This window comes from Aeromicrobium sp. UC242_57 (assembly GCF_044452305.1).
Lineage (GTDB): Bacteria > Actinomycetota > Actinomycetes > Propionibacteriales > Nocardioidaceae > Aeromicrobium.
Genome location: NZ_JBIOAM010000005.1, coordinates 934,205 through 1,043,317, shown reverse-complemented (window position 1 = coordinate 1,043,317; position 109,113 = coordinate 934,205). Strand labels below are relative to the sequence as shown.

123 protein-coding genes, 22 pseudogenes and 1 riboswitch (2 of these 146 only partly in view) are annotated in these 109,113 nt (G+C 67.5%); of the genes and pseudogenes, 60 read left to right on the top strand and 85 right to left on the bottom strand.

Annotation, left to right across the window (positions count from 1 at the left end):
• The 3 genes from ACHMWU_RS28115 to ACHMWU_RS28105 form a co-directional block, all read left to right on the top strand.
• On the top strand, positions 1-601 hold the 3' portion of the coding sequence (locus tag ACHMWU_RS28115) for a sensor histidine kinase (protein ID WP_396048782.1). Its footprint begins 101 nt before the window's first position; only the last 601 of its 702 coding nucleotides appear in the window; its start codon lies beyond the left edge, outside the window; it ends in the stop codon at positions 599-601.
• Between the two features lie 73 nt (positions 602-674).
• Entirely contained in the window at positions 675-2,354 is a 1,680-nt protein-coding gene (locus tag ACHMWU_RS28110) for a S1C family serine protease (protein WP_396048781.1), read from the top strand.
• Positions 2,355-2,490: 136 nt separating this feature from the next.
• A complete protein-coding gene (locus tag ACHMWU_RS28105) occupies positions 2,491-3,417 on the top strand; it encodes a DMT family transporter (protein WP_396048780.1) in 927 nt (308 codons plus the stop codon).
• A gap of 5 nt (positions 3,418-3,422) precedes the next feature.
• Here ACHMWU_RS28105 and ACHMWU_RS28100 read toward each other — a convergent pair whose 3' ends face one another.
• Positions 3,423-5,288, bottom strand: a complete 1,866-nt coding sequence (locus ACHMWU_RS28100; RefSeq protein WP_396048779.1) for an anthranilate synthase family protein — start codon at positions 5,286-5,288, stop codon at positions 3,423-3,425.
• Positions 5,289-5,597: 309 nt separating this feature from the next.
• Here ACHMWU_RS28100 and ACHMWU_RS28095 point away from each other — a divergent pair, with 309 nt between their 5' ends.
• On the top strand, positions 5,598-7,163 hold the full coding sequence (locus ACHMWU_RS28095; RefSeq protein ID WP_396048778.1) for an ArgE/DapE family deacylase: 1,566 nt from the start codon (positions 5,598-5,600) through the stop codon (positions 7,161-7,163).
• Positions 7,164-7,180: 17 nt separating this feature from the next.
• Here ACHMWU_RS28095 and ACHMWU_RS28090 read toward each other — a convergent pair whose 3' ends face one another.
• The 5 genes from ACHMWU_RS28090 to ACHMWU_RS28070 form a co-directional block, all read right to left on the bottom strand.
• Complete coding sequence (locus tag ACHMWU_RS28090; RefSeq protein ID WP_396048777.1) at positions 7,181-7,561, bottom strand: hypothetical protein; 381 nt, start codon at positions 7,559-7,561, stop codon at positions 7,181-7,183.
• Positions 7,562-7,624: 63 nt separating this feature from the next.
• Positions 7,625-7,864: a hypothetical protein gene (locus ACHMWU_RS28085; protein ID WP_396048776.1), complete on the bottom strand. Its 240-nt coding sequence runs from the start codon at positions 7,862-7,864 to the stop codon at positions 7,625-7,627.
• Positions 7,842-8,714, bottom strand: coding sequence for a hypothetical protein (locus ACHMWU_RS28080; protein ID WP_396048775.1), 873 nt, complete (start codon positions 8,712-8,714; stop codon positions 7,842-7,844). The genes ACHMWU_RS28085 and ACHMWU_RS28080 overlap by 23 nt, the downstream gene beginning before the upstream one ends.
• Positions 8,715-8,760: 46 nt before the next feature.
• Positions 8,761-8,895, bottom strand: a complete 135-nt coding sequence (locus ACHMWU_RS28075; RefSeq protein ID WP_396048773.1) for an ATP-binding domain-containing protein — start codon at positions 8,893-8,895, stop codon at positions 8,761-8,763.
• A 139-nt stretch (positions 8,896-9,034) separates the two neighbouring features.
• Positions 9,035-9,325, bottom strand: coding sequence for a hypothetical protein (locus ACHMWU_RS28070; protein WP_396049262.1), 291 nt, complete (start codon positions 9,323-9,325; stop codon positions 9,035-9,037).
• On the opposite strand from ACHMWU_RS28070, the gene ACHMWU_RS28065 reads away from it, so the two are divergent.
• Positions 9,242-9,499, top strand: coding sequence for a hypothetical protein (locus ACHMWU_RS28065; RefSeq protein ID WP_396049321.1), 258 nt, complete (start codon positions 9,242-9,244; stop codon positions 9,497-9,499). The genes ACHMWU_RS28070 and ACHMWU_RS28065 overlap by 84 nt on opposite strands.
• On the opposite strand, the gene ACHMWU_RS28060 is transcribed toward ACHMWU_RS28065, so the two are convergent.
• The 3 genes from ACHMWU_RS28060 to ACHMWU_RS28050 are packed head-to-tail and all read right to left on the bottom strand — an operon-like array spanning position 9,480 to position 10,775.
• Positions 9,480-9,740, bottom strand: coding sequence for a hypothetical protein (locus ACHMWU_RS28060; protein ID WP_396048772.1), 261 nt, complete (start codon positions 9,738-9,740; stop codon positions 9,480-9,482). The genes ACHMWU_RS28065 and ACHMWU_RS28060 overlap by 20 nt on opposite strands.
• Before the next feature lie 38 nt (positions 9,741-9,778).
• Positions 9,779-10,447, bottom strand: coding sequence for a hypothetical protein (locus ACHMWU_RS28055; protein ID WP_396048771.1), 669 nt, complete (start codon positions 10,445-10,447; stop codon positions 9,779-9,781).
• Positions 10,374-10,775, bottom strand: a complete 402-nt coding sequence (locus tag ACHMWU_RS28050; protein WP_396048770.1) for a hypothetical protein — start codon at positions 10,773-10,775, stop codon at positions 10,374-10,376. The genes ACHMWU_RS28055 and ACHMWU_RS28050 overlap by 74 nt, the downstream gene beginning before the upstream one ends.
• Before the next feature lie 292 nt (positions 10,776-11,067).
• On the opposite strand from ACHMWU_RS28050, the gene ACHMWU_RS28045 reads away from it, so the two are divergent.
• The 5 genes from ACHMWU_RS28045 (at position 11,068) to ACHMWU_RS28025 (ending at position 12,781) form a co-directional block, all read left to right on the top strand.
• The gene (locus tag ACHMWU_RS28045) at positions 11,068-11,253 is read left to right on the top strand and encodes a hypothetical protein (RefSeq protein WP_396048769.1); all 186 of its coding nucleotides are present in this window, start codon (positions 11,068-11,070) and stop codon (positions 11,251-11,253) included.
• A 127-nt stretch (positions 11,254-11,380) separates the two neighbouring features.
• Positions 11,381-11,755, top strand: coding sequence for a hypothetical protein (locus ACHMWU_RS28040; protein WP_396048768.1), 375 nt, complete (start codon positions 11,381-11,383; stop codon positions 11,753-11,755).
• A 14-nt stretch (positions 11,756-11,769) separates the two neighbouring features.
• Complete coding sequence (locus ACHMWU_RS28035) at positions 11,770-11,940, top strand: hypothetical protein (RefSeq protein ID WP_396048767.1); 171 nt, start codon at positions 11,770-11,772, stop codon at positions 11,938-11,940.
• Positions 11,941-12,014: 74 nt separating this feature from the next.
• Positions 12,015-12,260, top strand: coding sequence for a hypothetical protein (locus tag ACHMWU_RS28030; protein WP_396048766.1), 246 nt, complete (start codon positions 12,015-12,017; stop codon positions 12,258-12,260).
• Between the two features lie 218 nt (positions 12,261-12,478).
• Positions 12,479-12,781 (top strand): hypothetical protein, encoded by a 303-nt coding sequence (locus ACHMWU_RS28025; RefSeq protein ID WP_396048765.1) that lies wholly within the window; start codon positions 12,479-12,481, stop codon positions 12,779-12,781.
• 9 nt (positions 12,782-12,790) lie between these two features.
• On the opposite strand, the pseudogene ACHMWU_RS28020 reads toward ACHMWU_RS28025, so the two are convergent.
• From ACHMWU_RS28020 to ACHMWU_RS27945, 16 genes and pseudogenes are all read right to left on the bottom strand, one after another.
• A pseudogene (locus ACHMWU_RS28020) lies at positions 12,791-13,562 on the bottom strand (amino acid ABC transporter ATP-binding protein).
• Positions 13,559-15,028 (bottom strand): ABC transporter substrate-binding protein/permease, encoded by a 1,470-nt coding sequence (locus ACHMWU_RS28015; RefSeq protein WP_396048763.1) that lies wholly within the window; start codon positions 15,026-15,028, stop codon positions 13,559-13,561. Before ACHMWU_RS28015 ends, ACHMWU_RS28020 begins: the two are co-directional and overlap by 4 nt.
• Positions 15,029-15,171: 143 nt before the next feature.
• Positions 15,172-16,734 (bottom strand): collagen binding domain-containing protein, encoded by a 1,563-nt coding sequence (locus ACHMWU_RS28010; RefSeq protein WP_396048762.1) that lies wholly within the window; start codon positions 16,732-16,734, stop codon positions 15,172-15,174.
• Between the two features lie 171 nt (positions 16,735-16,905).
• Positions 16,906-17,625 carry an enoyl-CoA hydratase-related protein gene (locus ACHMWU_RS28005; RefSeq protein ID WP_396048761.1) on the bottom strand — a complete coding sequence of 240 codons (720 nt, stop codon included), beginning with the start codon at positions 17,623-17,625 and terminating at the stop codon, positions 16,906-16,908.
• 45 nt (positions 17,626-17,670) lie between these two features.
• Positions 17,671-18,831, bottom strand: a pseudogene (locus tag ACHMWU_RS28000) (acyl-CoA dehydrogenase family protein).
• Complete coding sequence (locus ACHMWU_RS27995) at positions 18,828-19,043, bottom strand: biotin/lipoyl-containing protein (protein WP_396049261.1); 216 nt, start codon at positions 19,041-19,043, stop codon at positions 18,828-18,830. Before ACHMWU_RS27995 ends, ACHMWU_RS28000 begins: the two are co-directional and overlap by 4 nt.
• A 474-nt stretch (positions 19,044-19,517) precedes the next feature.
• A pseudogene (locus ACHMWU_RS27990) lies at positions 19,518-20,700 on the bottom strand (biotin carboxylase N-terminal domain-containing protein); the annotation flags it as partial.
• Positions 20,701-20,845: 145 nt separating this feature from the next.
• A pseudogene (locus tag ACHMWU_RS27985) lies at positions 20,846-22,436 on the bottom strand (acyl-CoA carboxylase subunit beta).
• Entirely contained in the window at positions 22,436-22,624 is a 189-nt protein-coding gene (locus ACHMWU_RS27980) for an acyl-CoA dehydrogenase family protein (RefSeq protein WP_396048760.1), read from the bottom strand. The pseudogene ACHMWU_RS27985 and the gene ACHMWU_RS27980 overlap by 1 nt, the downstream one beginning before the upstream one ends.
• A complete protein-coding gene (locus ACHMWU_RS27975; protein ID WP_396048759.1) occupies positions 22,593-23,579 on the bottom strand; it encodes an acyl-CoA dehydrogenase family protein in 987 nt (328 codons plus the stop codon). The genes ACHMWU_RS27980 and ACHMWU_RS27975 overlap by 32 nt, the downstream gene beginning before the upstream one ends.
• Entirely contained in the window at positions 23,576-23,722 is a 147-nt protein-coding gene (locus ACHMWU_RS27970) for a hypothetical protein (RefSeq protein WP_396048758.1), read from the bottom strand. Before ACHMWU_RS27970 ends, ACHMWU_RS27975 begins: the two co-directional genes overlap by 4 nt.
• Positions 23,719-24,309 (bottom strand): hypothetical protein, encoded by a 591-nt coding sequence (locus ACHMWU_RS27965; RefSeq protein WP_396048757.1) that lies wholly within the window; start codon positions 24,307-24,309, stop codon positions 23,719-23,721. Before ACHMWU_RS27965 ends, ACHMWU_RS27970 begins: the two co-directional genes overlap by 4 nt.
• A complete protein-coding gene (locus ACHMWU_RS27960; RefSeq protein WP_396048756.1) occupies positions 24,306-25,271 on the bottom strand; it encodes an acyclic terpene utilization AtuA family protein in 966 nt (321 codons plus the stop codon). The genes ACHMWU_RS27965 and ACHMWU_RS27960 overlap by 4 nt, the downstream gene beginning before the upstream one ends.
• A gap of 72 nt (positions 25,272-25,343) precedes the next feature.
• Positions 25,344-25,520 carry a hypothetical protein gene (locus tag ACHMWU_RS27955; RefSeq protein ID WP_396048754.1) on the bottom strand — a complete coding sequence of 59 codons (177 nt, stop codon included), beginning with the start codon at positions 25,518-25,520 and terminating at the stop codon, positions 25,344-25,346.
• Between the two features lie 53 nt (positions 25,521-25,573).
• A complete protein-coding gene (locus ACHMWU_RS27950; RefSeq protein ID WP_396048753.1) occupies positions 25,574-26,149 on the bottom strand; it encodes a maleylpyruvate isomerase family mycothiol-dependent enzyme in 576 nt (191 codons plus the stop codon).
• The gene (locus tag ACHMWU_RS27945; protein WP_396048752.1) at positions 26,146-26,703 is read right to left on the bottom strand and encodes a TetR/AcrR family transcriptional regulator; all 558 of its coding nucleotides are present in this window, start codon (positions 26,701-26,703) and stop codon (positions 26,146-26,148) included. Before ACHMWU_RS27945 ends, ACHMWU_RS27950 begins: the two co-directional genes overlap by 4 nt.
• A 212-nt stretch (positions 26,704-26,915) precedes the next feature.
• Here ACHMWU_RS27945 and ACHMWU_RS27940 point away from each other — a divergent pair, with 212 nt between their 5' ends.
• From ACHMWU_RS27940 to ACHMWU_RS27930, 3 genes are all read left to right on the top strand, one after another.
• Positions 26,916-27,464 carry a PepSY domain-containing protein gene (locus ACHMWU_RS27940; protein ID WP_396048751.1) on the top strand — a complete coding sequence of 183 codons (549 nt, stop codon included), beginning with the start codon at positions 26,916-26,918 and terminating at the stop codon, positions 27,462-27,464.
• Between the two features lie 84 nt (positions 27,465-27,548).
• A complete protein-coding gene (locus ACHMWU_RS27935) occupies positions 27,549-28,028 on the top strand; it encodes a hypothetical protein (protein WP_396048750.1) in 480 nt (159 codons plus the stop codon).
• Entirely contained in the window at positions 27,920-29,227 is a 1,308-nt protein-coding gene (locus ACHMWU_RS27930; protein WP_396049260.1) for a DUF3352 domain-containing protein, read from the top strand. The genes ACHMWU_RS27935 and ACHMWU_RS27930 overlap by 109 nt, the downstream gene beginning before the upstream one ends.
• A gap of 96 nt (positions 29,228-29,323) precedes the next feature.
• Here the strand turns inward: ACHMWU_RS27930 and ACHMWU_RS27925 are convergent.
• The 3 genes and pseudogenes from ACHMWU_RS27925 to ACHMWU_RS27915 form a co-directional block, all read right to left on the bottom strand.
• Positions 29,324-30,060: pseudogene (locus ACHMWU_RS27925) on the bottom strand (alpha/beta hydrolase fold domain-containing protein).
• Positions 30,061-30,460: 400 nt separating this feature from the next.
• Positions 30,461-30,844 (bottom strand): SIMPL domain-containing protein, encoded by a 384-nt coding sequence (locus tag ACHMWU_RS27920; RefSeq protein ID WP_396048749.1) that lies wholly within the window; start codon positions 30,842-30,844, stop codon positions 30,461-30,463.
• Between the two features lie 93 nt (positions 30,845-30,937).
• Positions 30,938-31,120, bottom strand: coding sequence for a hypothetical protein (locus ACHMWU_RS27915; protein ID WP_396048748.1), 183 nt, complete (start codon positions 31,118-31,120; stop codon positions 30,938-30,940).
• 85 nt (positions 31,121-31,205) lie between these two features.
• On the opposite strand from ACHMWU_RS27915, the pseudogene ACHMWU_RS27910 reads away from it, so the two are divergent.
• A pseudogene (locus tag ACHMWU_RS27910) lies at positions 31,206-31,814 on the top strand (flavin-containing monooxygenase); the annotation flags it as partial.
• Between the two features lie 858 nt (positions 31,815-32,672).
• Here the strand turns inward: ACHMWU_RS27910 and ACHMWU_RS27905 are convergent.
• Entirely contained in the window at positions 32,673-33,137 is a 465-nt protein-coding gene (locus ACHMWU_RS27905; protein ID WP_396049259.1) for a winged helix-turn-helix transcriptional regulator, read from the bottom strand.
• 78 nt (positions 33,138-33,215) lie between these two features.
• Between ACHMWU_RS27905 and ACHMWU_RS27900 the strand changes: the two genes are divergently transcribed.
• On the top strand, positions 33,216-33,713 hold the full coding sequence (locus ACHMWU_RS27900) for a PaaI family thioesterase (protein WP_396048747.1): 498 nt from the start codon (positions 33,216-33,218) through the stop codon (positions 33,711-33,713).
• A 121-nt stretch (positions 33,714-33,834) separates the two neighbouring features.
• Positions 33,835-34,389, top strand: a complete 555-nt coding sequence (locus tag ACHMWU_RS27895; protein ID WP_396048746.1) for a Uma2 family endonuclease — start codon at positions 33,835-33,837, stop codon at positions 34,387-34,389.
• 6 nt (positions 34,390-34,395) lie between these two features.
• Here the strand turns inward: ACHMWU_RS27895 and ACHMWU_RS27890 are convergent, their stop codons facing one another.
• Positions 34,396-34,950 carry an ABC transporter permease gene (locus ACHMWU_RS27890; RefSeq protein WP_396048745.1) on the bottom strand — a complete coding sequence of 185 codons (555 nt, stop codon included), beginning with the start codon at positions 34,948-34,950 and terminating at the stop codon, positions 34,396-34,398.
• Positions 34,951-35,199: 249 nt separating this feature from the next.
• Positions 35,200-35,592, bottom strand: a complete 393-nt coding sequence (locus tag ACHMWU_RS27885; protein WP_396048744.1) for a DUF4162 domain-containing protein — start codon at positions 35,590-35,592, stop codon at positions 35,200-35,202.
• A 106-nt stretch (positions 35,593-35,698) separates the two neighbouring features.
• On the opposite strand from ACHMWU_RS27885, the gene ACHMWU_RS27880 reads away from it, so the two are divergent.
• From ACHMWU_RS27880 to ACHMWU_RS27865, 4 genes are all read left to right on the top strand, one after another.
• Positions 35,699-36,181 (top strand): 6-phosphofructokinase, encoded by a 483-nt coding sequence (locus ACHMWU_RS27880; protein WP_396048743.1) that lies wholly within the window; start codon positions 35,699-35,701, stop codon positions 36,179-36,181.
• On the top strand, positions 36,121-36,960 hold the full coding sequence (locus tag ACHMWU_RS27875; RefSeq protein WP_396049258.1) for a 6-phosphofructokinase: 840 nt from the start codon (positions 36,121-36,123) through the stop codon (positions 36,958-36,960). Before ACHMWU_RS27880 ends, ACHMWU_RS27875 begins: the two co-directional genes overlap by 61 nt.
• A 163-nt stretch (positions 36,961-37,123) precedes the next feature.
• Entirely contained in the window at positions 37,124-38,413 is a 1,290-nt protein-coding gene (locus ACHMWU_RS27870) for a bifunctional o-acetylhomoserine/o-acetylserine sulfhydrylase (protein ID WP_396048742.1), read from the top strand.
• Between the two features lie 10 nt (positions 38,414-38,423).
• Positions 38,424-39,668 carry a homoserine O-acetyltransferase gene (locus ACHMWU_RS27865; protein ID WP_396048741.1) on the top strand — a complete coding sequence of 415 codons (1,245 nt, stop codon included), beginning with the start codon at positions 38,424-38,426 and terminating at the stop codon, positions 39,666-39,668.
• Positions 39,669-39,688: 20 nt separating this feature from the next.
• Here the strand turns inward: ACHMWU_RS27865 and ACHMWU_RS27860 are convergent, their stop codons facing one another.
• Together ACHMWU_RS27860 and ACHMWU_RS27855 are read right to left on the bottom strand one after the other, a co-directional pair.
• Positions 39,689-40,846: an NAD(P)-binding domain-containing protein gene (locus tag ACHMWU_RS27860; RefSeq protein ID WP_396049257.1), complete on the bottom strand. Its 1,158-nt coding sequence runs from the start codon at positions 40,844-40,846 to the stop codon at positions 39,689-39,691.
• Positions 40,847-40,981: 135 nt separating this feature from the next.
• Positions 40,982-41,521 carry a hypothetical protein gene (locus tag ACHMWU_RS27855; protein ID WP_396048740.1) on the bottom strand — a complete coding sequence of 180 codons (540 nt, stop codon included), beginning with the start codon at positions 41,519-41,521 and terminating at the stop codon, positions 40,982-40,984.
• A 383-nt stretch (positions 41,522-41,904) separates the two neighbouring features.
• On the opposite strand from ACHMWU_RS27855, the gene ACHMWU_RS27850 reads away from it, so the two are divergent.
• The gene (locus ACHMWU_RS27850; protein ID WP_396048739.1) at positions 41,905-42,558 is read left to right on the top strand and encodes a GAF domain-containing protein; all 654 of its coding nucleotides are present in this window, start codon (positions 41,905-41,907) and stop codon (positions 42,556-42,558) included.
• A 290-nt stretch (positions 42,559-42,848) separates the two neighbouring features.
• On the opposite strand, the gene ACHMWU_RS27845 is transcribed toward ACHMWU_RS27850, so the two are convergent.
• Complete coding sequence (locus tag ACHMWU_RS27845) at positions 42,849-43,844, bottom strand: hypothetical protein (protein ID WP_396048738.1); 996 nt, start codon at positions 43,842-43,844, stop codon at positions 42,849-42,851.
• A gap of 477 nt (positions 43,845-44,321) precedes the next feature.
• Between ACHMWU_RS27845 and ACHMWU_RS27840 the strand changes: the two are divergent.
• Positions 44,322-44,930, top strand: a pseudogene (locus ACHMWU_RS27840) (DUF4185 domain-containing protein); the annotation flags it as partial.
• 132 nt (positions 44,931-45,062) lie between these two features.
• Here ACHMWU_RS27840 and ACHMWU_RS27835 read toward each other — a convergent pair.
• The 4 genes from ACHMWU_RS27835 to ACHMWU_RS27820 form a co-directional block, all read right to left on the bottom strand.
• On the bottom strand, positions 45,063-45,551 hold the full coding sequence (locus tag ACHMWU_RS27835) for a hypothetical protein (protein ID WP_396048737.1): 489 nt from the start codon (positions 45,549-45,551) through the stop codon (positions 45,063-45,065).
• A gap of 91 nt (positions 45,552-45,642) precedes the next feature.
• A complete protein-coding gene (locus tag ACHMWU_RS27830) occupies positions 45,643-46,227 on the bottom strand; it encodes an SDR family NAD(P)-dependent oxidoreductase (RefSeq protein ID WP_396048736.1) in 585 nt (194 codons plus the stop codon).
• Between the two features lie 142 nt (positions 46,228-46,369).
• Positions 46,370-47,176 carry an SDR family NAD(P)-dependent oxidoreductase gene (locus ACHMWU_RS27825; RefSeq protein WP_396048735.1) on the bottom strand — a complete coding sequence of 269 codons (807 nt, stop codon included), beginning with the start codon at positions 47,174-47,176 and terminating at the stop codon, positions 46,370-46,372.
• A gap of 25 nt (positions 47,177-47,201) precedes the next feature.
• Complete coding sequence (locus ACHMWU_RS27820) at positions 47,202-47,843, bottom strand: histidine phosphatase family protein (RefSeq protein WP_396048734.1); 642 nt, start codon at positions 47,841-47,843, stop codon at positions 47,202-47,204.
• 250 nt (positions 47,844-48,093) lie between these two features.
• Here ACHMWU_RS27820 and ACHMWU_RS27815 point away from each other — a divergent pair, with 250 nt between their 5' ends.
• Together ACHMWU_RS27815 and ACHMWU_RS27810 are read left to right on the top strand one after the other, a co-directional pair.
• Positions 48,094-48,636: a polysaccharide deacetylase family protein gene (locus ACHMWU_RS27815; protein WP_396048733.1), complete on the top strand. Its 543-nt coding sequence runs from the start codon at positions 48,094-48,096 to the stop codon at positions 48,634-48,636.
• Positions 48,637-49,732: 1,096 nt separating this feature from the next.
• A pseudogene (locus ACHMWU_RS27810) lies at positions 49,733-51,118 on the top strand (OmpL47-type beta-barrel domain-containing protein); the annotation flags it as partial.
• A gap of 253 nt (positions 51,119-51,371) precedes the next feature.
• Here ACHMWU_RS27810 and ACHMWU_RS27805 read toward each other — a convergent pair.
• The 4 genes from ACHMWU_RS27805 to ACHMWU_RS27790 form a co-directional block, all read right to left on the bottom strand.
• Positions 51,372-52,205, bottom strand: a complete 834-nt coding sequence (locus ACHMWU_RS27805) for an ABC transporter permease (protein WP_396048732.1) — start codon at positions 52,203-52,205, stop codon at positions 51,372-51,374.
• A gap of 130 nt (positions 52,206-52,335) precedes the next feature.
• The gene (locus ACHMWU_RS27800; protein ID WP_396048731.1) at positions 52,336-52,770 is read right to left on the bottom strand and encodes a DUF4162 domain-containing protein; all 435 of its coding nucleotides are present in this window, start codon (positions 52,768-52,770) and stop codon (positions 52,336-52,338) included.
• A gap of 92 nt (positions 52,771-52,862) precedes the next feature.
• Entirely contained in the window at positions 52,863-53,372 is a 510-nt protein-coding gene (locus ACHMWU_RS27795; protein WP_396048730.1) for an ATP-binding cassette domain-containing protein, read from the bottom strand.
• A gap of 83 nt (positions 53,373-53,455) precedes the next feature.
• Positions 53,456-53,788 carry a fasciclin domain-containing protein gene (locus tag ACHMWU_RS27790; protein ID WP_396048729.1) on the bottom strand — a complete coding sequence of 111 codons (333 nt, stop codon included), beginning with the start codon at positions 53,786-53,788 and terminating at the stop codon, positions 53,456-53,458.
• Between the two features lie 32 nt (positions 53,789-53,820).
• Between ACHMWU_RS27790 and ACHMWU_RS27785 the strand changes: the two genes are divergently transcribed.
• Positions 53,821-53,946 carry a hypothetical protein gene (locus tag ACHMWU_RS27785; protein WP_396048728.1) on the top strand — a complete coding sequence of 42 codons (126 nt, stop codon included), beginning with the start codon at positions 53,821-53,823 and terminating at the stop codon, positions 53,944-53,946.
• A 228-nt stretch (positions 53,947-54,174) separates the two neighbouring features.
• Here ACHMWU_RS27785 and ACHMWU_RS27780 read toward each other — a convergent pair whose 3' ends face one another.
• Complete coding sequence (locus tag ACHMWU_RS27780; protein WP_396048727.1) at positions 54,175-55,734, bottom strand: molybdopterin-dependent oxidoreductase; 1,560 nt, start codon at positions 55,732-55,734, stop codon at positions 54,175-54,177.
• 209 nt (positions 55,735-55,943) lie between these two features.
• Here ACHMWU_RS27780 and ACHMWU_RS27775 point away from each other — a divergent pair, with 209 nt between their 5' ends.
• Complete coding sequence (locus tag ACHMWU_RS27775) at positions 55,944-57,305, top strand: hypothetical protein (RefSeq protein WP_396048726.1); 1,362 nt, start codon at positions 55,944-55,946, stop codon at positions 57,303-57,305.
• Positions 57,306-57,340: 35 nt separating this feature from the next.
• Here ACHMWU_RS27775 and ACHMWU_RS27770 read toward each other — a convergent pair whose 3' ends face one another.
• Both ACHMWU_RS27770 and ACHMWU_RS27765 read right to left on the bottom strand, forming a co-directional pair.
• Positions 57,341-58,021: a nitroreductase gene (locus ACHMWU_RS27770; protein WP_396048725.1), complete on the bottom strand. Its 681-nt coding sequence runs from the start codon at positions 58,019-58,021 to the stop codon at positions 57,341-57,343.
• 9 nt (positions 58,022-58,030) lie between these two features.
• Positions 58,031-58,786 (bottom strand): enoyl-CoA hydratase-related protein, encoded by a 756-nt coding sequence (locus ACHMWU_RS27765; protein ID WP_396048724.1) that lies wholly within the window; start codon positions 58,784-58,786, stop codon positions 58,031-58,033.
• Positions 58,787-58,885: 99 nt separating this feature from the next.
• On the opposite strand from ACHMWU_RS27765, the gene ACHMWU_RS27760 reads away from it, so the two are divergent.
• The 4 genes from ACHMWU_RS27760 to ACHMWU_RS27745 all read left to right on the top strand — a co-directional run bounded on the left by ACHMWU_RS27760 (position 58,886) and on the right by ACHMWU_RS27745 (position 61,480).
• On the top strand, positions 58,886-59,356 hold the full coding sequence (locus ACHMWU_RS27760) for a VOC family protein (RefSeq protein WP_396048722.1): 471 nt from the start codon (positions 58,886-58,888) through the stop codon (positions 59,354-59,356).
• A gap of 165 nt (positions 59,357-59,521) precedes the next feature.
• A complete protein-coding gene (locus ACHMWU_RS27755) occupies positions 59,522-60,739 on the top strand; it encodes an HNH endonuclease (protein ID WP_396048721.1) in 1,218 nt (405 codons plus the stop codon).
• Between the two features lie 113 nt (positions 60,740-60,852).
• Positions 60,853-61,173 (top strand): 4-fold beta flower protein, encoded by a 321-nt coding sequence (locus tag ACHMWU_RS27750; protein ID WP_396048720.1) that lies wholly within the window; start codon positions 60,853-60,855, stop codon positions 61,171-61,173.
• Between the two features lie 22 nt (positions 61,174-61,195).
• Entirely contained in the window at positions 61,196-61,480 is a 285-nt protein-coding gene (locus ACHMWU_RS27745; RefSeq protein WP_396048719.1) for a hypothetical protein, read from the top strand.
• A 4-nt stretch (positions 61,481-61,484) separates the two neighbouring features.
• Here the strand turns inward: ACHMWU_RS27745 and ACHMWU_RS27740 are convergent, their stop codons facing one another.
• The gene (locus tag ACHMWU_RS27740; RefSeq protein WP_396048718.1) at positions 61,485-61,913 is read right to left on the bottom strand and encodes an OsmC family protein; all 429 of its coding nucleotides are present in this window, start codon (positions 61,911-61,913) and stop codon (positions 61,485-61,487) included.
• 2 nt (positions 61,914-61,915) lie between these two features.
• Positions 61,916-62,218, bottom strand: coding sequence for a DUF2470 domain-containing protein (locus ACHMWU_RS27735; protein ID WP_396048717.1), 303 nt, complete (start codon positions 62,216-62,218; stop codon positions 61,916-61,918).
• Between the two features lie 150 nt (positions 62,219-62,368).
• Here ACHMWU_RS27735 and ACHMWU_RS27730 point away from each other — a divergent pair, with 150 nt between their 5' ends.
• The 6 genes and pseudogenes from ACHMWU_RS27730 to ACHMWU_RS27705 all read left to right on the top strand — a co-directional run bounded on the left by ACHMWU_RS27730 (position 62,369) and on the right by ACHMWU_RS27705 (position 66,748).
• Complete coding sequence (locus ACHMWU_RS27730) at positions 62,369-62,677, top strand: hypothetical protein (RefSeq protein ID WP_396048716.1); 309 nt, start codon at positions 62,369-62,371, stop codon at positions 62,675-62,677.
• A gap of 247 nt (positions 62,678-62,924) precedes the next feature.
• Positions 62,925-64,277 (top strand): cytochrome P450, encoded by a 1,353-nt coding sequence (locus tag ACHMWU_RS27725; protein ID WP_396048715.1) that lies wholly within the window; start codon positions 62,925-62,927, stop codon positions 64,275-64,277.
• Entirely contained in the window at positions 64,274-65,098 is an 825-nt protein-coding gene (locus ACHMWU_RS27720; protein WP_396048714.1) for an SDR family oxidoreductase, read from the top strand. Before ACHMWU_RS27725 ends, ACHMWU_RS27720 begins: the two co-directional genes overlap by 4 nt.
• Positions 65,040-65,252 (top strand): annotated as a pseudogene (locus ACHMWU_RS27715) (NmrA family NAD(P)-binding protein); the annotation flags it as partial. The gene ACHMWU_RS27720 and the pseudogene ACHMWU_RS27715, both read left to right, overlap by 59 nt.
• A gap of 94 nt (positions 65,253-65,346) precedes the next feature.
• On the top strand, positions 65,347-66,129 hold the full coding sequence (locus tag ACHMWU_RS27710; RefSeq protein ID WP_396048713.1) for an oxidoreductase: 783 nt from the start codon (positions 65,347-65,349) through the stop codon (positions 66,127-66,129).
• A gap of 49 nt (positions 66,130-66,178) precedes the next feature.
• On the top strand, positions 66,179-66,748 hold the full coding sequence (locus ACHMWU_RS27705) for a DUF2867 domain-containing protein (RefSeq protein WP_396048712.1): 570 nt from the start codon (positions 66,179-66,181) through the stop codon (positions 66,746-66,748).
• On the opposite strand, the gene ACHMWU_RS27700 is transcribed toward ACHMWU_RS27705, so the two are convergent.
• From ACHMWU_RS27700 to ACHMWU_RS27690, 3 genes are all read right to left on the bottom strand, one after another.
• Positions 66,690-68,888, bottom strand: a complete 2,199-nt coding sequence (locus tag ACHMWU_RS27700) for a M1 family aminopeptidase (RefSeq protein WP_396049256.1) — start codon at positions 68,886-68,888, stop codon at positions 66,690-66,692. The two genes, ACHMWU_RS27705 and ACHMWU_RS27700, sit on opposite strands and share 59 nt — an antisense overlap.
• Positions 68,889-68,959: 71 nt before the next feature.
• The gene (locus ACHMWU_RS27695; protein WP_396048711.1) at positions 68,960-69,757 is read right to left on the bottom strand and encodes a hypothetical protein; all 798 of its coding nucleotides are present in this window, start codon (positions 69,755-69,757) and stop codon (positions 68,960-68,962) included.
• 185 nt (positions 69,758-69,942) lie between these two features.
• Complete coding sequence (locus ACHMWU_RS27690) at positions 69,943-70,380, bottom strand: hypothetical protein (protein WP_396048710.1); 438 nt, start codon at positions 70,378-70,380, stop codon at positions 69,943-69,945.
• Positions 70,381-70,529: 149 nt separating this feature from the next.
• Positions 70,530-70,641, bottom strand: a riboswitch (SAM riboswitch).
• 163 nt (positions 70,642-70,804) lie between these two features.
• Between ACHMWU_RS27690 and ACHMWU_RS27685 the strand changes: the two genes are divergently transcribed.
• Genes ACHMWU_RS27685 through ACHMWU_RS27675 form a run of 3 tightly spaced genes read left to right on the top strand, consistent with a single transcriptional unit; the run spans position 70,805 to position 73,127 of the window.
• Positions 70,805-72,178, top strand: a complete 1,374-nt coding sequence (locus tag ACHMWU_RS27685) for an amino acid permease (RefSeq protein WP_396048709.1) — start codon at positions 70,805-70,807, stop codon at positions 72,176-72,178.
• Positions 72,139-72,294 carry an amino acid permease C-terminal domain-containing protein gene (locus ACHMWU_RS27680; RefSeq protein WP_396048708.1) on the top strand — a complete coding sequence of 52 codons (156 nt, stop codon included), beginning with the start codon at positions 72,139-72,141 and terminating at the stop codon, positions 72,292-72,294. Before ACHMWU_RS27685 ends, ACHMWU_RS27680 begins: the two co-directional genes overlap by 40 nt.
• Complete coding sequence (locus ACHMWU_RS27675) at positions 72,291-73,127, top strand: DUF1206 domain-containing protein (RefSeq protein ID WP_396048707.1); 837 nt, start codon at positions 72,291-72,293, stop codon at positions 73,125-73,127. Before ACHMWU_RS27680 ends, ACHMWU_RS27675 begins: the two co-directional genes overlap by 4 nt.
• A 27-nt stretch (positions 73,128-73,154) precedes the next feature.
• Here ACHMWU_RS27675 and ACHMWU_RS27670 read toward each other — a convergent pair whose 3' ends face one another.
• The 14 genes and pseudogenes from ACHMWU_RS27670 to ACHMWU_RS27605 form a co-directional block, all read right to left on the bottom strand.
• A complete protein-coding gene (locus tag ACHMWU_RS27670) occupies positions 73,155-73,532 on the bottom strand; it encodes a hypothetical protein (protein ID WP_396048706.1) in 378 nt (125 codons plus the stop codon).
• On the bottom strand, positions 73,529-74,023 hold the full coding sequence (locus ACHMWU_RS27665; RefSeq protein WP_396048704.1) for a hypothetical protein: 495 nt from the start codon (positions 74,021-74,023) through the stop codon (positions 73,529-73,531). Before ACHMWU_RS27665 ends, ACHMWU_RS27670 begins: the two co-directional genes overlap by 4 nt.
• A complete protein-coding gene (locus ACHMWU_RS27660) occupies positions 73,983-74,915 on the bottom strand; it encodes an LON peptidase substrate-binding domain-containing protein (RefSeq protein ID WP_396048703.1) in 933 nt (310 codons plus the stop codon). Before ACHMWU_RS27660 ends, ACHMWU_RS27665 begins: the two co-directional genes overlap by 41 nt.
• Positions 74,916-74,948: 33 nt before the next feature.
• The gene (locus tag ACHMWU_RS27655; protein WP_396048702.1) at positions 74,949-75,116 is read right to left on the bottom strand and encodes a hypothetical protein; all 168 of its coding nucleotides are present in this window, start codon (positions 75,114-75,116) and stop codon (positions 74,949-74,951) included.
• Positions 75,088-75,770: pseudogene (locus tag ACHMWU_RS27650) on the bottom strand (ABC transporter ATP-binding protein). The gene ACHMWU_RS27655 and the pseudogene ACHMWU_RS27650 overlap by 29 nt, the downstream one beginning before the upstream one ends.
• A complete protein-coding gene (locus ACHMWU_RS27645; RefSeq protein ID WP_396048701.1) occupies positions 75,767-76,162 on the bottom strand; it encodes an iron chelate uptake ABC transporter family permease subunit in 396 nt (131 codons plus the stop codon). The pseudogene ACHMWU_RS27650 and the gene ACHMWU_RS27645 overlap by 4 nt, the downstream one beginning before the upstream one ends.
• A gap of 11 nt (positions 76,163-76,173) precedes the next feature.
• A complete protein-coding gene (locus ACHMWU_RS27640; protein ID WP_396049255.1) occupies positions 76,174-76,530 on the bottom strand; it encodes an iron chelate uptake ABC transporter family permease subunit in 357 nt (118 codons plus the stop codon).
• Between the two features lie 426 nt (positions 76,531-76,956).
• Positions 76,957-77,004, bottom strand: a pseudogene (locus ACHMWU_RS27635) (hypothetical protein); the annotation flags it as partial.
• A gap of 31 nt (positions 77,005-77,035) precedes the next feature.
• Positions 77,036-77,863, bottom strand: a pseudogene (locus tag ACHMWU_RS27630) (FecCD family ABC transporter permease); the annotation flags it as partial.
• Positions 77,860-78,171 carry an ABC transporter substrate-binding protein gene (locus ACHMWU_RS27625; protein ID WP_396048700.1) on the bottom strand — a complete coding sequence of 104 codons (312 nt, stop codon included), beginning with the start codon at positions 78,169-78,171 and terminating at the stop codon, positions 77,860-77,862. The pseudogene ACHMWU_RS27630 and the gene ACHMWU_RS27625, both read right to left, overlap by 4 nt.
• Positions 78,168-78,431, bottom strand: coding sequence for a hypothetical protein (locus tag ACHMWU_RS27620; RefSeq protein WP_396048699.1), 264 nt, complete (start codon positions 78,429-78,431; stop codon positions 78,168-78,170). The genes ACHMWU_RS27625 and ACHMWU_RS27620 overlap by 4 nt, the downstream gene beginning before the upstream one ends.
• 721 nt (positions 78,432-79,152) lie before the next feature.
• Positions 79,153-80,274: a 3-hydroxyacyl-CoA dehydrogenase family protein gene (locus tag ACHMWU_RS27615; protein ID WP_396049254.1), complete on the bottom strand. Its 1,122-nt coding sequence runs from the start codon at positions 80,272-80,274 to the stop codon at positions 79,153-79,155.
• 28 nt (positions 80,275-80,302) lie between these two features.
• Positions 80,303-81,274: an enoyl-CoA hydratase/isomerase family protein gene (locus ACHMWU_RS27610; protein ID WP_396048698.1), complete on the bottom strand. Its 972-nt coding sequence runs from the start codon at positions 81,272-81,274 to the stop codon at positions 80,303-80,305.
• 35 nt (positions 81,275-81,309) lie between these two features.
• On the bottom strand, positions 81,310-82,527 hold the full coding sequence (locus tag ACHMWU_RS27605) for an acetyl-CoA C-acetyltransferase (RefSeq protein ID WP_396048697.1): 1,218 nt from the start codon (positions 82,525-82,527) through the stop codon (positions 81,310-81,312).
• 225 nt (positions 82,528-82,752) lie between these two features.
• On the opposite strand from ACHMWU_RS27605, the pseudogene ACHMWU_RS27600 reads away from it, so the two are divergent.
• Positions 82,753-82,800 (top strand): annotated as a pseudogene (locus ACHMWU_RS27600) (hypothetical protein); the annotation flags it as partial.
• A 128-nt stretch (positions 82,801-82,928) separates the two neighbouring features.
• Here ACHMWU_RS27600 and ACHMWU_RS27595 read toward each other — a convergent pair.
• Positions 82,929-83,054, bottom strand: a complete 126-nt coding sequence (locus tag ACHMWU_RS27595) for a hypothetical protein (RefSeq protein WP_396049320.1) — start codon at positions 83,052-83,054, stop codon at positions 82,929-82,931.
• Positions 83,055-83,116: 62 nt separating this feature from the next.
• Here ACHMWU_RS27595 and ACHMWU_RS27590 point away from each other — a divergent pair, with 62 nt between their 5' ends.
• Entirely contained in the window at positions 83,117-83,410 is a 294-nt protein-coding gene (locus ACHMWU_RS27590; protein ID WP_396048696.1) for a hypothetical protein, read from the top strand.
• Here ACHMWU_RS27590 and ACHMWU_RS27585 read toward each other — a convergent pair.
• The 4 genes from ACHMWU_RS27585 to ACHMWU_RS27570 form a co-directional block, all read right to left on the bottom strand.
• Positions 83,407-83,757 (bottom strand): hypothetical protein, encoded by a 351-nt coding sequence (locus tag ACHMWU_RS27585; RefSeq protein WP_396048695.1) that lies wholly within the window; start codon positions 83,755-83,757, stop codon positions 83,407-83,409. The two genes, ACHMWU_RS27590 and ACHMWU_RS27585, sit on opposite strands and share 4 nt — an antisense overlap.
• A 64-nt stretch (positions 83,758-83,821) precedes the next feature.
• A complete protein-coding gene (locus tag ACHMWU_RS27580; protein ID WP_396048693.1) occupies positions 83,822-84,964 on the bottom strand; it encodes an acyl-CoA dehydrogenase family protein in 1,143 nt (380 codons plus the stop codon).
• 42 nt (positions 84,965-85,006) lie between these two features.
• Positions 85,007-85,693 (bottom strand): CoA transferase, encoded by a 687-nt coding sequence (locus ACHMWU_RS27575; protein WP_396048692.1) that lies wholly within the window; start codon positions 85,691-85,693, stop codon positions 85,007-85,009.
• Positions 85,690-86,169 (bottom strand): CoA transferase, encoded by a 480-nt coding sequence (locus ACHMWU_RS27570; RefSeq protein ID WP_396048691.1) that lies wholly within the window; start codon positions 86,167-86,169, stop codon positions 85,690-85,692. Before ACHMWU_RS27570 ends, ACHMWU_RS27575 begins: the two co-directional genes overlap by 4 nt.
• Before the next feature lie 128 nt (positions 86,170-86,297).
• Between ACHMWU_RS27570 and ACHMWU_RS27565 the strand changes: the two genes are divergently transcribed.
• The 4 genes and pseudogenes from ACHMWU_RS27565 to ACHMWU_RS27550 all read left to right on the top strand — a co-directional run bounded on the left by ACHMWU_RS27565 (position 86,298) and on the right by ACHMWU_RS27550 (position 88,154).
• Positions 86,298-86,816 (top strand): alpha/beta fold hydrolase, encoded by a 519-nt coding sequence (locus tag ACHMWU_RS27565; protein ID WP_396048690.1) that lies wholly within the window; start codon positions 86,298-86,300, stop codon positions 86,814-86,816.
• Positions 86,716-87,075, top strand: a complete 360-nt coding sequence (locus ACHMWU_RS27560; RefSeq protein WP_396048689.1) for an alpha/beta fold hydrolase — start codon at positions 86,716-86,718, stop codon at positions 87,073-87,075. Before ACHMWU_RS27565 ends, ACHMWU_RS27560 begins: the two co-directional genes overlap by 101 nt.
• A gap of 33 nt (positions 87,076-87,108) precedes the next feature.
• Positions 87,109-87,237 (top strand): annotated as a pseudogene (locus ACHMWU_RS27555) (NAD(P)-binding protein); the annotation flags it as partial.
• 173 nt (positions 87,238-87,410) lie between these two features.
• Positions 87,411-88,154 (top strand): NAD(P)-binding domain-containing protein, encoded by a 744-nt coding sequence (locus ACHMWU_RS27550; RefSeq protein ID WP_396048688.1) that lies wholly within the window; start codon positions 87,411-87,413, stop codon positions 88,152-88,154.
• Here ACHMWU_RS27550 and ACHMWU_RS27545 read toward each other — a convergent pair.
• The 12 genes and pseudogenes from ACHMWU_RS27545 to ACHMWU_RS27490 all read right to left on the bottom strand — a co-directional run bounded on the left by ACHMWU_RS27545 (position 88,142) and on the right by ACHMWU_RS27490 (position 95,179).
• Entirely contained in the window at positions 88,142-88,876 is a 735-nt protein-coding gene (locus ACHMWU_RS27545) for an amino acid ABC transporter ATP-binding protein (RefSeq protein WP_396048686.1), read from the bottom strand. The two genes, ACHMWU_RS27550 and ACHMWU_RS27545, sit on opposite strands and share 13 nt — an antisense overlap.
• A gap of 1 nt (position 88,877) precedes the next feature.
• Positions 88,878-89,648 (bottom strand): amino acid ABC transporter permease, encoded by a 771-nt coding sequence (locus ACHMWU_RS27540; protein WP_396048685.1) that lies wholly within the window; start codon positions 89,646-89,648, stop codon positions 88,878-88,880.
• 92 nt (positions 89,649-89,740) lie between these two features.
• Positions 89,741-89,974 (bottom strand): hypothetical protein, encoded by a 234-nt coding sequence (locus ACHMWU_RS27535; RefSeq protein ID WP_396048684.1) that lies wholly within the window; start codon positions 89,972-89,974, stop codon positions 89,741-89,743.
• A complete protein-coding gene (locus ACHMWU_RS27530; protein ID WP_396048683.1) occupies positions 89,917-90,456 on the bottom strand; it encodes a transporter substrate-binding domain-containing protein in 540 nt (179 codons plus the stop codon). Before ACHMWU_RS27530 ends, ACHMWU_RS27535 begins: the two co-directional genes overlap by 58 nt.
• Before the next feature lie 230 nt (positions 90,457-90,686).
• Positions 90,687-91,106, bottom strand: a complete 420-nt coding sequence (locus ACHMWU_RS27525; protein WP_396048682.1) for an ABC transporter ATP-binding protein — start codon at positions 91,104-91,106, stop codon at positions 90,687-90,689.
• Positions 91,107-91,198: 92 nt separating this feature from the next.
• Positions 91,199-91,429: pseudogene (locus ACHMWU_RS27520) on the bottom strand (ATP-binding cassette domain-containing protein); the annotation flags it as partial.
• 7 nt (positions 91,430-91,436) lie between these two features.
• Positions 91,437-91,736 carry an iron chelate uptake ABC transporter family permease subunit gene (locus tag ACHMWU_RS27515; protein ID WP_396049253.1) on the bottom strand — a complete coding sequence of 100 codons (300 nt, stop codon included), beginning with the start codon at positions 91,734-91,736 and terminating at the stop codon, positions 91,437-91,439.
• Between the two features lie 58 nt (positions 91,737-91,794).
• Positions 91,795-92,397, bottom strand: a pseudogene (locus ACHMWU_RS27510) (iron chelate uptake ABC transporter family permease subunit); the annotation flags it as partial.
• Between the two features lie 86 nt (positions 92,398-92,483).
• Positions 92,484-93,427 (bottom strand): annotated as a pseudogene (locus ACHMWU_RS27505) (FecCD family ABC transporter permease).
• Positions 93,428-93,465: 38 nt separating this feature from the next.
• Positions 93,466-93,945, bottom strand: a complete 480-nt coding sequence (locus ACHMWU_RS27500; protein WP_396048681.1) for a siderophore-interacting protein — start codon at positions 93,943-93,945, stop codon at positions 93,466-93,468.
• A gap of 80 nt (positions 93,946-94,025) precedes the next feature.
• A pseudogene (locus tag ACHMWU_RS27495) lies at positions 94,026-94,202 on the bottom strand (siderophore-interacting protein); the annotation flags it as partial.
• Positions 94,203-94,264: 62 nt separating this feature from the next.
• Positions 94,265-95,179, bottom strand: coding sequence for an ABC transporter substrate-binding protein (locus ACHMWU_RS27490; protein WP_396048680.1), 915 nt, complete (start codon positions 95,177-95,179; stop codon positions 94,265-94,267).
• 223 nt (positions 95,180-95,402) lie between these two features.
• Here ACHMWU_RS27490 and ACHMWU_RS27485 point away from each other — a divergent pair.
• A pseudogene (locus tag ACHMWU_RS27485) lies at positions 95,403-96,166 on the top strand (helix-turn-helix domain-containing protein).
• Positions 96,167-96,216: 50 nt separating this feature from the next.
• Positions 96,217-96,774 (top strand): PadR family transcriptional regulator, encoded by a 558-nt coding sequence (locus ACHMWU_RS27480; protein ID WP_396048679.1) that lies wholly within the window; start codon positions 96,217-96,219, stop codon positions 96,772-96,774.
• Here the strand turns inward: ACHMWU_RS27480 and ACHMWU_RS27475 are convergent.
• Positions 96,747-96,989: an SCO4848 family membrane protein gene (locus tag ACHMWU_RS27475; protein ID WP_396048678.1), complete on the bottom strand. Its 243-nt coding sequence runs from the start codon at positions 96,987-96,989 to the stop codon at positions 96,747-96,749. The genes ACHMWU_RS27480 and ACHMWU_RS27475 overlap by 28 nt on opposite strands.
• Before the next feature lie 26 nt (positions 96,990-97,015).
• Between ACHMWU_RS27475 and ACHMWU_RS27470 the strand changes: the two genes are divergently transcribed.
• The 4 genes and pseudogenes from ACHMWU_RS27470 to ACHMWU_RS27455 all read left to right on the top strand — a co-directional run bounded on the left by ACHMWU_RS27470 (position 97,016) and on the right by ACHMWU_RS27455 (position 100,006).
• Positions 97,016-97,429, top strand: a complete 414-nt coding sequence (locus ACHMWU_RS27470; RefSeq protein ID WP_396048677.1) for a nuclear transport factor 2 family protein — start codon at positions 97,016-97,018, stop codon at positions 97,427-97,429.
• Positions 97,426-98,364 (top strand): annotated as a pseudogene (locus ACHMWU_RS27465) (2,4-dienoyl-CoA reductase FMN-binding domain-containing protein); the annotation flags it as partial. The gene ACHMWU_RS27470 and the pseudogene ACHMWU_RS27465, both read left to right, overlap by 4 nt.
• Before the next feature lie 68 nt (positions 98,365-98,432).
• Positions 98,433-99,011 carry an NAD(P)-binding protein gene (locus ACHMWU_RS27460; protein ID WP_396049252.1) on the top strand — a complete coding sequence of 193 codons (579 nt, stop codon included), beginning with the start codon at positions 98,433-98,435 and terminating at the stop codon, positions 99,009-99,011.
• Positions 98,930-100,006: a DUF1697 domain-containing protein gene (locus ACHMWU_RS27455; protein WP_396048676.1), complete on the top strand. Its 1,077-nt coding sequence runs from the start codon at positions 98,930-98,932 to the stop codon at positions 100,004-100,006. Before ACHMWU_RS27460 ends, ACHMWU_RS27455 begins: the two co-directional genes overlap by 82 nt.
• Positions 100,007-100,149: 143 nt before the next feature.
• Here the strand turns inward: ACHMWU_RS27455 and ACHMWU_RS27450 are convergent.
• Positions 100,150-101,444 (bottom strand): annotated as a pseudogene (locus tag ACHMWU_RS27450) (FAD-dependent oxidoreductase); the annotation flags it as partial.
• Between the two features lie 27 nt (positions 101,445-101,471).
• On the opposite strand from ACHMWU_RS27450, the gene ACHMWU_RS27445 reads away from it, so the two are divergent.
• Genes ACHMWU_RS27445 through ACHMWU_RS27425 form a run of 5 tightly spaced genes read left to right on the top strand, consistent with a single transcriptional unit; the run spans position 101,472 to position 106,465 of the window.
• Positions 101,472-102,662 (top strand): CaiB/BaiF CoA transferase family protein, encoded by a 1,191-nt coding sequence (locus tag ACHMWU_RS27445; RefSeq protein ID WP_396048675.1) that lies wholly within the window; start codon positions 101,472-101,474, stop codon positions 102,660-102,662.
• Between the two features lie 26 nt (positions 102,663-102,688).
• The gene (locus ACHMWU_RS27440) at positions 102,689-103,558 is read left to right on the top strand and encodes a cyclase family protein (RefSeq protein ID WP_396048674.1); all 870 of its coding nucleotides are present in this window, start codon (positions 102,689-102,691) and stop codon (positions 103,556-103,558) included.
• On the top strand, positions 103,555-104,997 hold the full coding sequence (locus ACHMWU_RS27435; RefSeq protein WP_396048673.1) for an MmgE/PrpD family protein: 1,443 nt from the start codon (positions 103,555-103,557) through the stop codon (positions 104,995-104,997). The genes ACHMWU_RS27440 and ACHMWU_RS27435 overlap by 4 nt, the downstream gene beginning before the upstream one ends.
• Positions 104,994-105,701: a hypothetical protein gene (locus ACHMWU_RS27430; RefSeq protein WP_396048672.1), complete on the top strand. Its 708-nt coding sequence runs from the start codon at positions 104,994-104,996 to the stop codon at positions 105,699-105,701. The genes ACHMWU_RS27435 and ACHMWU_RS27430 overlap by 4 nt, the downstream gene beginning before the upstream one ends.
• Positions 105,698-106,465: a dihydroorotase family protein gene (locus ACHMWU_RS27425; RefSeq protein ID WP_396048671.1), complete on the top strand. Its 768-nt coding sequence runs from the start codon at positions 105,698-105,700 to the stop codon at positions 106,463-106,465. The genes ACHMWU_RS27430 and ACHMWU_RS27425 overlap by 4 nt, the downstream gene beginning before the upstream one ends.
• Before the next feature lie 6 nt (positions 106,466-106,471).
• On the opposite strand, the gene ACHMWU_RS27420 is transcribed toward ACHMWU_RS27425, so the two are convergent.
• Positions 106,472-107,266, bottom strand: coding sequence for a hypothetical protein (locus ACHMWU_RS27420; RefSeq protein ID WP_396048670.1), 795 nt, complete (start codon positions 107,264-107,266; stop codon positions 106,472-106,474).
• 191 nt (positions 107,267-107,457) lie between these two features.
• Here ACHMWU_RS27420 and ACHMWU_RS27415 point away from each other — a divergent pair.
• From ACHMWU_RS27415 to ACHMWU_RS27400, 4 genes and pseudogenes are all read left to right on the top strand, one after another.
• Positions 107,458-108,183, top strand: a pseudogene (locus ACHMWU_RS27415) (MDR family NADP-dependent oxidoreductase); the annotation flags it as partial.
• A gap of 49 nt (positions 108,184-108,232) precedes the next feature.
• A complete protein-coding gene (locus tag ACHMWU_RS27410; protein WP_396048669.1) occupies positions 108,233-108,457 on the top strand; it encodes a zinc-binding dehydrogenase in 225 nt (74 codons plus the stop codon).
• Positions 108,454-108,984: an SDR family NAD(P)-dependent oxidoreductase gene (locus tag ACHMWU_RS27405; RefSeq protein ID WP_396048668.1), complete on the top strand. Its 531-nt coding sequence runs from the start codon at positions 108,454-108,456 to the stop codon at positions 108,982-108,984. The genes ACHMWU_RS27410 and ACHMWU_RS27405 overlap by 4 nt, the downstream gene beginning before the upstream one ends.
• Positions 108,903-109,109 (top strand): SDR family NAD(P)-dependent oxidoreductase, encoded by a 207-nt coding sequence (locus ACHMWU_RS27400; RefSeq protein ID WP_396048667.1) that lies wholly within the window; start codon positions 108,903-108,905, stop codon positions 109,107-109,109. The genes ACHMWU_RS27405 and ACHMWU_RS27400 overlap by 82 nt, the downstream gene beginning before the upstream one ends.
• Here the strand turns inward: ACHMWU_RS27400 and ACHMWU_RS27395 are convergent.
• A protein-coding gene (locus ACHMWU_RS27395; protein ID WP_396048666.1) for an Ig-like domain-containing protein crosses the window boundary here: on the bottom strand, positions 109,015-109,113 show its final stretch. It continues 1,428 nt past the right edge of the window; the window shows 99 of its 1,527 coding nt (coding positions 1,429-1,527); its start codon lies off the right edge, out of view — the gene reads right to left on this strand; the stop codon is at positions 109,015-109,017. The genes ACHMWU_RS27400 and ACHMWU_RS27395 overlap by 95 nt on opposite strands.

Here is a 109,113-nt window from a genome sequence, read left to right as displayed (position 1 = left end):
CGAGCTGATCGGCCAGGCCGCCGACAGCAGCGACCGCCAGCTGACCGTCGACCAGCGACACGAGATCATGGACGACGTCCGCGCCCAGCTGGAAGAGCTCACGACGTTGGTCGGCGACCTCGTCGGCTGGCCCGCGACGAGCCCATGTCACGGGCCCCCGAACCACTTGACCTGGCCGAGGTCGTCAACCACGCCGTCGACCGGGTGCGGCTGCGCGCCCAGGCAGCGACATCGACGTCGAGGTCGAGCCGTGGATGGTGATCGGCGAGCCACAGCTGCTCGAGCGGGCCGTCACCAACCTGCTCGACAACGCGGCGAAGTGGAGCCCCGACGACGGCGTGATCCACGTCAGGCTGACCGGTGGCGAGCCACCGTGACCGACGAGGGTCCCGGCATCAACGCTGAAGACCTGCCGCACATCTTCGACCGGTTCTACCGCTCGAGCGAGGCGCGAACCCTGCCCGGCTCCGGACTCGGGCTGTCGATCGTCAAGCGGGCTGCAGAGCGGCACGGCGGGACGGTCGAGGTCTCCTCACCTCCGGGCGGCGGCACGCAATTCACGTTGCGACTGCCCGAGTCCACGGTGCCGGACGACCTCTGAGACCGTCAGGGTTCTTTGATCTCTCACACGCCAATCTCATACATGTCTCAGAGATAGGCGAGAATCTATTTCCATGACCGATTCGCACGATCCCTTCGCCGCCAACCCGTACGTTCCCCCGTCGGATCGCGGCGATGATCAGGACGCTCCCACGCCTACTGAGGAGATTCCTGTCGAGACGGCAGCTGCGCCCCCCGCGCAGGCTGAACCCACCATGACGCAGCCCGCGACGCCTGCTGCGCCCCAGGAGCAGGCTGCGCCGGCCGAGGCGGCCGAGTCCGCCGCTGAACCGGCCACCGACGCGCCGTTCATCGCCCCCTCCGCACCCCCGGCACCCCCGGCGGCCCCGGCGGCCCCGGCGGCCCCGGCGGCGGACACGTGGGTCGCCGAGAACGAGCCGACCGTCGAGGTCGCCCCGCTGGCCGCTCCCGCGAGCCCCCCGGTGCCTGACGACTTCAGCCACCGGTACCAGGGCCAGGCCCCCACCTCGTCGCAGGCACCGTACGGCGATCCCTTCGCTCCCCCGGCCCAGCACGAACCGACCGTCGCGTTCCCGCCGTTCGCGGCCACCAGCGTGGAGTCCAGCGGTGGAGCACCCCGTGAGCCCAAGCGACGCGGCCGCAAGCTCGCCGGGGTGCTGGCGCTCGCGGTGCTCGCTGGCGGCGCAGGCTTCGGTGGTGCCTGGGCCTACGACCAGGCCAATGACGACGGCGGATCCGGCGGCAATGTCGTCAACTCCCTCGACAGCGGCTCCAAGACGACGCAGACGAAGGCCGCTGCCGGTTCTGTCGCGGCCGTCGCGGAGAAGGTGCTCCCGTCCGTCGTGCAGATCAACGTGAAGGGCTCCGAGGAATCCGGCTCCGGCACGGGCATCATCATCAGCAGTGACGGTGAGATCCTGACCAACAACCACGTCATCGACGTCGCCAATGGCGGCGGCACCATCACCGTCGCATTCAGCGACGGCTCCAACGCCAAGGCCGAGGTCATCGGCGCCGATCCGAAGACCGATCTGGCCGTCATCAAGGCCGCCGGTCAGTCGGGCTTGACGCCGGCGTCGCTTGGCACGTCGGCCGATCTCAAGGTCGGTCAGGAAGTCGTGGCGATCGGCTCGCCGTTCGGCCTCGAGAGCACCGTCACGCAGGGCATCATCTCGGCGCTCAACCGTCCGGTCTCGTCGTCCGACGGCTCGGGCAGCGGTGAGTCCACCACCTTCCCGGCCGTCCAGACCGACGCTGCCATCAACCCCGGCAACTCCGGTGGCCCGCTGGTCGACCTCGACGGCAACGTCATCGCGATCAACTCCGCCATCCGGTCCGGCACGACGACCTCGGGCGATGCCGGGTCGATCGGCCTGGGCTTCGCGATCCCGATCGACCTGGCCAAGAACGTCGCCAAGCAGCTGCTCGACGGCAAGAAGGTGCAGCACGCCCAGATCGGTGTCAGCGTCGGCAACTTCCTCGGCGAGGACGGCATCACCGGAATCGGCGCCGAGGTCAAGGAGGTCACCCCGGGCGGGGCCGGCGACAAGGCCGGGCTCAAGAAGGGCGACGTCATCACGTCGGTCAACGGCGCCCTGATCCCGAGCTCGGAGGCGCTGGTCGCCTCGGTCCGCGGATTCAACCCCGGCGAGAAGATCACCCTCACCTACACCCGGGACGGCAAGAAGAACGAGGTCGACGTGACTCTCGGCTCCGACGGCGGCAAGACCGAACAGGCCAGCCAACCAGCGCCGTCCATCCCCACCCCGTAGCACCACGCACGCCCTGAGCCTGGCGTCCTGCACCCCTCCGGTGCGGGACGCCAGGCTCAGTCGTCGTGATGGCCGGTTCTCGGGGGACGTTGGCCGATTTCCGCTCGCGCTCGCAGCGGACCACTGGCTAGGGTTCGTGAGTGAAGACCGAGCGCGACCTCTCCCTGCTGGCCATGCTCGTGACGGTGCTGCTGTGGGCCTCGGCCTTCGTGGCCATCCGACTGTCGGCGACACGTTCTCCCCTGGCTCTCTGACGCTCGGCCGGCTCGTCATCGGCGTCCTCGCGCTGACCCTGATCGCCCGGCCGACTCGCGCGGCGATGCCGCGAGGCCGGGCGCTGCAGCTCGTCCTCCTCTACGGCGTCGTGTGGTTCGGGGCGTACAACATCGCCCTCAACGCCGCCGAGCGCGATCTCGACGCTGGCACGACGGCCCTGATCATCAACATCGGTCCGGCGATCGTGGCTCTGCTCGCGGGCTTCATCTTCAAGGAAGGCTTTCCCAAGCCGCTCGTCATCGGCATCGCAATCGCCTTCGCGGGGGTCATCCTGATCGCGGTCAGCACCAACCACGACTCCACCTCGGTCGACACCGCCAGCACCTCGGCGGTGCTGCTGTGTCTTGCGGCCGCCCTGTTCTACGCGATCGGTGCTCTAGCCCAGAAGCCTGCCCTCCGCACCGTCGAGCCCGTCATGTCGGTGTGGCTGGGATGCCTCATCGGCGCGGTCGTGTGCGTGCCATTCGCACCCGCGCTGATCCGCGAGGTCTCGGACGCCTCCGCCCACGACCTCTTGTGGCTCGCCTATCTCGGGATCTTCCCGACGGCGATCGGCTTCAGCACCTGGTCGTACGCCCTGAAACGCATCACCGCCGGCCAAGCCGCGTCGACGACGTACCTCGTGCCAGCCGTCGCGACCCTGATCTCGTGGCTGCTCCTGGACGAGGTGCCCGCAGCGTTGGCGTTCGTCGGAGGCGCCCTGTGCCTGCTGGGCGTCATGGTCACCCGCCTGAAGACGCGGCCAGCCGACAACCCCGACCCCCTCGACGCGCCAGCGGCGCCCTGACGACCTCAACCAATCAGGTCGGTGACCAGGTCACGCAGGATGCCGAATCCGTTCTGGGTCAGGATCGACTCGGCATGGAACTGGATGCCGCGGTAGTGCGGTCCGGCCACCAGGTGGATGTCGCCGGTCTCTGGCTCGGTCTCGACCGTCACACCCTCAGGCAGCCCGTCGGCTGGCACCCGGGCCACGAACGTGTTGTAGAAGCCCACCGTCTCCGGGCGATCCAGCACCGTGAGCCTGCTCTGGGTCCCCTGGAACACGATGTCCTTGAACGTCAGGTCGAGACCGATCTGGTGGCTCAACGTCTGATGGCCAAGACACACGGCCAGGAACGGTCGCTGCGTCTCGAGCAGTCCCGCGACGACCGCATGCATCGTGGCCATCTTGGGGTCGTCGAGATCGCGCGGGTCGCCCGGCCCCGGACCGACCACGACCAGGTCGTAGCCGTCGAGGACGCCCTCCGAGTACGCGTCGTGGCGCACGATGTCGGTCGTCATGCCCAGCACACCGAAGACGTGCGACAGCATGTTGACGAAGTCGTCCTCGGCGTCGACGATGACGACCCGCTTGCCAGTCAGCGACGGCACCGGAGCAGCCCCCGACTGGTCGGTGAGCCAGAACTGGCTCAGCCGCTGGTTGCGTGAGCCGAGCGCGATGATGACCTCGTCCTCGCGGGTGAAGGCGTCGAAGCCGTCTACCGGTTCAGGCGCCGCGTCGACCAGCCCGAACGCGCTGAGGATGCCCGAGGCCTTGGCCCACGTCTCGGTCGTCTCGTACTCCGCGCTCGAGTCACGCACCAGCGTCGCTCCGGCCGAGACCTTGAGGTTTCCGGCCAGATCGACATCGGCGGTACGGATCAAGATCGGCGCATCGGCCCGCTGCTCACCATTCTCGTCTCGCCCGATCAGCGCGGCGACCGAGGCGTAGTAGCCGCGTCCCTGCGGCTCGTACTGCTTGATGAGTCGGCAGGCATTCTCGACCGGGCTGCCCGTGACGGTGGCCGCGAACATCGAGTCGCGCAGCACCTCGCGCACGTCGCGGTGGGTGCGACCGGCCAACAGGTACTCGGTGTGCACGAGGTGCGTCATGGGCTTGAGATAGGGCCCGAGCACGAGTCCACCCTCATGGCAGATGTCGCACATCATCTTGAGCTCTTCGTCGACGACCATGAAGAGCTCGTAGATCTCCTTCTCGTCCTCCAAGAACTTCAGCAGCTCGCGCTTCTTGTCGGCGTGCGTCTCCAGACCGCGCATGCGGAACGTGCCACTGATGGGGTTCATCCGGACCTGGCCGGCTTCGAGGCTCACGTGACGTTCGGGCGAGGCGCCGATCAGGTAGCGGTCGCCGGTGAAGATCAAGAACGTCCAGAAGGCGCCGCGCTCACGCTCCAGCAGGCGGCGGAACACCGTCAGCGCGGTGTCGTGGTTCCAGTCGGCGACCTGTGCGCGGTAGTGCCGCCCGATCACGACGTTGGCGCCCTCACCCTGGCCGATCTCGTCGTCGATGATCGTGCGCACGATGTCGGCGTACTCGTCGTCGGTGGTCTCGAAGCCGCCACGATCGGTGAACTCGACCGGGACGTCGGGCAACACCTCGAGCAGCTCGGTCAACGGGACGTCGGCGCTGTACGCGATGTCGATCGCCGACAACGGCGTGCCGTCCTGATGCGCCTCGAACCCGCGCTCGCTCGCCTGGGCGTACGGAACCAGGACCAGCTGGTCCCACACGGGTCCCGGACCGGACTTCAACGGGATGTCGGCCAGCGCGGCGAGGTCGGTGCGCGGGCCACCGACCAAGGTGACGGTGTCGGACTCGCGCACGCGGATCAGTGCGAACGCGGGTTGAGCCAAGAGCTCGTCGAGGGAGGTCATCGCAGTTCCTTCGGTAAGTGTCTCGACCGGCCAGGACGAGCTGTGCTCATCAAACTGTGCTCATCTAGGCACACACGACAAAGCCCAGAGCCGGCGGTGAGGCGGTCTGGGCAGAAGTCGACAGGCCACCGTTACGGGTGGCGCCACCAGGCGAGGTGCTGGACTGTCATGGGCCGAGCCTAGCGCAGGGCCTGCGATGACCGGCAACCTTGTCCAGCAGGCGCGCGCCGACGTGCGGCGCAAGGAGATTCGAGAGGCCACCCGAAAGGCCATCGACGACTACGGCCCGCTTGTCGATCGACTCGCACAGTGATCGACTACCTCTCGCTCGAAGACCTGCTCGAAATCGTCGACATCGCCAATCTCCAGGCGGTCCGTGACATCGGTCTGCTCGACTCGGCTGCGCACCGCCCTCAAACTAGCCTCTTCGGCGACGACGCCTACCTGACTCTGCACGAGAAGGCTGCAGTCCTGCTCGAGTCCGTCGTCCGCAACCAAGCGCTGATCGACGGCAACAGACGATTCGGGGTGGTTGGCGATCACGGTGTTCTTTCGCCGCAACGGCGAGGCGTTTCATGTCGATCACGACGAGGCCGACGAGCTCGTCATCGTTGTGGCGACCGGCACCATGAGCTACCAGGACTCGGCTGCCAGACTGGCAGCATGGACATCGACGTCGACCTGATCCGACGCGACCTGGCCCAGCTCGTCAACTTCCCCAGCACGGGTGGCAGCGACGCCGAGATCGCGGCCCAACGGTGGTGTGCCGCGACGCTGACCGGCCTCGGCATGGACGTCGACCAGTGGCGGCTCGATCTCGACGGCCTCCGCGCCGATGCCGACTACCCGGGCGAAGAGGTCGAGCGCGACGAGGCCTGGGGCGTCGTCGGCACCTCCGGACCTGGCATCCCGGCACTGATCCTCAACGGCCATGTCGACGTCGTGCCGCCTGGCGACGCCGACTCGTGGACCAGCGGCGATCCCTGGCACGTCCGCGAGCAAGACGACCACTGGTTCGGTCGCGGCGTCTGCGACATGAAGGGCGGTGTCGTCGCGATCATCGCGGCGGCTCGTGCGGTCAGCGACCTGCCGCTGAACCGACCGTTCGCGGTCCACTCGGTCATCGGCGAGGAAGATGGCGGCATCGGCGCCTTCGCGACTCTGCGCCGCGGCCACACCGGTGATGTCTGCCTCATCGCCGAGCCCACCGCAGGCCAGATCGTCTCGGCCAATGCCGGCTCCCTGACGTTCCGTCTCGAGGTGCACGGCCAGTCGACCCACGGCTCGATGCGGTCCCGCGGTCACAGCGCGATCCAGGCCTTCGAGCGCGTCCACCGAGCACTCGGCGTGCTCGAGGCCGAGCGCAACACCGCGCCGCCGGCACCGTTCACCGACGTGCCGTGGCCCATCAGCGTCGGCATCGTGCATGCTGGCGACTGGGCCAGCACGGTGCCCGACCTGCTCGTCGCCGAAGGGCGCTACGGCGTCATGCCCGGCGAGACCTTCACGGCCGCCAAGCGAGTCTTCGAGACTGCCGTCGCCGACGCCGCAGCGGGCGACCCCTGGTTGGCGGAACATCCGCCCATCGTCACCTGGCCGGGCGGACACTTCGCCGCCGGCCAGCTCGCCTTCGGCCACCCGTTCGGTGACGAAGTTCGACATGCCGCGATCGCCGCCGGCGCGGAGGCACCCGATCTGATCGGGGCTCCGTACGGTTCAGACCTGCGTCAGTACGCCGCGGCCGGCATCCCGACCGTGCAGTACGGGCCCGGCGACATCGTCGACGCGCACGCAGTCGACGAGCAGGTCAGCATCGACGACATCGTGACGTGCGCACGGACGTACGCCGAGCTGATCATCGCGCGCTGCACCTGATCGGAGCCCACACGCACCTAGTCGGTCTCTCGGTCTGACACCTCGGCGTCCTGAGCGAGCGGGAAGTACGGTTGCGGCGTCACCTGCCCACCGGGCTCGAAGTCGACGACCTGCAGCCCCACGGGACGTCCGTCCTTGAACGTCACGATCGTGACCTGCGCGGTGCGGCGAAGCTTGCTGCCCAGTGCGAAGGCGTAGACCGCACCGCCCGTGCTGCCGGTCGACAGCGTCGTGGTCGGGCTGCCGTTCGCCCCGGTCGTCGTGGTCGGACCGACCTGACGATGCAGATGACCCGACAGGACCAGATCGGCACAGCCGGATGCGGCGGCCTGCTTGGCCGACGAGGGGCTGTGGACTGCGATGACGCTGACTGCGCCGTCGTCGCACGCAGTGCTCAAGCTCTTGGTCCTGCGCCGCCAGCGCCGCAGCATTGGCGTCCGCATCGCCGTAGTACCCCGCAGTCAGGCCCGAGCTGCGCGGATCGCTGCTGCCCAGGAAGCGCACGCCGCCGACGTCGACCGGCTTCCGTCGAGCACCGTGAAGCCCTTGTCGCGCATCTGATCGGCCACCGTGTCTCCGGTGTCGTGGTTGCCGGCGACCGACACGACGTCAAAGCCCTTGAACTCGCTGGCCAACGAGTTGAGGCTGAACGTCTCCCAGCTGGCACCGTTGGAGGTGTCATCGCCCAGGTCGATCAGCATCGTCGCGCTGGCACGATCGGCGATCGCCCGCGCCACGGGATCCATGCCGATGTTGTCGTGCCGGTCGGTCACGACCAGCGCCGTCGTCTCGCCCTCCGCGGGCACCCGGACATCGGCGCTCTTCGCGGGTCTCGGTCATCTTGCCGTAGAACGCGACCGACGTCTGATAGGTGTCGAGCGCCCCTTGGACGAGTGCCTGGCTGCCGGCCGTCGACGCCCCTTGGATGATCTCGACCTTGTCGAGCACCGGATCGCTGGGCAGCAACGGGAATGCTGCAGCGATCGGCTCCCAGGCCGCGTCGTCTTCGCGCGGCCGCTCAGGGGCCGCGACGAGCACGAGTGCTGCCACCAGGGTCACCGACACCGCTGCGGCTCCGACGACCTGCCTGCGAGCAGGGCGCCGCGCTGCGGCCCAGATCATCCGCCGACGCTGCTGGCCGATCGCCTGCCAGGCCAGGACGGCGATCAGGACCGCGATGATGCCGGAGCCGAGCCCGCGCAGCGCCGCATCGGTCAGCATCGACGTGATCGTGCCGCGGACCGCCGCGATCTCGCCCTGCGGCTGGCTCGCGATCACCGCGTCGCGGGCGATGGCTCGATCGAGCTCGGTGACCTCGCTGTCACCGAGGCGGATGTCGACGCCGATGCCGAGGGGCGCTTCTGAAGGGAGCCTGATCTGCGGGATCAAGGTGCCGAAGTCGATCCGTGCGTAGCCGTCGAAGTTGGGCTGGACCGTCGCATCATGCGCACCGATGACGATGGCCCGTTCGCTGTGGACGAAGGTCGTCAGGGCCGTCGGCAACGCCACCGGCGCCCCGAGGACGACGAGCAGGAGGAGCTTGACACCCAACCTCATACGATCCGGCTGCTCCACCGGTCTGTCGTGCCCACCGTGGTCAACAGCGCGTCGCACGGGTCAGGACGACGTACAGCGTGCGCCAGCCCGCTGACGACTCCTCGGTGATCGCGTCGGGCTCGACGACGACGACACCGTCGAACTCCAGCCCCTTCGTGTCGAGCCCGTCGAGCACACGCAGACGATCTGGGTAGCTGCGGTGAGCTCGGCCAGATCGGCGCTCAGCCCGACCAGACGGTCGCGCGGGGCCACGACGGCCACCGTCCCGTCGACCCGGCCGAGGATCTCTTCAGCGCTACGGCGCACCGACGAGATCAAGTCGGCACTGGAGACGACGAGACGCTGGGGCGACTCTCCGGTGCGGCGCACCGCGTCGGCCAGATCTGGGTCGGGCACCGCGACCGCCGCGACCTTGGCGGCCAGCGTAGATCTCTGCGGAGTTGCGGTAGTTGGTCGACAGCCGGAAGGCATGCTCGGGCTTGCCCTCGAGCGCGGCCTTGCGCGCGGCAGCGGACTGACGGGTGCGGCCACGACGACTGGGCCTCGTCGCCGACGATCGTCCAGCTGGCGTGGCGGCCGCGACGGCCGAGCATCCGCCACTGCATGGGCGAGAGGTCTTGGGCCTCGTCGACCAGGACGTGGGCGAAGCCGTCGTCCTCGATGCTCTGGGTCGAGCGGAAGCGGTCGACTCGCTCTTCCCGTTCGCGCCGCTCGAAGCCGTCAGCTGCTTCGGGCGCATCATCGTCCTCGCCGCCGGTCTCAGGCAAGCTCACCGATGACGTAGCGCAGCTCGTCGATCAGCGGCACATCTTGGATGCTCGGCTCGCCGAGCTCCCACGAGGCCTTGAGCGCGGCGAGCTCGCGGGCGTTGAACGCGTTGTTGGACAGCTGCTCGAGGACGTCGGGCAGGGTGCGCCAGACCTGGATCGGCTCGACCGGCGGCCACCACTGCTCGACGAAGTCGACGAAGCGGTCGTCGGTCGTGATGATCTCGACGAAGTCTTCTTTACCCTTCTCCAAGGCCCGCTCACCGCGCACTTGACGCCACAGAGCCTCGATCAGCGCGACCGGAGCCTTGTCGTACGCCGGTTGCGCTTGGCTCCCGACAACGCTGGCGACGGATCTTGGCGAGCTGGTCGGCGTTGAGCCGCAGGACGTCGTCCTTGAAGAAGTAGCGGAACTCGCTCGGCGAGCCCGGCATCGGGAGCTGCCGCCGCGCGCGCCAAGAACTTGACCATGCGCGACGAGCCCTTGGCTGCAGCCGCGACGGGCTCGTCGTGACGTGCGGTGCGCAGGCCGTCGACGACCTCGCCGAGCGAGCGCAGCGTCACGCTCGTCTCGCCGAGGCTCGGCAGCACCCGCTCGATGTAGTTCATGAACACCGTCGACGGACCGACCACCAGGACGCCGCCCGACTCGAACCGGCGCCGGTCGGTGTAGAGCAGATAGGCCGCGCGGTGCAGCGCGACGACGGTCTTGCCAGTGCCGGGACCGCCGCCGATCGTGGTCGCCCCACGGCTGGGTGCGCGGATCGCCTCGTCCTGCTCCTTCTGGATCGTCGCGACGACCGAGTGCATCGTGGCGTCGCGCGCGCGGGTCAGGCTCGCCAGCAGTGCACCCTCACCGATCACGACCATGTCGTCGGGCGCGTTGTCACCGTCGAGCAGGTCGTCCTCGATGCCGATGACCGTGTCGTTGGCGCAGCGCAGGACGCGCCGCCGGACCACGCCGGGACGGCTCCTGAGCGGTGGCCTGGTAGAACAGCGCCGCCGCCGGGGCCCGCCAGTCGACCAGCAGGATCTCGCGCTCGGCGTCGCGCACGCCGATGCGGCCGATGTAACGAGACTCGCCGTTGACCAAGTTGAGTCGCCCGAACACCAATCCGTCGTGCGCCGCGTGCAGGGCGGACAGCCGCTTGGACGCCTGGTAGACCATCGCATCGCGTTCGACCAGTCCGCCCTTCGTTGCCGACGTGACCGCGCGCCATTCCCTCGACCACGAGGGACTGGGCGACCTTGGCCGAGGCATCGAGACGTTCGTAGACCGTGTCGACATAGGACTGCTCCGCGGCGATCTCGCGTTGCTCGGCGTTGTGTGAGCTCAACTCACTCCTTCTGTGCGTCAGAGAACTTACAAGTCTATGGCGTGCCAGAAATATTCCGCAGGCACATGCCCGCGAAATGGACATCGCTTGTGACACCGGCGATTCGACATGCCGTCAGAAAAACGTTCACCCTGTTCGGGCCGTCCGTTCGTCACGGTGGGGGCGTTCTCGCCGAATGCGCGAATTGACCCGATTCGCCGTACTATTGAGGGGACTTTGGTCCTACTTCCTGAGGTGTACCCCTTGCGCAAGCTCTTCGTCGCCCTCGCTGCCGTGCTCGTCAGCGCCGCACTGGTCGCCACCCCTCTGACCGCCGCCGACGCCGCGAAGTCGAAGAAGTACCGCATCTCGCTCAAGCTCAGCGAGAGCTCGTCGACGTGTCGTCGGAGACCAAGTCGTTGCGCAACACCAAGATCACCGGGCGAGTGACCGGCGGCAAGGTCAAGGGCAAGAAGATCCGCATCACGGCCTACAACACGAGCAACAACAAAGAAGTACAAGACCTACACGGTCAAGCTCGTCGAAGGGCCGGTTCTCGCGCACGTTCGAGCCGCCCGTGGGTGGCGTGTGGCGCCTCAAGGCGACGATGTCCAAGCGCGGTCGCACGGCGGCCGGCACCCGCTCGACCTTCCTCGACGCCTTCCACTGGACCTTCCTCTACGAGTTCTACGACAAGTCCGGGCGCCTCAACCGGCCGGCCGGCACCTCCGGCGTCCAGCACAAGGTCGGCCGCGCAGCGATCCGTGGACCGTCAACAACCGCAAGTTCTTCTTCTCGTCCTTCCTGGTCCCCCGGAGGCAGCACCGCGGTCGTCGACATCCGCGGCTACAAGTGCAAGAAGATCACCTTCCGGATCGGCGTGGAAGATCGCTCGGAAGCCAGCGAGGGGCGTTACAAGATCTCTCAGCCTTCCTCCAGGGGGAACGTCTGATCAAGTCGGCGACGATGAAGCGCGGCGAGCCCGCCTACGAAGCGATCAAGTCCCGCACGGTCCGCGACCGGCTGCTGCCGACCAGGCCACTAGAGATCAAGTCATACCTCCCCGAGTCCGGCGAGAACATCAACTTCCTGCTGGGCACCGCCAAGGTGTTCTGCACCTTCCCGTCGATCAACTGACCTGACGGTGGGGTTTCCACCCAAAGCCGACTGAGTCCCTACTCAGCACCGCACGTCGGGCCTACGCTCCGATCATGCGCTCCCTACGCTTCACCCTGGTCGGGCTTGTCTCCGCCGCACTCGTCGCCACCGGCGCCCAGTCGGCCCAGGCTGCCTCGAAGTACGCCGTCACCCTCACCCTCAGCACCACGACCGCCGAGATCAACGGCACCGTGACCCTGACGGCAAGGTCTCCCCCAAGGCTCGTGGCAAGAAGGTCACGGTCTATCGCAAGAACGGCACGGCTGGCTCGTGGAAGAAGGTCACCACGGCCAAGCTGACGTCCTCGGGCAAGTTCAGCAAGAAGGTCAAGCTGACCCAAGGCGGTCCGACGTTCTTCCGAGTTCGCAAGGCTGCTGCGAAGGGCCGTGCCGCCGGCACCAGCGCCCCGCGCAACATCAGCGTCTTCCGGTGGCGATCGCTCAACGACCTGCCCTTCTCGTCGGTTCCGTCGAACGTCTACCGCGGCAACCTCAAGATCAACAATCACCTGTTTGGCGTGAAGTCGTTCTCGCTGCACGACAACGAGCGCATCGACTGGGATCTCACCGGCAAGCAGTGCACCAAGCTACGGGGCTACATCGGCATCGACGACGACTCCCCCAACGGCACGTCGGGCTTCGCCTTCATCACGAACCAGGGGTTCGGCCTCCTGGCGTACGAGCAGCAGCTCGCCAAGGGACAGAGCGCCCGCTGGATCAATGCGACGCTGACCGACCCCAAGCTGCGCTTCCTGCCAGACGTCAGTGATCCCGGGGGCTGGGCCGCCTACGCCGAGATGCAGGTCTACTGCAACAGCTAGCGCCAACCCTCACCCTGGGTCGAGGATCCGTTGCAAGAACTGGCGGGTGCGGTCCTCCTGCGGGTCAGCGATGACCTGCTCGGGAGGACCGCTCTCGACCACGACTCCCCCGTCGAGAAACAACACCTGGTCGGCGACCTGCTCGGCAAAACGGATCTCGTGGGTCACGATGACCGTCGTCCAGCCCTGGGGTCGCCAGGTCCTTGATCACGGCCAGCACCTCCCCGACGGCAGGATCCAGCGCAGACGTCGGCTCGTCGAACAGCACGACCTTGGGCTTGAGCGCCAGCGCTCGGGCAATGCCGACCCGCTGCTGCTGCCCGCCCGACAGCTGGAACGGGTACTGCTCCGCCTTCTCCGCCAGCCCCACCTGGTCGAGCAGATCGCGGGCCTCCGCGACGGCTTCGGCCACGGGCCGCTTCTGCACTTGGACAGGACCTTCGATGACATTCTCGAGGACCGTCTTGTGCGGGAACAGGTTGTGCGACTGGAACACCATGCCGCTCTGCGCCCGGAGCCTGGCTGTCTGAGCACGGCCGGTCTTGCCCGTCGGCAGTGAGCCGAAGTCGACGGCGACCTCGTCGATGCGGATCTGGCCAGCATCGGGCAGCTCCAGCGCGTTGAGCGAGCGCAGGATCGTCGTCTTGCCCGAGCCCGACGGACCCAGCAACGCGGTCGTCGTCCCGGCTTCGACGTCGAAGTCGACTCCTCGCAGCACGTGGATGTCGCCAAACGACTTGGTGACGGCGCGTGCACTGACCCTGATGTCTTTGTCGCTCATGAGGCCACATACCTGTCGAGTCGGACTTCGATCCTGTCCTGAAATGCGGCCAGGACCGTGCAGACGACCCAGTAGTACAGGCCCGCGAAGGCGTACAGCGCGAGGTAGTCGCCGCTGGCTGCTGCCGCGTACTGGGCCTCGCGGGTCAGCTCGGTCACCAGCACGACCGAGAGCAGCGAGGTGTCCTTGAGCAGGGAGATGAGGGTGTTGGACAACGGTGGGACGGCGGTGCGAGCAGCCTGAGGCAAGATGATGCGACGCAGCGACTGCCAGTAGCCCATGCCGATCGTGGCTGCCGCCTCGAACTGCCCGCGGGGCACGGCCAGGATCGAGGCACGGACGATCTCGGCGGCATAGGCACCGACGTTGATGCTGAGCGCCAGGATCGCCGACGTCCACGGCGAGAACTTGATGCCGATCTCCGACAGCCCGTAGAACACGATGAACAGCTGCAGCAGGAGAGGTGTCCCGCGGATGATCGAGATATAGGCGCGCGCGATCCAGTCGAACACTCGGATCCCGGAGATGCGGGCCAGGGCTGCGACGACAGCGACGACCAGGCCGATGATGAAGCTGATCACCGTGATGGGGATCGTCGCGAGCAGCAGACCACGGAACATCGGCCACGCAGCGTCTTGGATCCGACTGACGGTGCTGCTGCTGCGGTCACCGCCCGACAGATCGGCACGACCGCCGTTGGGCACCGTCACGTCGACCTTGAAGTAGCGTTTGGAGATCTGCGCGAGCGTCCCGTCGGCTGTCAACGCAGCCAGTGCGTCATTGGCCTGCTTGTGCAGGGCCGTGTCGTCCTTGCGGAAGGCGAGTGCCTGCTCGTTGATCTCGTCGCCCGCGTCGCCGACGATCTCGATCGCGTCGGAGCCCGTGGTGTTGAGATAGTCGAGCACCGCGATGTTGTCGTTGATGACCGCATCGACCCGTCCCTGCGACAGCAGGGCCGCTGCCTGCGAGAAGCCCTCAACCCCTTCGACCTTCGCTCCAGACTCCTTGGCGAGCTTGGCGTAGTTCGTCGTCACCGACTGCGCCGTGGTCTTGCCCTTCAGGTCGGCGAGCGACCTGATGTCGGTGTTGCCCTTCTTGACCACCAGCACACCCTGCGAGTAGGTGTACGTCGTCGACAGCGCGTACTTGGCCTGGCGCTCCGGATTGACCGTGACCTGATTGGCGATGACGTCGATGCGGTCGGCATCCAGCGCGGCGAAGATCGCGTCGAACGTCGTCTCGACGAACTCGATCTTCCAGCCAGCCTCCTTGGCGACGGCCTTGATGACGTCGATATCGAAACCGACCAGGTCGTTGGACTTCTGGTCGTGGAAGGAGAACGGCGGGTAGGTGCCCTCCGTGCCGACCCGTACCACCGGTCGATCCTCCGCCGCAGATGCCGGGGCAGAGGTCACCAGCACGACGGCGAGCAGGGCGAACGCAATCCACCTCGCTGCGTTGCGCATCCTGCCTCGTTTCCTCGGTCTCCTGACCGTAGAGGCACAGCGGCTCCGCCGCATCCTGGCGAAGCCCAGTTTTCGGGCACCTGTGTACGGATCCGGCTCAGCGATCCGTACACAGGCGCCCAGAACCTGGCGCGACGATCGTGCTACTTGATCGTGATCTTCTTGGTCGTCACGGTCTTGGCCCGCACCTTGCGGTCACCGGCATAGATGACCTTGTAGGCACGCTTGCCCTTCTTCTGCTTCGTGGCTTGACCGTGGCCTTGCCCCGCTTCAACGTCACGGTCTTGAGCGTCTTGCTGCCCAGCTTGATCGTGACCTTGCCGGTCGGCGTGACACCCGACGCCCTGACCGTGATGCTCAACGTCGCCTTCTTCTTGCCGCCCTTGCCACTGACCTTGATCGACGCGGCCTTCTTCGGGCAGGCTTGACGACAGGCGGCTTGACGACAGGCTTCTTGACCATGACGGTGGCAGGCACCACGACGATGTCGCCCTCAGCCACGGTGACCAACGGACCTGTCTTGTCGGCATACACGTGGAGGCCGTCGAAGAACTGGAGACGGTAGGTCCCCGCATGCAGCGGGGAGAGCTCGTACGTTCCGTCAGGCTGCGTGTAGTCGAAGCTGGAGCTTCTCGGTCGCAGTCACGCCGTTGGTGACCTTGAACGCCTCGACCCCCATGTCCTCGAGCGGGTTGCCCGACGCGTCCTCGATGAGGCCGGTCACCGACGCCGTCTTCTCGAGGGTCGTGGTGCCCAGAGGCTTGCTCTCCCCCAGCGCGATGGTGAGCGCGTCTGCACTCTCGACGGTCGCCTTGTTGTTGTAGAACTGGTCGAAGTAGTTGTATCCCGTGAAGGAGATCTTGTAAGCTTCCGGCCGGGAGGCCCTGGATCACGTACGCGCCCGTCACCTCGTCGATCGAGGCACCGTAGGCGTTGCTGTAGTCGGCCTCTCCGTTGACGACCGGGAGGGCAGACACCGAGGCGAAGTCGACCGGCGCGCCGGCAGAGTCCTGGAGCGTGCCAGCAAAGGTGCCGCCCACGTTGAGCGTGATGGTGCCCATCGGCGTGACGGTGTTCCTGACGACCGTCGCGGTCTCGATCTTCTTGACGTGCGGTCCGCTGTAGTCGGAGATGTGCACCTCGTAGTTGCCGGGCTCGAGTCCCTGCAGCAGGAACGATCCGGTCTCGGGATCGACCTGAGCGGCCGAGTCGTCTTCGTAGACCATCGCGCCGTTGACGATCGGGTAGGCCCGGACGTCGACGCTCTCGATCACTGCGTTGGTCCCGGCCTCTCGGACCGATCCCGACAGCGAACCGCCGATGCCCAGCGTGAAGGACAGCGACTTGTTGCCCGTCAGCACGAATGCGGCGCTCGTCGACCGGGTGAAGTTGTCGATGCTGAGCGCACGGACGCGGTAGGACTGTCCGCTCTCGACCTCGTCGAAGTGGTACTCCCCGAGCTCGTCCGTGGCGGCCCAGTCTGCGCTCTGGAAGTACTCGTCCTGGGCGTTGTAGACCTGCAGCTCGACCTGGACTCCTTCGAGCGGGCCTGCTCCCTCGCCGCCCACCGTTCCGGAGATGGTGAATCCCGCGGCTTGGGCGGGTGCGAAGGCCAACGGCCCGAGCACCATCGACATGGCTGCGACGAACGCGATGGCATATCGCGCGGCGAGAGGTCGCCTGTCACTGACTGACGGACTGGTCATGCTGTGCTCCCCATATGGTTTTTTTGAAACTACGAACACTCCAGTCAACGCGTTGCCGGTCGCGCCCGCCACAGGGAAGGCAAAGATCATCAGGATGAGCCATGACAGGTAGTCACCCTGACGAGAAAACGGTTTAGCCGATACGTCACTTGCCTCGCTCGAGGAAGGCCGTCATCGCTGCGCGAGCCTCGTCGCTGGCGAACAGCTCGGCAGACTGACTGCCACGTGGTCGCCGAGCGCATCGATCCGCGCCAGCAGGTCGTGGTTGAGCAGCTTCTTGGTCTCACGCAGACCCTGGGGATACCCCTTGACCAGATCGGCAAGAACACGGGCGACCTCGCCCTCGAGGTCTTGGTCGGCGACAGCACGGGTGATCAGGCCGACGGACGCCGCCTCCGCCGCGCCGAACGTGCGCGCCGTCAGGAACAGGTCACCCGCAGCCCGATCGGTGAACCGCTGCAGGAGACTCACCGAGATGACGGCTGGGGCCAGCCCGAGGCGGACCTCGGTCAGCTGGAAGGTCACCGACTCGGCGGCGATCACGAGATCGGCAGCACCTACGATGCCGAGTCCACCCGCACGCACCGGACCAGCGAGCTCGACGACCACCGGCTTCTGACCAGCCGCGATCTGTCGCTGCAAGGCCACCAGCGCTGCGGCGCCCTCAGCCATCCCACCGCCGGCCGCCTCCGACAGATCCGCTCCCGAGCAAAACACCCGTCCGGCCGACCGGATCAGGATCGCTCGCGCCTGCGCGTCGGCGTCCGCCGTCGCCAGGTGCGCCGCGAGCTCGGTCGACGACTGCTTGCTCAGCGCATTGCGGTTGTGATCGCTGTCGAGCGTGATCGTCGCAACCTGATCGACAACATCGAGATGGACCAACTCGGACATGCAGGACCTCCTGGGGATAGATGGTGACCATAGGCGCCGAAGGCGCTAGTAGGACTTCGGCAGCCCGAGCGAGAACTGTGCCACGAAGTTGAGCACCATCTCCTTGCTGACCGGAGCAATCCTCGACAACCGTGAACCGGCCAGCATCTGCGCCAGACCGTACTCGTTGGCCAGGCCGTTGCCGCCGTGAGTCTGGATCGCCCGGTCCACGGCGTTGCAGACCGCCTCGCCAGCCGCGTACTTGGCCATGTTGGCGGCTTCGCCAGAGGCCATGAAGTCACCAGCCGCCAGCAGAGCCGCAGCCCGCTGCGTCATGAGTCGCGCCATCTCGATCTCGATGTATGACAGTGCCAGCGGATGCGCAATGGCCTGGTGCGCGCCGATCGGAGCCTTCCACACCTGCCGCTCCTTCGCGTACGCAGTCGCCTTCTGCAGCGCGAGCCGCGCGGTGCCGAGCGCGAACGAGGCACCCATGATGCGTTCGGGGATCAGGCCCGCGAACAGCTGCTCGAGACCGGCGTCCTCGCTGCCGATCAGCGCGTCGGACGGCACCCGGACGTCGTCGAAGAACAGCGTGAACTGCTTCTCGGGCGACACGATCCCCATGTCGATCTCTTGGTAGGTGAAGCCCGGGGAGTCAGTCGGGACGAGGAACAGCGCCGGCTTGAGCTTGCCGCTGCGGGCGTCCTCGGTGCGTCCGACGACCAGCACGTGGCTGGCCTCGTCGACACCTGAGATGTACGTCTTGGTGCCCTTGAGGATCCAGTCATCGCCATCGCGGTACGACGTCGTCGTGATGTTGTGCGAGTTCGAGCCAGCGTCGGGCTCGGTGATCGAGAACGCGAACGTCGACGAGCCATCGGCCAGCCCGGGCAGCCACTTCTCCTTCTGGGCCTGCGTGCCGTACTGCGTGATGATGGTGCCGACGATCGCCGGCGAGACCACCATCAGCAACAACGGGCTGCCCGCCGCGGCAAGTTCCTCACACACTGCGGCGAGATCGCCAATGTCGCCGCCACCGCCTCCGAACTCTTCTGGCACGGCGACGCCGAGGTAGCCGAGCTTGCCGGCCTCCTGCCACAGCTTCGGTGGTCTTGCGACCTTCTTTCGCGGCCTTCTCGAAGTAGTCGTGACCGTACTTCTTGCCGAGCGCGGCCACGGCCTTCCGGTCCTCTGACGCTCTTCGGACTCGGTGAACGTGGTCATGACACTTCTCCTTCTTCAGATTCAGCGATGATGGCGAGAACCGCACCCGACTCGACCTGGGTGCCAGTGGTGACGGACAGCTGGGACACCGTGCCGGCACTGGGCGCGATGATCGTGTGCTGCATCTTCATGGCTTCGAGGACGATGATGACCTCGCCTTTGGCCACCTGCTGCCCGTCTGCCACGTTGACGGCGATGACCGATCCGGGCATGGGAGCAAGGAGCGATCCTTCGACGACGACATCGGCCGGATCGACGAACAGCGGCACGGGCACCAGGTCGATCGACCCGTGTGGACCGTCGACGTCGACCCAGCCACGCCCCACCGCAACCGCATACGTCTCGATGAGACCCGCCACGTCGAGGACGACCTCGGTCGGAGTGGCACTCACAGCTCTGACGTCGTCGAGATCGTGCTGGACGAATCCAGCCGAATAGCTGACGGCGATGTCCGGCTCGTACGTGCGGGTCCTCGGCTGGCTCGGCACATTGCGATAGGCCGTCGGGATTCGTCCGAGCACCTTGGCATCCGCAGTGGCGGTCGCTGCTTCGGCCAGCGCGGCAGCCAGTGCATACCGTCGCATCCTCGGCTCGTCGACCCGAGGCGCAGTCCACTGCGTGAGTCGTTCCTCGAGCAGCCCCGTGTGCAGGCGCTCGGCCGCGAACTCCTCGTCGTGCAGGATCGAGCGCAGGAAGTCCACGTTCGTCCGGATGCCATGGATGCGGGTGCGGCGCAGCACGTCCGCAAGGCGGCGGACCGCGGTCGCTCTGTCGGGGCCGTGCGCGATGACCTTGGCGATCATGGCGTCGTAGTGGATTCCGACGGTCGAACCGCTCTCGACTCCAGAATCGGTGCGCACACCCGGTCCGGTCGCGACCTCGAACGTCCGGATCGTGCCGGTCTGGGGCTGCCAGTCATCGGCCGGATCCTCGGCATACAACCGAACCTCGACCGCATGGCCTCGTGGCTCGCCAAGGTCGCCGTCGAGCGTCCGGCCCTCGGCGATCGCGACCTGCTGGGCGACGAGATCCAGTCCGAAGACCTCTTCGGTGACGGGGTGCTCGACCTGAAGGCGGGTGTTCATCTCCAGGAAGAACACCTTGCCGGTGTCGAGGTGGGCATCGGCGACCATGAACTCGACGGTTCCTGCGCCGACGTAGTCGACTGCCTTCGCGGCTGCGCGAGCCGCGTCGTGCAGTGTGGTCCTGACACTGGCGCTGACGCGAGGAGCGGGTGCCTCCTCGACGACCTTCTGGTGGCGGCGCTGGATCGAGCAGTCGCGATCACCGACGATCCAGACCGTCCCGTGAGTGTCGGCTAGAACCTGCACCTCGATGTGGCGGGCGTTCTCCAGGTAGTACTCGACGAAGACCGTCGGATCGCCGAATGCTGAGGCGGCCTCGGCGGAGGCAAGGTCGATTGCGGCGCTCAAGTCATCGGGATCCCGGACGATCCGCATGCCACGACCTCCGCCGCCTGCAGCGGCCTTGACCAAGACGGGCATCTCCGAGCCGGTCAGGGCCTCCGGCTCGAAGCTGGCCGAGCTGAGGTACCCCGGCGTCGAACACGGCTCCTTGGCCCTGATCTTGTCGCCCATGGCGTCGATCGCCTCGGGCGTCGGCCCGATCCAGATCAGCCCGGCGGCGTTGACGTCGCGAGCGAACTGCGCGTTCTCCGACAAGAAGCCGTAGCCGGGATGGATCGCATCTGCCCCGGCCTTGAGCGCCGCGGCGATGATCAGGTCACCGCGCAGGTACGTGCCGGTCGGCGCCTCCCCGGGCAGCCGCACCGAGACGTCCGCATCAGCCACGAAGGGCGCCGACGCATCAGCGTCAGAAAAAACAGCCACGGTGCTGATCCCGCTCTCGACAAGTGCGAAACACCCGCCGAGCGATCTCCCCCCGGTTGGCCACGAGTATCGAGCTGATCACACTTCCCCCAAGATGTCGGCGGTTTTAGGTTGATACGGGGTCCGGTTACACATAAAACCGCCGACATCTGGCTGGAATCGGATCACAGGCGGAACACTCCGTATCCTTCTGCGCCCTTGACGGGTCTGGTGTGGATCGCGCTGAGGCAGATGCCCAAGATGGTTCGTGTGTCTCGTGGGTCGATGACGCCGTCGTCGTAGAGCATCCCTGAGGTGAAGTACGCCAGGGACTCCTTCTCGATCTGCTCCTCGATCATGGCCCGCATCGCGACATCGCCTTCTTCGTCGTACGGCTGCCCTTTGGCCGCTGCCGCACCCCTGGCGACGATCGAGATGACGCCCGCGAGCTGCGCGGGTCCCATGACCGCCGACTTCGCGCCGACCCAGCTGAACATGAACCGCGGGTTGTAGGCGCGTCCGCTCATGCCGTAGTGGCCCGCACCGTACGACGCCCCCATCACGACCGACAGGTGCGGCACGGTCGAGTTGGAGACTGCGTTGATCATCTGGGCGCCGTGCTTGATGATGCCGCCCTGCTCGTACTCCGCACCGACCATGTAGCCGGTCGTGTTGTGCAAGAACAGCAGCGGTGTGTCGATCTGGTTGGCGAGCTGGATGAACTGAGCGGCTTTCTGCGCCTCTTCGCTGAACAGCACGCCCTGGGCGTTGGCCAGGATGCCGATCGGATAGCCGTGAAGCTGCGCGAAGCCCGTGACGAGCGACGATCCGTACAACGGCTTGAACTCGTCGAAGGTGCTCCCGTCGACCACACGGGCGATGACCTCGCGGGGGTCGAACGGAACCTTCAGATCGGTCGGCACGATGTCGAGCAGATCTTCGGGATCGAGCACGGGCTCGGCATACGTCGCGGCCGCCGGCTGCCCGGCCTTGCGCCAGTTGAGGTTCTTGATGATCGAGCGGCCGATGCGGATCGCGTCGCGCTCGTCGACCGCGAGGTAGTCGGCCAAGCCCGACTTGCGGGCGTGCATCTCGGCACCGCCGAGGGATTCGTCGTCGGACTCCTCACCGGTTGCCATCTTGACCAATGGCGGGCCGCCGAGGAAGACCTTGGCACCTTCCTTGACCATGACGACGTAGTCGCTCATGCCCGGGACGTACGCGCCTCCGGCCGTCGAGTTGCCGAACACCAGCGCGACGGTCGGACGCCGATCGGCGCTGGCGCGGGTGATGCTGCGAAACGATCCGCCGCCGGGGATGAAGATGTCCTTCTCGGGTCGGCAGGTCGGCGCCGCCGGACTCGACCAGGTTCACCGTCGGCAGGCCGCACTCGTCGGCGATCTGAGCGGCCCGCTGTCCTTTCTTGAGCGTGCTCGGATTCGTCGAACCGCCCTTGACCGTCGGATCGTTCGCCACGATCATGCACTCGACACCTTCGATGACGCCGATGCCGGTGACCATCGAGGCGCCTACCGTGAACTGGGTTCCCCATGCGGCGAGCGGCGACAGCTCCAAGAAGGGCGAGTCGGCGTCGACGAGAAGCTCGATGCGTTCGCGCGCGGTCAGCTTGCCGCGAGCCCGATGCCGTCCGATGTTGCGTTCACCACCGGCATTGATCGCCAGGCCGTGCTGGACTGCCAGGTCGGCGATCCGATCCAGCATCGCGGCCCGGTTGCTGCCCACCAGGGTGTCGGACGTGCCTGTGTCAGTTGTCATCAGTACTCCAAGAGCTTTGCTGCCAGGTCGGTCATGACTTCGGTCGCGCCGCCACCGATGCCGAGGATGCGAGCATCTCGGTAGTGGCGTTCGACCTCGGACTCACGCATGTACCCCATGCCGCCGAAGATCTGGACCGCTTCGGAGACGACCCATTCACAGGCGGCGACCGACACGTTCTTGGCCACCACGGCCTCCAGCAGGGGCGTCTTCGCCCGCCGCTGCCAGCTCGACCGCATCACGCGTCAACGAACGTGCGGCCGCGGTGCGACTGTGCATCTCGACCAGCTTGTGCCGGATGACCTGGCGGGTGATGAGCGGCTTGCCGAACGTCTCGCGCTGGCGGGCGTGCTCGACGGCCAGGTCGAGCGCACGCTGCGCCGTGGCATAGCCCTGGGTCGCGAGGCTCAGGCGTTCGTTGACGAACTGGTTGACGATCAGGCCGAATCCGCCATTGACCTCACCGACGATGTTGCCGGCGGGCACCCGCACGTCGTCGAAGGTCAGCTCGGCGGTGTCGGAGCAGTGCCAACCCATCTTCTTCAACGGCTTGGACACCGAGAAGCCCGGCAACCCCTTGTCGATCACGAGCAGGCTGATCCCGCCGAAGCCGTCACCTCCCGTGCGCACTGCCGTCGTCACGAAGTCGGATCGGACCCCGGAGGTGATGAAGGTCTTGGCGCCGTTGACGACGTATTCGTCGCCATCCAGCACGGCACGGGTCGTCAGACCCGAGACGTCGGAACCGCCGCCGGGCTCGGTGATCGCGAGCGAGCCGATCTTCTCGCCGGCCAGGGTCGGGCGGACGTATCGGTCGATCAGCTCGGCATCCTGGCTGTCGACGATGTGCGGGATCGCGATGCCGTGGGTGCACAGGCTCGCGAGCAGGCCGCTCGAGCCGCCGGCCGACATGACGGCTTCGGTCATGATCGTCGCGTCGACGATGTCGCCTCCAGAACCTCCGACCTCTTCGGCGAAGCCGATGCCGAGCAGGCCGACCTCGGCCGCCTGCCGGTGCAGCTCGCGCGGCAGCTGACCGGCGTCCTCCCATGCCGGCAGGTGTGGAGCCATCTCCTTCTCGGTGAACGACCGCACCATGGCCCGCAGCGCCTCACGCTCGGGGGTGTTCCAGATCGTGCTCACAGGGCGTTCTCCTCGGCAGTGTCCGACAGCAATGACAGGGGGATGGCGCAGTCACGGGCGCGCAGCCACTCACCGACGCCCTTGGCTTGCGGGTCGAGGCGCGTGGACGATGCAACGCCGTCACCGAGCAACCCATGGATCACGATGTTGACGGCGGCCAGATTGGCGAGAGGATGGATCTCGATGTCGAGCGCTGCTGCTTCGGGCAACAGCCGCGGATCGTCGCCTCGTCGAGGAAGCCTGCCAACCAGGCGTAGGCGTCAGCTCGCCGCGGATGATCGGCGGGGATCCAGACCCCCACGTTCGCATCGCCGCCCTTGTCGCCGGACCTGGCCAGAGCGAGCCGACCAAGCGGCATCCGTCTGCTCTCGCCGAGTGGTGCGTTCACGTCCCCGAGTGGTGCGTCCTGGACAGACTCGCCGTCTCGAAAAGACCAATCCGCACCACTCGCGGGACTGGGTGGGGGACTGGGTGGGGGGATGTCGGTTACTTTTCCGCTTGCGTTCACCACCCGGTGGGGGACGTCGCCCTGGGGGACGTACGCCGGGCGGTAGATGCCGTAGGGCGTTCCGGCCGAGGGCGGGCGCGAGACGCTGAACCCGGGATAGGACGCCAACGCGATCTGGATCGCGGCATCGCTGAACGTCCGGCCGACCGGCTCCGGCCGCGCGCTCTTGACGTGCAGCCGCAACAACGACGTGGCTTGCGCCTGGGTCGCCGGATCGGTCACGTCGGTGCGATCCAGGTGCCACTCGACCTCATCGGGCCGATCATCGCCGACGAGGGCCGACTCCATCTGCTGCTTGACGACTCGGCCTTGGCCGGGATGTCGAGTCCGGTCAGCAAGAACTCGACGCTGTTACGAAATCCGCCGAGCTCGTTCAAGCACACCTTCACCGTGGGGGGCGGCGGCTCTCCGACGACTCCGGTGATGGCGACCCGGTCAGGCGCGATCTGCGCGAGCGACATCGTGTCGAGCCGAGTCGAGACGTCAGGGCCCAGGTAGATCGGGGAGCCGACCTCGTACACGAGCTGGGCTGTCACGGTGTCGACCGTGACAGCACCGCCGGTGCCGTCGTGCTTGGTGATGATGCAGCTGCCGTCGGCTGCGATCTCGGCAATCGGAAAACCCAAAGATGTCGACATGTCGATATCTCCGAAGCCGGCGAAGTTTCCGCCCGTTGCCTGCGTGCCGCACTCGATGACGTGGCCGGCCACGACAGCGCCCGCCAGCTCGTCGAGATCGTCGCGGCCCCAGCCGAAGTGCGCGATCGCTGGCCCGACCACGACCGAAGCGTCGGTGACGCGCCCCGTGACCACCACATCGGCCCCGCCCAGCAAGGCCGAAGCGATGCCGAACGCGCCGAGATAGGCATTCGCGGTGAGCACCTCGCCGAAGCCGAGCTCGGCGCTGCGATCACGCAGGTCGTCACCCTCGACGTGCGCGATGGCGACGTCGAGGCCTTGGGACGCCGCGACCTCCCTGAGCTTGACGGCCAGGGCGGCGGGGTTGAGGCCACCGGCATTCGCCACGATCTTGACCCCGCGCTCCTGCGCGAGACCCAGGCAGTCGGCCACCTGCTTGACGAAGGTCCGGGCGTAGCCGAGCTGCTCGTCCTTCATCTGGTCGCGGCCGAGGATCAGCATCGTCAGCTCGGCGAGATCGTCGCCGGTCAGGTAGTCGAAGCTCACCGCCCTCGAGCATCTCACGCATCGCCGACAGTCGGTCGCCGTAGTAGCCGGAGCAGTTGCCGATGCGAATACTCACTCGCTCACACCCCGGTCGGCCAGCCGAGCTGGATCTGCACCCGGCATGCCAGCGAAGGCCTGGATGATCGTCAACCAGTGCTGCGCCGCGTCGCCCTCGGCCGTCACGTCGACGTCGTCGAGGTGGCGTCGACGAGTCGCCAGCAGAGCGAAGTCGTGGCCACTGCCGGTCACCCGGTCGCTGGCAGCCTCGTCGCCCCAGACCCAGGGCGATCCGTCCGGGCCCGTCAGCTTCGACCCCGGATGTCGACACCCGGATCGCGCTCACCGTGGACGAGATAGGCAAACCCGCGCGCCCGCACGCCGATGTGGCACACATGGCGATCGCGCGCCGTCGACTCGAACGGCAGACCGAGCGCCTCGGCGATGTCGTGGCCGTGCGCCCACGTCTCCATGATCCGGGCCGTGGCCATGGACGCCGGGCTCATGGGCGGGCCGAACCAGGCGATCTTCTCGCCGTCGGGCACGCCGCGCAAAGCCTCGTCGAGCTCGGCACGTCCCGCGCGCCAGGCCACCAAGAGATCGGCGACGGGCGTCGTCGCCATGGCCTCTGACTGCGCGTCGACGTAGCCAGTCGGATCTGCGGTCGCCTCGACCAAGAGCCGGTCGAATGCCTCGGACGAGGTGATCGCCGTGACCGACGTGGCATCGGTCCAGTGCAGATGTGCGATCTGGTGCGCCACCGTCCACCCCTCGGCAGTCGTGACGGTCTCCCACTGGGCCGGCGTCAGGACGCTGACCCATTCATCGACCCGCCGGCTTTCGTCGGCGAGGTCGGACAGGACATGGTCGAGAGTTGTCATGGCATCTCCAGCTCGTGCTCGAGGACCGTGGCCCAGGAGTCCAGGATCGTGGCGCGGCGTCGGGAGTCATCGCTGAGCGTCGCCGCCAGACCGAGCCCGCGGACCATGTCGAGCGTCGCCTGCACCAGCTGACGGTTGTCGCCCAGCGACTCGTCGATACCGAGCAGCTCGACGGCGTAGACATGGGTCTCGCGACCGATCCGTCGCTCAAGCGGGCCGACGGCGTCGTGGAGCTCGGCATCGGTGCGCGCCGCGACCCACAGCTCCAGGGCCGCGAAGAACACCGGCGAGGTGAACTGGGCTGCGAGAATCTCCAGCACCCCACGGACCCGCCCCTCGTCGGGCAGCTGGGCGGCACTTCGTCGCATGTCGTCACGACGCAGCTCGGTGAGGTGCTCGACAGCACCCAGCACGAGATCCTGCTTGCTGGGGAAGTGGTGCAGCTGGGCTCCACGACTGACTCCCGCCCGCCGACTCACCACGGTCGTCGTCGTCTTCGACCAGCCGAGCTCGACCAGGCAGTCGACCGTCGCCTCCATGAGTCGCAGCCGCATGGCGCGGCTGCGTTCACCCTGAGGGGTTCGGGAGTGGGTCAGATCAGTCGTCACCGGATCAGCATGCGGCCTCGACAACAAACAGTCAAGCCTGCTTGTTAGTTGCCTCGAGGTTGATACCTAAGAACTCCTTCACCACGTCCTCACGCTCACCTCACGTGCAGTCTGTGCACTGGCACCTTCAGCACCACCCACCTCACCAGGAGCTCGCCATGCGTTCACCCCTCCCACTCATCGCTCTCGCGCTCACCGCGACCCTCGCCCTCAGCGCCTGCGGAAGTGACGATCCATCGCTGAGCGCCGGCGACCGCGAGAAGGCATCGGCTGCGGCGCTGCAGCACGTGGGCGGCGGATCAGTCACCGACGCCGAGCGCGGCGACGGGGACGACACCTACGCGTACGAGGTCGAGGTGACGCTCCCCAACGGCACCGACATCGATGTCGAGCTCGACGACACGTTCGCCGTCATCAACAGCCCGGCCAAGGCCTCGGACTTCACCGAATCCACGCCTTCGTCGACCGCCTCACCCAGCACGACCCCTTCGTCACGCGTCCCTGATGACGACCGCGCCTTGAGCGGCTCGACGCTGGCGAAGGCCGAGGCCGCTGCGCTCAAGGCCACCGGCGGCGGACAGGTCACCGAGACGAGCGGCAGTGATGACGCCGATCACGTCTACGAGGTCGACGTCCTGCTGCAGAACGGACAGGACGTCACAGTCGAGCTCGACCAGACGTTCAAGGTCACCAAGATCGACCGCTGACCGCGTGCTGGCCGAACTCGTGAGTAGGGGACGGTTTCGCTAGGCTGCTCGCGACTCCCAAGAACCGCCTGAGAAGGAACCTTCATGACCGAGAACGGCAACTTCGCGCCTCCACCTCCACCGCCACCACCACCGGGGGCACCGGCAGCAGCAGCACCGGCAGCGCCGCCCGTCGAGCCAGAACCTTCGGCGGCCGCAGGGGGCAACGGCAAGAAGATCATCATCGGCGGCGTCGCTGCCGCGATCGTCCTGGGTGGCGGCTACGGCGCCTACGCCGTGTACGACAAGATCGACGGCGGCGGCCCACAGCCCCACGACGTCATGCCCGCCAGCACCCAGTTCTACGTCCGTGCCGACCTCGACCCGTCGGCCAGCCAGAAGATCGAGCTGTTCGAGCCATCCGCAAGGTGCCCGACGTGGCGAAGGACCTCGGGATCAAGAACGACGACCAGGACATTCGCGAGCTCCTCATCAGCGACCTCCCGGGCAGCTGCGACGACGTCGACTACGACTCGGACATCAAGCCCTGGCTCGGTGACCGCGTCGGTGTCGGCGGCAGCCTGACCGACAAGTCCTTCACGATCGCCGTGCAGACGACCGACGAGAAGAAGTCACGCGAAGGCATCAAGAAGCTCTTCGCCTGCGGCAACGAGGACTATGGCATCGCCTACCTCGACGGCTACGCGATCTTGTCCGAGAGCCAGGCGACCGTCGACAAGTCGATCAAGGCAACTGCGAAGGCCACGCTCGGCGACAGCGCGAAGTTCACGAAGGACTTCGACCAGCTCGGCAACCAGGGCATCGCCTCGGCCTGGGCTGACTTCACGGCGCTCGCGGACTCGCCCGAGGCCAAGGACATGTTCGGCACTGAGCTCGCAGAGTTCAAGAAGGCCGACTCGATGGCTGCAACCCTGCGAGTCGACGACAACGCCCTCGAGCTCGCCGCGATCAGCAAGAGCGGTGACACCGAGCCTGCCTCGACGGCCAGCCTGGCCAAGCTGCCCGCCGACACCGTCCTGGGGCTATCGGTCGCCGGGGTCGGTGACGAGGTCGCCAAGAACTTCGAGTCTGCCGTCAGCGAGTTCGGCACGTTCTTCGGTGGCAGCAGTGGCGGGAGCTCGTCCGGTCTGACCGCCGACGACTTCGACAGCCAGGAAGAGTACGAGTCGTTCCAGGAGCTCATGGGCGACAGCTCGACGAAGTCGCCTGAGGACTTCTTGGCCGAGTTCGAGAAGGAGACCGGCTTCAACCTGCGCAACGACCTCGAGACGTTGTTCGGCGACAGCCTCACGGTGGCACTCGGCTCGGAGAACCTGGAGACGATCCCGAACCTGTCCGGCCCCGAAGGCCTCAACGCGATCAACCTCGCGCTGGCGCTGACGTCCGACAAGACCAAGGCCCTCGACCTGGTCGAGCGGCTCGCCTCCCTCGCAGACAAGGCCGGCATCTCGCTCATCGCCGGGCCGACGGACGACGGCGCCGTCCTGGCCACCAACCAGGATGCCGCCGACTCGATCGCGAAGCCCGATGGCACCCTCGGCGAGGAGGAGGCCTTCAAGCAGGTCATCCCCGACGGTGATGCCGCCTACGGCGGACTGTTCATCAATGTCGGCACGATCCTCGACAAGCTGCTCGAGGCAGACCCGCCGGAGGGCATCCGCTCCCAGATCGAGAGCGCCCAGGCCGTCTCGGGCGTCGGGATCTCCGCCAGCATGAAGGACGATGACCGCACGCTGATCAGGCTGCGGCTCGGGCTCAAGTAGCCGAACGATCACGGGACCCCGGTCAGATCACTGACCGGGGTCCTGTGACGTGCGGATCGTCCTGCTAGGCCGCCGAACCCGGCTCGACCTCGCCGATCAGCACTTCTTCGTGGGAGTCAGGATCGACGACCGGTGCGTGATCGAGCTCGCCGACGGCGCGGCGGGCGAAGTCGAAGCGAGCTGCAGCGCCATCTCGGCCTCGGGCAGGGCCTTGCCCAGCACTGGGAAGGCATGGACCTGCTTGCGCCAGATGTGCGTCTCGACGTCGACCCCACGGTCGGCCAGCAGCAGCGCCATCGCCTCGACCTCGGGCCGAAGCATCTCGTCCTCTACTGCGACGAAGAACGAGGGCGACGAGATGTAGGCCGTCGCGTGCAGGGGCGAGGCGTACCCCTCGATCGTGGAGCCGTCGGGCAGCCAGCGCTCACGGATCAGAGCGATCCGACGAGCCGGAAGGTAGGCGTCACGTGCCCGGGTGATGCGCACGACGGCCTTGTCCTCCCGCTCCGGGTCGACGCTGAGCAACGGCGAGAAGCCCAGCAGGGCTGCCGGCGCCGGCAGCCCCCGGCGGGCGGCGAGCTCGGCGACCTTGAACGCGAGGTATCCACCAGCCGAGTCTCCGGCCACCACGATCTTGTCGGGATGGGCCACGGTCTGGCGAGTGCTGCGTAGGCCGCGATGGCGTCCTGCACCGAGTCGGCGACCGATCCCTCGGGCAGCTGCACGTAGTCGACGGAGTAGACGGTCGCGCCGGTCTTGCGGGCCAGTCGTTCGCAGATGCGACGGTGCGTGTCGATCCCGCACGAGATGAATCCCCCGCCATGCAGGTACATGATCGTCATGTCGCTGTCGGGCCCGTGGTGGTGGGTCATCGCCTCGGCGCGGACGCCTCCGAGCTCGCAGCCGACCCCGTCGACGTGGGTCGAGCGCCTCCGACGGGCCGACAACCGGTCGAGTGCACGCATCGTGGTCAGCGAACGATCGTTGAGCGGCGTCCAGTGCAGGATGGGCTTGAAGATCATCCGGGCGGCGCGCTGCAGCACCCGCGACTTGAAGCTGTAGGTCTCGTGCACGACGGCCTTCTCGTACACCGTCCGCATGGGACCACGGCCGGGCGCCGCGAGTCGCGGCGGCCGCTCGCGACCTGATCTGGGAAGCTTCGACATACCTTGAGCGTACCTTCGGTATGTCGTCATTTCAAAGCGCGCCGTCGCGTTTGCGCAGGTCAGGGGCCTACTCGGCCGTGAACCGCGCGTCCACCTCGACCGCGATCACGATCTCTTCGGGGGCGAAGCTCAACTCGGGTCCGCCCCCTGCGCGCATCATGTCCGCTGAGGCCGACTTCATCATCGCGACAGGAGCATCCCCGGACGAGCCGAGCATGCCCGGATCGGCGAGCTGTGCGGCCACGACCCGTCCGCGGCGGACCGCATCGGCGTACGACTGGGCCTTGGCGACAGCGTCGTCGACTGCCGCCTTGCGCACCTCGGCCTCGTAGATCCGGCGGTTCTTGGCCGTGACGTCCCAGCTGATGCCACTGATCTCGACCCCGTCGACGCCTGACCAGTGGTCGAGGAAGCCACTGAGCCGCTCGAAGTCATTGAACTCGGCGCGCACCTGCACCCCGGGCGACGTGGACGATCTCGCCGCGCTTGCCGTCCGCGTCCCACGGCCGGTGGCTGAAGACCCGCACCTGGTCGCTCGACCAGGTCAGCACGGACTGCAGCTCGACGAGACTCCTGGCTGAGCGGTCAGCGGCTCCTGGATCGCGACGGCATCGGCGAAGACCCGTTGCTTGTCCGAGCCCTCGATCGAGGCAGCCATCCAGACGATCGCGCGCTCTGCAGGGCGGCGCTGCTCGGCTGTTCCCCGCACCGTGATGTCTAACGTCATGTCGACATCCTGCCTTGCCACACAGCGCTCGACCTGATCTACTGTTCAGATATTCGGATTATCTGAAACTAGTCAGGAGTCGGGCATGACGGTCCATGACGCCGCCATCATCGGTGCAGGGTTCGGCGGGATCGGCGCTGCGATCCAGCTACGCCGACTCGGCTACGACGACATCGTGATCCTCGAGCGCGAGGACGACCTCGGCGGCACCTGGCACGTCAACCACTATCCGGGCCTCGCCGTCGACATCCCCTCGTCGACCTACTCGTACTCCTTCGAGCCCAATCCGTGGTGGTCGCGGATGTACGCGCCGGGAGCCGAGCTCAAGCAGTACGCCACGCACGTCGCCGACAAGTACGACGTCCGGCGCCACATGCAGTTCGGCACCGTCGTCGAGGGCGCCCTGTGGGACGAGGACGAACGGCACTGGACCGTGACCACGGCCGACGGGCCCCGCATCCAGGCCCGTCTCCTGCTGACTGCGACCGGCTTCCTGTCCCAGCCGCGCAAGCCCGACATCGCCGGCATCGAGTCGTTCACCGGCACCGTCCTGCACACCGCCGCCTGGGACGACTCGGTCGACCTGGCCGGACGACGCGCCGCTGTCATCGGCACCGGAGCGACGGCAGTCCAGCTGATCCCCGAGATCGCACCCCTGCTCGCCGACTTGACCGTGTACCAGCGCACCCCCATCTGGGTCACCCCCAAGCAGGACGCCAAGGTACCGGCGTTCCTGCAGAAGGCCTACGCCAAGATCCCCCTGACCCAACGTCTCGTGCGCAGCATCGGCTCCGGCATCCTCGAAGCCATCATGGTCAGCGGCGTGCTGCACTACCGCCAGGCCAAGCTGCTCAACCGTGGCGTCGAGAAGCTCGCCCTGCGCCACCTGCGCAAGCAGGTGCACGATCCGGCGGTGCGGGCCAAGCCGACGCCGGACTACTCGTTCGGCTGCAAGCGCCCAACGTTCTCCAACACCTACTTCCCGACCTTCAACCGGCCGAACGTGCACCTGGAGACCTCTCCCATCGAGTGCATCGAGCCCGACGCGATCGTGACCGCCGACGGCAAGCGCACCGAGATCGACACCCTCGTGCTGGCGACGGGCTTCAACTTGTGGGACACCAACTTCCCGGCCTTCGAGATCATCGGACGCGAAGGACGAGATCTCGGCAAGTTCTGGCGCGAGGGACGCTTCCAGGCCTACGAAGGCGTGGCGGTGCCAGGATTCCCCAACTTCATCTCGCTCAACAGCCCGTACTCCTACTCCGGTTTGTCGTACTTCACGACGATCGAGTCGCAGATGCTGCACATGGGACGGTTGCTCGGCGAGGTGCAGCGACGCGGAGCGAGTGCCTTCGAGGTGACCGAGCGGGCCAATGCCGCCTTCCTCGACCGGATGACCGAGCAGCTCGGTGACTCGGTGTTCGTGCACGGCAGCTGCAGCACGTCGCGCAGCTACTACTTCAACCAGCACGGCGAGGCGACCCTGCTGCGGCCGACCTCCACCCTCAACGCATTCCGTGAGGCGAAGCTTCCCGCTCGACGACTACAGCTACGCCTGACGGATCCGCGCGCCCGCCAACGGCACCAGCTCGGTGCGTGTCGCGGAGGTGATCGGGTGGCCGTCGTCGCAGACCAGACGCGCGTGGACGCTTGCACCGCAGTCGCGGTGACGGATCTGGGTCGGCGGGCCGTCTGCTCCGGCGCGGTGCTGATCACCCCAGTCCATGATCGCGACCAGGATCGTGCGCAGATCCCGCCCGGCCGCCGTCAGCACATACTCATGACGACTACGCTGCCCCGTCAGCTTGATGGGCTGCTTGTCGACGAGCCCTTCGTCGACCAGCAGCTGGAGCCGCTTGGTCAGGACGTCACGGGCGACGCCCAGGTGGTCCTGGAGGGCATCGAAGCGGCGGACCCGTTGAAGAGATCTCGGATGATCAGGACCGTCCACCGGTCGCCGAGGATCTGCGCCGTGCGGGCGATCGAGCAGGTTCCGGACTCGTAGTCGGTCCATGCCATGCAGGTCACCTCTGTCTACCCTGAGCTGGACGGGCTGAGTTGGAAAGTCAAACTTAGATGCTACTGTCCCATCATGAGCGAGCTGACGCAACAGACCAAGACCATCTCGTGGGTCGATCCACGACCGCAGGCCGCCCAGGCATTGACGATGAGCGGCCTGGACTACCTCCTGGCGATGATGGACGGGTCGATCCCGCCGCCGCCGATCGCCAGTCACATCAACCTCGAGATGCTCGAAGCCAGCCCCGGCATCGCCATCATGGCCGCCACTCCCGACGAGTCGCACTACAACCCCATCGGCTCGGTGCACGGCGGATTCTTCGCGACCCTGCTCGACTCGGTGTGCGGCTGCGCGGTGCAGACAACCCTGCCGGCCGGGACCGGATACACCTCGCTCGACCTCAACGTCAGCTTCCTGCGCGGCATCACGACTGACACCGGACGGGTCGTGGCCACGGGGCGCGTCACCAAGCCGGGATCGCGCGCTGCCTTCGTCGAGGCAGACATCAAGGATGCCGACGGGCGACTCCTGGCCACCGCGACGTCGACGTGCCTGGTCTTCAAGCCCTGACGCTCCACAGCACTCACCTCGTCCCCGAGTTGTCCACAGATCGACCAAACCCCCTGGAACCGCAACCAGTTCCGGTGTTGGCTTGTGGTCATGACCGACGAAGGGACCTACCATGGCAGTCATGGCCAACGAGGTGATCGGACTCCCGCGCGGACGTTCACTGACCCGCGACGACCTCGACCAGATGCCCGATGACGGGCACCGCTACGAGCTCATCGACGGAATCCTGATCGTGAGCCCGGCACCACGGCGCGTGCACCAACGCGCGATCGGCAACGCGTACATCGCGCTACGCAGCACGTGCCCTGGCGAGCTCGAGGTGTTTCTCGCACCATTCGATGTCGTCTTGAGCGAGGACACTGTCGTACAGCCCGATGTGCTGGTCACCCGGCGAACCGACACCACCGAACGCGATCTCCCCGTTGCGCCTCTGCTGGCCATCGAGGTCCTGTCGCCCAGCACCCGCGCCTACGACCTGCTGCTCAAGAAGGACCGGCTCCAGCGCGCAGGCTGCCAGCACTACTGGGTCGTCGACCCCGAGGTCCCGGCCATCACCGCCTGGGTGCTGCGCGACGGCGCCTACGTCGAGGCCGCCGGCGCCAGCGGGGACCAAGAATTTCGGGTCACTGAGCCGTACCCGATCTCCCTGGTCCCCTCGGCGCTGATCAACGACTGAGGCAGGTCACAGCACCGTCTTGGTGACGGTGCGCACGCCGACCCACAGCCCGACCGCCGCTGTCACGATCGCAGCGGCAATGCCGTACAGCACCGCGGAATCGTCGAAGGTGCCCGAGAACAGCACGCGTTCGGCATCGACGATGTAGGTCAACGGGTTGAACTTCGACAAGACCTGCATCCACTCCGGGCCGGTCTCCAGCGGGAGCATCATCCCCGACAGGATCAGCAGCGGGAAGAGCAATGACTGCTGAACGGCCCAGAACGCCCACTCGTTCTTGCGCGTCGCAATCGCCAGCGCGTACGAGAGCGCACCGACCCCGACACCGAAGACACCCAGGATCAGCAGCCCGACGACGATGTGTGCCGGATACAGATCGAAGCCGAACGGCACCGCGATCAGCGTGATGACCAGCGCCTGCACGACGAGCGGGGTGAGCTCCTTGAGCGCACGTCCGATCAGCAGTGCCTGCCGGGCAAGCGGCGTGGCGAGGATGCGTTCGAACGCTCCCGTCATGATCTCGAACTGCAGGTTCGCCCCCGTCATCGACGTGCCGAACATCGTGATCATGACCACGACACCGGGCAGGAAGAACTGGAGGGTCGAGCCGAAGCCGAGTCCCCGTCACCGGCGACGCCCGACAACAACGGCCGAACAGACCCAGGAAAACCAGGGGCTGCACGAGGGAGAAGATCAACGAGAACGGGTCGCGCAGGATCGTGAGAGTCTCGCGCATCCAGACCGACTGGATGTCGCCGAGCAGCGAACGACGGACCGGTGCCGTCGTGGGGAGGGGTGCCGATACGGTGCTCATGCTTCTGCTCCTTCGCGCAGGCTACGGCCGGTGAGGTTGAGGAAGACGTCGTCGAGAGTCGGCTGCTTCAGCGTCGCCGCCTCGACCATCACCCCCTTGTCCTGGAGCGCCCGCAGGACGCCAGGGAGTGCCACAGGCCCAGAGTCGACCCGGAACGAGATGTCGACGCCGCCACCGCTGACCGCCTCGGCCAGCTCAGCGCCGATCGATGCAACGACCTCGCGCGTCGTCGCGACGTCTCCCGGGGCGACCGTGACGGTGATGCGGTCGCCGGCCTGCTCGGCCTTGAGCGCATCGGCGGTGTCATCGGCGATGATCTGGCCGTGGTCGATCACGACGACCCGCTCGGCCATCGAGTCGGCCTCTTCGAGGTAGTGCGTCGTGAGCACGATCGTGGTGCCGAACTCGCGACGGGAGCTTGAGGATGTGGTCCCACAGGTTGGCCCGGTTCTGCGGGTCCATGCCTGTGGACGGCTCCACCGATAGCATCGACACGTGGTCACCCTCGACGATCTCCAGGTCCGCTCGCTCGGCACGCCCACGATCGACAGCCCGTTGGCGCTGTACGTCGGAGGACGCGAGACCAACGAGTACTACGTCGGCGAGACCGATCGCATCCTGTACGACGACACCCTCGAGCTGATCGCCTCGCGCGGAGTCGGCCTGCACGAGCTGCCGACGTTCGAAGCCGGCGGTCCACGACGCAGCATCTTCTTCGACCCCGCCACGACCAAGGTCGGCGTCGTCACCTGCGGCGGCCTCTGCCCGGGGCTCAACGACGTCATCCGGGCCATCGTGCTGGAGCTGCACACCCACTACGGAGTCCGCGACGTCATCGGGTTCCAGCACGGCTACGCCGGACTCGTCGAGGCCAACGGCCATCCCGTCGTCCAGCTCACCCCCAGTTCGTCGCACGCATCAACGAGCGGGGCGGCACGATCCTGGGCTCCTCGCGCGGCGCCCAGGATCCCGCGGTGATCGTCGACCGTCTCGTCGAGCTGGACATCGACATCCTCATGGTCATCGGCGGTGACGGCTCGATGCGCGGCGCACACCACATCGGCGCCGAGATCGCGGCCCGCGGCCTGACGATCGGCGTCGTCGGCGTGCCCAAGACGATCGACAACGACATCCCCCACATCGGTCAGAGCTTCGGCTTCTCGACCGCCTTCGCCAAGGCCGCCGAGTCGATCAAGGCGGCCCGGGTCGAGGTCGAGGCCGCAGTCGGCGGCGTCGGGATCGTCAAGGTCATGGGCCGGCACGCCGGCTTCATCGCCTGCTACGCCGCCCTGGCCAACCACGACGCCGACTTCGTGCTGATCCCCGAGGTCGGCTTCTCCCTCCACGGCGAGAACGGCCTGCTCGCACTGCTCGCCAGACGGGTCGAAGAACGCGGCAGCGCTGTCATCGTCCTGGCCGAGGGGGCCGGCCAAGACCTGCTCCCCGCCGATGACCGGACCGACGCCAGCGGCAATGCCGTCCTCGGCGACATCGCCGGCTTCCTGCGCGAGCAGATCGCCAAGCACTTCGCTGACGAGCAGCGTCCGCTCACGATGCGCTACTTCAATCCCGGGTACGCGATCCGGTCGGTGCCCGCCGATGCCTCCGACTCGGTCTTACTGCGCCCGTCTGGCCCAGACTGCGGTGCACGCCGCGATGGCCGGTCGCACCGACATGGTGGTCGGCCGACGCCGCCACCGCTTCGTCAACGTCCCCATCCCGTTCGTGACCGCGCGGTCCCACAGCGTCTCTCCTGACGGCGATCTGTGGCTGTCGGTGCTGGAGTCGACAGCCCAGCCGTTCACGATGGGCTGAGCACTCGATACCCTCGTCTGGACCGCATGTTGAGACGCCCTTGCCATCTGGCGAGACGCTGGCAGTCTCGAAGACACCTACTCTTTGACATCCAGGAGACTCCCCATGAGCGATCAGTGGTCATTTGAGACCAAGCAGATCCATGCCGGCCAGACGCCCGACACGGCGACCGGCGCGCGTGCGCTGCCGATCTACCAGACGACGTCGTACCAGTTCCGCGACACGCAGCATGCCGCCGACCTGTTCAGCCTCGCCGAGCCGGGGAACATCTACACCCGCATCATGAACCCGACCCAGGGTGCCGTCGAAGAGCGTCTCGCGGCCCTCGAAGGCGGCGTCGGCGCACTCCTGTTCGCATCCGGCCAGGCCGCCACGACCGGCGCACTGACCAACGTCGCCGAGGCCGGCGACCACATCGTCGCGTCGGCCAGCCTCTACGGCGGAACCGACAGCCTGCTGCGCCACACCTTCCCCAAGCTCGGCATCACCGTGACCTTCGTCGAGGACGCCAACAACGCCGACGCCTGGCGTGCCGCTGCGCAGGACAACACGAAGGCCTTCTTCGGCGAGACGATCGGCAACCCCAAGGGCGACATCCTCGACCTCGAGACGATCTCGGCCGTCGCCAAGGAGGTCGGCGTCCCGTTCATCGTCGACAACACGATCGCGACGCCGTTCCTGCTCAACCCGTTCAAGCACGGTGTCGACACCGTCGTCCACTCGGCCACGAAGTACATCGGCGGACACGGCACCGCCGTCGCCGGCGTCGTGATCGATGCCGGGACGTTCGACTACGCCGCCCACGGCGACAAGTTCCCCGGTTTCACCACCGCCGACCCGAGCTATCACGGACTCGTGTTCGCCGACGCCCTCGGCCCGGCCGCCTACATCGCGAAGCTGCGCGTGCAGTACCTGCGCAACATCGGTGCGGCCGTCTCGCCGTTCAACGCGTTCCTGCTCTCGCAGGGCCTCGAGACGCTGAGTCTGCGCATCGAGCGCCACATCGAGAACACCCGCAAGGTCGCCGACTGGCTGGAGGCCCGCGAAGACGTCTCCCACGTCACCTGGGCGAGCCTCGACAGCAGCCCCTTCAAGGCGCTGGCCGACAAGTACGTCCCCCGCGGCTCGGGTGCCGTGCTGACCTTCGAGCTGCCCGGCGGCATCGAGGCTGGCAAGGCGTTCATCGACTCGCTCGAGCTGTTCAGCCACGTCGCCAACATCGGCGACGTGCGCAGCCTCGCGATCCACCCGGCCAGCACGACGCACTCGCAGGGCACCCCCGAGGAGCACGCCGCCACCGGCGTCACCCCCGGACTCGTGCGTCTGGCGATCGGCCTGGAGGGCATCGAGGACATCCTCGCTGACCTCGAGACCGGCCTCAACGCCGCAAAGTGACGCTGCCACAGTGACACTCGCACCCGGCATTGATCCCTCTCTCGTCACCGGCGCGTGGCGGGAGGGGGATCCTCCGGGTGCCCGAAAGTTCGCCGACATCGGAGACCTGACCCTCGACTCCGGCCACACGCTGCCGGACGTTCGTCTGGCCTACGAGACGTGGGGAACGTTCGACGGCAGCAACGCGGTCCTGATCCTGCACGCTCTGACCGGTGACAGCCACGTCCACGGACCGTCCGGCCCCGGGCACGTGACGGCCGGCTGGTGGGACTCGCTCGTCGGGCCAGGCGAGGCGATCGACACCGACCGGTTCTTCGTCGTCGCTGCCAACATCCTCGGCGGCTGTCAGGGATCGACCGGCCCGGCGTCGCTCGATCCGGACGGCCTCCCGTGGGGAGGGTCGTTCCCGGCCCTCACCGTCCGCGACCAGGTCCGCGCCGAGGCTGCACTGACCGATCAGCTCGGCATCGCGTCCTGGTTCGCCGTCATCGGCGGATCGGCCGGCGGCATGCGCGCCGTCGAGTGGGCCATCGAGCACGCACCCCGGGTCGAGCGGCTCTTCCTGCTCGCCACCTCTGCTGCGGCATCGGCCGAGCAGATTGCCCTCTCCCGCACCCAGATAGCCGCGATCCACAACGATCCGGCCTGGTACGACGGCGACTACTACGACGGGCCCGTAGGACCGCTGGCCGGTCTCGACCTGGCACGCCGCATCGCTCACATCGCCTATCGCAGCGAGGCCGAGCTCGACGAACGGTTCGGACGCACCGTCCAGGCTGACGGCCGCTGGGCCGTCGACTCCTACCTGCAGCATCACGGCGCCAAGCTGGTGCAGCGCTTCGACGCCAACTCGTACATCACGTTGACCTCAGCGATGGACACCCACGACGTCGGCCGCGACCGCGGCGGGATCCAGGCCGCACTGGGTCGCATCACGGCCCGTACGATCGTCGCGGGGATCAGCTCTGACCGGCTCTACCCGCTGCACCAGCAGCACGAGCTCGCCGACCACATCCCCGGCGCCGATCCGCTGGCGGTCGTCGAGTCGCCCTACGGCCATGACGGCTTCCTCATCGAGTTCGACCAGGTCGGCAAGCCGCCACCACCCTCCTCCACCACCACTGACGAGGTAGTTACCGCCCCGCGAGGAGGTAGTTGCCGCCCCGCGAGGAGGCGCTTGGCGCCCTGCGCTGTGATGCGCCGGGCCACCACGGCCTCGTCAGGGGGCGAGAACTACCTCCTCAAGGGGCGGTAACCACCTCCTCAGCGGGGGGGTTAGGAGAGGTGGTGGACCTCGGCCTTCTGGTAGACCGGGGTGTCGAGGCCTTCGTAGCGTGCCTTGAGCTGCAGGGCCAGGTAGAGGGAGTAGTGCCGCGACTGGTGCAGGTTGCCGCCGTGCATCCACAGCTGGTCGACCTGCGTCGGCTTCCACATGTTGCGCTGCTCGCCCTCCCACGGACCCGGATCCTTGGTCGTGTCGGAGCCAAGACCCCAGCACTTGCCCACCCGGTCGGCCGTCTGCTGGTCGATGATGTCGGCGATCCAGCCGTTCATCGAGCCATAGCCCGTCGCGTAGACCACGAGATCGGCCTCCAGCTCGGTGCCATCCGCCAGCACCACGGTGCTCTCGGTCAGATGATCGACCTGGCCGTGGGCCAGCTTGACCTTGCCGTCTGCGACGAGCTCGGCAGCGCCGACGTCGATGTAGTAGCCCGAGCCCCGGCGCAGGTACTTCATGAACAGACCCGAACCGTCGTCGCCCCAGTCGTGGTCGAAGCCCGCAGCCTCCAGGCGCGCGTAGAAGTCTTTGTCGCGCTCGGCCATCTGCTGGTAGGCCGGGATCTGGAACTCGTGCATGATCCGATAGGGCAACGACGCAAAGATCATGTCGGCCTTGTCAGTCGTGACCCCCGCCTTGACAGCGCGTTCGGAGTACAGATCGCCCAGGCCGATGTCCATCAGCGACGCGGACTTCACGATGTGGGTCGACGACCGCTGCACCATCGTCACGTCGGCATCGTTCTCCCACAGAGCACCGCAGATGTCGAAGGCGGAGTTGTTCGAGCCGATCACGACGACCTTCTTGCCGGCATAGGCCTCGGGTCCCGGGTGCTGGCTCGAGTGCTGCTGCTCGCCCTTGAACACGCCCATCCCGGGAAAGTCGGGGACGTTGGCCTTGCCCGACATCCCGGTCGCGAAGACCAGGTGGGTCGGACGCAGCTCGAGCGACTCACCGTCACGGTCGACCGTGACGGACCAGACGCCTGCCGCCTCGTCGAACGTCGCACCCAGCACGGTCGATCGCGACCAGTACGGCACCTCCATGACCTTGGTGTACATCTCCAGCCAGTCGCCGATCTTGTCCTTCGGTGCGAACACCGGCCAGTTCTCGGGGGAACGGCAGGTACGGCAGGTGGTCGTACCAGACCGGATCGTGCAGGCACAGGCTCTTGTAGCGCGAGCGCCACTGGTCGCCCGGACGGTCGTGCCGATCGATGACCACCGTCGGGACGCCGAGCTGGCGCATCCGGGCGCCCAGTGCGATGCCGCCCTGTCCCCCGCCGATGATCACGACATAGGGCTGCGTGCCGTAACCGAGCTCAGCGGCTTCGGCCTCGCGCTCCTCCTTCCAGGACGACCGTCCCTTCGACAGCCGTGGCTGACGCCTTGTGGTCGACGCTCGCCGAAGGACTCTTCGTGGCCCTTGAGCTCGCGTAGCGACGTCAGCAGGGTCCACCCCTCGTCGCCTTGGAGCCTCAGGTGCCCCTTGGCCCGGCCGGTCGCCGTCTCGAACTCGATCCACGCCTCGGTCACCCCGTCGGACTCGGTCGGCGGCTCGGAGGTCGTGAATCCGGACGGGTCGGTGTCGGCGAGGCGCTCGGTCAGCATGCCGCTGATGCCGTCGCGACCTTCGACGGTCACGAGGTTCCACGTGAACGACACGAGATCACGCCAGTAGCTGTCGACCGCGAACAGACCCGCCGCTGCGGCGATGTCACGGTTCGCCAACGCGTCCTCGAATGCTGCGAGCCAGCGGTCCACCCGCTGCTGCGCAGTGACCGTCGCGGCCTGCGTCGTCGTGGATGGGGGCTCGATGGTCTGAGTCATGGCGACTCCCTTCGTCGGTGTGACTCACAGCACACCGCGCGACCAGGTCTCGCCGAAAGGGTTGCAGGAGGTTGCAACGGGCCTGCAACCACGCGCAGCGCAGGATGCAGCATGAGCCGCAGCAGCCCCAGCCGGACCCGCGCCACCCATGTCGCCCGCGACTCGGCGCTGTCCGGCGGACGAGCGGGAGGGCCGATCCGCTCGGTGATCCGGGCATCGTGGCGCCGGATGACCGCGCAGGGAATGAGCCCGGCGGGCGCGCCGTCGATCGCCCCCTTGCCGACTGACGAGCTGTTCCGGCGCCGCGAGACGAGCGGCCTGCAACCGCTGCTCCCGTTGCTGCGTGAGCACCTGATCCCGGCCTGCGAGGCGACCGGCCAGCCATGGTCGTGGCCGACGTGGAAGGGCGGGTGCTGTGGCGCGAAGGGCTGGCCGGGGTGCTCCGCCACGCAGATCATCTCGGCTTCATCGGCGGATCGGCCTGGACCGAGGGCAATGTCGGCACGAACGCGATCGGCACCTGCCTCGTCACCGAGGCACCCGTGCACATCCACGCTGCCGAGCACTACGCGGAGTCCCACACGCCCTGGACCTGTGCGGCCGCGCCCCTGCGGGATCCGTCGACCGGCCGGGTCCTCGGCGTGGTCGACCTGAGCGGCCCCGCACACACCGTCCACGCCGGGACGTTGTCGATGGTGACCTTGGCCGCCCGACTGGCTGAGCTCGAGATCCGGTCGGCCACCCAGGACCGGCTGCAGATGCTGCGTGCGATCGCGGCGCCCCTGCTCGCCCGCGTCTCCGGGCCGGCCCTGGCCGTGACGTACGACGGGATCACCGCCGCCGCGACCGGGCTGGTTCCTCCCGGCCGGATCCTGCTGCCGACGGCTTCGAGGGCGGCGAGACCTGGATCGCCGGTTACGGACTGGTCGCAGCCGAGCCGCTGCCAGGCGGGTGGCTGCTACGCGTCAGCGAGGAGGAGGCTGAGGCGCGCATCTCCTCGATCGTGGTCGACCTGTCGGCTCGCACCCCCTGCGTGACCCTCAGCGGGCCGAGCGGCAGCTGGGTGCACGCGCTGACGCCCCGCCACGGCGAGATCCTGCTGACATTGCTGCTGCACCGTGCGGGCCGGACGGCAACCGAGCTGGCCGACGACCTGTTCGGCGACCCCACTAGGACGGTCACGGTGCGCGCGGAGATGTCCCGCCTGCGCAAGGTGCTCGGGACCGTGCTGTCGCACCGGCCCTACCGGATCGCGCCGGACGTCGCCGTCGGCTGGTCGAACCCGCAGATCCTCGCACCGCCCTGGACGGCTCCAGCGCCCCCGTCGTCACGCGGTGGAGGGACGACCTCCAGGGGCGCCGTCTCCGGTGAGCTCCCTCTGTCGCTCTCGGCGGGCCACGACCGTCGTCAGCAGCGACAGGGCGATCCAGGCGGTCAGGATCAACACCGGCCGAAGGACCTGGTCTCCGCCGAAGTACGCGTGACTGGCACCGGCGTCCAGTGCCGCACCGTGCGGCAGCCACGGGGTGACGGCGGCCCACGGCTGCGGCAGCATCAATGGATGCACGAGCCTGACCAACGGTGCAGCCGACAGCACGATGAGCGTCGTCGCGACCCCGATGCCGAACACCCCGAACACGCTCTGCAGAGCCAGGGTCGTGCTCGTGGCAGCCAAGATCGTCAGGGACGTCACGAGCCACCAGATACCCAGACCCGTGTCGTAGTAGGCCGCACAGAACGCACCGATCAGGCCACCGAGCACCACAGCAGCCACGCTCGTCGCGAAGAACCGACGCGTTCCGTCGAGCAGCGTCTCCGCGCGGGGCCCGTGACGCCAGGTCGCCACGATCGCGACGAGCAGGCCCATCAGCACCGACACACCCGCAAGGACGTAGACGAGGCGATGGCCGGGATCTCCGTTCTTGGCCGGGACCAGGTCGTGGACCACGGCCGTACGACCGAAGGCGCCCTCGAAGACGTCGACCTCACGTTCGATGACGCGGTTGAGCGCCGCTCCGTTGGCCGACGCGACGTAGAGGACGTCACGCTCCTGCGCGAGATCGACGACGACGGCCGCGACGCTCCGCCCAGCGCGCACGCTCTCTCGCGCCTCCTCGGCCGTCGCCAGTGCGCGCGCCTCGAAGGGACGCCCGGCCACCCCGTTGGCCGCCTCGACCAGCGAGGTGGCGACGACGGGCGGCGCCACGATCCGGATCGGCGCCCGGTGCGTGCTGTCGTCGGGGCCGGCGAGCGCGAGGGACACGATGACGGCGACCTGCATCACCGCGAGCACGATGGCTGCCGCGATCCTTCGTCGTCCCATGTCTGGGAGCCTATGCGGTGTGCGACGGTAGAGGCATGAGCACGGTGCACCGATGAGAGGGTTGGCACTTCCGTGGCGGGTGCGGGTCGCTGCGGTGACCCTTCCGGCTGCCGCCATCATGTTCACCGCGATCGCCATCGCGCCCGGCAGCAGTGACGTCACGCTGGCGGCGGTCGACCGTGCGACCGAGACGTCCTGCATCCCGATCGAGCCGGTCACCTCGGTCGCCCAGGTCAACGCGTTCGTGACCAAGGTCCGAGGCAGCTCGGAGTTCCAGGGCGCAGATGTCGGTGCCGACGTGACGCTGCAGGACGGCCGCCGCTTGTGGGTCTTCGGCGACACGCTGCGTGCTGCCGACTTCGACGGTCAACGGTTCGTCCGCAACTCGATGCTCGTCTTCGACGACGAGTGTGCTGACGTCATCCTGCCTGCCGATCACGGCGCGCTGATCCCCGACCGCGCCGACGGCGTCGGGTACTGGCCGATGTCGATCGCCCGGGTCGAGCGCACCGGCTACGACCTCGTCGGAGTTGCCGCCCAGCGAGTCCGCGGCGCGAAGGCACCCGATGGCGCGCTGGCCTTCGAGAACCTCGGCCCGTCGATCGCCTTGTTCATCGTGGCTCGCGGCAAGCCACCCAGCTGCTCAAGGTCCAGGACATCGGTCGCGACGACGCCGACAAGTCGCGGCCCACCTGGGGGGCCGCCTCCGTCGTCCACGACGGCTGGGTCCTGCTGTACGGCACCGCGAATGCGGGCGACTCGTTCGGCTTCTCGCTGCAGGTCGCGCGCATCCGTCCCGACGACATCCTCGACCCCACCAAGCTGCGCTACTGGAACGGCTCCAAGTGGCAGAAGGATCCCGAGAAGGCAGCTGTCCTCATCCCCGCCGTCAGAGGTGTGTCACAGACGCTCAGCGTGTTCGAGCAGGGCGGCCGCTGGTACGCCGTCAGCAAGCGCGACGAGTATCTCGGCACCGATCTCGTGGTGTGGTCGGCGCCTGGGCCGACCGGACCGTTCGTGGCCTCTGAACCTGTCGCGCAGATTCCGTCGGACGAGTCGTCAGGAACCTTGCGCTACATGCCGCTGGCCCATCCGGACCTGCTGCCGAAGAAGGGATCGGTCGTCGTGTCGTACAGCCAGAACAACACGGACGTCGCCAAGATCGACGACAACCCCTTCTTGTACCGGCCGCGATTCCTGCGGGTCGAAGCTGCCCCGCTAGACCGTCCCGCGCGCCCGGCTCTCGTCGTAGAACCGGGTCGACTCGGGCCGCCAGAGCAGCACGAGCACCACGACTGCGAGGACCAGGCTGATGACGGTCGACGTGACGCTGAGGGAATCGGCGTTGCCCGACGAGAAGGTCGTCAAGGCGCCGAACACGTTGAGCCCGCCCAGCACGGTCGAGACGATGCGGGCCCAGCTGCGGCCCTCGTTGTTCTTCCAGGCCATCCACAGCCACAGCATCGCACCGACCAGGCCGATGATGACCGCCACACCAATGCTGACGGCGTACACCGAGTCGACCGTCGACGCAGTGACCTTGGGGTCGTCCTTGATCAGGTCGGCGCGGATGCGCCCCTTCAGGTCGCCCATCGTGGCCAGGCTGTAGATCAGCGACAGGAGGCCAAGGCCCGCGCCCAGCAGCATGAGCCGGACCGCCCAGATCATGGTGGTCGGCTTCTCGACCCAGGCCGGTGGTGTGCTCATCGATGTGCTCCTGCGGTCGGTGACGGGCGTCGCGATCAACCTACCGCGACGCCTCAGACCATCTTTCGCACGATGCCCAGCGGCGCGAACTTCATGACGGGCGCCAACGGTGCCCACGGCCAGGCGGGGACGGCGGCGTCGGCGACCTCGCGCTCGATCGCCTTGACCATGGCACGACACCCCTCCTCGGTGTCGACCATGAGCTCGAGCCCTGCTCGACCTTTCCGCTCATCTCGGAGGCGATGTAGCCCGGGAACAGCGTCGTGACCTTGATGTCGACGCCCTTGCGACCGATCAGGTCGGAGCGAATGCCTTCGGCCAACGCCGCGACGGCGGCCTTGCTGGCAGCGTACGTCGTCATGGAGGACGGCATGCCGCGCATCGCGGACATTGAGGAGATCACGACGAGGTGCCCGGCCTTGCGCTCGTAGAAGTGCTCCATCGCGGCCTCGCACTGGGCCAAGGCAGCGATGAAGTTGGTCTCGGCCGTCTCCTTGTTGGCGAAGAACTTGCCGGTGCCGATCCGGCCTCCCTTGCCGAGGCCCGCGTTGACGATGACCCGGTCGAGCCCGCCGAGGTCGGCCGCGGCCTGCGCGAAGACCGTGAACACCTGGTCGTGGTCGTTGACGTCGAGCGGGTGCACGACGACCTGGATGTCGGGATGGGCCGCGAGCAAGCGTCGCGGAGCGCCTCGAGCCGGTCGACCCGCCGTGCGGTCAGGGCGAGGTCGTGGCCCTTCGCAGCCAGGATGCGAGCCATCCCCGCACCCAGCCCCGAGCTGGCGCCGGTGATCAGGACTCTCTTGCGCACGGTCTTGCTCATGTCAGTCCTTCTTGCTCATCTGCGTCGAGGCCTTGGCCATCATCCGGTAGTACAGCGGACGTGCGAACCGTTTGGCGGCGTAGGCGACTCGCCCGTTGCGGTCGGTCAAGATGATGTGCCGGTTCTTCTCGACGCCGCGGATCACGGCAGCTGCGATCTGGTCGGCGGTCACGGTCGACCGGTCGATCGAGCTTGGCCGCCGACTGGCGGGCGGCTTCGTCCTTGCCGCGCAGCGACTCGGTCAGATTGGTCTTGAAGAACGTCGGGCAGACGACCGACACCTGCACGCCGAAGGGCTTGAGCTCGTGCAGCAAGGTCTCGCTCAGCGCGACGACTCCGGCCTTGACCGCGTTGTACTCGCTCATGCGGGGCGGGTGGATCAGACCAGCAGCTGATGCGGTGTTGACGATGTGGCCGGATCGCTGGGCCTTGAGCATCGGCGTGAACGTGCGGCACCCGCGGGCGACACCCAGCAGGTTGATGTCGACGATCCACTGCCACTGGTCCATCTCGGTCAGCTCGATCCGCCCACCGGCGGCGACGCCCGCGTTGTTGAACAGGTAGTCCAGCCCGTCCCACTCTTCGGTGACCCAGTCGCGAGCCGTGGCCCAGTCGACGTCCTGGGTCACGTCGAGCTTGCGGTAGGTGACCTGGGCGAGGCCGCGCAAGGGTTCGGGGGTCTCGGAGTGAACGTCGGTCGCGAGCACTCGCCCGCCTCGCTCGACGAGCTGGTGCACCAGCGCAAGGCCGAGACCTGATCCGGCACCCGTGATGAGGACGCGCGACTGCGCTGGGATCGACATGTCCAGATACTAGCGGTATCTGGCGCTAGCGGAAGGTGACCATGTCCTTCGGCAGGTGGGTGTGCTCGTTGAAGGACAGCACCCGGCGTCCGGTCTCGCCGACGATGATCGTCGTGACGCTCGCGTTGAAGACGATGTCGTTGAGCTTCTGGAACAACGAGTCGTCCCCGGCCAGCACGTGCGACACGACCTGGGCGATCGGGCCGCCGGAGGTGAACACGGCGACGTTGCGTCCCTTCGTGGCGCGAGCAGCGGCGACCTCGAACGAGGCCAGCACGCGGGCGACGAAGTCGCGGTACGACTCGGCATGCTCACCTCGGCCCGCCATCCAGTCGGTCAGCGCGACGTTCAAGGCTTGCTGGACCCCCTTCTGGCCCGCCGACACGACCGACTGGTCCTGCATGTTGGCGAAGGTCTGGATGTCGTACTCGTTCCAACCGTCGTCGACGTCGTAGCCATCGCCCTGGCCGCACGCATCGATCGCGGCGATCGCGGTCTGCGCATGTCGCTTCAGACTGCCTGCCCACGCCTCGGTCGGCGCCCAGTCGAAGGCCTCCCACGACATGCCGAGCGCACTGGACTGACGGACTCCGAGGTCGGAGAGCTGATCGTAGTCAGCCGCTCCCCACGATGCCTGACCGTGCCGGATGAGGTGAATCGAGCCCATGTCCGGAGCGTAACGGTGCACCCAGGCGGCCACCGGTGCGGCCTCATGCGGACCTGTTGCGGGGTGCCACAGAGCTGCGGCGAAATCCCGCACACATCGATGGATTCTCGCGCCGTCGGGGCACGGCAGGCGAACAGTGACAAAGGCAGGCCTTCCGTCCCCAAGGAGCACACCGTGACCACGTCCCCCCGCACCCCCAGATCTCCGTGCCAGCCGGCACGCACGCCTCGGCCTCGCCTGGGCCGTCGCCGTGACGCTCACGCTGGCCCTCGTGCCCGGCGTGCTGCTCGCCGGGCCGGCCCAGGCAGCCGCCGACGATCCGCCCACCGTCGTCAGCCTGACGTTCGACGACGGGAACAGCGACCAGATGGCAGCCGCCGCGATCATGAAGGCCCACTCGATGCCCGGGACGTTCTACGTCAACTCCGGGTCGATCGGTCAGTCCGGCTTCCTCACTCGCGCCCAGCTCGACGCGCTCGCGGCGGACGGCCACGAGATCGGCGGTCACACGCTCAACCACACCGACCTGACGACCCTGCCCAATGACGAGGCCAAGCGGCAGATCTGTCTCGACCGAGCCAATTTGATCGACTGGGGCTTCGCCCCGCGGAGCTTCGCCTTCCCGTTCGCCATGACGTCGACCGCGATCGCCCAGCGTCCAGAGCTGCGGCTACAACAGCGCACGCAACCTGGGCGACATCGCGTCCCGGTTCGGCTGCGAGGACTGCGACAAGGCCGAGTCCGTCCCACCTGCCAATCCCTACGAGACCAAGGCTCTCGACCAGGTCGATGAGACCTGGACGTTGCAGGACTTCCAGGACGCCGTGACGAGTGCCGAGCAGGCCGGCGGCGGCTGGGTGCAGTTCACGTTCCACAACTTCTGCGGGGCCGTGTGCACCGAGCTGTCCGTCTCGGAGGCCGTGTTCACCCAGTTCCTCGACTGGCTCCAGCTGCGCGCAGCGTCCAACAACACAACGGTCAAGACAGTCGGCGACGTCGTCGGCGGGACGGTCAAGCCGGCCGTCGCGACGCCTGCGCCCACTCCCATCACCGATCCGAGCGGGCTGAACAACCCCGGCTTCGAGAGCCTCAACAGCAGCAATGCACCTATCTGCTGGCAGCAGGCCGGTTTCGGCACCAACACGCCGACGTACTCCACCGCGACGCCTGGTCGCACCGGTGCGCGGGCCGGGCAGGTCGCGCTGTCGGGCTATGCCGACGGTGACGCCAAGCTGATCCCGTCCCTGGACCTCGGCACCTGCTCGCCATCGGCCACCGCAGGCAAGTCCTACGTCCTGCGCAGCTGGTACACGTCAACCGCCAGCACGCAGTACGCCGTCTACCTGAGAACCACCGCAGGGGCCTGGGTCTACTGGACGTCGAGTCCCTACTTCGCCGCCTCGCCGACCTACAGCCAAGCCGTGTGGACGACTCCGGCGATCCCGGCCGGATACAACGGGATCAGCTTCGCGCTCAGCAACTTCGCCAACGGCACCCTGACGACCGACGACTACTCGATCTCAGCGACGGACGCCAAGCCCGTGACCTCGGCCGTCGTCACGCCGGCAGCACCCGACGGTGCCGCCAGCTGGTACATCTCGCGCCCGACGGTCGCACTCACGCTGGAGACCGGAGCAGAGACCGCCGTGCGCCAGTACTCGTTCGACGGCACGACCTGGACGAACTACACCGCACCGATCGAAGTTCCGGACGGCGCGCAGAGCCTGCGGTACCGGTCGAAGACGAGCGACACGATCATCGAGGACGCCAAGACCCTCGCGCTCAAGGTCGACACGACCAAGCCCGTCGTCACCCCCACGTTCGACAAGCCGACCCGCAAGGTCGACGCCACGGTCACCGACACGGCATCGGGCCAGGGCACGCTCGAGATGCGCGAAGGCACCGGACCGTGGGCGCCGTTCAGCGGACCCGTCACGATGGGTCCGGCCGGCACGACGCTGGAGTTCCGCGCGACGGACGTCGCCGGCAACGTCTCGGCGATCACGACCCTGGCCGTTCCGACCGCCCTCATCACCGCCGCAGCAGTTGCGCCGGCCAACCCCGACGGTGCGGCCGGCTGGTACACCTCACGGCCGAAGGTCACCCTGTCGCAGGTCAGCGGCACCCCGACGACGACGTGGGAGTACTCGTTCGACACCACGACGTGGACCCCGTACACGGGCCCGGTCGACGTGCCAGACGGGACCAGCACGTTGCGGTACCGGGCCGTCGACGGAGACGATGCCGAGACGCCGCAGACCTTGCCGTTCAAGGTCGACACCGGCAAGCCGACCGTGACACCCACCTTCGACAAGCCTGCGCGCACCGTCGACGCGACCGCGTCCGACTCCACCTCGGGCATCGCCTCGATCGAGCACCGGATCGACGGCGGCGACTGGGCGACGCACACCGACCCCATCGTCGTCGGCAATGCCGCGACGTCGATCGAGTTCCGTGCCACCGACCAGGCCGGGAACATCTCCCCGCTCAAGACCGTGGCGGTGCCGGCAGCGCTCATCACGTCGGCTGCCGTCTCACCGGAGGCTCCCGACGGGCTGGCGGGCTGGTACGTCAGCAAGCCGCAGATCACGTTGACGAAGGTCAGCGGAGCGGCGTCGGCGACCCAGGAGTACGCCGTCAACGGGGGCGCCTGGACCGCGTACGCGGGACCCTTCCAGCTCGGTGACGGCACCCCGACCCTCCGGTACCGGACGGTCAACGGTGACGACGTCGAGGTCGCCAACGCACGGGACTTCCTGGTCGACACCACCAAGCCCATCGTCGATCCTTCGTTCGACAAGGCGACTCGCACCGTGACGGCCGATGCCGCCGACAGCACCTCAGGCGTCGACCGGATCGACCAACGTCTCGCCGGCGGAACCTGGGAGCCCTACACGGGTGCCCGCGTCGTCGGCAACGACGGTGAGACGGTCGAGTTCCGGGCCGTCGACAAGGCCGGCAACGTCAGCGCCGCCAAGACCCTGGTCGTGCCGGACCGCCAGGCCACACCGACGGTCAAGGTCGCACTGAGCCCGTCGTCTACGACGTACGGCAAGGCGGTCGTCGCCACCGTGACGGTGCCCGTCCCGACCGGTTCGCCGGTGCCAACCGGCTCGGCGACCGTGAAGGTCGACGGCGTGGCGGTCAAGACCCTCGCACTGGCCGGCGGCAAGGCACGCGTGACTCTGGCCAGCACCCTCTCGGTCAAGAAGCACCAGGTCAGCGCGACGTATGCGGGCGACACCGAGACGAAGCCCGGAACCTCCGGCATCACGTCCCTGGTCGTCAAGAAGGCCAAGCCGACCGTGACGTTGAGACGCAGCTCGTCGAAGGCCAAGGCCGGCAAGACCCGCATCAAGGTCAGCACGCGGGTCTACGTCACAGGGACGAAGGTCAGGCCCAGCGGCCGAGTCTCCGTGCTGGCCAATGGCAAGGTCGTCAAGCGAGTGACGCTGAGTGCGAGCCGAGCGGGCCGGATCACGATCCGGCTGCCCAGGTTCTCCAAGAGCCGGACCGTCAAGGTGACCGTCAAGTTCGCCGGCTCGTCGACATTGACCTCGGCGACCAGCAAGAAAGAAGACACTGCGCATCGTGTCCTGACACCCCCAGAACCGCCGGTGGTCGACTTCCGAGAAGGTCGGCCACCGGCGCTCGTGCCGAGCTGGTCACGACTTGTTGGCGAAGACCCTCATCGTCAACGGACCGAACACCGCGACCAGCACGACCGACATGATCAGCACCGTCGTGATCGCCCCCGCCGTCGGGATTGCCGGCCATGAGGCTCCGCGAAGCGTCCACCAGGATCGTGACCGGGTTGACCTTGACGATGCTCTCGAGGACGTCGGGCATCGTGTCGGGCGACACGAAGACGTTCGACAGGAACGTCAGCGGGAACAGCACCATCATGCTGACGCCCATGACGGCGTTGGGCGTGCGGAGCTTGAACCCCAGCAACGTCCAGATCCAGCTCAGGCTGAAGCAGAAGATCAGCAGCAGCGCGACCGCCGCGACGACGCCGACGACGCCGCCCTCAGGCCGATAGCCCAGGATCAGGGTCATCACGATGATGATCGTCGAGGCCATCGTGTAGCGCAGCGTGTCACCCAGCAACGAGCCGACCAGCAAGGACGGACGCCACACCGGCAACGAGCGGATGCGGTCGAAGACGCCCTTCTCGATGTCGTTGTTGATCGTCATCGCGGTGTACATCGTGATCATCACGACGGTCTGCACCAAGATGCCCGGCGCGAGGTACGGCAGGTAGTCCTGCGGCGATCCGGCGATCGCGCCACCGAAGATGAACGTGAACATCAACGTGAACATGATGGGGAACATCGTCACGTCGAACAGCTGTTCCGGCACGTGCTTGATCTTGAGCAGAGCGCGCCAGCCGAACGTCAGCGACGACGAGATCGGGAGACGCTGCGGGCGGACGTGCGCCCGAGCCGAGCAGCTGCGGCGACCTTGACGTCCATGCGTGCCGTGTCGGTGCTCATGCGCTGACCTCCTGCTCGGTGATCTCACTGCTGTTTCCTGAACCGGCCGACGAGTCCTGCACGTGCTCACCGGTCAACGCCAGGAACACCTCGTCGAGACTCGGCTGACCGAGCGAGAAGTCGGACGTCTCGATGCCGTTGTCGCCGAGCAGCGCCAAGGCTGCCGGGACGGCCGACGGGTCGCCGACCCGCATGCTGAGTGCCGACGGGTCACCCTCGCGGACTGCGTCGGTTGCCAACCTGCTCTCGAGCAGGTTGATCGCGTCGTCGCGCCTGGTCGCATCGGCGACCCGCACGTGCAGCGCACCGCTGCCGACAGATGCCTTCAGCTCGCCGCTGGTTCCTTCGGCGATGACCTTGCCTCGGTCGATCACAGCGATCCGGTCGGCCAGCTGGTCGGCCTCGTCGAGGTACTGCGTCGTGAGCAGCACCGTCGTGCCGGCCGAGACCAGCGCACGGACGATCTCCCAGACCTGGTTGCGGCTGCGCGGGTCGAGTCCGGTCGTCGGCTCGTCGAGGAACGTCAGCCGGGGCGAACCACGATGCTGCCGGCGATGTCGATGCGCCTGCGCATGCCGCCGGAGTACTTCTTGACCTGCCGGTCGGCTGCATCGGTGAGCTCGAACGCGTCCAGCAGCTCGGCGGACCGTTCACGAGCCTGTGCCCAGCCGAAGCCGTAGAGCCTGGCCAGCATGACGAGGTTCTCGGTGCCGGTGAGGTCTTCGTCCAACGAGGCGAACTGGCCTGTCATCGCGACCTTGGAGCGGACCGTGGCCGCCTCGGCGACGACGTCATGCCCGAGAACCACGGCGTCTCCCGACGTCGGCTTCAGCAACGTCGCAAGCATCCTGATCGTGGTCGTCTTGCCGGCGCCGTTGGGGCCCAGCACCCCGTACACCCCGCCGCTGGGTATCTGCAGGTCCACGCCGTCGACGGCTCGGTTGTCGCCGAAGGCCTTGACCAGCTGATGGGTCTCGATCGCGAAGCTCCATGATGTCCCTCCTGTGGGCAAGACACCATCATCGAACGTCAACCCCTGTCGAGGTCAAGCGATCGCCGGTGGTCGGGCTCCGAAAAGGAGCCCGTCCACCGGCGATCGGTGCACTGCAGCTGGGGTCAGGCCGCAGGCGGCATGAGAACGCTGTCGATCAGGTAGACCGTGGCATTGGCGGTCTTGACGCCACCACAGATCACCTTGGCGCTCTTGTCGCCGACGGTGATGTCGTCGCCCGAGCCCTTGACGGTCAAGTCGGCACCGTTGACGGTCTTGAACGTTCCGTCGATGTCGGCAGGAGCGATCTGGCCGGGGATGACGTGGTAGGTCAGGATGCCCGAGAGCGTCGCGCCGCCCTTCTCCTCCGAGACGGTCTTGACTCCCGCGTCGCCGAGCTCCTTGAACAGCGCGTCGAAGGCGGTGTCGACCGGCGCGAAAGACCGTGAACTCGCCACCGTTGAGGGTGTCGACGAGGTCGACGTCGGGGTTGATCTGGCCCGAGACGGCCTTGACGAGGCTCTTCAGCAGCGGGTTGTTGCTGGCCGCGGTGGCGACCGGATCCTGCGACATCCCGCTGACCGAGCCGGCGCCGTCCGGGACGGCCTTGGCGTAGTCGGCGCAGCCTGCGCCCACCAGATCGGCAGCCGGATCGGCCGTCGAGTCGTCGGGGGCAGCCGTGGTGGCCTCGTCAGCGGGAGCGGCTTCTCCTTCGCTGTCGCTCGAACCGCAAGCAGCAGTGAAGAGGGACAGCGAGGCAACCGCGGCGACGGCGAAGCTCTGGTGGTTGTACGCATGGTGTTTCTCCTTGGTGGTTGGGTTTCGTGCGGTGGTGCGGTCGTACCTACTCGACGCGGAACTGGACGCTGTGCCAGCCGGTCGTCCCGTTCGGGCGGATCGATGCCCGGTCGGAAGTCTGTGTCTCGCCATCGCGGTTCGTGGCGCGGATCGTGACCTGGTGGGTCCCGGGAGTGGCGTCGTCCCACTGGTAGCTCCACTGGCGCCAGGTCTCTTGCGTGTCCTCGGCGCCGAGCTCGGCGTCGACCCAGTCGCCCTTGTCGATGCTGACCTCGACCTTCTCGATGCCGATGGTCTGCGCCCAGGCCACGCCACCGAAGCGGACCTTGTCCTGGGGGAAGGCCTGGAACGACTTGGGCACGTCGATGCGCGAGGAGAACTTGATCGGCGCGAGCGCCGTGTAGTCCCGGGTCGTCCAGTAGCCCTTGAAGTCGGAGAAGCGGGTGACCTCGATGTCGGTCAGCCACTTGGTGGCCGACACGAATCCGTACAGGCCGGGGATCACGAGGCGGGCCGGGAAGCCGTGGGCGAGCGGGAGGGGTTCACCGTTCATGCCGATTGCGACCATCGAGTTCCGGTCGTCGGTCACGGTCTCCAACGGGCTGCCGGCAGTCCACCGGTCGGCACTGGTCGACTTGATCGCGTCGGCGCCGGACTGCACGCCCGCCATCTCCAGCAGCGTCGCGGTGCGGACGCCGAGCCACAGCGCGTTGCCGACGTACGGTCCGCCGACCTCGTTGGAGACGCAGGTCAGGGTGACCCGGTGCTCCTCGAGCGGCATCTGCATGAGGTCGCGGTAGGTCAGGTTGAGCTCGGTGTCGACCATCCCGTGGATCCGCAGGTTCCAGCCCTCGGCCGGGACGTCGGGGATGCGAAGGGCGGTGTCGACGCGGTAGAAGTCGCGGTTGGGGGTGACGTACCTGCTGACTCCGCTGACGTCGACCTGCGCGCCGGCCGGGATTGCGGGGGCAGGTGTCGCGGCCTTCGGGAGTCGGATGCCGGCGCGTGATGCTGCGGCGGCGGCGTTGCCGTACAGGTTGGCGACCGTGCCGCCGATGAGGGCGAGCGCCGTGACCCCGAGAGATGCCTTGAGGAAGCCACGGCGCCCCAGTCCGAGCGGATGGGCGGCAGCTGCGGCTTCACGTTCACGCAGGTTCGCCAGCAGGAGGACGAGAGCCCCGAGACTCACCACGACCGTCAGGATCGACGGGATGAGCGTCAGGATGCGGCTCGCGGTGGTCGTCCGGTCGATCGCCGAGCACAGCACCGCGACGAAGCCGATCAGTCCGACGACTGCGATCGCGATCCGTGGCCGGGTGCGGCCGATGATGCCGGCGACGACTGCGAGCAGCGCCAGCGTGGCGACGACGCCACCGATCAGGATCGGCTTGTCGGCGGTACCGAACTGCTTGACCGCGAACTCCTTGAGGAAGGGCGGTGCGTAGTCGATCGCCCGGTTGCCGACGGACTCGATCGGAGAAGGGACGCCCTGCAGGAGGGCGGCCGCGCCAGTTCCGACGGCAACACCCGCCGCGGCGGAGAGGAAGCCCGCCAGGGCTCCCGCCCACCAGGGCGCTGTCTGAGGTGTTGCGGTGGTCGTGGTCACACCCCCAGTTCGCAACCCCGGGCCAGGGGGATTGGTCCAGGCCGAAATTTGTTTCGACGAGAGAATCGGGTTCTGTCCGCGATATCGCGGACAGAACCCGATTTCGTCGTCCCTCACCGGCCTGCAATGCGCCTACGCTGGACAGATGAGCACGCATCACGGAGTCAGCTTTCCGACCGAGAAGCTCGTCAGCGGCAGCACGCACGATCGTGGCCGATGCCCTGCGCAAGGCCGATCCGGTCGGCGCCCGAGCCGTCGAGAACGAGACCAACTGGCGACGGGGCTACCTGACGCATTTTCGCCGCGCGGTCGAGGCCGGTATCGGTGACCCGGCGGCCGCCCGCGCCGTGGCCGCAGACGGTCTGCGCAGCGCCCATCAGCTCACGCGGTTCGACGACATCGCGCTCGACGAGGCGATCGACACCGTCGCGCCGAGCCAGCGGCTGACCAGTCGGATCGTCGACGGCACCGCCGCACCAGAGACCGAGCTGACGATCCCGTACCGGGGCGAACGACTGAGCGGCCGGGCGTTGCTCGACCAGCTCGATGCCTGGGTCGAGCACGGCATCATCACCCAGTCGTGCTCCGAGGCCGTGCAGACCGTGCAGGACAACCCCGACTGGCTGCGCCTCGACGGCGACACCGTCGTGGTGCTCGGAGCGGGTGCCGAGATGGGGCCCTACCGTGCACTGCTGCGCTGGGGCGCCTCCGTCGTGGCCGTCGACCTGCCACGCTCGGGCATCCAGGAGCGGGTTCTCGAGGTGGCCGCCGACAGCGCCGGCACGACTCGCGTCCCCCAACGCGCCGAACCCGACGAGACCGACACCGGCGCCAACCTGCTGACCGAGCTTCCTGCCCTTGCCCACTGGCTCGGCAGCCTCGATGGGCGTCTCGTGCTCGGCAACTACTGCTATGCCGATGGCGGCACCCACGTCAGGCTCTCGATGGCGGCGGACGCGCTGGGCGCGCATCTGGTCGAGCAGCGCCCCGACACGGCGCTCGCCTTCCTGGCGACTCCCACGGACGCCTTCGCCACTCCGGCAGCAGAGGTCGAGCGCGCCAATGCCGCCTATGCGCGGCGTGGACCGTCCCGGATGCTGCGCACGCCGATGCGAGCCATCAGCGGCGGACGACTCCTGCAGCGCAACTACCCGCCGGGCGCCGATCCCGGTCTGTGCGATGCGCTCGTTCCACAGCAGGGTCCCAACTACGCCTTGGCCAAGCGCCTGCAGCGGTGGCGAGCCACGACTGCCCGCGCGAACGGGACCGCGGTCTCGCTCAACGTCGCCCCGGCGACCCGCACCCGATCCGTCGTCAAGAACAAGGCGCTGGCGGCGGCCTATGCCGGTTCGCATCGGTTCGGCGTCGAGATCTTCGACCCAGCCACCAGCAACACGCTGATGGCGGCGTTGCTCGCGTACGACCTGCGCGCTGGCGCTGCACCGCAGGCCGAGCCGTGGCAGGACGAGGCGGTCAATGCCGCCCACGGCGGCCTGTGGACCGCCGCCTACCACCCGCGCAGCGCACTGGGTCTTGCTGCCGTCCTCGGCATCGGCGCCCTGCGCGGCTGATCGTCCGACCCCGCTGATCCACCGCGCCCGCGGGGTCAGTCGACGAAGGTCACGGCGGCGTCGATCGGCGCACGCCGCGACATGAACTGCGCCGAGGGATGCGCCGGATCGGGGTTCCCGAACGAGATGCCGCAGACGACGCGGCGACTGTCCGGCAGGTCAAGGAACTCCCGTACCGCCGGAGTCGCCTGGGCGATCGCGGCCTGCGCGCACGTCCCGAGACCCAGGGCCTCGGCGGCGAGCATGAACGAGTTGACGTACAGGCCGCAGTCGATCGCCCCATAGACACCAAGATCGGCGTCGGTCGTGATGATCGCGACGTGCGGAGCCCCGAAGAACTCGAAGTTGCGCAGCATCTGCATCGCCGAGCCGTTGCGATCGCCGCGTTCGACGCCGACTGCCTCGTACAGCTGCCAGCCGACCTCCTTGCGGCGTTCGTCGTAGACGCCTGTGTATGCGTCCGGAAATGGGAAGTCTGACGGGGCAGGCTGGCCGAAGGTCGCCATGACGTTCTCGACCAAGGCCTTCGAGAGCCTGCTCTGCGCCTCACCCGAGACGATGTGGACCTGCCATGGCTGGGTGTTGCACCACGATGCGGTGTGCTGAGCCGCATCGAGCACCTGCTCGATGGTGTCACGTGCAACCTCGTCAGGCAGGTAGCCGCGGCAGCTTCGTCGATCGGTCAGCAGCCGCTGGATCGTCGAAAAATCACTCATCTGTTCTCCTCAGCGTCCGGTGAATCTCGGTGCGCGCTTGTGCACGAATGCCGTCGTGCCCTCGGTGAAGTCTTCGGTGTCGAACAAGGCGACCTGGAGGTCCCGTTCGAGGTCGAGCGCATAGTCGAGACGGTCGAGCGTCGCTGCGGCGATGGCCTGCTTGGTCGCTCGGAGGGCAACAGCCGCGCCGGTCGAGAGCTGTCTCACGACACGGTCGACCTCGGCCGAGAACTCGTCGTCTGCCACGGCGCGGTAGATCAAACCAGCTTGGGCTGCATCTCCGGCCGGCAACCGCTCCCCGAGCATGGCCATCGCCGTGGCGCGGGCGCGGCCGATCGAGGCCGCGACGACCGCCGTCGTCCCGCCGTCCGGCATCAGGCCGATGTTGGTGAACGGGAGCAGGAAGTACGCCGACTGGGCGGCGATCGTGATGTCGGCCGCCAGCGCCACCGAGCATCCGAAGCCGGCTGCGGGTCCGTTCACCGCAGCAACGACCGGCACCGGGCTGGCGACGATCGCGCGGATCAGGGCGTTCGCGCGATCCATCGGCTCGGTCCCCTCGATCGCCTCGTCGAGCCGGGCTCCGGTGCTGAACGCCCTCCCGTTGCCAGCGAAGACGATGACGCGGGTTGACGCCACCGCGTTCTCGACCGCTTCGGTCGCGGCGATCACCATCTCACCGGTCAGACCGTTGAGCCGGCCGGGATCGTTCCACGTGATCGTCAGGACGTCATCGACGGTCTCGACGAGCAGAGATTCAGGCATGGGTGCCTCCTAGGTTCCAGCAGGCTATTGCACGGGGTCGAACGGGCGAGGATGCTGGGCAGAAATGCGACCTCGCAGCACATCCGCACAGGAGCCTCCATGACCAGTCACATCACCGTCACCCCGTTTCTCTGGTTCGACGACAACGCCGACGCGGCAGTCCAGCGATATCTCGACGTCTTCGACACGACTGCGCTGCTGAACGAGCAACGTCACCCTGACGGCTCCCTGTTCATCGCCGAGATCAGCCTGCAGGGCCAGCGGCTCACGTTGATGAACGGCGGACCGATGTTCCAGCTCAACGACGCGTTCTCGCTGTCGGTCAGCGTCGAGACGCAGGAAGAGATCGACACGATCAGCGATGCGCTGATCGCCGGCGGGGGCGAGCAACGTCCATGCGGATGGCTGGTCGACGCCTTCGGCCTGAGCTGGCAGGTCGTCCCGACCACGCTGGGGCGGCTGTCCGCAGATCCCGATCGTGAAGCGGCCGGCCGCGCGCAGGCAGCCATGATGCAGATGAAGCGGCTCAGCATCCAGGGCTTGCAGGCGGCGTTCGACGATGCGGAATGAGGCTGTTGTACCCCTACGCGCTGTGGGTGCGGAGACTCCATAGGTCGCCATTCGGGCGTGGAAGTCACGCCGACTAATCGGCCATCGTGCCACTTGTCCACAGGGGTGTGGATGGCTGGGGTTGCAGCACAAATGGGTGTCTGTGGTCGCGTCTAGCGTGGAAACATGTTCGAGGACGTGGCCGCTGCTGACCTGCTGGGACGGGTGCGCGCGTTCGATTTCGACGACGTGCCAGGTCATAAGACCGGCTACGCGCGGATCGAGGCACTCAAGGCCCTCGACGTGGCAGTGCGGGCGGCGCAGGCCGAGCAGATCCGTCAGATCTGGGCACTTCATCGCGAGCGGGTCCAGCTGATCGGGTTGGGACAGGGCGATCCGACCTTGTCGGTGATCGGTGAGATCTCGATGGCCCGCAACATAGGTCCTACCGCAGCAGCGAACCAGGTCACGTTGGCCATGGGCCTGCAGCACCTCCCTGGGGTGTTCAACCTGCTCGCCAACGGGACGATCTGCGAGGCCACCGCCCGGGCAGTCGTCGCTGAGACAAGTTCACTAGGGGTGGACGACCTGGTACTGGCCGATGGGGTGCTGGCCGAGAAGATCCCGGGCATGACGACCGGTGAAGCCAGACGGGCCGCAGCACGCACCGTGATCAGCATCGACGCCGACGCAGCCCGGATCCGAGCCACCCGCAACCGGCAAGACCAACGAGTCACCTTGTGCACCGAACCCGACGCGGTGGCCACCATGATCGTGCGAGGCCCAGCCGAGCAGCTGGTCGCCGCCCACAAGAGCCTCGACCAGTGGGCCAACGGCCTGCGTGCCACCGGCGACCCACGCACTCGCGGGCAGATCATGTTCCAGACCCTGGTCGAGCGAGTCACCGGCCAGGCCCGCGCCGATCACTGCAGCGTCGAGATCAACCTAGTCATGGACGCCGACACGCTGCTCGGCGACGGCGACACGCCGGTCGACCTCGATGGCTACGGTCCCATCGCACCCGATGTCGCCGACGACATCATCGCCAGATCCCACACAGCCAGCGTCCGACGGTTGCTGGTCGACCCGGTCGATGGCAGCCTGCTGGTCCGAGAAAGCCGACGCCGCCACTTCGATGCACCCACCAGAGCCCACATCCGCACCCGCGATCGCCGCTGCCGCCAACCCGGCTGCGACCTGACAATCCGCGACACCGACCACATCGAAGACTTCCAGCACGGCGGCCAGTCCACCGCCAACAACGGCCAAGGACTCTGCAAACGATCACACACCCTGAAACATCTACCTGGGTGGTCAGTCACCGGCGACGGGAAGACCACCACCTGGAAGACCCCCACCGGCCACACCTACCAATCCAGACCCCCACCCGTCCTCAGGCAATAGCGCGACCCCGAATGACTAGTTCGAACGGATCAATTCTCTCAGTACGTGCGTGAAATACCCCAAAGTCGCGACCTTCCCTCGTACCGTCGAAGGTGAGGGAAGGATGAGCCGGGATGAGCGTGTACCTGTTCGACATGAGCGGGCAGCCGGTTGCGTTCCGGCGCACCTGGACCGACACCCACATCTTCGACCTCGACGGCCACTGGGTCGGCTGGTTTCCCTGGGACGACAATGACGCTGTCGACCCGAACGGCGCCTATCTTGGCACCGTCGTCGACGACCGGCTGGTGCGACGCAACGACTGGCAGGCGCGGCCCTGCGTCATGACGCCGACCTCCCCCGGCACGGTGAGCCCGACAGGCCAACCAACTACGCCCCACTACTTCCCGAACTGCTTCGCCTACCAGGACGTCCGGATCCACCACCACGCCTGACCCAGCCGCCTAGACTGGGCCGATGGATCATTCACCGCTGTGGGTACCGACCGGTGAGCTGATCCTCGGCGCATTGGCGACGGTCACCTATGCGGCATTCCTGCTAGCGATCGCCGCGACAGCTTACCGCAGGAGCCGCTGCTTGAGCGAGTACCCCGTGTGGCAGAGCGTGCTGATCGCGGTGCTGGCCGCATCCTTTCCAGGGATCTGGCTGGTGGCGTCGTTCGTGAACCGCGACCGCCTTCGGGATGAGTGGCACCGCTACAACTCGCGTCGCGAGACACCTCACCTCGCGCCCACGGGCTGAGATCTCAGACGTCGTTGATCTGCGTCTCGGCGTGGGTGCCGAGTGCCACGGTGCGGCTGACGGTGCAGAGACGCTCCTCGGCCTTGCGGATCGCATCGGGCAACAGAGCCCGGGCGGCGTCGCCGGCCTCGCCTGATGGAAAGGCCACGTCGAAGGCCATCAGGATGTCGACCAGGTGGCTGCCGTGCTCGTCGCGGACCTTGTCGGCGCGGGTGCGGACGTTGAACGTCTCTGGTTCGGCGCGGCGTGAGATCAGCGGATCGACCGTGATCGCGGTGCATCCGGCCAGTGCTGCGAGCAGCAGCTCCACCGGGGTGAAGTCGGCGTCGGAGCCGTCGCCGATCTCGATCGAGGTGCCGCGCACGTTCGTGACGCGGTAGCGCGAGGCACCGATACGGGCGATGTCGACGGTGCGCTCGGAGTCGGAACTCATGGTCAGTGCCTCTCGCGCGGCGCCAGCCCGAGCTTCTCGGCGGCCTGGTCGTACAGGTTCACGACTTCACGTCGGATGTCGGCGCGTTCGACGACCGGCCCGGGCCACGGGATCGTCACGGTGCGGCTCTCCTCACCCACGGCGGCCTCCCAGGTGGAGATCTCGCCGTCGAACCCGGTCATGATCGCGCTGCTGGCGTCGGGCTCCGCGAAGGCTCGGACGATGACCAGGTTGTCGTCGGTGTGATCGCCGTTCATGTGACCGAGGACGGCCTCGACCACGTCGGCGGAGAAGGTTGTTGTCATGGTCTGACGCTATCGCCTGGCGACTACCGCCGGGTCACGGCGATGAACAGATCGCTCGCCGCATCGACCAGCTCGTCGCGTCCAAGGTCGATGTCTCCGTCGAGCCAGGCTCCGACCAGCTCGGCGATCCCGGCGGCCAGCACGAGGCCGTTGATCCCGCGCCCGTTCGACCGGCCAGGCCTCGTCTCCGTACAGCCTGGCCGCCTCGGTCGCGACGAGCTCGGCGAAGGTCACGAGCAGCGCATGGCGTCGGGCCCGCAGTGCCGCCGTCGAGGTCGACTCGACGAGCGCGACTCGTCCCTTGTCCGGCTCGGCAGCAAGCAACGACACGACCGCGTCGAGCGCCGCGTGCACACGGTGCGCCGGGAGCCCGTCGGTCTCGTCGATGGCGCGCACGGCGGCCGCGGCGATCTCGGCGGACACCGCATCGAGCGCCGCGAGCAGGGCATCGTCGCGTGAGCCGAAAGCTCTCGTAGAAGTAGCGTTCGGTCAGCTTGGCCTGCGCGCAGATCTTGGTCATCGTCGTCGACGCCTCGCCCCGGGCCAGCACCGTGATCGTGGCCTGGATCAGGCGTCCACGACGCTCGGCGGCGCGTTCGGCCGCCGACACTCCCCCGTCAGCGTGTGCCCTCGACCATGACGACATCTTGACAGGGAGCATCAGTCGCCACAAACTGACAGGACTTCCTGTCAGATGGAGATCCGCATGTCAGTCGACCAGTCCGAGACCGTCACGCCCCGCCATCGCGGCGTGCCGTACCTCGGACGTACCCTCACCTACGTACGCGCTCCGATGACGATGATGCGCGATCAGTACGACCGCTACGGCCCAGTGTCCGAGCTGGACTTCATCGGCCGACGCTGGACGGTGCTGCTCGGCCCCGACGCCTGCTCAGAAGCCCTGCTCAACCGCGACAAGGCCTTCGCCAACCAAGACGGCTGGGGCTACCTCGTCGGTCCGTTCTTCGACCGCGGCCTGATGCTGCTGGACTTCGAAGAGCACCACCGCCACCGCCGGATCATGCAGGCGGCCTTCACACGAGACAGGCTCGAGAACTACACCGCGGCCCTGCAACCCGCTGTCACGGCAGGACTCGACACGTGGATCCCGCAGCGAGACTTCCGGGCCTATCCGGCGCTCAAGGACCTGACCCTCGACCTGGCGACACAGATCTTCATGGGCGGTGCCGACCTCGCCTCCCCCGACGCCGACCGGCTCAACCAGGCCTTCATCGACTGCGTCCAGTCGGCCACGGCCCTGGTACGGCTCGACCTGCCCGGCACCCGGTGGAGACGGGCACTGCGCGGCCGCCGACTGCTCGAAGACTTCCTGCGCCGGCACATCGCGGCGAAGCGAGCCCGCCAGGACGACGACCTGTTCTCGGTCCTGTGCCACCTCACGACCGAGGACGGCGAACGATTCAGCGACGACGACATCGTCAACCACATGATCTTCCTGCTGATGGCCGCCCACGACACCTCGACCATCACGGTCTCGACCATCATGCGCTACCTCGGGCAACATCCCGAGTGGCAAGAGCGTTGCCGCGACGAGGCGATGCTGCTGACACAGAACCCGTCACTGTCCGAGCTCGACAGTCTCACCTCGCTCGACCTGGTGCTGAAGGAGTGCCTGCGACTCGTCCCGCCGGTACCGGTGCTCGCCCGCAAGACCGTCAAGGCGACCGAGGTGCAGGGCCGTCACATCCCGGCCGGACGTCTCGTCGCGGTGATGATGCACCTGCAGCACCACATGGACGAGCTGTGGCCCGAGCCGTCGCGCTTCGATCCCGAACGGTTCGCCGAACACAGGCGCGACGACAAGGTCCACCGCCATGCCTGGGAGCCATTCGGCGGCGGAGTCCACAAGTGTCTCGGCATGTTCTTCGCCGGCGCCGAGATCAAGACGATCGTGCTTCACCTGCTGCGCCGGTTCGAGTGGACCGTCGCACCTGACTACGCCACGCCCATGAACTACACCTCGCTGCCGTTCCCCCAGGACGGCCAACCCGTCGACCTGCGTCCGCTCGCTCCTCGTCCTGGAAGGCCCACCCCATGAAGCGCGACCTGCACGACACCTCGATCATCATCACCGGAGGCGCCCGCGGCATCGGCCGGGCGACTGCTGCACGGCTCGTAGCCGCAGGCGCCAGGGTCGCGATCGGCGACCGAGACGGCGACCTGGCCCACGCGGTCGCGGCCGACATCGGCGCAGTCGCCGGAACCCTCGACGTGTCGGACGCCGAGTCGTGGAAGATCTTCCTCGCCGAGACGGCAGCCATCGGCCCCATCGACGCGCTCGTCAACAACGCCGCCATCATGCCGCTCGGCTCGCTGTTGAAGGAGCCCGACACCGTCACCCAATCGATCATCGACGTCAACCTGCACGGGGTCATCCACGGCACCAAGGCCGTCGCGCCCGGCATGATCGAACGCGGCAGCGGACACATCGTCAACGTCGCCTCCGCCGTCGGACGTCTCGCTGTCGCCGACGGAGCGACGTACTCCGCGTCCAAGTTCGCGGTCGTGGGATTCACCGAAGCCATCCGCGACGAGCTGGCTCCCCACGGCATCGACGTCAGCATGGTGCTCCCCACCGTCGTCAGGACCGAGCTCTCGGCCGGGGTGCCGGCAGCGCGGGGCGTCCGACCGGTCACGGCCGACGACGTCGCAGCCGTCATCGAGGCGGTGCTGCGCCGCCCCCGCCCCGAGACATGGGTTCCGCGCTGGAGCCAGACCATCATGAAGTCGGCCAACCTGATGCCTCGCGCCCTCCGCTCGGCGGTGACCCGGGCCATGCACGCCGACAGCGTCCTGGCCGATGCCGACCCGGCCGCCCGAGCCGCGTACGAGGCACGCGCGCGCAGCCAGACCAGCTGAGCTTTCACCGTGCGCCGCAGCGCACAACGCCCACACTGGAATCATGCCTGCCACCCGAGTCCTCGTCACTGGCGCAACCGGCTACGTCGGCGGCCGGCTCGTCCCTCAGCTCCTCGACGCAGGGCACGAGGTGCGGGTCCTGGTCCGCGACGAGCGCAAGGCCCGCGCGCACGACTGGGCAGACCGGGTCGAGATCGTCGTCGGCGACGCAGCTGGACAGCGAACACGTTCACGCAGCCATGGAGTCCGTGGACGTCCTGTACTACCTCCTGCACTCGATCGGCACCGGCGGAGACTTCGGCACCACCGAGAAGACCATGGCCCAGCGGTTCGCCGACGCGGCACACTCCGCTGGCGTCCAGCGGATCGTCTATCTGGGCGGGATGATCCCCACCGGTGAGAAGCTCTCTGAGCATCTCGAGTCGCGCGGGGCAGTCGGCGACGTCCTGCTCGCGTCGGGAGTTCCGACCGCGGTGCTCCAGGCAGGGGTCATCATCGGATCCGGCTCGGCCTCGTTCGAGATGCTGCGCTACCTGACCGAACGACTTCCGGTCATGGTGACGCCCAAGTGGGTCACGACGCGCATCCAGCCCATAGCGATCCGCGACGTCCTGCGGTATCTCGTCGCCAGCGCGGAGCTGCCCGCCGACGTCAACCGGCGGTTCGACATCGCCGGCCCCGACGTGCTGACCTACCTCGACCTGATGCAGCGCTTCGCGTCGATCGCCGGACTGCCCCGTCGGCGCATCCTGAAGGTTCCGGTGCTGTCGCCCGGACTGTCGAGCCACTGGGTCGGGCTGATCACGCCCGTGCCGGCGAGCCTGGCCCGCCCGCTCGTCGAGTCGTTACGCAACACCGTCGTCGCAGCGGAGTCGGACATCAAGGAGTACGTACCCGATCCACCTGGCGGACTGACGAGCTTCGACCGCTCCGTCGAGCTGGCACTGACCAAGATCCAGAACCTCGACGTGCCGACGTCGTGGTCGTCAGCAGCAACGTTCGGAAGCTCCCGCCGAGGGGCTGCCGACTGATCCCGACTGGGCCGGCGGCTCGCTCTACAAGGATGAGCGCACGCGCGAGGTGCAGGCTAGTCCTGCCCACCTCTGGACCGTCATCGAGGGGATCGGCGGCCGCAATGGCTGGTACTCGTGGGCGCTGGCCTGGCGAGTGCGCGGAGTGCTGGACCGGCTCGTCGGCGGGCCGGGGCTGCGCCGCGGACGCCGCAACCCGCGTGACCTGGTCGTCGGAGACGCACTCGACTTCTGGCGGGTCGAGGACACCGACGACAGCACCTTCCTGCGGCTGCGTGCGGAGATGAAGCTGCCCGGGCTGGCCTGGTTGGAGATGCAGGTCGGCTCGACCGCAGGCGGCACCACGACCTTCCACCACCGAGCACTGTTCCACCCCAAGGGGCTGCTCGGACACCTCTACTGGTGGTCGATCCTGCCCTTCACGGTGTCGTCTTCGGCTCGATGCAACGCAACATCGCGAAGGCGGCCGAGCAGCTCGAGCTGGCTGGCACAGCGTCGGACGCCCAGACGCACCAAGGGCGATGACGGGCCGCTCCACCGGCCACGCCACCGCCCCTGGCTCACGACGGATCTACTTCTTGACCACCTTGACCTTCAGGGTGGTCTTGACCCGCCTTGACCTGTGCCGATCCGAGGTAACGGATCGTGATCTTCTTGGTACCGGCCTTCGCGAACGTGCCGATCCTGACCTTGGCTGTGCCGTTCTTGAGCGTCACGGTCGTGGACTTGCCGCCCACCGTCACTTTGACCCGGCCCGTTGCCTTGACTCCCGACGCAGTCGCCTTGATCGTCACGACCGAGCGCTGCGACCGGGTGATGGTCTTGCGGCTCAGCTTCGCCGTCACCTTCGACACGGCCTTGGCCACGTCCACCCGCACCTGTGTCGTCGACCCGGCATGTCCGGCATCGCCGGAGTATGCGACCGTCACGGTGTTGGCGCCGACCTTGAGCTTGGTCGTGTCGACCGTCAGGCTCACCCGGCCAGCCGCGACCTGGCCGCTTCCGACCGGCTTGCCGGCCACGGTCAGGGTGACCCGTCCGGTGGCACCCGGCGAGCTCACCGTCACCGGGACAGTGACCTTCTTGCCGTACGCCGCCGATCCGACCTTGCCGACCGTCAGGCTCGTGGCCGCCGGGCCAGTGCCCGGGTCAACCGTCGACACCTGGAACGAGTCAGAGTCGGGCGACGCCGTAGCGCCTGCCGCATTGCTCGCCACGACCTTGGCCGTGTAGGTGCCGTCGGCCAGATCCGTGAACACCCGAGACACCTCGTCGGCATCGGCCGGCGCGGTCGCGCCATTGCTCAGCGTCACGGTGTACCCGGTCAGCTGGGCGTCTTCGGCTCCGTCGGGTGCCGACCACGTCACGGTGGCGTCGGATCCCGACACCGTCACGACGGGCTTGGCGGGTGCCTTCGGGGCTGTCGTCGGCAGCTGCTTGGTCGGGAACGCCGCCGGGCGTCCCGCACCGTACAGCCAGGTGCTGAACACGCCGTCGAGATCCAGGCCCGTGACCTGCTCGGCCACGTCGACGAAGTCCTGCGTCGTGCCCGACGAGCCCTTCTTCGACGTGTACCAGCGCGTGACGACGTCGTCGAAGGCGTCGTCGCCGATGCTGGCCCGCAGCGCTGCCAAGACGTAGCCACCGCGCCCGTACACCGCATTGCTGAACAGGTCGGACTCGCTGGCTAAGGCGCCGGGAGCGGTCTGCCAGAACTCCGGGTCGATGTTGTCCGCGAACCACGACCGGTACCTGGCCGGCAGGTCCAGTCCGGCGGTGTCCTCGTAGTAGACGTTCGCGAAGTACGTCGCGAAGCCCTCGCTCAGCCACAGGTCGTTGTAGCTGCCGATCGTGACGGCGTCGCCGAACCACTGGTGGATGTACTCGTGGACGAAGGTGTTGCCACCGGGGATGCGCGAGTAGAAGATCCGGCCATTGGTCTCGACCCCACCGAAGGCGACCGGCTCGAGGTCCGCGTTCAGCAGCTCTTCGTACACGGCCCCTCCCGTGACGCCCGGGTAGACGCCGAACCGGTCCTGACCCCAGCCGATGATCGAGGGCTGCGACTGGATCTGCTTCTCGATCGTGGTCTGGTTGACCGTGCTGGAGTTGTACAGCGTGCGATCGACGTAGCTGCGCAGGGAGATGGACGTGCCATCGCTCAGCTCGACCGGCTGGACGAACTCCTTGTAGTCACCGAAGGACGCCAGCGTCTGGTACGGGACGACGCCCTGGTCCTGCACCCAGGTGCGGGTGATCTTGTCGCCACGCTTCTTGGTGGAGGCGAGCACACCGATCGTGACGCCCGTCAGGTCCTGGGGTGCCGTCAGCGCGATCTCGTAGGTGGCGCGGTCCGTCGTGCTGTTGTTGTTGGGGAACCAGTACGTCGAGCCGAACGGCTGACCCAGCGCGGACGCACCACGGCTGTTCTGCGAGGGGAAGAAGCCCTGGTTGGCTTCACCGTCACGCTTGAAGGCGTCGATCGTGCCGGTCGTGTACGCGACCTCGACGGTGAACTCCGCTCCGGACGCGATGGCGGTCGCCGGATACACGACCAGCTTCTGCTTGTCCTCGCCGTCGATGTTGATCTGCTGGTAGTTCGCGGCCTGCGTGCCGTTGACCTTGAGCGAGGTGATCTTGAGCTTGCGGAAGTCCAGGCTGAACGACGACAGGTTCTCGGCCGCCTTGGCCGTGATCGTGGTGGTCGCGGTGACGCTCGTCTTCGACGACGGCTTGACCGGCGTGTACTCCAGGTCGATGTCGTAGTGCTGGACGTCGTAGGCCGTGGTGCCGCTGTTGGGCAGCAGCGTCTCGGACCCGCTGTGGTCGATCAGGTCGTCCTCGTCACCGCAGCCGTCGGCCGACTGCTGGACGCTCGACCCTGCCGAGGCACGTTGCCCGGATCGTCGACGACTAGCGTGGGACGTTCTTCCCCGACCCGGACGAAGAACGACTTCAGGTCTCTCAGCCCCTGTTGGGTGAGGGCATCGGTGCCGATGCCGTCCTTGGTGCGGGCCCACACCAGCTGGTACTCCTTCGGGCCGGTCGAGTCCTCGTAGACCCACTGCTGGGTCAGCGGCTTCGCGACACCTCCGGCGGTCTTGGCGTCCTTCTGGTACTGGAACAGGTAGGGGTTGAGGAACTTGCGGTTCTGCGTCAGCACCTTGTCCTTGGTGATGTCGCCGTCCGGCCAGTGGTCCAGCTTGGGATTGGTGATGTCGTTGACGGCGTTCTTGAAGTAGCCGTCGACCAGGCGAGCGTCCAGGAAGTTGAACCGGTTGCTGTCATTGGTGATGCTGAAGTTGTTGCTCGCACCGTCGAGCCGCGGATCGAACACGTAGACCTTCTTGACCCCGTTGTCCTTCGCCTCCTGGTTCAGGAAGCGGAAGACTGCGCGGGCGTTGGGGCACCACGCACCGCCGGTGACGATGGTGTGCGAGCCGTTGCTCTCCAGCAGGTTGATCAGCTGCGGGTAGGTGATGACCTCCAGCGTCCAGCCCTCGCGGTCGGCCTCCTCGATGATCTTGGAGTCGCTGCCCTTCGCGTTGTGGGTCGTGCGGAAGTAGTCGAACTGTGACCGCACGTCGACCTCAGCCGTCTTGTCACCGCCCGAGACCGCGTCGAACACCGTCTCCAGCTTGTCGTGATAGGCGTCGACCTGCTGGTCTGTCGTGAAGTCGGACGAGTCCTCGACGACACCGGAGATGATGGGTGCCGACAGTCCGTTGCCGTCCTTGTGCGCCTTGTTGTAGGTGAAGACATACGTGTCATCGGCGCCCTGATAGGCCGGATCGACGTTGATCAGCTGATTCTTCAGGTCGGTGAAGGCTTGTAGTAGTTGTTGCTGCCGAAGGCGACGCTGTTGACCGGATCGGTGATGTCGAGGACGTCGCCGCCGAGGAGGGGGTCGAAGTGGTAGACCTCCTTGATGCCGTAGTCGCGCGCCGTCTCGTTGATGTGCGCGATGGTGTTCTGGGTGCTGGCCCGCTCCGGGCTGCCGAACACGATCGCGTACGTGCCCTCGCTCTTGAGGATGTCAGTCAGGTACTCGTACGGGGTCGAGACGAAGACGCTGTCGGCACCGAGCCCGGGGTAGGCGTCAGCGAAGAAGTCGACGGTCGACTCCACGGCCTTCTTGGCAGGCGGCGCTGGATCGGCCGCGCTGGCGGGCGCTGCGATCAGTAGCCCGGCGCTCAACGACGCCGCGGTGAGCGTCGCGGCGAGTCGGCCGAATCTGGTGAGCAGGGACATCCTTTTCTCCTCGTGCTGTGTCATGACGTGTCGTCCCGCCCTCGCGGAACATGAGCGCTCCTCACGCACGGCATGACCAAGCCCTGCTCCGGCAGGGGTCGGCGACTACGCCAGCCTCGAAGCCGACGTCGGACGCACTACACCTGTCAGAACCACGCTTGCTCGCTCCATGCGGACGAGCCAGGTCTGCACCGGGAGCACCCCGCCGTGGAGGGAGGGTTGCTGTTTCGCGAGCCGGGCCTCGTGCGAAACTTCTTGACCTGCAGGCGAGACTAGGGCGCGAGGGTCGATCGGGACGCGCTGTCTCACTGGCTGAGCAGAATCTCAGAGACTGAGCCAAGACGTTTTGATCGACGCCTAGGTGATATCCGCGTCTGCAGCGCGAGCGGTTGCGGGGGCAGAGCACCGGCAACAAGATGAACGAATGGATCTGTTCCGCACCAAGTCTGTCGAACGGTCGATCGCCGAGACCGACGAGCCGGAGCACCGGCTCAAGAAGGAGCTGTCGGCCTGGGACCTGACGGTCTTCGGAGTCGGCGTCATGGTCGGCACGGGCATCTTCGTGCTGACCGGCGAGCAGGCCTTCAGCAATGCCGGGCCGGCCATCGTGATCTCGTTCGTGCTCGCCGGCATCGCGTGCGGGCTGGCTGCCCTCTGCTACGCCGAGTTCGCCTCGACCGTGCCGGTCGCCGGAAGTGCCTACACGTTCTCGTACGCGACGCTGGGTGAGCTCGTCGCCTGGATCATCGGCTGGGACCTCGTCCTCGAGCTGGCGCTGGGAGCAGCCGTGGTCGCCCGCGGCTGGTCGGCCTACCTGCAGTCGCTGCTCGACCTGCCGACGTGGTTGGCCGGCGACGACGCGATCCCCGACTTCGGCGCGATCGCGATCGTCCTCGCGCTGACGGTCGTGGGCGTGCTCGGCACCAAGCTGTCGGGACGGTTCGCGAGCGTCCTGGTGATCGTCAAGGTGGCCGTCGTGACGTTCGTGATCGTCGCGGGACTTTTCTTCATCAAGGCCTCGAACTACACGCCGTTCGTGCCGGACTCACAGCCCTCGAAGGGTGAGTCCGGGCTCGACTCGACGTTGCTGCAGTCGATCTTCGGGATCGAGCCCACGGTGTTCGGTGTCTACGGCATCATCGCGGCCGCCTCGGTCGTGTTCTTCGCCTTCATCGGCTTCGACATCGTCGCGACATCAGCCGAGGAGACCAAGAATCCCCAGCGAGACGTCCCGCGCGGGATCCTCGGCTCACTGGCGATCGTGACCCTGATGTACGCCGCTGTGTCGTTCGTGGTGACCGGCATGCTGAAGTACAGCGACGAGCGGATGAACACCGCAGCGCCGCTCGCCGAGGCGTTCAAGGCCAACGACCTCGACTGGGCCAGCAAGATCATCTCGGTCGGAGCCGTCGCCGGACTGACCACCGTGATCCTGGTGCTCATGCTGGGTCAGGCTCGCGTGCTGTTCGCGATGTCGCGCGACGGGCTGCTGCCGGTCAGCCTGGCCAAGGTGCATCCGCGCTTCGGCACCCCGTTCCGCATCACGATCATCACTGGACTCTTCGTCGCCGCGCTCGCCGGATTCGTACCGTTGTCGGAGCTGTCGAAGCCGTCAGCATCGGCACGTTGTTCGCCTTCGTCGTCGTGTCGGCCGGCGTCATCATCCTGCGGCGCACCCGCAGCGACCTGCACCGGCCGTTCCGGGTCCCCGGGGTGCCGCTCATCCCGCTGCTGTCGATCGCGGCCTGCCTGTGGCTCATGGTCAACCTCTCGGTCGAGACCTGGATCCGGTTCCTGATCTGGCTCCTGATCGGCTTCCTCGTGTACTTCATCTACGGGTACAGGTCGTCCCGACTCGGCCGCGGGCTCACCCAGGAGCCCGCCCAGCCCGACGCGACAGGCCACGACGCATGAATGACGCCGCAAGCCGCGGCAACCAGGCCGGACGACAGGCACGCCACAGCACCACGATGCGTGCAGCGGCGCGGATCGGGCTCGTCGCCTACGGGGTCGTGCATCTCGTGATCGGGGTCATCGCCCTGCAGATCGCCTGGGGCGGCGGAGGTGGCGACGCCAGCACCTCCGGGGCGTTGAAGACCATCGCGCAGCAGCCCCTTGGCGACACGATGCTCTGGGTGTGCGCCTTCGGGCTGGCGGCACTCACGGTGTGGCAGCTGCTGACGGCGATCTGGGGCTTCCAGACCGAGCAGGACGACCTCGCCCGCACTCGCAAACGCCTCTCCGCTGCTGGCCGGGCCGTGATCTACGGGGTGCTCGCCTACTCGGCCGCTCGCATCGCCGGTGGATCGGGCGGATCGGGCAGCAGCGACTCCAAGGAAGAAGGCCTGACCGCGTCACTGCTGGCTGCACCTGCCGGCCGCATCCTGGTCGCCGGTGTCGGGGTGGCGATCCTGGCCGTAGCGGTCTCTCAGATCGTCCGCGGACTGACCGAGAAGTTCACCCACGACCTCCAGGGCCCGGCGACGTCAGGGTCCAGCGGATCGACGATCCTGATCCTCGGCAAGATCGGCTACGTCGGCAAGGGCATCGCGGTCGGCATCGTCGGCATCCTGTTCGGCTGGGCCGCGATCTCGTACGACCCCGAGAAGGCCGGCGGCCTCGACGATGCCTTGCAGACGTTGCGCGACCAGCCCTACGGTCCGTACCTGCTGACGCTCGTGGCGATCGGGCTCGGCGCCTTCGGACTGTTCTGCTTCGCGTGGGCCAGGTACGTCAAAAGCCGCTGAACGCCCCGCCCACCTGACCTGGTCGCACTAGCGCCGGACGTCGACCTCGTGCCAGGTGGCACCGTCGTCGACCGACTCCCACAGGGCATCGTCGCCTCGAGGCCCCGAGTAGGCGTACAGCACACCGCCCGTCTCGGTGATCGTCGAGACCTTGGTCGGCAGATCGAGGCGCACGAACTCCTCGTTGTCGGGCGAGGTGGCGATCCACCAGCCGACGGCGTTCTTGACGTCGTCCTCCCCGATCACGAGTCGTCCGTCAGGCAGCACCACGATCTCGGGATAGTGCAGCTCGTCGATCGGCAGGCCGGCCGGCGAGAACTCCTTGCTCGCCCCGCCCATCGCGATCCGTGCCCCGACGATGTTGTCGTCGCCCTGCGGTTCTGCCATGAGCTCGGCGAACGTCAAGACCGTGACGCCCCGGCTCGAGACGAGTCCGGAGGGTCCCCCATCGCCGCCGGGCATGGGCACCTGCTCGGTCTTCCAGGTGCGCCCACCATCGGTCGAGTGCACCAGAGGCGCGAGCCGTCGGTCCAGGTGCTCACCCCCCACACGGTGCCGTCGTCGTCGATCGCGGCTTGCTGGAAGATGTCGTCGCTGCTCCGGGCCCCCGGCGACGCCGGCATCTCGTGCACCGAGCCATCGGACGGGCGGTAGAACCGCGCAGGCTCGAACTCGGAGATCAGCACGTCGCCAGCCTCGACGGGCACGAACGGCTGAGTCTTGCCCGCAGACGACGTCGTGCCATCTGTTGCGATCCTGATGGGCGGTGAATCGGACTCACCCTCGACCAGGACGAATCCATCGTCGAGACCATGCGGCTCGCCGTACCGTGCGACCGTCTCGGACCGGACGACCTCACCGTCGGGGTCGAGCAGGCGCCAGGCGCCCTTCTCCATCTCGCCGCCCTCGTCGTCGCGGATCGCGAACGACAACAACAGCGAGCCGTCCGTCGACCGGGCCACGTCGAAGGGCGCACCCGCCGACCTCGATGATCTCTGCGGCTGTGGCGTCGTCGTCGTAGAGGACGTCGTAGTAGTCGTCCTGTGACGCCGTGCCGGCGCCGTTCCCGCAGGCGCCCAGCACCAACACAGCACAGATCACGAGCCCGGCCGTCCTGCGTGCATCCCCCATGACGGTCATCGTGCCAGCCGGCCGAAGCCCAGTGACCGCGCGCGTCGAAGACCTCGCCGGCGTCCTGCGTCGCGATGAAGATCGCATCGAGCAGATCCCGTGCGGTCGCACAGCGCAGCAACCCCAGCTGGTCGAGGGGGCCGAGCGGCGCGATCGCCGCCAGCTGCCACAGAGCATCGACCGGGTCGTCGCTGAGCTGGACAGCAGCCGACCAGGCCACGTCCTGGAACTCGCTGGCCCGTGCCAGCGTGCGGCGGACCAGGGCCTCGGTCTGGTCTCGACGCTCTGACAGGTCGTCATCCCACTCCAGTGCGGGCAGCTCGCGCACTGCAGCGCGCGGATATGGATCCTCAGCGAGCCAGTCGACCACGGCGACGCGCCGGGTGCCCTCACCGAGCAGCGCGAGATAGCCATCGGCGACCTTGAGCCGGCCACCTGGGCCACGGTGCCGACGTCGAACCGCTTCTCGCCGCCGCCGACCTCCTGCCCGCGCTCGATCAGGACGACCCCGAACTCGGCGGTCTGATCGGGAAGGATGTCCTGCAGCATCTGCAGGTAGCGCGGCTCGAACACCCGCAACGACAACGGCATCGCCGGCATGAGCACCGGTGCCCAGCGGAAACATCGGCATCGTGGTGACGTCGTCCATCTGGTCATCCCATCACGCGACGCCACGACGTGCCCGATCGGTCACGCCAGCGTCGCGACCACGGACGCGTCGGCGTGGTGACGACCACGCGGGACGATCATCGGGGTGCCGCTCACCGGATCTGGCACGACCTCGCACGCCAGACCGAAGACCTCCGTGACGGTCGCGGCATCGATGACGTCAGTGGGGGCCCCTTCGGCGATGATCACGCCGCGCTTCATCGCGATGATGTGATCGGCGTACCGGCAGGCCAGGTTGAGGTCGTGCAGGACGATGACGACAGTCTTGCCGGACTCTCGGTTGAGATCGACCAGCAGGTCGAGCAGCTCGATCCTGGTGGTTGATGTCGAGATACGTCGTCGGCTCGTCGAGCAGCAGCAGGTCGGTGTCCTGAGCCAGCGCCATAGCGATCCACACCCGCTGACGCTGGCCGCCCGACAGCTCGGTGATGTTTCGACCCTCGAGATCGGCGGTGCCCGTCGCCTCCAGTGCCGCGGCGACCGCACGGTCGTCGCCGTCGTTCCAGCGTCGGAACCAGCCCTGGTGCGGGTACCGGCCACGGCCGACGAGGTCACCGACCGAGATGCCGTCGGAGCGACCGGCGTCTGCGGCAACAGACCCAGCACCTTGGCGACGTCGATGCTCTTCATGTCCTGGACCAACTTGCCGTCGAGGATCACCTCGCCACCGCGTGGACGCAGCAACCGGGCGAGCCCGCGCAGCAGCGTCGACTTGCCGCACGCATTCGCACCGACGATGACCGTGATCTTGCCGTCGGGGATCTGGACGTCGAGATCTTTGACGATGTCGGTGTCGGAGTATCCGAGGGTCAGCTTCTGGGCACGCAGTTCGTGTGAGGTCATCCGCCGCGTCCTTCCCGGTTGACGGTGGCGAGGAGCCAGATGAGATAGGGGGCACCGATGATGCCGGTCAGGACGCCTGTCGGCAGCGCGACCGGCAGCACCTGCTGGGCCATCAGGTCGGCGCCGAGCACGATGATCGCGCCGACCAGCCCGGCTGCCAGCAGACCGCCAGCCGGGCCGGTCAGCCGTTGGGCGATAGGACCCGCGATGAGTGCGACGAACATGATCGGTCCGGCCACGGCGACCGCGAGGCCGATCAGGATGATCGACAAGGCAATCGAGTCCCAGACGGCTGCGCTCGACGCGAGAGCCGAGCGCTCTGGCGGTGTCGTCGCCAGCTCGATCGTGCGCAACGGCCGTTCGAGGAGCAGCGCGATCGGGATCAGGAGCACGAGCGCTCCGATCAGCGTGCGGAAGCTGCACCAGACCCGGCCTGGCCGACCGAGCCCACGAGCCACGTCATCGCCTGCCGCGCCTCGTACAGCTCGGCCCGCGACGTGATGTAGCCGATGATCGAGAGCATGAACTGGGAGACGCCGATGCCGATCAGGATGAAGCGGTAGCCGGTGATGCCGTCGCGCCACGCCAGCACGTAGATCAGCGATGCCGTGAGCAGGGCACCGACCAGGGCCGAGCCTGAGATGACCGAGCTGCTGGCGTTGAACAGCACGATCGAGGACACCGCGAACAGGCTCGCCCCCGAGGAGACCCCGACGAAGTCGGGGGACGCCAGCGGATTGCCCGACAGCTTCTGGAACACGATGCCCGAGATGCCGAGCGCGAGTCCACTGCCAGCGCTGCCGATGCAGTCGGCAGGCGCAGGTCGCGGACGATGAAGTCGACCGTGGGGTCGTCGCGCAGCCGTGAGACCGACACGATGACGTCGATCGGCGAGACGTAGTAGCTGCCGACCATCATGGTCAGCACGAACAGGCAGAACGCCGCAGCAGCCAGCAGGCCCGTGACGATGGCGGCGCGACGGCGGCGCTGCCGCCGACCGGACCGGACCACAGGGATCTCGAGAAGGTCTGTCATGGCGATCAGAGCTCCGCGAGATTGCGGTAGCGGACGAGCAGGATGAAGGCAGGTGCCCCGATGACCCCGAGAACCACGCCGACCTGCAGCCGCCCGGAGAGATGATGACCCGACCGATGATGTCGGCGACCAGCAGGACGATCGGCGTGAGCAGCAGGGAGTAGGCCAGGATCCAGCGGTAGTCGGGGCCGCAGATCATCCGCGCCAGGTGCGGGGACCATGAGTCCGACGAACACGATCGGCCCGCACGCCGCTGTGGCGGCGCCGCACAGGATCGCGACCGTCACGAACATCACGACCCTGGTCAGCCGGACGCGCTGGCCCAAGGCGAGCGCCAGGTCCTCGCCGAGCGCGAGACCGTTCAGGGCACGTCCAGCGCAGAGCGCGAGGACGATGCCGAGCAGCAGGAACGGGGCCGTCTGCCAGAACACCGGGAAGTAGCGTCCCGCGAGCGAGCCCACCTGCCAGAAGCGCAGCTCGTTGAGCGCCGAGACGTTCGTCATCACGATGGCTGTCGTGATCGACGTGAGCACTGCTGTCACGGCCGCACCGGCCAGGGCCAGCTTGACCGGTGTCGCACCTTCGCGACCGAAGGAGGCGATGCCGTACACCGTGACCGTCGCGACGCCAGCACCTGCGAACGCGAACCACACGTAGGTGCTGACTGACTGCGCGCCGAGCACCATGATGCCGAACACGATCGCGGCTGCTGCGCCTGAGTTGATCCCCATGATTCCGGGATCGGCCAGCGGGTTGCGCGTGACGCCTTGCAGGATCGCCCCGCTGAGCCCGAGAGCGGCACCGGCCAGGATGCCGATCAGCGTGCGCGGCACTCGCAGCTCGCGGATCACCGTCTCGGCGGCCACCGACGGGTCGTAGTCGGTGAAGGCCTTCCAGATCGTCGACACTCCGACGCCGCGGGCACCCAGCGTGATGCTGAAGAAGCAGACCACCACGAGAACTCCGACGAGCACCAGGAAGCCCGTCGAGAGCAGCGCCGCGGACCGGTGCCGCGGCCGCTGCTCCAGACCAGGAGCGGCCTGCGCCGTCACCGTCATGTCAGCGAGGGATCGATCTTCTCGATCGCGTCGCTCAGATCGTCGAGCTGCTCGGCGTAGTCGCTGTAGGTGTGGATCCAGTAGGCAGGCCAGTTGACGACTGCACCGGCCTCGACGGCCTTGATGCTCGGCCAGGTGGGCTGGGCCTTGGCGACCTTGAGGCTGTTGGCGAGATCGCGGTCGTCCAGCAGCACGAAGTCGGGCTGGTACTTGTCGGCATTCTCCCAGCTCAGGTTCTCCCAGTAGGGGAACGACGGATCTGGGCTGTCGGGATCGATGATGTCGAGACCCCACCGGGCGAAGGTCACTGCAGCTCAGAGGCTTCGCTGGGCACCGCGACGTAGAGGAGGTCCTCGGCCGGCGAGACCGCCAGAGAGGTCAGTCCCTTCTTGCCTGCCACGGTCTTCTTGAACCGGTCGACCGAGGCCTGATAGGTGGCCTTGTCCTTCGCGATCGTGGCCCCGTCGACGTCGGCGCCCAGCGACTCGGCCAGCTCCTCGTAGCCTTCGAGCTTCGTCTCGACGGAGTCGCCCTCGGCCGGACCCACGACGTCGGCGAGCTTGGCCACCTTCTTGGCGGAGTCCTCGACGCTGGCCTCGAAACCGCCATAGGCCTTCTCGAGGGGCCAGTAGGAGGAGACGATCAGGTCGGGCCGCAGACCAGCAGCCTTCTCGGCGTCGATCTTGCCGTACGTCTCGCTCAGGATCTCGATGCCGGACAGGTCGAGGTCCTTGAGCGACTTGTTGGTCTTGACCGGGTCGTTGGAGTAGATCGCGATCGGCTTGATGCCGAACGAGATCAGGGCGGCTGCTGCCTCGCCCTGCGCGATGATCCGCTGGGGTGTCTTGTCTGCGGTGTAGGTCTTGCCATCGCCTGACGTGTAGGTCCACGGGCCCGTCGCCGCACTGTCATCGGAGGCGGACTCAGAGGACGATCCGCAGCCGGCCAGGAGCGAGCTGCGGCGGACAGGATCAACATTCGCTTCACGAGGCGCACCTTTCGAGGGACAATCTCCTTACCGTAACTTAGGTAAGCCTATCCATCCAGTTGAGAGCTGTGTGACATGTTCCTCATCCCCAGGCGCTGAGTCTGCGTGCACAGCCGCAAGCTCGACCGGATTCTCGAGCCGCTTGAGACCCGGTAGCAGGTCGGACGGCGCGACTCCCTCGACGCGACAACGACGCTGCCCCCAGACCCGAGGGTCCAGGGGCAGCGCTGCATCGTCAGATCAGACGAACTTCTCGCCGTTCTTGGCCTTCTCGACCAGCGAGGCAGGCGGGTTGAAGCGGTCACCGTACTTCTCGGCCAGCTCCTGCGTGCGAGCCAGGAACGCCGCGACGCCGATCGAGCCGTCCGCGGCCTCGTAGCCGTTGACGTACTGGATCGCACCGCCCTGCAGGGCCGGGAAGCCGATCCCGAAGATCGAGCCGATGTTCGCATCGGGCACCGACAGCAGCCCCTCGTCGAGGCACTTGATCGTCTCGAGGCTCATGATGAACGTCAGACGCTCCTTGAGGTCCTCGAACGCCGGCTGCTCTGCTGCCACCGGGAACTGCTCGGCCAGACCCGGCCAGAGGCCGGTGCGCTTGCCATCGACGTACTCGTAGAAGCCGGCACCCTTGAGTCGACTCGGACGGCCGATCTCGATCATCGTGTCGATGATACCCTCGGCAGCGTTGGCGTCCCAGACCTGGCCGGCCTCCTCTGCTGCGGCCTTCGACTCGTTGCGGATCTTGACCATCAGCTCGAGGTTGAGCGTCACTGAGCTGGAGCACAGGCGCCGGGAAACCCGCCTGGACCGTGGCCCGCTCGATGCTGACCGGCGAGACGCCCTCGGCGAGCATCGCGATGCCCTCGTTGACGAACGTGCCGATGACGCGGCTCGTGAAGAAGCCGCGGCTGTCACCGACGACGATCGGCGTCTTCTTGATCGCCTTGGTGTAGTCGATGACGCGAGCGATGGCCTCGTCGGACGTGTCCTTGCCGGCGATGATCTCGACCAACGGCATCTTGTCGACCGGCGAGAAGAAGTGGATCCCGATGAAGTCCTCGGAGCGCTTGACCCCGTCAGCCAGGATCGTGATCGGCAGCGTCGACGTGTTCGAGCCGAGCAGGGCGTCTGGACGGACGACCTTCTCGACCTCCGCGAAGACTTCGTGCTTCAGCTTGACCGACTCGAAGACGGCCTCGACGACGAAGTCGCAACCTTCGAGGTCGGCATAGTCAGCGGTCGGCTTGATGAGGGCCAGCAGCGCGTCGGCCTTCTCCTGCGTCAGGCGACCGCGTGCGACGGCCTTGTCGACGATGGTCTGGCTGTACGCCTTGCCCTTCTCGGCTGCCTCGAGCGAGATGTCCTTCAGGACGACCTGCATGCCGGCCTTCGCCGAGACGTACGCGATGCCCGCTCCCATCATGCCTGCGCCGAGCACGGCGACCTTCTCAGCCTTGGTGGGCGCAATGCCTTGGGGACGCGACTTGCCAGCGTTGATCGCACCCAGGTCGAAGAAGAACGCCTGGGTCATGTTCTTGAACTGCTGGCCGACGATGAGCTCGACCAGGTAGCGCGACTCGATCCGGGACGCGGTGTCGAAGTCGACCTGAGCGCCCTCGACCGCAGCCGACATGATGCTGCGCGGCGCCTTGTAGGGCGCGCCCTTGGTCTGCTTGCGCAGATTGGCCGGGAAGGCCGGCAGGAACGCCGCGAGCTTGGGGTTGGAGGGCAGTCCGCCCGGCATCCGGTAGCCCTTGCGGTCCCATGGCTGCGTCGCTGCTTCGGCGTTGTCGGCATTGGCCTCGATCCAGGCCTTGGCGGCCGGGATCAGCCGTCCTGGGTCGCGACGAGCCGTCGACAAGACCCTCGGCGAGAGCCTTGGCCGGGACGCGCTGCTGACCCTGGAGCAGGAACTTCATCAAGGCATCGGAGATGCCGAACATGCGGACCGTGCGGGTCACACCGCCGCCGCCGGGCAGCAGACCGAGCGTCGCCTCGGGCAGTCCGACCTGGTAACCGCCGTCGACCGCGATGCGGTGGTGACAGGCCAGGGCGATCTCGAGACCGCCACCGAGGGCAGCTCCGTTGATGGCCGCGACAACCGGCTTGCCGGACGTCTCGAGCTTGCGCAGCGTGGCCTTGATCGTCTCGACCTCGTCGAACAGGCGCTCGGCATCAGCCGGCGTCGCCTGCGTCATGAGCTCGAGGTCGCCACCGGCGAAGAAGGTCTTCTTCGCCGAGGAGACGATGACGCCCTTGATGCTCGCGGGGTCGTTCGCGATGTCCTTGACCAGCTGGTCGACGGCATTGCCCATCGACTCGGCGTAGTCGGCGTTCATGGTGTTGGCGCTCTGGTTGGGATCGTCCAGGACGAGATTGACGATTCCGCCCTCGACCTCGTAACGCACTGCTTCAGTCATGTGTGTTCTCTTTCAAGAAGATGGGGGTGAGGGGATCAGCTGAGGCGCTCGACGACGGTGGCAATGCCCATGCCGCCGCCGACGCACAGCGTGGCCAGGCCGTAGCGCTGATCGCGACGCTCGAGCTCGTCGACCAGGGTGCCGAGGATCATCGCGCCGGTCGCGCCGAGCGGGTGTCCCATCGCGATCGATCCGCCGTTCACGTTGGTCTGGTCGTGCGGGTAGCCGCCGAGGTCCTTCATGAGGCGCAGGGCAACTGCGGCGAAGGCTTCGTTGATCTCCAGCAGGTCGATGTCGCCGACCGTCAGACCCGCACGCTCGAGTGCCTTGTGGCTGGCCGGGCCGGGGCCCGTCAGCATGATCGTGGGCTCCGAGCCCGAGACTGCAGCCGACAGGATGCGTGCACGCGGCTTCAGGCCGTGGCGCTCACCGGCGGCCTCCGTGCCGAGCAGCACGAGTGCGGCGCCGTCGACGATGCCTGACGAGTTGCCGGCGTGGTGGACGTGGTTGATCTTCTCGACCCAGTGGTACTTCTCGAGTGCGACGGCGTCGAAGCCTCCCTGGTCACCGATCTGGGCGAACGAGGGCGCCAGCGCGCCGAGGCTCTCGGCGGTCGTGCCCTCGCGGACGAACTCGTCATGGTCGAGGATCGTCAGGCCCGAGGCGTCCTTGACCGGGATCACCGAGTTGTTGAAGTAGCCGTTGGCGATGGCCTTGGCGGCGCGCGCCTGCGACTCGGCGGCGAAGGTGTCGACGTCGAGACGGCTGTAGCCCTCGATCGTGGCAATCAGGTCGGCGCCGATACCCTGCGGCACGAAGTCGGTGTCGAAGGCGGTCTGCGGGTCCATGGCCCAGGCGCCACCGTCGGAGGCCATGGGCACCCGGCTCATGGACTCCACACCACCGGCAAGGATCAGGTCTTCCCAGCCTGAGCGCACCCGCGCTGCGGCCTGGTTGACCGCTTCGAGGCCAGAGGCGCAGAAGCGGTTCGAGCTGGACACCGGCGACGGAGTCGGGCAGACCGGCGGCGAGCGCAGCAGTCTTGGCGATGTCGGCACCCTGGTCGCCGACCGGCGAGACACAGCCGAGCACGAGGTCCTCGATGGCGTCGGTGTCGAGCTCGGGGTTACGGGTGCGGATCCGTCGATCAGACCGGTCACCAGCGAGATCGGCTTGACCTCGTGCAGTGATCCGGACTTCTTGCCGCGACCTCGGGGGGTGCGGATGGCGTCGTAGACGAAGGCTTCGGTCATGGACTGTTTCCTTAGAGAAGAGTCTCGGAGATTCGAATGCTCGCGATTCTTGGACATTGGGTCGCCAGCACAGTGGCACTGATGATTGTGACACCAACACTGTCAAAGTCCAAGGGTCAGGGGTGTGTGACTGCTCTCGCACAGACAGACGTGCACTAGCCTCGACCTCATGAGCCCCCAGCCCGCGGAGACGCTGAGTGTCGAACACTCGCCTCGCGCGTCGGCATGTCGGTACGAACTGTCCGCTTCTATGCCGGTCGCGGACTGATCCCACCGCCCCGTCGCGAAGGCCGCAACGGCTTCTACGGGCCCGACCACATTGCCCGCCTCGAGCCGTCCGTGAGCTGCAGGCCCACGGGTTCACCCTGTCGGCGATCGAGGGATACCTCGAGAACATCCCGTCAGACGCCACACCCGAGCAGGTCGCCCTGCACCGCACCTTGCTGGCACCGTGGATGGCCGATCGCCCCGAAGAGCTCGATCGTCCGGCACTGGAGATGCGGGCCGGACGCGCGCTGACCGATCACGACATCGAGATGCTGATCGCCCTCGGCGTCGTCGAGCCCACACCGGTCGAGGACGCTTCCAGGTGGCGCCCGCCCACCTCGCGGTCGGTATCCAGTTCATCGAGACCGACATGCCGATCGAGGTCGCGCACGCCTCCCGCAAGATCTTCGACGACGCAGGCAAGGCCGTCGCCCGCGACCTCACCGAGGTCTTTCGGACCATGTGGTGGCCTCAGCTGCGAACCTCGGGCCGCACCCCTGAGGACATCACGGCTCTGGTCGAACGGTTCAAGCCGCTCACGATCCAGGCACTCGTCACGGCCTACGAGAGCGCGATCGACGAGTCCAAGCGCGAGACAGTTCGCCGCCGCACCTAGGGCGCATCGGGCCCCAACAGCTGTCGGGTCAGCAGCGTGACATCGCGATCTAGACCGTCGACGCGCACCTCGATGCGGTCGAGTCGTTTCTCCACGTGCTCGAACCGCTTGTCGACCTGCTCGAACCGCTTGTCGACCTGCTCGAACCGCTTGTCGACTTGCTCGAACCGTCGGTCAACCTGCTCGAACCGTCGGTCAACGCTCTCGAACCCAGCCGCCATCAGGTCCTTCACGGCATCGAAGCGAATATCCATGTTCCTGCCGAAAATGCGCAGGATCAATCCGATGAACGTCAGCATCAAGCTGAACGTGCCCACGATCATGGCCCAGTTCTGAATGTCACTCATAGGTATCACGCTAGATGTGTCCCCTGACCGCGCGGAAGGGGTCAGGGGACATCTGTGGACAACCTCAGATACCCATGCCGCGGCCGACGATCTCCTTCATGATCTCGGTGGTTCCGCCGTAGATCGTCTGGATGCGCGTGTCGAGGTAGGCCTTCGAGATGGGGTACTCGGTCATGTAGCCGTAGCCACCATGCAGCTGCAGACACTGGTCGGCGACCTTCTTCTGCAGCTCGGTCGTCCACCACTTGCCCATCGCCGCATCGTCGACCGTCAGCTCGCCGGCGTTGAGCCGCATGATCGACTCATCGACGAAGACCTCCCCGATCGTCGCCTCGGTGTGCAGCTCGGCCAGCGTGAAGCGCGAGTTCTGGAACGAACCGATCGGCTTGCCGAACGCCTTGCGCTCCTTGACGTAGTCGAGCGTCATCTCGATCATGCGGCGGCTGGCAGCAGCGGCTACCACCGAGATCGACATGCGCTCCTGCGGCAGCTTCTCCATCAGGTAGATGAATCCCTTGCCCTCCTCGCCGAGCAGGTTGTTGGCCGGGACGCGGACGTTGTCGAAGAACAGCTCGGCGGTGTCCTGCGCCTTGAGGCCGATCTTGTCGAGATTGCGGCCGCGCTCGAAGCCCTCCATGCCGCGCTCGAGGACGAGGATCGAGAAGCCGAGCGCGCCGGCAGCCGGATCGGTCTGGCACACGACGAGGACGAGGTCGGCGTTGATGCCGTTGGTGATGAAGGTCTTGGAGCCGTTGACCACGTAGTGGTCGCCGTCCTTGACCGCGGTGGTCTTGATGCCCTGGAGGTCTGAACCGGTGCCCGGCTCCGTCATGGCGATCGCCGTGATGATCTCGCCGCTGCAGAAACCGGGGAACCAGCGCGCCTTCTGCTCGTCGGTCGCGTGCGAGAGCAGGTACGTCGACACCAGGTCGGTCTGGATCACGAACCCGATGCCGCTGGCACCGATCCGGGTGACTTCCTCCTGGAGGATCGCGTTGTACCGGAAGTCGGTCACGCCACCGCCGCCGTGCTCCTCGGGCATCATGAAGCCGAGAAGTCCGAGGTCGCCGGCCTTGGTCCACACGTCTCGCGGGACGATGCCGTCCTTCTCCCACTCATCGTGGTGCGGCGCGATCTCCTTCTCGCAGAAGGAGCGGACCGTGTCACGGAATGCGTCGTGATCGGTGTCGAAGATAGTTCGCTTCATAGTTGTCCTCTTCTGATCAGGTGCGTGTGGTCGGTTGGCGGGTCAGGTGGTCGGTTCGGCCTGGACGGCGACGCCGTCGGCGACGAGCTGGTCGACGTCGGCGATGCCCCAGGCGGTCAGCGCTTCGGTCGTGCTGGCGCCTGCGATCTCCGGCGGCGTCGTGAGCGTGGCCGGCGTGGCCGAGAACCGCGGGGCGGGTGCGGCCTGCACGAGCCCGTCCTTCTCGACGTAGGTTCCGCGCGCCGCATTGTGCGGATGATGGATGGCGTCACGGAGGGGGACGACCGGCGCGACACAGGCATCGGTCCCGTCGAAGACCTCGGCCCACTGGGCTTGGGTGCGCTGCTTGAACGTCGCGGTCAGCACCTCGCGCAGCGCCTTCCACTGCGCGGGGTCGTTGCGATCGGGCACGTCGACGAGCTCGAGTCCCGCGACCAGCGCGTCGTAGAAGTGCGGCTCGAGCGCTCCGACCGACATCCAGAGCCCGTCGGAGGTCTCGTACACGTCGTAGAACGGGGCGCCGGAGTCGAGCAGGTTGCGCCCTCGCGGGCCGGGAGCGGTGCCGCCTTGCTGCATCGACTGGTGCATCGCCAGGAGGGCAGCTGCGCCATCGGTGATCGCGGCGTCGACGACCTGCCCCTGGCCCGTGGCCCGGGCATGCGTCAGTGCCGCGAGCACGCCCGCGACGAGGAACATCGAGCCGCCGGCGAAGTCACCGAGCAGGTTCATCGGGAACTGCGGCGGCCCGCCGGCCCGCCCGAGCGGATCGAGCGCACCGGCGACGGCGATGTAGTCATGTCGTGACCGGCAGCCTGCGAGAACGGTCCGCTCTGCCCCCACCCCGTCATCCGGCCGTAGACGAGCGCCGGGTTGCGGTCGTGGCACTCGGCCGGGCCGAGGCCGAGGCGTTCGGTCACGCCGGGGCGCAGTCCTTCGATCAGGATGTCGGCCGAGCTCACCAGGTCGAGCACGACCTCGATCCCCCGGGGATTCTTGAGGTCCACCGCGACGGACGGTCGCCCGCGGCCGAGGATGTCCTGCTGCGGCGGTGCGACCTGCATGGCGTTGCCGCCCGGGCGGTCGACCCGGATCACGTCAGCACCGAGGTCGGCCAGCATCATGGCGGCGAACGGACCCGGGCCGATACCGACGAGCTCGACGACACGGACACCGTGGAGGGGACCTGAAGGCTGGGAAGAAGTCACACCGGGATTGTGACAGTAACACTGTCACGGTTGCAAGTGATCCAGTTCGCATACCGTCGGTATCGGAATGTGTCACTATCGATGTCACACGAATCGATGTCACCTAGTTCTCGGCGAAAGGACGGCCCATGCTCTCCGAGCTGGTCTACACCCGCAAAGGCTCCGGCGAGCCACTCGTCCTCATCCACGGCATCGGCCACCGCCGCCAGGCCTGGGACCCGGTCTTCGAGACCCTCGCCGAGTCCTACGACGTCATCGCGATCGACCTGTCGGGCTTCGGTGAGTCACCCGGCTACCCTGCCGGAATCCCCTACAACATGGACTATGCGACCGCCAACATCGCAGCGAACTTCTCGGTGTGGGGCATCGAGAAGCCGCACGTCGTCGGCAACTCGCTCGGCGGCGCGATCGCGCTCGAGCTCGGTGCACGAGGGTTGGCCAGATCCGTCACGGCGTTGAGCCCGGCCGGCTTCTTCGGCCCGTTCAACATGTTGCAGCCCTTCTTCTTCCTGCTGCTGCTGCGGCTCAGCGTTGCTGCCGGCACCCGTGCTGCGGGCGGTCTCGCGCAGCGCGTTCGGTCGCAAGCTCGCCGGATCCACCCTCTACGTCCACCCCGAGCGGTTCACCGCCGCCGAGGTCTACGGTGACGCCCTCGCCCTCAAGCGGTGCACCGGCTTCGAGAAGACCCTGAAGTCGGGCCTGACCTACAAGTTCGACAGTCCGCTGCCGGTCCCGACGACGATCGCCTGGGGAACCCGCGACCTGATCCTGCCGTACGTGCAGTCGGCGCTCGCACAAGAACGGCTGCCCGACGTCCGGCACGTCGCCCTCCCCCGCTGCGGCCACGTGCCGATGGTCGACAACCCCGAGCTGGTGACCCAGGTCATCAAGGAGACAGCCGCCTGATCTCGCGGGACTTTTTGGCGTGAGCTTCGGGTTGTGACAAGTGTGGAGACCTTGGATTCCGTCGTCATCGGGGCCGGACAGGCCGGACTCTCGGCGTCGTACCACCTGCGTCGCCTGGGGGTCCGCCACGTGGTGCTCGACTCCAACGACCGGCCTGGCGGAGCCTGGCAGCACCGCTGGGACGCGTTGACCATGAACGACGTCCACCGGGTCGCCGACCTGCCAGGCCTCGAGCTCCCCCCGATCACGGCACCGACCGGGCCAACCAGTTCGTCCCGGCGTACTTCGCCGGCTACGAGCAGCAGTTCGACCTGCCGGTCGTCCGGCCGGTCGCCGTGCAGCACGTCCGCGATCGCGACGGCCTGCTCGTCGTCGAGACCGACACGCAGACGTGGACCAGCCGCACGGTGGTCAACGCGACCGGCACCTGGACCCAGCCCTTCGTCCCGCACTATCCGGGGCAGGAGACCTTCCTCGGCGAGCAGCTGCACACCGTCGACTACCCCGGGCCCGAGCACTTCCGTGGCAAGCGCGTCATCGTCGTGGGCGGCGGCGCCTCCGCCGTCCAGTTCCTCGGTGCGCTGGCCCCCCTCGCCGAGACGGTCTGGGTCACCCGACGCGAACCGGTGTGGATCGATCGCGACTTCACCCCGGAGGTCGGCCGCGAAGTCGTCGCGAAGGTCGAGGAACGGGTACGGCAGGGCCTCCCCCCGCAGAGCGTCGTGAGCGTCACGGGACTACGACTGCGCGAGCAGGAACGGGCCGCCGAACGTCTGGGAGCGTACGCCGACCGGCGACCGATGTTCAGCAGCATCGAGCCCGACGGGGTGCGGTGGGCCGACGCGTTCGAACGAGCTGACGTCATCGTGTGGGCCACGGGCTTCCGGCCGGCGATCGGCCACCTGGCGCCGCTGCACCTGCGCAGCCCGGCGCGGCGGGATCCAGCTCGACGGCACGACCGCTGTCGCCGATCCCCGCGTGCAGCTCGTCGGCTACGGACCGTCAGCCAGCACGATCGGCGCCAACCGGGCCGGCCGCACCGCCGCCCGCGGGGTCGCCCACTGGCTCAGCCTCGATGACGGGCGAGAAATTCCGCTGTCCGAGCACTCTGCGGTGCTGTGAACAGCTGCTCCGGCGGTCCCGACTCCTCGACCTGACCATCGGCCATGAAGACCATCCGGTCGGAGATCTCGCGGGCGAACGTCATCTCGTGCGTCGCCATGATGATCGTCATGCCGTCACGCCGCAGGTCTCGAATCACGTCGAGCACCTCGCCGACCAGCATCGGATCGAGCGCCGAGGTGATCTCGTCGAGCAGCAGGATCTGCGGACGCATCGCGATGGCGCGCACCAAGGCGACCCGCTGCTGCTGACCGCCCGACAGCGCATCGGGGTACGACTTGGCCTTGGCCGACAACCCGATCCGGTCGAGCAGCCCCATCGCCTCGACCTCGACCTCGGACCGAGCACGACCCAACGCCTTGACCGGTCCGAGACACACATTGCTCAGCACCGACAGGTGCGGGAACAGGTTGTAGGCCTGGAAGACGATGCCGACCCGCTGTCGGACGTCATCGGCGTCGACCTGCGGATCGGTGATCTCGACGTCGTCGAGCCAGATGTCGCCGTCGTCGACCTGCTCCAGCAGGTTGAGGCACCGCAAGAACGTCGACTTGCCCGAGCCGGACGCACCGATCAGGCACACGACCTCACCCTGGGCGACGTCCAACGAGATGCCTTTCAGCACCTCGTTGGCACCGAACGACTTGCGGACGGCGTCGGCCCTCAGCATGCCTGCCATGTCACAGTCCGTTCTCGCGGCGCAGCGAGCGCACCGTCAGATAGTCGGTGAAGCGGGCGAGCGGAATCGTCGCCACGATGAAGAAGCACGCCGCCACGACGTACGGCGTGAAGTTGAAGTTGTCGCCCGCGTAGACCTGGGCGGACCGCAACGCCTCGACCAGACCGATCGTGGCCAGCAGGGCGGTGTCCTTCTGCAGCGACACGAAGTCGTTGAGCAGCGGCGGCGCGACACGGCGGATCGCCTGCGGGAGCACGACCTGCCGCATCGTCTGTCCGTACGACAGGCCCAAGGCTCGGCCGCTCGCCCACTGCGTCGGATGGATCGACAAGATGCCGGCGCGGATGACTTCACCGACATACGCTCCGTAGCTCAGCGTGAGGGCGATGACGCCCAGCCAGAACAGGCTGGTCGGCATGCCACCCAGCTCCAGTGCTGGCAGGCCGAAGCCGATCAGCAGGACGACGAGCAGTGTCGGCGTCCCCCGGAAGACGTCGGCGTAGATCACGGCGAGGATCTTCAGCGGTGCCAGCGCCGGGGTCGGCACGACCCGCACGACGGCGACCGCCACACCCACGATGAGCACCAGCACCTCGATGACGAGGAACAGCCTGATGTTGAGCCAGAACGACCTGGCGATGTCGGGGAACGACTCCTTGGCGTCGGTCCAGCTGAAGAACGTGGCCTGCACGCGCTCCCAGCCGGGCGACTGCGTGACGGCGATCGTGATGCCGCCGAGCACGATGAGGGTCGAGACGGCCGCCCACCGCACCCCGACGAAGGGTGCGGCGGCGGCGGAACTGCTCGCGTTCGAGCTGGCGAGCGCTGGGCATCACTGCAGCTCAGGGACGTCCGTGGCCTGGTTCAGCCACTTCTCCTCGAGCTTCTGAGGCTGCCGTCGGCGGCGAGCGCGTCGACTGCGGCCGAGACGCACGGGGTCAGCTCGCTGCCCTTCGACAGCAGCAGGCCGAACTCCTCCTGCTTGCCCGTGTCGGGCTGGAACTGCCCGGCGATCGTGGCTCCGTCGAGCTCAGCGGCGGTCAGGTAGTACGCGGTGGGCAGATCGGCGACGATCGCGTCGACCTGCTTGTTCTGCAAGGCCTGCGCGGCCTTGGTCGTGTCGTCGTAGACGAGCGGGTCGGTCGACGGGGCGATCTGCGACTTGATCGCCGCCAGCGAGGTCGTGGCGACCTGCGCGCCGGCTTGGCGTCCTTGAGGTCGGCCAGGCTCGTGGCGCTGGCGAACTTTCCGTCTTTGAGCGTGATGATGGCCTGAGCGGCCGAGTAGTACGGGCTGGAGAAGTCGACCGCGCGAGCCCGCTTCTCGGAGATCGAGAACTGGTTGATGTCGAAGTCGAAGGCCTTCTTGCCCGGCTGGATGACCTGGTTGAAGCCGGCCTTGACCCACGTGACGTCGTCCTTGGCGAAGCCGGCTTCTCGGCCACGGCATAGGCCACGGCGCTCTCGAATCCCTGGCCGTTGCTGGGGTCGTTGTCGCTGAACCAGGGCTCGAACGCCGGGTCGTCGGTCGCGACGGTCAGCTTGCCGGCGGTCTGGAGGGCCAGGTCGGCGGGCTTGCACGCCGACAGGCTCGTCTCGGCCTTGTCATCGGTCTTCTTGCCGTCGGAATCGGCGGGGGCGCAGGCAGCAGTGAACGCAAGCGTCAGTGCCGCCAGGGCGGTGAGGCCGCCCTTGGGGGTGATCTTCATACCCGAATCCTAACGACCGGGGTGGTCCGTGACGTACGTCTCGCCCCGTGATCGCAGCCAACCAGGGGCCTCAGGGATGCGGAACGACCATCGGAGTGCCGGTCAACGGATCGGGCAGCACGAGGCTGTCGAGCCGTACACGGTGCGGATCAGGTCAGCGTCGACGATGTCGTTCGGCGCGCCTTCGGCGACGACGGCCCCGTCCTTCATCGCGATCAGATGATCGGCGTACCGGCAGGCCTGGTTGACGTCGTGCAGCACCGCCACGATCGTGCGGCCGTCGTCGCGCAGGCGGGCCAGCATGCGCAGGAGCTGGTACTGGTGGGCGATGTCGAGGAAGGTCGTCGGCTCGTCGAGCAGCAGGTAGGCAGTCTCCTGGGCCAGCACCATCGCCATCCAGACCCGTTGACGCTGGCCGCCCGACAGCGCGTCGACGTCTCGGTCGGCGAGCCCGGTGACGTCGGCCGACTCCATCGCCGCGTCCACGGCGCGCTCGTCCGCCGGCGACCACGTCGACAGCAAGCGCTGGTGCGGATAACGCCCGCGGGCGACGGCTGGCGCACCCGGATGCTCTCGGGCGCGACGAGTCCCTGCGGCAAGAAGCCCAGCTCGCGCGCCAACACCTTGGGCTTGGTGCCGGCGATGTCGCGGCCGTCCAGCAGCACGGCCCCGCTGGTGGGTGAGAGCAGCCTGACCAGCGACTTCAGCAGGGTCGACTTGCCGCAGGCGTTCGCGCCGACGACGGCGGTGAAGGAACGTGCCGGGATGTCGACGCTCAACCCCGTCGAGACGATCCGGTCGCCGTAGGCGAGGGTCACCTCGTGGGCGGACAGGCGCGAGTTCATGGGCATCCTAGTTCTGTGAGGAGGCTTGTCGAGACGAGACTTCGGTGGCCAGCAGGTACAGCAGGTAGCCGCCGCCGATGGCGGTCGTGACGACCCCGACCGGAAGCGAGGCCGGCGCGATCAGCAAGCGGGCGAGCAGATCGGCGGTGAGCAGCAGCAGCGCACCCGTCAAGGCGGCCGGCACCAGCGGGACACCTGCCGCGCCGGCGACCCGGCGGCCGATCTGCGGCGCAGCCAGGGCGATGAAGACGATCGGTCCCGTCACGGCGGTGACGATGGCCGTGCAGCCCACGCCGACGACGACCATCATGATCCGCAGCCGTGGCAGCGAGATGCCCGAGGTCACGGCCAGCGTCACCCAGCGCGGCTTGCCCCATCCCCCGCCACAGCGTCGCCAGGACGGCCACCAGCAGCGCGAGCACGGCGAACGGAAGCACCAGGTCCTGCCAGCCGATCCCGTTGAACGAGCCGCACTCCAGAACGATGCAGCAATCGCGACCTCGGAGCTCGGCCCGCAGCACGATCCACGAGTTGACGGCGGTCAGCATCGCGTTCACGGCGATGCCGATCACGATGAGCCGCAGGCCGCTGAAGCCCGACTTGAGCGCGAGCAGGTAGATCGCGGCGGCGGCCAGCAGCCCGCCGATCATCGACCCGACTGCCAGCTGCGCCGACGTCGCACCCAGCAGCGTGATGACGATCAGGGCGCCCGTGTAGGCACCCGCGTCGAGGCCGATGACGTCGGGGCTGCCCAGTGCGTTGCGGGTCAGGTTCTGGAAGATCGCACCCGCCAGTCCGAGAGCGGCTCCGAAGGCGATCGCGCCGGTCACCCGCGGCAGACGCCACTCCTGGACGACGACGCTTCCGTCACCGCCCAGCAACGCCGACACGACATGCCCCGGGCTGTCCCACTGAGCGCCGCGGCACAGCGCGATGAACGCGACGGCCAGCGTGAGGGCGACGAGCACCAGGCTCGTGACAGCCGTGCGGCGCTCGATCCTGGCCGATGCTCGACCGAGGCGCAGCACGAACGGCTTGCCTCCCGCACGTGTGCTCACAGCGCCCCCGCTCCGTAGCGACGGACGGCCCAGATCAGCACGGGGGCGCCGACGAACGCGGTCACGACCGCGACCGGGACCTCCCCTGTCGGCAGCAGCAGGCGCGCGGCGACATCGGATGCGATCAGCAGCAACGGGCCCACGACGACCGTGAACGCCATCAGCCAGGGCATAGATCCCGCCGCGAGCCGGCGGGCCAGGTGCGGCACCATCAACCCGACGAACGCGATCGGTCCGGCAATCGCCGTCGCGGCTCCCGCCAGCAAGGTCACGAGCAGCAGCACGGCGATCCGGGTGCGGATGACGTTGACGCCGAGGGTGTGACCGACCTGCTCGCCCAGGGCGAGGGCGTTCAGCGGCCGGGTCACGAGCAGCGTGCCGACCAGACCGATCCCGACGACAGCTACCGGCAGGGCCAGCGACAGCTGCCACGACCGGCGAGCGAGCCGATCGACCAGAACCGGTAGCGGTTGAAGACCTGCGGGTCCATCAGTCGCAGGCCCAAGGTGATGCCGGACAGGACCGCCGACAGCGCGACACCGGCCAGGACCAGCCGCAGCGGCGACGTCCGACCGACCGCGTACACCGCAGCAGCGGCGACGACGGCTCCGACCATGGACAGGGCGAGATGACCCACCTGCCCTCCAGCCAGCCCGGCTGCGGCGCCCACCGTGATCGCGAAGGAGGCTCCGGCGGTGACCCCGAGGAGACCGGGCTCGGCCAAGGGGTTGCGGGTCAGGGTCTGCACCAGGGTGCCGGATGCGCCGAGGGCAGCGCCGACCAGCAGTCCGAGGATCGTGCGCGGCACCCGGACGTCCCGGACGACGTAGTGGTCGTCGATCGGGCGCGGATCCGTCAGCGCGCGCCACACCTCGAGCGGAGCGACCGATCGGGCTCCGATGGCCAGGCTCGCCACCACGACCGCGAGCAGGACGAGCATCGCAACGAGCAGAAGCCCCGTTCGTCGTGCCTCAGTCGTCATCGAGATCGATCACGCCACTCTTCCAGTAGCCCGTGACGAGTGCGTCGTACCGGCCGCGGCTCCACGCGCGCCAGCGGCTTGACGGCATCGGCCTCGCCAGCTGCGAAGACGAAGGTGTCCTCGGGCAGCTCGAGCGACTGCACGGTCTCAGCGAGCCCACCGCGATCGAGCCAGATGACCTCGACACCGCCGCGCACCGCCAAGGGATATCCCCGCTCGGTGCTGTCGATGACCAGATGGGCTCGGACGTCAGCGGGCGCCTCCTCGAGCCAGCGGGCTGCGGCCGGCAGGGCTGTCGCATCGACCGCCAGGACGTAGTGCGCGTGGTGCTGCGGGAAGGCGACGGCGCCCGGCGGGCCGGCCACCGCGACCGGATCGCCGACCGCAGCCGCCTGGGCCCATGTCGACGCCAAGCCACCTTCATGCAGGACGAAGTCGAGGTCGAGCTCGTGCACCTCTGGGCGGTAGGCACGCACGCTGTACTTGCGGCTCGGCGGCAGAGGACGTGGCCAGTCGAGTCGTCGTGATCGTTCGGCGTCGGTGCCCGCAGAGTGCCGTCGGGATCGGCGAGCACGATCCTGACGTGGTCGTCGGCCTGGTAGGTGTGAAATCCGTCGAGGTCCGGTCCGCCCAGCGTCAGCCGGAGCAGCCGCGGCGTGAGCTGAGAACGGCGGATGACACTCAGGTGACGGATTCCGATGGGGTAGCCGATGCGGGCCGTGCCGCGCCCCACCTGGTGGTGGAGCGCGACACGGGACTGCGGATCGGTGCGTTCTGCGTTCACGCGGCGATGCCCTACTGGTCGAGCAGCGGCTGGAGCGCCGAGTCGATCTCGTCGAGCGTCTTCATCGCCTCGGTGTACGTCGCAGCCTCGGTGAACTTGAAGGCGAAGACCTGCTTGTCCTTGACCGCCGGGAGGTTCTTCCACAGCGGCGAGTCCATGACGTACTTGACCGACTCGCCGACCGTTCCGTCGGTCTCCAGCGAGTACGTGATGACATCTGCGTCACCGAGGCTCTTCGGCAGTTCCTCGATCGAGGGGTACTCGCTGACCGCCGCACTGCCAGGACCGCTCTCCTTGACCTCGCCGTAGAAGTTGACGCCGATGTCGGACGCGATGTTGGTGCCCCACGACCCGGGGAACTCCCGCTGGAAGTTGCCGGCGCTCACGTCGCCGTAGGCGCCGAGGTGTCCGAAGTCGAGGTCGGCGAGCACCTCGGCGTACTTGTCCTTGAGCTCCTTGGCCTTCGCCTCGTACGCCGTCTTCGCCTCGTCGAACCTGTCGAGCCGGTTGGCGGCGTCGGACTGCTTCTGCGAGAAGCCGCGCCACGCCGACGGCAGCGCCGGACCGAGTGTCACGACGGGGGCGATCGACTCCAGCCGGTCCATGTCGATGTCGACGAGCGCCGGCTGAGGAACGCCCAGCACGATCAGGTCGGGCTTGAGGTTGGCGATCGCCTCGTAGTTGGTCGAGGCCGCCGTCTCCCCGGCGACCTTCTCCAGGCCCTCGTAGGCCGTGACGTCCTCGTCGGTCATCAGCGGAATGCCCCGGGACCATTCCGAGATGCCGACCAGAGCGGCGTCGGCCTCGATCAGGGCAGGCACGGCGTAGCCGGTGGCGATGACCCGCTCGGGATCGGTCGGGGATCTCGACCTTGCCGTTGTCTGCGGTGAACGTGCGGGTGTCGGATGCTTCGGCCTCGTCGCCACCGTCCGAGCCACAGCCGCTCAGCAGCGCGAGCGAGAGAGCGGCGGCACCGGCAAGGCGCCAGGACAAACGTCGGGACATGGGTGTTCCTCCAGTGGGGGTTCAGGTGCTGGTGTCGCTTCCGCGCGACGCCGTGGTCAGGGTAGCCTTACCGAACTGCCGACCGATGTCGATGAGAGGACACCTGGTGACGGTTCCAGGACATGAGTCGCCCGACCCGATCTGGTGCGAGGAGTACGGCTACGGCCTCGGCCTGCCCGACGGCATCCTGGTGCTCAAGTACCGAGCCTCGAGGTGGCTGGAGTTCGGCGGGACGCGACAGGACTTCCTGCACCAGCTCTACTGGTCGCCCGACGGGATGCTGTCGACGATGCACGACGGCACGGCCCGGTTCGTGGGTCCCGGGGAGGCGTTCTGGGCCGAGCGCACGATCTCGCACGACGTGCACGCAAGCGAAGGGCAGCTCGTCTACCGGGTGTGCCTGCGCGAGGTGCCAGCCGGACTGGTCGGAGTGCACGTCGGCGCGATCGCGATCGGCTCCGAGGCACAACAGCTGGTGGAGCAGATCGCCCGTCCCGGGCAGAGCGAGCGGCGAGCCCTCGCTGCCCGCAGCGGCATCCTCGCAGGACTGACCACCCTCGAGGCGTCCAGCCCGACGACCGGGCTCGGGGCCGGACGTGGCGCCGCACGGGCGATCGCGCGCGGCTGTCGCGTGATCCGGGCGACCGTCGCTCGCTCGAGTCGTGGGCGGCCTACCAGCACGTCAGCGCCAAGACGCTCCAGCGTGACTTCGTGCGCGAGTACGGCATGTCGTTCTCGCAGTGGAGGACCCGCCTGCGGCTCGACGCGGCACGGGTCCTGCTGCACATGCACCCGTCGGCACCGTGGCCCGACGCAGCGGCTACTCCAGCGCGTCGGCGTTCATCGTGGCCTTCACCCAGCAGTTCGGCTGCACACCCGGGGAGCTCAGGCGCGCTCCCGTCTCCTGAATCCCCGATGCTGATTGCACTGCATCGAGTTGCATAGTAGCCTCACCGACATGGCACTCGAACATGCGATCCTCGTCTCCCTCGCCGAGAAGTCAGCGTCCGGCTACGATCTCGCCCGCCGGTTCGATGCCTCGATCGGTCACTTCTGGAAGGCCAGCCACCAGCAGATCTACAAGGTGCTCGGGCGGATGGAGGGTGACGGGCTGGTCGCCTCCGAGGTCGTCCTGCAAGACGGGCGACCCGACAAGAAGGTCTACGCCATCACCTCAGACGGCCGCGACGAGCTGGCGACCTGGACCGCCAAGTCCACCCCCGTCGAGCCGCTCCGCAGCGAGTTCGCCGTCAAGATCAGGGCCCTGCAGTTCGGTGACAGCCTCGCGATCATCGACGACGTCCACGTCAGGCGCCGCGCCCACGAGACCAAGCTGGCGTACTACCTCGACAGCGCGGCCAAGTACTACCCCGATCCCGACAACCTGACCCACGAGGAGCTCGGCGGCTGGCTGACCCTGCGAGGCGGCATCCTGGCCGAGCAGACCGGCATCGTCTGGTGCGACGAGATCTTGTCGCGGCTGAGTCCTCAGCCCGCGGACGAGGCCGAACGATGAGCCTTCACGCCGACGTACAGCACGCCCAGTCCGATCACGATCGCCGTCGTGATCAGCACTGCGTGCACCCAGAAGAACGCTTGCGGGGTGCTGTGCCAGTGCTCGCCCGCCCACGCGCGGTCGTCATCGACGATCGCCTTGGCGAACCGCGGCCAGATCACCACGTTGAACACACCGGCCAGCACCAGGAACCTGGCTGCAGTCTTCGAGATCACGACCCCATCCCACCACAGGAGTCTCCATGAAAGAGTTTCGCGCCTTGGTCGAGGCAGGTGACTTCGCCGGACTGGAAGATCTGCTGGCCGACGATGTCGTGTTCCGCAGCCCCGTCGCCTTCAAGCCCTACGAGGGCAAGGCGATCGTCGCAGCGATCCTGCGCGGCGTCGGACGGGTGTTCACCGACTTCACGTACGTCCGCGAGCTCGCCGATGCCGATGGACATGGCTCCGCCTTGATCTTCGAGACGTTCGTCGACGGCACGAGCCTGAACGGAATCGATCTGATCCGCACCGACGACGAAGGCAAGATCTGCGAGTTCACCGTCATGGTGCGACCGCTGTCGGCGGCCAATGCCCTCGCTGCCGCGATGGGTGCGCAGTTCCCGCAGATCCAGGCAGAAGCCGTCGCCGCGCTGAGTGGAGAGGCAAGCCGATGACCTCCTACCCCCACTTGCTGGCACCGCTCGACCTCGGCCACACGACGCTGCGCAACCGCGTCATCATGGGCTCGATGCACACCGGTCTCGAAGACCGGGCCAAGCACCTGCCCGAGCTCGCGGCCTACTTCGGCGAACGCGCCAAGGGCGGCGTCGCGTTGTCGGTGACGGGCGGCTACGCCCCCAACTGGCACGGCTGGCTGTTGCCGATGGGTTCGCAGATGACGTCGAAGCGGTTTGCCGACAAGCACCGCCTCGTCACCGACGCGGTCCACCAGCACGACGGCAAGATCGTGATGCAGCTGCTGCACGCCGGACGGTACGGCTATCACCCGTTCAAGCGCGGCGCGTCCACCATCAAGTCACCGATCACGCCGTTCGGGCGCCCCAAGGCGATGTCGACGAAAGAGGTCGATCGCACGGTCGACGACTTCGCGGCGTCCGCCGTGCTGGCCCGCCGGGCCGGCTACGACGGTGTCGAGATCATGGGATCGGAGGGCTATCTGATCAACCAGATGCTGACCGCCCGCACCAACAACCGCACCGATCGGTGGGGCGGCAGCGCCGAGAACCGGATGCGCTTCCCGGTCGAGATCGTCGACCGGGTGCGCCAGGCCGTCGGCGACGACTTCATCGTGATGTACCGGATGTCGCTCCTCGACCTGGTCGACGACGCCCAGGACTGGGACGAGACCGTCGAGCTGGCCCGACGGGTCGAGGCGGCTGGCGTCTCGATCATCAACACCGGCATCGGCTGGCACGAGGCCCGCATCCCCACGATCGTCACGTCGGTGCCGCGCGGAGCATTCTCGTGGGTCACCGGCAAGCTCAAGGCCGAGGTCTCCGTGCCGGTCGTGGCCTCCAACCGGATCAACACCCCGGAGGTCGGCGAGGAGATCATCGCGTCGGGCCAGGCAGACCTGATCTCGATGGCTCGTCCGCTCCTGGCCGACCCGTTCTTCGTGCAGAAGGCAGCCGAGGATCGTGCCGACGAGATCAACACGTGCATCGCCTGCAACCAGGCGTGCCTCGACCACACGTTCGTCAACAAGCGCGCGACCTGCATGGTCAATCCGCGCGCGGGCCACGAGACGACACTGATCCTCTCCCCACCCGCACGACCAAGAAGGTCGCCGTGGTCGGTGCCGGGCCGGCCGGTCTCGCCGCTGCGGCCGAGCTGTCGGGACGGGGCCACGCCGTCGAGCTGTTCGAGGCCCTGCCCGAGGTCGGCGGCCAGTTCAGGCTGGCCATGCAGATCCCCGGCAAGGAGGAGTTCAAGGAGACGATCCGCTACTTCTCCCCGCCAGCTCGAGATCAACGGCGTCAAGCTGCACCTCGACACGCGGGTCGGCGTCGACGAGCTGGCCGGTTTCGACGAAGTCGTCATCGCGTCCGGCGTCGTGCCGCGCATCCCGACGATCCCCCGGCGTCGACCATCCCAAGGTCGTCGACTACCAGCAGGTCATCCGCGGCCAGGTCACCGTCGGCCGCACCGTTGCCGTGGTCGGCGCCGGTGGCATCGGCTTCGACGTCTCAGAGTTCCTGCTGCACGAGCCAGACGAGTCGTTGGAGCACTGGATGACTCGCTGGGGCGTGACCGATCCGGCTCTCGAGCGCGGCGGTCTCGCGACGAAGGTCAAGGCGCCGCCGACCCGTGAGGTGTACCTGCTGCAGCGCAAGTCCACCGAGCTCGGCAAGGGTCTCGGCAAGACGTCCGGGTGGGTGCACCGCCAGACCCTCAAGGACTCCGGAGTCACGATGATCAAGGGCGCCACCTACGACCGGATCGACGACGACGGCCTGCACATCACGGTGACGACAGGCAAGGCCGGCTCGAAGGAAGAGGTCTCGGAGTCGCGGGTGCTCGACGTCGAGACGGTCGTCCTGTGCACGGGCCAGGAGTCGGTGCGCGACCTGATCGAACCTCTGCAAGCCCTGGGCAAGCCCGTCCACGTCATCGGAGGAGCCGACGTCGCCGCCGAGCTCGACGCCAAGCGCGCCATCAAGCAGGCCACGGAGCGCTGCCACCCTCTGAGCGGGGATACTGGACGTATGAGCGTTCGGATCATCTTGCTGCGGGCTGTCAACGTCGGCGGCGCGAAGCTGCCGATGGCCGACCTCCGGGAGATCGCGAGCGATCTTGGTGCGACCGACGTGTCGACCTACATCGCGTCGGGCAACCTCGTCGCGGACGTGCCGGGTGATCCGGCGACGTTCGACCGCGCTCTGGAACAGGCCAACGAGAAGCGGTTCGGCTTCTTCCGCGAGGTCATCTCGCGGACGCCCGAGCAGGTGCGCGCCGCGCTGGCCGCGCATCCGTTCGAGGTCATCGAGCCGAAGTACTCCTACGTCTCGTTCTTGACCGGCGCGCCGACGGCGGCGGCGATCGCCAAGGCCGAGACCTACGAGACCTTCGACGACGACTGGCAGGTCATCGGCAGCGAGCTGCACATCCGCTACGCCAACGGGGCAGGTCGACCCGCGATGAAGTCCGACTCCATCGGCCGCGCCCTGGGTGTCCCCGGCACCGCCCGCAACCTCAACACGGTCAAGAAGCTGATCGAGCTGGCTGGCTGACTCAGCCGGTCGCGGCGCTCCCGCGCCCCCAAGCGCTCGCCCAGCAGCCGCCCGAGCGTGAGCGCAGGGGTCAGCAGCATCCCCGAGCAAAAGCTGTTGCCGCAGGTGGCACCCGCGCCGATGACCTCGCCCACGGCGTACAGCCCCGGGATCACGCCGCCGTCCTCGGACCGCACGGCGCAGTCGGCGTCGATGTCGAGGCCCTGGAACGTCACGAGCGTGATGGCGTGATTGCGCAGCGCGTAGAACGGTCCCTGCACGATCGGGGCAGGCAGGTGGGTGCGGCCGAACTGCTCGTCGAGCCCGACCGCGACCGCCCGGTTGTACGACGCCACCGTGGCCATCAGGCCTGCCGCATCGATGCCGGCCAGCTCGGCCAGCGCCTCCACCGAGTCGGCCGCGTGCACGCCGGGCCGGGTGTTCGCCATCGCTCGCACCTCGTCGGGCTCACGGCCGACCACGATCTGACGAAGTCCACCGCTGGCTGCCCTCAACGCGACATCGTCGAACACCGTCCAGAACACCTGGTCGGGCACTCCGACCAGGGCGCGCTCCTTGTCGTCGATCGATTCCTCGTCCTCGGCGACCCACCGCCGACCGTCCCTGTCGACGTAGATCTCCCACGGCGGACGCTCGCTGGTCAACCGCTGCCGGTCGTGCCAGTTGGCCCGTCCGGGAGAGACCGGGTCGGGCAGGCCGCCGAAGGTCGGCAGGTACGTTCCCGCCCCCTGCATCGCTGCCCCGATCGAACGTCCCAGGTGGATGCCGTCGCCGGTCGAGGTGCGTGCTCCCGCCGAGACCAAGGGAACGCCCTCCAGCTGGAGGAAGAGCTCGGGATCGGCGGCATAGCCACCGGTGGCCAGCACGACACATCCTGCACCGACCTCGATCTCCTGGCCTGATCTCAGGACGCTGATCCCGGTGACCTGGCCGTCGTCGGCAGTGAGCAGGCCCGTGACGGCGGCGCCGAGCCACACGTCGAGGTCCGCACTCGCCTGGACCCGTTCGAGCTGCTGGGTGAGGACCGTGAGGATCGAGATCCCCTCGTCGACGCCGTAGACGGTGCGGGCCGTCGTATAGGGCTCGTGGCCGTACACGATGCGCGGCGTCTCGGGGTCGAAGGCGAAGCCGTTCTCGGTGAGCCAGTCGACGGTGGCGGCGGCGTGACTCGTGACGACTCGACCAGATCTGCGCGAGCCGTTCCGCGGCTGATCCGACGGACGTCGTCGAGATGGGCGGCGGCGGAGTCGTCGACGCCGCGCTCGTGCTGTCGCCGGGTGCCGCCCGCCGCGAGGTGGCCTCCACTCAGGTGGAGCGTGCCGCCGAGCTGTCGGTCCTTCTCGACCAGCAGGACCGATGCCCCAGCCTGCGCGGCATGGAGCGCACACGCGAGCCCTGCAGCCCCCGCACCCACGATCACCACATCAACATCGACCATGGTCGTAGATAATATATGATCTTGGTCATGGGTCCCCTGAACGGCGTTCGCGTCCTCGATGCCTCGACGATCCTGGCCGGCCCGCTCGCCTGCCAGGTGCTCGGCGACTTCGGTGCCGACGTGATCAAGATCGAGCACCCCACGGCAGGCGACGGGATGCGCGGCCACGGCCCCGCCAAGGACGGCGTCCCGATCTGGTGGAAGGAGATCGCCCGCAACAAGCGAACGATCGGCCTGAGCCTCAGCACCGAGGACGGAGCCGACATCTTTCGCGCCCTCGCAGCCCAGAGCGATGTCGTCGTCGAGAACTTCCGGCCCGGAACGCTCGAACGCTGGGGAGTGGGCCCCGACGTGCTGCAGGCGCTCAATCCCGGACTGATCCTCGTCCGCATCACCGGGTTCGGACAGACCGGCCCCTACGCATCGCGCGCCGGATTCGGCACCTTGGCAGAGGCCATGAGCGGCTTCGCCCACCTCACCGGACAGCCTGACGGACCGCCCACCCTCCCGGCCTTCGGACTGGCCGACTCGATCGCCGGCATCGCCGCATCGTCAGCGGTGTCGATGGCGCTGTTCGCCCGCGAGCGCAACGGAGGCCAGGGGCAGGTCATCGACCTCAACCTGCTCGACCCGATCATGACCGCCGTCGGACCCGGACCCACGGTCTACCAGCAGACCGGCGACATCGGCATGCGTCACGGGAACCGCTCGACCAACAACGCACCGCGCAACGCCTACCGCACCAGCGACGACCACTGGGTCGCCGTCTCCACCAGCGCCCAGGCCATCGCCGAACGCGTCATGCACCTGGTGGGACATCCCGAAGTCATCGACGAGCCCTGGTTCGCCGCCGGTCACAGCAGGGCCGCCCACGCCGACCTGCTCGACGACATGGTCGGCTCCTGGATCGCAGCCCGCACCCGGGACGAGGTCGTCGCCGCGTTCACCGAGGCCGGCGCCGCCATCGCCCCGGTCTACAGCGCGCGAGACATCGTCGAAGACCCCCACATCCGGGAGACCGAGATGTTGGTCGAGGTCGACGACTCCGACTTCGGGCCCCTGCTGCAGCACAACGTGATGTGGCGGATGTCGAAGACCCCGGGCGAGATCCGCTTCACCGGTCGCGACCACGGCGAGGACACCGACGAGATCCTCACGACCCTCGGTCTCGCCGACGACGACCTCACCTCACTTCGCGAACGCAACATCATCCGCTGACCCCCGACCCCGAGGACCGCAGAACCATGCCCAGCACACACCAGCCCAGCACCAGTCAGCCCAGCACGGGCGACCAGACCACTGCCCAGCTGCTGGCCGCCGCTGCCGCCGGCCTCGCGGTGCACGACCTCGGCCGGCTGCTGACCGTCGGCATGCCCCAGTCGCCGAACCATCCGGCCTACTGGCACTCGCTCCCCCGCCGTCACGGCGACATGGTGCGTGCCGACGGCGGTTCGGCCGCCAACGACATGATCTCGATGGGCACCCACGTCGGCACCCACATCGATGCGCTGGCGCACGTCTCCCAGGACGGAAAGCTGTACGGCGGGCTGGACGCCGACGACGCCCTCGAAGGTGGCCGCTACGCCCGGCTCGGCGTCCACACGATCGCCCCGATGGTGCGTCGCGGCGTGCTGCTCGACGTACCGGCTGCCCTCGGCGTCGACCGTCTCGAAGCCGGCCAGGAGATCACCGTCGAGCACCTCGAGACGACCCTCGCCGCCCAGGACACGCGGATCGACGCCGGCGACGTCGTGCTGATCCGTTCCGGCTGGGGCCAGCACTTCGACAACGGCGACGGCGACACGTTCCGTGGCCTCAGCACCGGTGTCCCCGGTGTCGGCGAAGCAGGCGCCACCTGGTTGGCCGCTCGTGACATCCACGCCGCGGGCGCCGACACGATCGCCTTCGAACGCCTCGCGCCCGGCGCAGGCCACGGCCTGCTGCCCGCGCACCGCGTGCTGCTGGTCGAGCGCGGCATCTACATCATGGAGACGCTCGATCTCGAAGGCCTCGCCGCGGCAGGCGTCCGCGAGTTCTTGTTCGTGCTGTCTCCGTTGCCGCTGTTCGGCGCCACCGGATCGCCGGTCCGCCCTCTGGCGGTGGTCGGAGCATGACCTCCGTGGACGACGAGCGCACCCTGGCCCAGCAGCTCGCCGCCTTCGCGGTCGACGCAGCCACCCACGGCATCCCGGACGAGGTCGTCACCTCGGTCGGCCAGCGCACCCTCGACGTGCTCGGGCTGTGCGTCGCCGCCCACCGGCTGCCCACCAGCGCCGCCGCGATCGGGCACGTGCTCGACCAGGGCGGTCACCCCCAGGCCACGATCGTCGGCGAGGCGACCCGCGTCACGGCGGCCCAGGCTGCCTTCGCCAACGGCGTGCTCGCCCACTCGCTCGACTACGACGACACCCACCTGCCGTCGGTGCTGCACCCCAGCGCCTCCGTCGTGCCGGCCACGCTCGCCGCTGCCGAGCACGCCGGGGCATCGGGCGAGCTGACGGTACGCGCGATTGCCGTCGGCCTCGAGGTGGCGGTCCGTCTCGGCATGGCCGGCTACGACTCCGGGCTCGGCAACTCGGTCTTCTTCGAGCACGGCCAGCACGCCACCTCGATCACCGGAGCGATGGGCTCTGCGGTTGCCGCAGCGATCGTCTACGGGCTCGACGAGAAGGGCATCACCGACTCCCTGGGCCTGACCGCGTCGATGGCGTCGGGAATCATCGAGGCGAACCGCACCGGTGGAACCGTCAAGCGCCTGCACTGCGGGCTGGCCGCCCAGGCGGGCGTGACGGCAGCCCAGCTCGTCCGTCGGGGATTCACCGGTCCGCCGACCGTGCTGGAGGGCCGGTTCGGCTTCTTCGAGGCCTGGCTCCACGGACAGTTCTTCCCCGAGGCCATCACCACGGGCCTCGGAGACGAATGGTCGGTGCCGGGGATCTTCTTCAAGCCCTACCCCGCCAACCACTTCACCCACACGACGGTCGACGCCGGTCGAGCCCTGCGCGAGCGCGGTCTCACACCAGACCAGGTCGCCGAGGTCGTTGTCGGCGTCGCCGGATCGACAGTGCGGACGATCGGTGAGCCGATCGAGGTCAAGCGCACCCCCGAGACCGGGTACCAGGCCCAGTTCTCCGGTCCCTTCGCCTTCGCCGCCGGTCTGTTCGGCGGGGGCGGGCTGGGCACGGCCCTCGACGACTACAGCGACGAGCTCGCGCAGGACCCGGCCCGTCGGGCCCTGATGGCGAAGGTCAGTGTCGTCGCCAGCGACGTCTGTGACGAGATCTACCCGTTCCAGTTCCCCGCCGTCGTCACCGTCACCACGACGTCGGGCGAGGTCATCGTCGAGGAGGTGCTGGCCAACCGCGGAGGTCCGGCCCGCCCCTTGTCCGACGACGAGCTCGCGACCAAGTTCCGCGACAACGTCGCAGGTCGCCTCACCGACGAGGTCGCCGCCGCTGTCCGCGACGACGTCCTCGCCCTGCACCTGGCTTCCGACCTGGCGTCGGTGCTCAAGCCGCTGTCCACCATCACCCGCCAAGGAGACTCCCAGTGAGCCAGTTCGATGTCCTGATCACCAACGTCCGGGCGGTGCTGCCCGGTCACGACGAGCCCCAGACGGTCGACATTGCCGTCAAGGACGGCCGTTTCGCCCAGATCGAGGCCGGCATCCCGGCCGACTCGGCCGACCGGGTCGTCGATGCCGGCGGCAAGGTCGCCTTCCCCGGCGTCGTGGACGCGCACCAGCACTGGGGCATCTACAACCCACTGCCGGTCGACGTCCGGACCGAGTCGCGCGCGTCGGCGCAGGGCGGCGTGACCACCTCGCTGTCGTACATGCGCACCGGCCAGTACTACCTCAACAAGGGCGGTCCGTACGCCGACTTCTTCCCCGAGGTGCTGGCACAGACCGATGGCAACGCCACGATCGACTACGCCTACCACCTGGCCCCGATGAGCAAGGAGCACATCGCGGAGATTCCTTCCCTGGTCGCCGACCACGGTGTGACCTCGTTCAAGGTGTTCATGTTCTACGGCAGCCACGGACTGCACGGCCGCAGCACCGACCAGTCGTCGTTCCTGATGACGCCCGAGGGCGAGCGCTACGACTACGCGCACTTCGAGTTCGTGATGCGCGGGATCCAGAAGGCGCGCGAGGAGAACCCCGAGTTCGCCGACCAGATCTCGCTGTCCCTGCACTGCGAGACGGCCGAGATCATGGCCGCGTACACCAAGATCGTGGAGGAAGAGGGCTCTTGACGGGTCTGCCGGCCTACTCGGCGTCACGCCCGCCGCACTCCGAGGGCCTCGCCGTCACGATCGCGTCGTACCTGGCGCACGAGACGCAGCTGCCCACGATCAACCTGCTGCACCTGACGTCACGCAAGGCCGTCGAGGCGGCGTTGACGATGGCCGCCGCGTTCCCGCACATCGACTTCCGCCGCGAGGTCACCGTCGGCCACCTGCTCGCTGACTGCGACACCGCGCACGGCGTGGGCGGCAAGGTCAACCCGCCGCTGCGCCCCCGCGAGGACGTCGAGGCGCTGTGGGAGTACCTGATCGACGGCAAGATCGACTGGGTCGTCTCGGATCACGCGTGCTGCAAGGAAGAGCTGAAGTTCGGTGAGCCCAAGGACGACGTGTTCTTGGCCAAGTCCGGTTTCGGCGGGGCGGAGTACCTGCTCGCTGGCATGGTCAGCGAGGGCAGCAAGCGTGGCCTGCCGTTCGGCCGGATCGCCGAGCTCACCTCGACCAACCCCGCCCAGCGGTACGGGCTCGGCGGACGCAAGGGCGCCATCCAGGTCGGTCTCGACGCTGACATCGCCCTGGTCGACGTCGACCAGACCTGGACCGTGCGGGCCGAGGACTCCCTCTCGACCCAGGAGTACACGCCGTTCGAGGGCGCCGAGCCCACCGCCAAGGTGACCGACACGTTCCTGCGGGGTCAGCAGATCATGACCGAAGGCGTCGTCACCGACGCTGCACCGGCCGGCATCTTCCTGTCCCGTCCCGCCTCACGCTGATCCCTTTCACAGCTCCCCTCGGCGCTCGATGACGAGGTGCGGAGTCGCGCACGGCGGCACCAGCACGCTCATCCTGCAACGTCCGAAGGGCGCAAGCTCGACCGTCTCGGCCGGGCCGGCACTCCCGCCGGCTCGGCCGATGACGTCATCGAGGTCGTCGGTGAGCACCACCAGGCCGAGCAGCCCTCGACGTGGTGCGACGGCCTGCCCGAGCAATGAGCCGCCCTGGTCGGCTGCAAGTCCGTAGTCGACGATGTTGACGTACGTCTGCTGCCGACTCGGACCGATGGTGCTGGACCGCACGCGCAGCTCGTGCTCCACCTGCATCAGCTCGGAGAATGACGTGTCGGCGAAGTCGTAGGTGTAGACGACCTCCCAGCCGAAGACCTCGGCGTACCAGCCGATGGTCGGTGCCGCGTCGCTGAGCGGCAGCGAGATGCTGACCGGTTCGCTGACCACCCGGTCTCGCACCTCGGCAAAATCGACGAAGAAGTCTGCGGGTCCGCTGAGCAGGGCCACCACGACACCGTCGTCGCCAGCGTGATGCGCCTCGCGGAAGCTGCCCTCGGCGAGCTGGTACGACGCCTCCGACGTCGCCATCGGGAAGCCTGCCTCGCGCGCATGCTGCACTGCGGCATCGAAGTCGGGGGCGTAGAAGTCGACGACCCGGAATGCGTCGCGGTGGATGCGGGTGTGTTCGTCCCGGATCGGCGCGGTCTCTGGCCCCTGCGTCTCGAAGCGGCACAGCAGCACCCCGGCCTCGACCCCTGGTGTGCGCATGACGGTGAGTCCGGTGGGCACCTCGGCACCGAGCAGGGCCAGGGTCTGATCCGCCGTGAGGTCGCCGACCCCGGCGGATCCATGCCGAAGACGTCGGCGAAGAGCGTGGCGTGTCCGATCACGTCCGACACTGAGATCAGTGGACCATAGACCCGCGACACCGTCATTCCTATATGATATCGGCATGACCGGTCAGAGGCCCGAAAACCACGATCGCGGTCACTGTTGCCGCCACCCCCGACGGCATCCCGACCGCCGATCACTTCACGGTCTGCGAGGAACCAGTCCCCCAGCTGGCCGACGGAGACGTCCTGGTCCGCACTGACGTGCTCTCACTCGATCCCTATCTGCGGTCGCTGCTGGCGGCCGGCCACCTGGACGAGCCCCCCGTCGGCCCCGGCGACGTGATGCCCGGCCGGGCCGTCGGTGTCGTGATCGACTCCCGCTCACCCCACCTCGCCATCGGCACACCGGTGCTCGCCGAGACCGGCTGGCGGGCGCACGCAGTCCTGCCTGCCACCCAGGTGCAGGAGAACAGAGTGCCGACCGGCGTTCCGTCCTCGGCGACCCTCGGCATCCTCGGAATGCCCGGCCTGACCGCCTACGCCGCACACGTCCGCCACCTGCGCCCGCAGATCGGCGACACGGTCGTCATTCCCTCGGCGACCGGCGGGGTCGGCTCCCTCTCCGGCCAGCTGGCCCGGCTCGCAGGAGCCCGCACCGTCGCGATCGTGGGCAGCACCGACAAGGCGGATCTCGCTCGCGAGCTCGGCTATGACGAGGTCGTCGTCCGTACCGACCCGAGCTGGCTCAGCCACCTCCGCGAGGCGTGCCCCGACCGGATCGACGGATACCTGCACATGGGCGACCAGCAGACCCTCGACGGGGTCATCGAGCACCTCGCGATCGGCGCAAGGGTCTCGCTGTGCGGACTGATCGACCAGAGCAACGGAGCTCCCCCCGACCCGAGTCCGCGCCGGCGCGCTGATGGCAGCCCGCGCGACGACCTACGGGATGGTCGTCTACGACCACCACGACCTCGCCGCCGAACACGTCCACCGGACAGGCGTGCTGATCAAGGAAGGCCACGTCACGGCGCTGGAGGACCGATGGATCGGCCTCGAGCACGCCGGTGAGGCCTTCGCCGCACTCATGTCTGGCCGCAACCGCGGCAAGGTCGTCGTCGAGGTCACCCATCAGGAGCAGTCATGAACACCATCGTGATCACCGGAAGCACCAAGGGGCTCGGCTTCGCGCTGGCCCGCGGGTTCCGCGCCCAGGGGCATCACGTCGTGGTGACGGGACGCACCGACGCGGCGGTCAACGCCGCCGTCGCATCCCTCACCGAGACGCCGGGCGCAGGACGCGTCCTCGGCCGCGCCGTCGACGTCAGCGATCCCGACGCAACGACCGCGCTGTGGAGCTTCGCCGTCGCAGAGCTCGGCCGGGTCGACATCTGGATCAACAACGCGGGCGTCGCCCACACCACCAATCCCATCGTCGACACGACCCCGGACGCCGTGCGCGCCATGGTCACGACCAACATGCTGGGCACGATCTTCAGCACCCAGGCGGCCGTGCGCGGGATGACGGCACAGGGCGGCGGCAGCTGTTCAACGTGCTCGGTGGTGGCAGCGACGGCAAGACCCGCGCCAACATGGGCGTGTACGGCGCCACCAAGCGCGGTCTCGACATGTTCACGAGGGCCCTGGTCAAGGAGGTCGACGGCACCGGCGTGACGGTCGGCCAGGTCCGGCCCGGGATCCTGATCACGGAAGGCTGGTTGCGCGAGGCAGCTTGCCGATCCCGAGAGCGTGCAGAGCCAGCGCCGGATCCTGAACATCCTCACCGATCACGTCGATGACGTC

Bases quoted from the DNA above. Each gene is read 5' to 3' on its own strand.
- ACHMWU_RS28110 (WP_396048781.1), top strand. From the start codon at position 675: ATGACCGATTCGCACGATCCCTTCGCCGCCAACCCGTACGTTCCCCCG.
- ACHMWU_RS28100 (WP_396048779.1), bottom strand. From the start codon at position 5,288: ATGACCTCCCTCGACGAGCTCTTGGCTCAACCCGCGTTCGCACTGATC.
- ACHMWU_RS28085 (WP_396048776.1), bottom strand. From the start codon at position 7,864: ATGCTGATCGACCTGGGCGATGACACCTCCAACGGTGCCAGCTGGGAG.
- ACHMWU_RS28070 (WP_396049262.1), bottom strand. From the start codon at position 9,325: ATGCAGTGGCGGATGCTCGGCCGTCGCGGCCGCCACGCCAGCTGGACG.
- ACHMWU_RS28050 (WP_396048770.1), bottom strand. From the start codon at position 10,775: ATGTCGACACGGTCTACGAACGTCTCGATGCCTCGGCCAAGGTCGCCC.
- ACHMWU_RS28035 (WP_396048767.1), top strand. From the start codon at position 11,770: ATGAAGCGCGGCGAGCCCGCCTACGAAGCGATCAAGTCCCGCACGGTC.
- ACHMWU_RS28030 (WP_396048766.1), top strand. From the start codon at position 12,015: ATGCGCTCCCTACGCTTCACCCTGGTCGGGCTTGTCTCCGCCGCACTC.
- ACHMWU_RS28015 (WP_396048763.1), bottom strand. From the start codon at position 15,028: ATGCGCAACGCAGCGAGGTGGATTGCGTTCGCCCTGCTCGCCGTCGTG.
- ACHMWU_RS28010 (WP_396048762.1), bottom strand. From the start codon at position 16,734: ATGACCAGTCCGTCAGTCAGTGACAGGCGACCTCTCGCCGCGCGATAT.
- ACHMWU_RS28005 (WP_396048761.1), bottom strand. From the start codon at position 17,625: ATGTCCGAGTTGGTCCATCTCGATGTTGTCGATCAGGTTGCGACGATC.
- ACHMWU_RS27995 (WP_396049261.1), bottom strand. From the start codon at position 19,043: ATGCCCGGATCGGTCATCGCCGTCAACGTGGCAGACGGGCAGCAGGTG.
- ACHMWU_RS27950 (WP_396048753.1), bottom strand. From the start codon at position 26,149: ATGACAACTCTCGACCATGTCCTGTCCGACCTCGCCGACGAAAGCCGG.
- ACHMWU_RS27945 (WP_396048752.1), bottom strand. From the start codon at position 26,703: ATGCGGCTGCGACTCATGGAGGCGACGGTCGACTGCCTGGTCGAGCTC.
- ACHMWU_RS27940 (WP_396048751.1), top strand. From the start codon at position 26,916: ATGCGTTCACCCCTCCCACTCATCGCTCTCGCGCTCACCGCGACCCTC.
- ACHMWU_RS27935 (WP_396048750.1), top strand. From the start codon at position 27,549: ATGACCGAGAACGGCAACTTCGCGCCTCCACCTCCACCGCCACCACCA.
- ACHMWU_RS27915 (WP_396048748.1), bottom strand. From the start codon at position 31,120: ATGACGTTAGACATCACGGTGCGGGGAACAGCCGAGCAGCGCCGCCCT.
- ACHMWU_RS27905 (WP_396049259.1), bottom strand. From the start codon at position 33,137: ATGGACCGACTACGAGTCCGGAACCTGCTCGATCGCCCGCACGGCGCA.
- ACHMWU_RS27900 (WP_396048747.1), top strand. From the start codon at position 33,216: ATGAGCGAGCTGACGCAACAGACCAAGACCATCTCGTGGGTCGATCCA.
- ACHMWU_RS27895 (WP_396048746.1), top strand. From the start codon at position 33,835: ATGGCCAACGAGGTGATCGGACTCCCGCGCGGACGTTCACTGACCCGC.
- ACHMWU_RS27890 (WP_396048745.1), bottom strand. From the start codon at position 34,950: ATGTTCGGCACGTCGATGACGGGGGCGAACCTGCAGTTCGAGATCATG.
- ACHMWU_RS27870 (WP_396048742.1), top strand. From the start codon at position 37,124: ATGAGCGATCAGTGGTCATTTGAGACCAAGCAGATCCATGCCGGCCAG.
- ACHMWU_RS27855 (WP_396048740.1), bottom strand. From the start codon at position 41,521: ATGACTCAGACCATCGAGCCCCCATCCACGACGACGCAGGCCGCGACG.
- ACHMWU_RS27850 (WP_396048739.1), top strand. From the start codon at position 41,905: ATGGTCGTGGCCGACGTGGAAGGGCGGGTGCTGTGGCGCGAAGGGCTG.
- ACHMWU_RS27845 (WP_396048738.1), bottom strand. From the start codon at position 43,844: ATGGGACGACGAAGGATCGCGGCAGCCATCGTGCTCGCGGTGATGCAG.
- ACHMWU_RS27835 (WP_396048737.1), bottom strand. From the start codon at position 45,551: ATGAGCACACCACCGGCCTGGGTCGAGAAGCCGACCACCATGATCTGG.
- ACHMWU_RS27825 (WP_396048735.1), bottom strand. From the start codon at position 47,176: ATGTCGATCCCAGCGCAGTCGCGCGTCCTCATCACGGGTGCCGGATCA.
- ACHMWU_RS27820 (WP_396048734.1), bottom strand. From the start codon at position 47,843: ATGGGCTCGATTCACCTCATCCGGCACGGTCAGGCATCGTGGGGAGCG.
- ACHMWU_RS27770 (WP_396048725.1), bottom strand. From the start codon at position 58,021: ATGAGTGATTTTTCGACGATCCAGCGGCTGCTGACCGATCGACGAAGC.
- ACHMWU_RS27765 (WP_396048724.1), bottom strand. From the start codon at position 58,786: ATGCCTGAATCTCTGCTCGTCGAGACCGTCGATGACGTCCTGACGATC.
- ACHMWU_RS27760 (WP_396048722.1), top strand. From the start codon at position 58,886: ATGACCAGTCACATCACCGTCACCCCGTTTCTCTGGTTCGACGACAAC.
- ACHMWU_RS27755 (WP_396048721.1), top strand. From the start codon at position 59,522: ATGTTCGAGGACGTGGCCGCTGCTGACCTGCTGGGACGGGTGCGCGCG.
- ACHMWU_RS27750 (WP_396048720.1), top strand. From the start codon at position 60,853: ATGAGCGTGTACCTGTTCGACATGAGCGGGCAGCCGGTTGCGTTCCGG.
- ACHMWU_RS27745 (WP_396048719.1), top strand. From the start codon at position 61,196: ATGGATCATTCACCGCTGTGGGTACCGACCGGTGAGCTGATCCTCGGC.
- ACHMWU_RS27740 (WP_396048718.1), bottom strand. From the start codon at position 61,913: ATGAGTTCCGACTCCGAGCGCACCGTCGACATCGCCCGTATCGGTGCC.
- ACHMWU_RS27735 (WP_396048717.1), bottom strand. From the start codon at position 62,218: ATGACAACAACCTTCTCCGCCGACGTGGTCGAGGCCGTCCTCGGTCAC.
- ACHMWU_RS27725 (WP_396048715.1), top strand. From the start codon at position 62,925: ATGTCAGTCGACCAGTCCGAGACCGTCACGCCCCGCCATCGCGGCGTG.
- ACHMWU_RS27720 (WP_396048714.1), top strand. From the start codon at position 64,274: ATGAAGCGCGACCTGCACGACACCTCGATCATCATCACCGGAGGCGCC.
- ACHMWU_RS27690 (WP_396048710.1), bottom strand. From the start codon at position 70,380: ATGTCCCTGCTCACCAGATTCGGCCGACTCGCCGCGACGCTCACCGCG.
- ACHMWU_RS27685 (WP_396048709.1), top strand. From the start codon at position 70,805: ATGGATCTGTTCCGCACCAAGTCTGTCGAACGGTCGATCGCCGAGACC.
- ACHMWU_RS27680 (WP_396048708.1), top strand. From the start codon at position 72,139: ATGGTCAACCTCTCGGTCGAGACCTGGATCCGGTTCCTGATCTGGCTC.
- ACHMWU_RS27675 (WP_396048707.1), top strand. From the start codon at position 72,291: ATGAATGACGCCGCAAGCCGCGGCAACCAGGCCGGACGACAGGCACGC.
- ACHMWU_RS27665 (WP_396048704.1), bottom strand. From the start codon at position 74,023: ATGGAGAAGGGCGCCTGGCGCCTGCTCGACCCCGACGGTGAGGTCGTC.
- ACHMWU_RS27660 (WP_396048703.1), bottom strand. From the start codon at position 74,915: ATGACCAGATGGACGACGTCACCACGATGCCGATGTTTCCGCTGGGCA.
- ACHMWU_RS27615 (WP_396049254.1), bottom strand. From the start codon at position 80,274: ATGGGAGCGGGCATCGCGTACGTCTCGGCGAAGGCCGGCATGCAGGTC.
- ACHMWU_RS27610 (WP_396048698.1), bottom strand. From the start codon at position 81,274: ATGACTGAAGCAGTGCGTTACGAGGTCGAGGGCGGAATCGTCAATCTC.
- ACHMWU_RS27605 (WP_396048697.1), bottom strand. From the start codon at position 82,527: ATGACCGAAGCCTTCGTCTACGACGCCATCCGCACCCCCCGAGGTCGC.
- ACHMWU_RS27585 (WP_396048695.1), bottom strand. From the start codon at position 83,757: ATGAGTGACATTCAGAACTGGGCCATGATCGTGGGCACGTTCAGCTTG.
- ACHMWU_RS27580 (WP_396048693.1), bottom strand. From the start codon at position 84,964: ATGAAGCGAACTATCTTCGACACCGATCACGACGCATTCCGTGACACG.
- ACHMWU_RS27575 (WP_396048692.1), bottom strand. From the start codon at position 85,693: ATGAACCTGCTCGGTGACTTCGCCGGCGGCTCGATGTTCCTCGTCGCG.
- ACHMWU_RS27565 (WP_396048690.1), top strand. From the start codon at position 86,298: ATGCTCTCCGAGCTGGTCTACACCCGCAAAGGCTCCGGCGAGCCACTC.
- ACHMWU_RS27545 (WP_396048686.1), bottom strand. From the start codon at position 88,876: ATGGCAGGCATGCTGAGGGCCGACGCCGTCCGCAAGTCGTTCGGTGCC.
- ACHMWU_RS27515 (WP_396049253.1), bottom strand. From the start codon at position 91,736: ATGGTCGTCGTCGGCGTGGGCTGCACGGCCATCGTCACCGCCGTGACG.
- ACHMWU_RS27480 (WP_396048679.1), top strand. From the start codon at position 96,217: ATGGCACTCGAACATGCGATCCTCGTCTCCCTCGCCGAGAAGTCAGCG.
- ACHMWU_RS27470 (WP_396048677.1), top strand. From the start codon at position 97,016: ATGAAAGAGTTTCGCGCCTTGGTCGAGGCAGGTGACTTCGCCGGACTG.
- ACHMWU_RS27445 (WP_396048675.1), top strand. From the start codon at position 101,472: ATGGGTCCCCTGAACGGCGTTCGCGTCCTCGATGCCTCGACGATCCTG.
- ACHMWU_RS27440 (WP_396048674.1), top strand. From the start codon at position 102,689: ATGCCCAGCACACACCAGCCCAGCACCAGTCAGCCCAGCACGGGCGAC.
- ACHMWU_RS27435 (WP_396048673.1), top strand. From the start codon at position 103,555: ATGACCTCCGTGGACGACGAGCGCACCCTGGCCCAGCAGCTCGCCGCC.
- ACHMWU_RS27410 (WP_396048669.1), top strand. From the start codon at position 108,233: ATGGCAGCCCGCGCGACGACCTACGGGATGGTCGTCTACGACCACCAC.
- ACHMWU_RS27405 (WP_396048668.1), top strand. From the start codon at position 108,454: ATGAACACCATCGTGATCACCGGAAGCACCAAGGGGCTCGGCTTCGCG.
- ACHMWU_RS27400 (WP_396048667.1), top strand. From the start codon at position 108,903: ATGGGCGTGTACGGCGCCACCAAGCGCGGTCTCGACATGTTCACGAGG.